General features: G+C 41.4%; 117 protein-coding genes, 1 pseudogene and 1 riboswitch (2 of these 119 only partly in view). Of the genes and pseudogenes, 27 read left to right on the forward strand and 91 right to left on the reverse strand.

The features are described 5' to 3' along the window. From MHI41_RS14930 to MHI41_RS14945, 4 genes are all read right to left on the reverse strand, one after another. Nucleotides 1-936, reverse strand: the 5' portion of a protein-coding gene (locus MHI41_RS14930; RefSeq protein WP_342494278.1) for a DEAD/DEAH box helicase family protein. 1686 nt of this gene lie to the left of the window's left edge; 936 of the gene's 2622 nt are visible here — the first part of the coding sequence; the start codon lies at nt 934-936; the stop codon falls past the left edge of the window. Between the two features lie 302 nt (nt 937-1238). After that, nucleotides 1239-1601: an iron-sulfur cluster insertion protein ErpA gene (gene erpA, locus MHI41_RS14935; protein ID WP_008357254.1), complete on the reverse strand. Its 363-nt coding sequence runs from the start codon at nt 1599-1601 to the stop codon at nt 1239-1241. A gap of 73 nt (nt 1602-1674) precedes the next feature. Next, nucleotides 1675-2529 carry a diaminopimelate epimerase gene (gene dapF / locus MHI41_RS14940; protein WP_057079129.1) on the reverse strand — a complete coding sequence of 285 codons (855 nt, stop codon included), beginning with the start codon at nt 2527-2529 and terminating at the stop codon, nt 1675-1677. A gap of 270 nt (nt 2530-2799) precedes the next feature. Continuing rightward, nucleotides 2800-3036 carry a YuzB family protein gene (locus MHI41_RS14945; RefSeq protein WP_008346813.1) on the reverse strand — a complete coding sequence of 79 codons (237 nt, stop codon included), beginning with the start codon at nt 3034-3036 and terminating at the stop codon, nt 2800-2802. Between the two features lie 255 nt (nt 3037-3291). Between MHI41_RS14945 and MHI41_RS14950 the strand changes: the two genes are divergently transcribed. Continuing rightward, nucleotides 3292-4359 carry an NAD(P)/FAD-dependent oxidoreductase gene (locus MHI41_RS14950; RefSeq protein ID WP_057079128.1) on the forward strand — a complete coding sequence of 356 codons (1068 nt, stop codon included), beginning with the start codon at nt 3292-3294 and terminating at the stop codon, nt 4357-4359. Between the two features lie 48 nt (nt 4360-4407). On the opposite strand, the gene MHI41_RS14955 is transcribed toward MHI41_RS14950, so the two are convergent. Both MHI41_RS14955 and MHI41_RS14960 read right to left on the reverse strand, forming a co-directional pair. Next, nucleotides 4408-4638, reverse strand: coding sequence for a hypothetical protein (locus tag MHI41_RS14955; RefSeq protein WP_017367979.1), 231 nt, complete (start codon nt 4636-4638; stop codon nt 4408-4410). Between the two features lie 100 nt (nt 4639-4738). After that, the gene (locus MHI41_RS14960; RefSeq protein ID WP_008346819.1) at nt 4739-5068 is read right to left on the reverse strand and encodes a YuzD family protein; all 330 of its coding nucleotides are present in this window, start codon (nt 5066-5068) and stop codon (nt 4739-4741) included. A gap of 121 nt (nt 5069-5189) precedes the next feature. On the opposite strand from MHI41_RS14960, the pseudogene MHI41_RS14965 reads away from it, so the two are divergent. Next, nucleotides 5190-5489 (forward strand): annotated as a pseudogene (locus MHI41_RS14965) (NifU family protein). Between the two features lie 194 nt (nt 5490-5683). On the opposite strand, the gene MHI41_RS14970 reads toward MHI41_RS14965, so the two are convergent. From MHI41_RS14970 to yutH, 6 genes are all read right to left on the reverse strand, one after another. Beyond that, a complete protein-coding gene (locus MHI41_RS14970; protein WP_342494279.1) occupies nt 5684-7654 on the reverse strand; it encodes a S9 family peptidase in 1971 nt (656 codons plus the stop codon). Nucleotides 7655-7755: 101 nt separating this feature from the next. Beyond that, nucleotides 7756-8688, reverse strand: a complete 933-nt coding sequence (thrB, locus tag MHI41_RS14975) for a homoserine kinase (protein WP_136944521.1) — start codon at nt 8686-8688, stop codon at nt 7756-7758. After that, complete coding sequence (gene thrC, locus MHI41_RS14980; protein ID WP_041507721.1) at nt 8685-9749, reverse strand: threonine synthase; 1065 nt, start codon at nt 9747-9749, stop codon at nt 8685-8687. The genes thrB and thrC overlap by 4 nt, the downstream gene beginning before the upstream one ends. Next, the gene (locus MHI41_RS14985; RefSeq protein WP_019743822.1) at nt 9749-11050 is read right to left on the reverse strand and encodes a homoserine dehydrogenase; all 1302 of its coding nucleotides are present in this window, start codon (nt 11048-11050) and stop codon (nt 9749-9751) included. Before MHI41_RS14985 ends, thrC begins: the two co-directional genes overlap by 1 nt. 222 nt (nt 11051-11272) lie before the next feature. Then, nucleotides 11273-12241, reverse strand: a complete 969-nt coding sequence (locus MHI41_RS14990; protein WP_056702651.1) for a D-glycerate dehydrogenase — start codon at nt 12239-12241, stop codon at nt 11273-11275. A 74-nt stretch (nt 12242-12315) separates the two neighbouring features. After that, nucleotides 12316-13356, reverse strand: a complete 1041-nt coding sequence (yutH, locus tag MHI41_RS14995; protein ID WP_007500419.1) for a spore coat putative kinase YutH — start codon at nt 13354-13356, stop codon at nt 12316-12318. A 113-nt stretch (nt 13357-13469) separates the two neighbouring features. Here yutH and MHI41_RS15000 point away from each other — a divergent pair, with 113 nt between their 5' ends. Then, entirely contained in the window at nt 13470-13970 is a 501-nt protein-coding gene (locus MHI41_RS15000; protein WP_029575457.1) for a phosphatidylglycerophosphatase A, read from the forward strand. A gap of 42 nt (nt 13971-14012) precedes the next feature. Here the strand turns inward: MHI41_RS15000 and MHI41_RS15005 are convergent, their stop codons facing one another. The 3 genes from MHI41_RS15005 to MHI41_RS15015 are packed head-to-tail and all read right to left on the reverse strand — an operon-like array spanning nt 14013 to nt 15534. Further along, on the reverse strand, nt 14013-14783 hold the full coding sequence (locus MHI41_RS15005; RefSeq protein ID WP_008346835.1) for a TIGR01457 family HAD-type hydrolase: 771 nt from the start codon (nt 14781-14783) through the stop codon (nt 14013-14015). 21 nt (nt 14784-14804) lie between these two features. After that, on the reverse strand, nt 14805-15239 hold the full coding sequence (locus MHI41_RS15010; RefSeq protein ID WP_017358913.1) for a DUF86 domain-containing protein: 435 nt from the start codon (nt 15237-15239) through the stop codon (nt 14805-14807). A gap of 19 nt (nt 15240-15258) precedes the next feature. Continuing rightward, the gene (locus tag MHI41_RS15015; protein WP_008346837.1) at nt 15259-15534 is read right to left on the reverse strand and encodes a YutD-like domain-containing protein; all 276 of its coding nucleotides are present in this window, start codon (nt 15532-15534) and stop codon (nt 15259-15261) included. A 120-nt stretch (nt 15535-15654) separates the two neighbouring features. On the opposite strand from MHI41_RS15015, the gene MHI41_RS15020 reads away from it, so the two are divergent. Then, nucleotides 15655-16290: a YhcN/YlaJ family sporulation lipoprotein gene (locus MHI41_RS15020; RefSeq protein WP_008346841.1), complete on the forward strand. Its 636-nt coding sequence runs from the start codon at nt 15655-15657 to the stop codon at nt 16288-16290. A 39-nt stretch (nt 16291-16329) separates the two neighbouring features. Here the strand turns inward: MHI41_RS15020 and lipA are convergent, their stop codons facing one another. After that, nucleotides 16330-17226, reverse strand: a complete 897-nt coding sequence (gene lipA / locus MHI41_RS15025; protein WP_008360456.1) for a lipoyl synthase — start codon at nt 17224-17226, stop codon at nt 16330-16332. Between the two features lie 323 nt (nt 17227-17549). Here lipA and MHI41_RS15030 point away from each other — a divergent pair, with 323 nt between their 5' ends. Beyond that, on the forward strand, nt 17550-18494 hold the full coding sequence (locus tag MHI41_RS15030) for a M23 family metallopeptidase (protein WP_234823387.1): 945 nt from the start codon (nt 17550-17552) through the stop codon (nt 18492-18494). Nucleotides 18495-18564: 70 nt separating this feature from the next. On the opposite strand, the gene MHI41_RS15035 is transcribed toward MHI41_RS15030, so the two are convergent. Beyond that, nucleotides 18565-18795: a hypothetical protein gene (locus MHI41_RS15035; RefSeq protein WP_050826576.1), complete on the reverse strand. Its 231-nt coding sequence runs from the start codon at nt 18793-18795 to the stop codon at nt 18565-18567. Nucleotides 18796-19018: 223 nt separating this feature from the next. Between MHI41_RS15035 and MHI41_RS15040 the strand changes: the two genes are divergently transcribed. Continuing rightward, nucleotides 19019-19108, forward strand: coding sequence for a DUF2691 family protein (locus MHI41_RS15040; protein WP_317327963.1), 90 nt, complete (start codon nt 19019-19021; stop codon nt 19106-19108). Between the two features lie 129 nt (nt 19109-19237). Here the strand turns inward: MHI41_RS15040 and yunB are convergent, their stop codons facing one another. From yunB to MHI41_RS15060, 4 genes are all read right to left on the reverse strand, one after another. After that, nucleotides 19238-20008 (reverse strand): sporulation protein YunB, encoded by a 771-nt coding sequence (gene yunB, locus MHI41_RS15045; protein ID WP_135226246.1) that lies wholly within the window; start codon nt 20006-20008, stop codon nt 19238-19240. 69 nt (nt 20009-20077) lie between these two features. Then, nucleotides 20078-20383 carry a DUF1805 domain-containing protein gene (locus MHI41_RS15050; protein WP_007500404.1) on the reverse strand — a complete coding sequence of 102 codons (306 nt, stop codon included), beginning with the start codon at nt 20381-20383 and terminating at the stop codon, nt 20078-20080. A 67-nt stretch (nt 20384-20450) separates the two neighbouring features. Further along, nucleotides 20451-21824, reverse strand: a complete 1374-nt coding sequence (locus MHI41_RS15055; RefSeq protein ID WP_342494280.1) for a bifunctional UDP-sugar hydrolase/5'-nucleotidase — start codon at nt 21822-21824, stop codon at nt 20451-20453. A 63-nt stretch (nt 21825-21887) separates the two neighbouring features. Further along, nucleotides 21888-22739, reverse strand: a complete 852-nt coding sequence (locus tag MHI41_RS15060; protein ID WP_007500400.1) for a DUF72 domain-containing protein — start codon at nt 22737-22739, stop codon at nt 21888-21890. A 317-nt stretch (nt 22740-23056) separates the two neighbouring features. Between MHI41_RS15060 and MHI41_RS15065 the strand changes: the two genes are divergently transcribed. Both MHI41_RS15065 and MHI41_RS15070 read left to right on the forward strand, forming a co-directional pair. Next, nucleotides 23057-24229, forward strand: a complete 1173-nt coding sequence (locus tag MHI41_RS15065; protein WP_050826580.1) for a helix-turn-helix domain-containing protein — start codon at nt 23057-23059, stop codon at nt 24227-24229. A gap of 64 nt (nt 24230-24293) precedes the next feature. Continuing rightward, entirely contained in the window at nt 24294-25451 is a 1158-nt protein-coding gene (locus MHI41_RS15070) for an oxalate decarboxylase family bicupin (RefSeq protein WP_045034556.1), read from the forward strand. A gap of 48 nt (nt 25452-25499) precedes the next feature. On the opposite strand, the gene MHI41_RS15075 is transcribed toward MHI41_RS15070, so the two are convergent. Continuing rightward, entirely contained in the window at nt 25500-26693 is a 1194-nt protein-coding gene (locus MHI41_RS15075) for an MFS transporter (protein ID WP_317327967.1), read from the reverse strand. 163 nt (nt 26694-26856) lie between these two features. Next, nucleotides 26857-28092 (reverse strand): alanine--glyoxylate aminotransferase family protein, encoded by a 1236-nt coding sequence (locus MHI41_RS15080; RefSeq protein ID WP_048002230.1) that lies wholly within the window; start codon nt 28090-28092, stop codon nt 26857-26859. Between the two features lie 173 nt (nt 28093-28265). Here MHI41_RS15080 and MHI41_RS15085 point away from each other — a divergent pair, with 173 nt between their 5' ends. After that, nucleotides 28266-29144: an endonuclease gene (locus MHI41_RS15085; protein WP_017367997.1), complete on the forward strand. Its 879-nt coding sequence runs from the start codon at nt 28266-28268 to the stop codon at nt 29142-29144. Between the two features lie 15 nt (nt 29145-29159). Here MHI41_RS15085 and MHI41_RS15090 read toward each other — a convergent pair whose 3' ends face one another. The 10 genes from MHI41_RS15090 to MHI41_RS15135 form a co-directional block, all read right to left on the reverse strand. Continuing rightward, nucleotides 29160-29903: an IucA/IucC family C-terminal-domain containing protein gene (locus tag MHI41_RS15090; RefSeq protein WP_268439183.1), complete on the reverse strand. Its 744-nt coding sequence runs from the start codon at nt 29901-29903 to the stop codon at nt 29160-29162. A 21-nt stretch (nt 29904-29924) separates the two neighbouring features. Then, nucleotides 29925-30962 carry an iron ABC transporter permease gene (locus MHI41_RS15095; RefSeq protein ID WP_039963820.1) on the reverse strand — a complete coding sequence of 346 codons (1038 nt, stop codon included), beginning with the start codon at nt 30960-30962 and terminating at the stop codon, nt 29925-29927. Next, complete coding sequence (locus tag MHI41_RS15100; RefSeq protein ID WP_048002542.1) at nt 30955-31971, reverse strand: iron ABC transporter permease; 1017 nt, start codon at nt 31969-31971, stop codon at nt 30955-30957. Before MHI41_RS15100 ends, MHI41_RS15095 begins: the two co-directional genes overlap by 8 nt. A 72-nt stretch (nt 31972-32043) precedes the next feature. Continuing rightward, nucleotides 32044-32997, reverse strand: a complete 954-nt coding sequence (locus MHI41_RS15105; RefSeq protein WP_113747018.1) for an iron-siderophore ABC transporter substrate-binding protein — start codon at nt 32995-32997, stop codon at nt 32044-32046. 136 nt (nt 32998-33133) lie between these two features. Continuing rightward, nucleotides 33134-34045 carry an alpha/beta fold hydrolase gene (locus tag MHI41_RS15110; RefSeq protein ID WP_234781029.1) on the reverse strand — a complete coding sequence of 304 codons (912 nt, stop codon included), beginning with the start codon at nt 34043-34045 and terminating at the stop codon, nt 33134-33136. Between the two features lie 40 nt (nt 34046-34085). Further along, a complete protein-coding gene (locus MHI41_RS15115; protein WP_057079117.1) occupies nt 34086-34832 on the reverse strand; it encodes a hypothetical protein in 747 nt (248 codons plus the stop codon). Nucleotides 34833-34835: 3 nt separating this feature from the next. Continuing rightward, nucleotides 34836-35369 carry a PadR family transcriptional regulator gene (locus MHI41_RS15120; protein WP_342494281.1) on the reverse strand — a complete coding sequence of 178 codons (534 nt, stop codon included), beginning with the start codon at nt 35367-35369 and terminating at the stop codon, nt 34836-34838. Nucleotides 35370-35681: 312 nt separating this feature from the next. Beyond that, nucleotides 35682-36110 carry a phosphate-starvation-inducible protein PsiE gene (gene psiE / locus MHI41_RS15125; protein ID WP_057079115.1) on the reverse strand — a complete coding sequence of 143 codons (429 nt, stop codon included), beginning with the start codon at nt 36108-36110 and terminating at the stop codon, nt 35682-35684. A 37-nt stretch (nt 36111-36147) separates the two neighbouring features. Next, entirely contained in the window at nt 36148-37455 is a 1308-nt protein-coding gene (locus MHI41_RS15130; RefSeq protein WP_057079114.1) for a HAMP domain-containing sensor histidine kinase, read from the reverse strand. Beyond that, nucleotides 37442-38137, reverse strand: a complete 696-nt coding sequence (locus MHI41_RS15135; protein WP_057079113.1) for a response regulator transcription factor — start codon at nt 38135-38137, stop codon at nt 37442-37444. Before MHI41_RS15135 ends, MHI41_RS15130 begins: the two co-directional genes overlap by 14 nt. Nucleotides 38138-38391: 254 nt before the next feature. Between MHI41_RS15135 and MHI41_RS15140 the strand changes: the two genes are divergently transcribed. After that, the gene (locus MHI41_RS15140) at nt 38392-39606 is read left to right on the forward strand and encodes a DUF418 domain-containing protein (RefSeq protein WP_272511086.1); all 1215 of its coding nucleotides are present in this window, start codon (nt 38392-38394) and stop codon (nt 39604-39606) included. Between the two features lie 123 nt (nt 39607-39729). On the opposite strand, the gene MHI41_RS15145 is transcribed toward MHI41_RS15140, so the two are convergent. Together MHI41_RS15145 and MHI41_RS15150 are read right to left on the reverse strand one after the other, a co-directional pair. Then, nucleotides 39730-41736: a DUF6270 domain-containing protein gene (locus MHI41_RS15145; RefSeq protein ID WP_057079111.1), complete on the reverse strand. Its 2007-nt coding sequence runs from the start codon at nt 41734-41736 to the stop codon at nt 39730-39732. Nucleotides 41737-41919: 183 nt separating this feature from the next. Beyond that, nucleotides 41920-42852, reverse strand: a complete 933-nt coding sequence (locus tag MHI41_RS15150) for a WYL domain-containing protein (protein WP_272511087.1) — start codon at nt 42850-42852, stop codon at nt 41920-41922. 83 nt (nt 42853-42935) lie between these two features. Here MHI41_RS15150 and MHI41_RS15155 point away from each other — a divergent pair, with 83 nt between their 5' ends. Beyond that, nucleotides 42936-43580, forward strand: a complete 645-nt coding sequence (locus MHI41_RS15155; RefSeq protein ID WP_342494282.1) for an NAD(P)H-dependent oxidoreductase — start codon at nt 42936-42938, stop codon at nt 43578-43580. 78 nt (nt 43581-43658) lie between these two features. On the opposite strand, the gene MHI41_RS15160 is transcribed toward MHI41_RS15155, so the two are convergent. The 22 genes from MHI41_RS15160 to MHI41_RS15265 all read right to left on the reverse strand — a co-directional run bounded on the left by MHI41_RS15160 (nt 43659) and on the right by MHI41_RS15265 (nt 64865). Next, nucleotides 43659-45515: an alpha/beta fold hydrolase gene (locus tag MHI41_RS15160; RefSeq protein ID WP_342494283.1), complete on the reverse strand. Its 1857-nt coding sequence runs from the start codon at nt 45513-45515 to the stop codon at nt 43659-43661. 57 nt (nt 45516-45572) lie between these two features. Beyond that, complete coding sequence (locus MHI41_RS15165) at nt 45573-46139, reverse strand: TetR/AcrR family transcriptional regulator (RefSeq protein ID WP_342494284.1); 567 nt, start codon at nt 46137-46139, stop codon at nt 45573-45575. Nucleotides 46140-46907: 768 nt separating this feature from the next. Beyond that, complete coding sequence (locus MHI41_RS15170; protein ID WP_272511095.1) at nt 46908-47510, reverse strand: hypothetical protein; 603 nt, start codon at nt 47508-47510, stop codon at nt 46908-46910. 374 nt (nt 47511-47884) lie between these two features. Beyond that, nucleotides 47885-49282, reverse strand: a complete 1398-nt coding sequence (gene sufB / locus MHI41_RS15175; protein WP_007500362.1) for a Fe-S cluster assembly protein SufB — start codon at nt 49280-49282, stop codon at nt 47885-47887. 17 nt (nt 49283-49299) lie between these two features. Next, nucleotides 49300-49746, reverse strand: coding sequence for a Fe-S cluster assembly sulfur transfer protein SufU (gene sufU / locus MHI41_RS15180; protein ID WP_008347017.1), 447 nt, complete (start codon nt 49744-49746; stop codon nt 49300-49302). Continuing rightward, nucleotides 49736-50956 (reverse strand): cysteine desulfurase, encoded by a 1221-nt coding sequence (locus tag MHI41_RS15185; protein WP_268358815.1) that lies wholly within the window; start codon nt 50954-50956, stop codon nt 49736-49738. The genes sufU and MHI41_RS15185 overlap by 11 nt, the downstream gene beginning before the upstream one ends. Continuing rightward, complete coding sequence (gene sufD / locus MHI41_RS15190) at nt 50956-52269, reverse strand: Fe-S cluster assembly protein SufD (RefSeq protein WP_272511096.1); 1314 nt, start codon at nt 52267-52269, stop codon at nt 50956-50958. The genes MHI41_RS15185 and sufD overlap by 1 nt, the downstream gene beginning before the upstream one ends. Nucleotides 52270-52287: 18 nt before the next feature. Then, nucleotides 52288-53073 (reverse strand): Fe-S cluster assembly ATPase SufC, encoded by a 786-nt coding sequence (gene sufC / locus MHI41_RS15195; RefSeq protein WP_007500355.1) that lies wholly within the window; start codon nt 53071-53073, stop codon nt 52288-52290. A gap of 210 nt (nt 53074-53283) precedes the next feature. After that, a complete protein-coding gene (locus MHI41_RS15200; protein WP_008356693.1) occupies nt 53284-53421 on the reverse strand; it encodes a hypothetical protein in 138 nt (45 codons plus the stop codon). Nucleotides 53422-53636: 215 nt separating this feature from the next. Then, a complete protein-coding gene (locus tag MHI41_RS15205; RefSeq protein WP_003212803.1) occupies nt 53637-54005 on the reverse strand; it encodes a carboxymuconolactone decarboxylase family protein in 369 nt (122 codons plus the stop codon). A 153-nt stretch (nt 54006-54158) separates the two neighbouring features. Beyond that, nucleotides 54159-54980, reverse strand: a complete 822-nt coding sequence (metQ, locus tag MHI41_RS15210) for a methionine ABC transporter substrate-binding lipoprotein MetQ (protein ID WP_007500351.1) — start codon at nt 54978-54980, stop codon at nt 54159-54161. Nucleotides 54981-54994: 14 nt separating this feature from the next. After that, nucleotides 54995-55663 (reverse strand): methionine ABC transporter permease, encoded by a 669-nt coding sequence (locus tag MHI41_RS15215; protein WP_268448441.1) that lies wholly within the window; start codon nt 55661-55663, stop codon nt 54995-54997. Further along, nucleotides 55656-56681 (reverse strand): methionine ABC transporter ATP-binding protein, encoded by a 1026-nt coding sequence (locus MHI41_RS15220; RefSeq protein WP_008347032.1) that lies wholly within the window; start codon nt 56679-56681, stop codon nt 55656-55658. The genes MHI41_RS15215 and MHI41_RS15220 overlap by 8 nt, the downstream gene beginning before the upstream one ends. A 155-nt stretch (nt 56682-56836) precedes the next feature. Further along, nucleotides 56837-56945: riboswitch (SAM riboswitch) on the reverse strand. 102 nt (nt 56946-57047) lie between these two features. Then, on the reverse strand, nt 57048-57389 hold the full coding sequence (locus MHI41_RS15225; RefSeq protein WP_008347033.1) for an SCP2 sterol-binding domain-containing protein: 342 nt from the start codon (nt 57387-57389) through the stop codon (nt 57048-57050). Nucleotides 57390-57509: 120 nt separating this feature from the next. Beyond that, nucleotides 57510-57812: a thioredoxin family protein gene (locus MHI41_RS15230; RefSeq protein ID WP_007500346.1), complete on the reverse strand. Its 303-nt coding sequence runs from the start codon at nt 57810-57812 to the stop codon at nt 57510-57512. A gap of 11 nt (nt 57813-57823) precedes the next feature. Next, nucleotides 57824-58168, reverse strand: coding sequence for a toprim domain-containing protein (locus MHI41_RS15235; RefSeq protein ID WP_008347035.1), 345 nt, complete (start codon nt 58166-58168; stop codon nt 57824-57826). A gap of 127 nt (nt 58169-58295) precedes the next feature. Continuing rightward, nucleotides 58296-58532, reverse strand: a complete 237-nt coding sequence (locus MHI41_RS15240) for a YusG family protein (protein ID WP_008347037.1) — start codon at nt 58530-58532, stop codon at nt 58296-58298. A gap of 44 nt (nt 58533-58576) precedes the next feature. Next, a complete protein-coding gene (gene gcvH, locus MHI41_RS15245; RefSeq protein ID WP_008347039.1) occupies nt 58577-58960 on the reverse strand; it encodes a glycine cleavage system protein GcvH in 384 nt (127 codons plus the stop codon). Between the two features lie 66 nt (nt 58961-59026). Then, nucleotides 59027-59383, reverse strand: coding sequence for an arsenate reductase family protein (locus MHI41_RS15250; protein WP_008356673.1), 357 nt, complete (start codon nt 59381-59383; stop codon nt 59027-59029). Nucleotides 59384-59493: 110 nt separating this feature from the next. Continuing rightward, on the reverse strand, nt 59494-61275 hold the full coding sequence (locus MHI41_RS15255; protein ID WP_052320613.1) for an acyl-CoA dehydrogenase family protein: 1782 nt from the start codon (nt 61273-61275) through the stop codon (nt 59494-59496). A 14-nt stretch (nt 61276-61289) separates the two neighbouring features. Then, nucleotides 61290-62465 (reverse strand): acetyl-CoA C-acetyltransferase, encoded by a 1176-nt coding sequence (locus MHI41_RS15260; RefSeq protein WP_008347045.1) that lies wholly within the window; start codon nt 62463-62465, stop codon nt 61290-61292. Between the two features lie 12 nt (nt 62466-62477). After that, nucleotides 62478-64865 carry a 3-hydroxyacyl-CoA dehydrogenase NAD-binding domain-containing protein gene (locus tag MHI41_RS15265; RefSeq protein ID WP_342494285.1) on the reverse strand — a complete coding sequence of 796 codons (2388 nt, stop codon included), beginning with the start codon at nt 64863-64865 and terminating at the stop codon, nt 62478-62480. 199 nt (nt 64866-65064) lie between these two features. On the opposite strand from MHI41_RS15265, the gene MHI41_RS15270 reads away from it, so the two are divergent. From MHI41_RS15270 to MHI41_RS15280, 3 genes are read left to right on the forward strand one after another with little or no spacing between them, the layout of a single operon-like run. Further along, nucleotides 65065-65202 (forward strand): YuzL family protein, encoded by a 138-nt coding sequence (locus MHI41_RS15270; RefSeq protein WP_008347049.1) that lies wholly within the window; start codon nt 65065-65067, stop codon nt 65200-65202. 10 nt (nt 65203-65212) lie between these two features. Beyond that, entirely contained in the window at nt 65213-65464 is a 252-nt protein-coding gene (locus tag MHI41_RS15275; RefSeq protein WP_342494773.1) for a hypothetical protein, read from the forward strand. Between the two features lie 12 nt (nt 65465-65476). Then, nucleotides 65477-65824, forward strand: a complete 348-nt coding sequence (locus MHI41_RS15280) for a spore coat protein (protein ID WP_007500333.1) — start codon at nt 65477-65479, stop codon at nt 65822-65824. Between the two features lie 31 nt (nt 65825-65855). Here the strand turns inward: MHI41_RS15280 and MHI41_RS15285 are convergent, their stop codons facing one another. The 3 genes from MHI41_RS15285 to MHI41_RS15295 all read right to left on the reverse strand — a co-directional run bounded on the left by MHI41_RS15285 (nt 65856) and on the right by MHI41_RS15295 (nt 67602). Further along, nucleotides 65856-66107 carry a YusU family protein gene (locus tag MHI41_RS15285; RefSeq protein ID WP_008347055.1) on the reverse strand — a complete coding sequence of 84 codons (252 nt, stop codon included), beginning with the start codon at nt 66105-66107 and terminating at the stop codon, nt 65856-65858. 72 nt (nt 66108-66179) lie between these two features. Next, entirely contained in the window at nt 66180-67010 is an 831-nt protein-coding gene (locus tag MHI41_RS15290) for an ABC transporter ATP-binding protein (RefSeq protein ID WP_008347057.1), read from the reverse strand. A gap of 145 nt (nt 67011-67155) precedes the next feature. After that, a complete protein-coding gene (locus tag MHI41_RS15295; protein WP_171465740.1) occupies nt 67156-67602 on the reverse strand; it encodes a YusW family protein in 447 nt (148 codons plus the stop codon). A 113-nt stretch (nt 67603-67715) separates the two neighbouring features. Here MHI41_RS15295 and MHI41_RS15300 point away from each other — a divergent pair, with 113 nt between their 5' ends. Then, a complete protein-coding gene (locus MHI41_RS15300) occupies nt 67716-68558 on the forward strand; it encodes an oxidoreductase (protein ID WP_342494286.1) in 843 nt (280 codons plus the stop codon). Nucleotides 68559-68599: 41 nt separating this feature from the next. Here the strand turns inward: MHI41_RS15300 and MHI41_RS15305 are convergent, their stop codons facing one another. Beyond that, nucleotides 68600-69970 carry a trypsin-like peptidase domain-containing protein gene (locus MHI41_RS15305; protein WP_342494287.1) on the reverse strand — a complete coding sequence of 457 codons (1371 nt, stop codon included), beginning with the start codon at nt 69968-69970 and terminating at the stop codon, nt 68600-68602. A gap of 337 nt (nt 69971-70307) precedes the next feature. On the opposite strand from MHI41_RS15305, the gene MHI41_RS15310 reads away from it, so the two are divergent. Together MHI41_RS15310 and MHI41_RS15315 are read left to right on the forward strand one after the other, a co-directional pair. Further along, the gene (locus MHI41_RS15310; RefSeq protein WP_058213630.1) at nt 70308-70982 is read left to right on the forward strand and encodes a response regulator transcription factor; all 675 of its coding nucleotides are present in this window, start codon (nt 70308-70310) and stop codon (nt 70980-70982) included. After that, nucleotides 70979-72310 carry a HAMP domain-containing sensor histidine kinase gene (locus MHI41_RS15315; RefSeq protein ID WP_065461027.1) on the forward strand — a complete coding sequence of 444 codons (1332 nt, stop codon included), beginning with the start codon at nt 70979-70981 and terminating at the stop codon, nt 72308-72310. The genes MHI41_RS15310 and MHI41_RS15315 overlap by 4 nt, the downstream gene beginning before the upstream one ends. A gap of 20 nt (nt 72311-72330) precedes the next feature. Here MHI41_RS15315 and spxO read toward each other — a convergent pair whose 3' ends face one another. Beyond that, a complete protein-coding gene (gene spxO / locus MHI41_RS15320; RefSeq protein WP_008347070.1) occupies nt 72331-72495 on the reverse strand; it encodes an anti-adapter protein SpxO in 165 nt (54 codons plus the stop codon). A gap of 192 nt (nt 72496-72687) precedes the next feature. Between spxO and MHI41_RS15325 the strand changes: the two genes are divergently transcribed. Next, on the forward strand, nt 72688-73566 hold the full coding sequence (locus MHI41_RS15325) for a TetR/AcrR family transcriptional regulator (RefSeq protein ID WP_342494288.1): 879 nt from the start codon (nt 72688-72690) through the stop codon (nt 73564-73566). A 119-nt stretch (nt 73567-73685) separates the two neighbouring features. Here the strand turns inward: MHI41_RS15325 and fumC are convergent, their stop codons facing one another. Both fumC and MHI41_RS15335 read right to left on the reverse strand, forming a co-directional pair. Continuing rightward, nucleotides 73686-75080, reverse strand: a complete 1395-nt coding sequence (gene fumC / locus MHI41_RS15330; RefSeq protein WP_050826600.1) for a class II fumarate hydratase — start codon at nt 75078-75080, stop codon at nt 73686-73688. Between the two features lie 87 nt (nt 75081-75167). Then, entirely contained in the window at nt 75168-75335 is a 168-nt protein-coding gene (locus MHI41_RS15335; protein WP_003213147.1) for a YvzF family protein, read from the reverse strand. Between the two features lie 113 nt (nt 75336-75448). Between MHI41_RS15335 and MHI41_RS15340 the strand changes: the two genes are divergently transcribed. Genes MHI41_RS15340 through MHI41_RS15355 form a run of 4 tightly spaced genes read left to right on the forward strand, consistent with a single transcriptional unit; the run spans nt 75449 to nt 79478 of the window. Beyond that, nucleotides 75449-76873, forward strand: a complete 1425-nt coding sequence (locus MHI41_RS15340; protein ID WP_272511102.1) for a spore germination protein — start codon at nt 75449-75451, stop codon at nt 76871-76873. Further along, on the forward strand, nt 76860-77954 hold the full coding sequence (locus tag MHI41_RS15345) for an endospore germination permease (RefSeq protein WP_065461035.1): 1095 nt from the start codon (nt 76860-76862) through the stop codon (nt 77952-77954). The genes MHI41_RS15340 and MHI41_RS15345 overlap by 14 nt, the downstream gene beginning before the upstream one ends. Further along, the gene (locus MHI41_RS15350) at nt 77951-79072 is read left to right on the forward strand and encodes a Ger(x)C family spore germination protein (protein ID WP_277687577.1); all 1122 of its coding nucleotides are present in this window, start codon (nt 77951-77953) and stop codon (nt 79070-79072) included. Before MHI41_RS15345 ends, MHI41_RS15350 begins: the two co-directional genes overlap by 4 nt. 37 nt (nt 79073-79109) lie before the next feature. After that, on the forward strand, nt 79110-79478 hold the full coding sequence (locus MHI41_RS15355) for a hypothetical protein (protein ID WP_007500307.1): 369 nt from the start codon (nt 79110-79112) through the stop codon (nt 79476-79478). Nucleotides 79479-79520: 42 nt separating this feature from the next. Here MHI41_RS15355 and MHI41_RS15360 read toward each other — a convergent pair whose 3' ends face one another. The 6 genes from MHI41_RS15360 to MHI41_RS15385 form a co-directional block, all read right to left on the reverse strand. Next, the gene (locus tag MHI41_RS15360) at nt 79521-80156 is read right to left on the reverse strand and encodes a response regulator transcription factor (protein WP_007500305.1); all 636 of its coding nucleotides are present in this window, start codon (nt 80154-80156) and stop codon (nt 79521-79523) included. Continuing rightward, entirely contained in the window at nt 80153-81217 is a 1065-nt protein-coding gene (gene liaS, locus MHI41_RS15365; protein ID WP_008347087.1) for a two-component system sensor histidine kinase LiaS, read from the reverse strand. The genes MHI41_RS15360 and liaS overlap by 4 nt, the downstream gene beginning before the upstream one ends. Continuing rightward, the gene (gene liaF, locus MHI41_RS15370) at nt 81214-81978 is read right to left on the reverse strand and encodes a cell wall-active antibiotics response protein LiaF (RefSeq protein ID WP_034647740.1); all 765 of its coding nucleotides are present in this window, start codon (nt 81976-81978) and stop codon (nt 81214-81216) included. The genes liaS and liaF overlap by 4 nt, the downstream gene beginning before the upstream one ends. A gap of 30 nt (nt 81979-82008) precedes the next feature. Next, complete coding sequence (locus MHI41_RS15375; protein WP_342494289.1) at nt 82009-82878, reverse strand: DUF4097 domain-containing protein; 870 nt, start codon at nt 82876-82878, stop codon at nt 82009-82011. A gap of 111 nt (nt 82879-82989) precedes the next feature. After that, a complete protein-coding gene (locus tag MHI41_RS15380) occupies nt 82990-83655 on the reverse strand; it encodes a PspA/IM30 family protein (protein WP_249670065.1) in 666 nt (221 codons plus the stop codon). A 15-nt stretch (nt 83656-83670) separates the two neighbouring features. Further along, nucleotides 83671-84066 carry a membrane protein gene (locus MHI41_RS15385; protein WP_008347092.1) on the reverse strand — a complete coding sequence of 132 codons (396 nt, stop codon included), beginning with the start codon at nt 84064-84066 and terminating at the stop codon, nt 83671-83673. 277 nt (nt 84067-84343) lie between these two features. On the opposite strand from MHI41_RS15385, the gene MHI41_RS15390 reads away from it, so the two are divergent. From MHI41_RS15390 to MHI41_RS15405, 4 genes are all read left to right on the forward strand, one after another. Beyond that, complete coding sequence (locus MHI41_RS15390) at nt 84344-85138, forward strand: AraC family transcriptional regulator (protein WP_213406993.1); 795 nt, start codon at nt 84344-84346, stop codon at nt 85136-85138. Nucleotides 85139-85401: 263 nt separating this feature from the next. Next, complete coding sequence (locus tag MHI41_RS15395; protein ID WP_342494290.1) at nt 85402-86706, forward strand: NtaA/DmoA family FMN-dependent monooxygenase; 1305 nt, start codon at nt 85402-85404, stop codon at nt 86704-86706. A 41-nt stretch (nt 86707-86747) separates the two neighbouring features. Further along, the gene (locus tag MHI41_RS15400; protein ID WP_342494291.1) at nt 86748-87734 is read left to right on the forward strand and encodes an ABC transporter substrate-binding protein; all 987 of its coding nucleotides are present in this window, start codon (nt 86748-86750) and stop codon (nt 87732-87734) included. A 93-nt stretch (nt 87735-87827) separates the two neighbouring features. Beyond that, the gene (locus MHI41_RS15405) at nt 87828-88877 is read left to right on the forward strand and encodes an NAD(P)/FAD-dependent oxidoreductase (RefSeq protein ID WP_342494292.1); all 1050 of its coding nucleotides are present in this window, start codon (nt 87828-87830) and stop codon (nt 88875-88877) included. 90 nt (nt 88878-88967) lie between these two features. Here MHI41_RS15405 and MHI41_RS15410 read toward each other — a convergent pair whose 3' ends face one another. Then, a complete protein-coding gene (locus tag MHI41_RS15410; protein WP_210552204.1) occupies nt 88968-89537 on the reverse strand; it encodes a cob(I)yrinic acid a,c-diamide adenosyltransferase in 570 nt (189 codons plus the stop codon). A 186-nt stretch (nt 89538-89723) separates the two neighbouring features. On the opposite strand from MHI41_RS15410, the gene MHI41_RS15415 reads away from it, so the two are divergent. Next, nucleotides 89724-90470: a 3-oxoacyl-ACP reductase family protein gene (locus tag MHI41_RS15415; RefSeq protein WP_041091885.1), complete on the forward strand. Its 747-nt coding sequence runs from the start codon at nt 89724-89726 to the stop codon at nt 90468-90470. Nucleotides 90471-90703: 233 nt separating this feature from the next. On the opposite strand, the gene pdxA is transcribed toward MHI41_RS15415, so the two are convergent. The 20 genes from pdxA to MHI41_RS15515 form a co-directional block, all read right to left on the reverse strand. Beyond that, a complete protein-coding gene (gene pdxA, locus MHI41_RS15420) occupies nt 90704-91708 on the reverse strand; it encodes a 4-hydroxythreonine-4-phosphate dehydrogenase PdxA (RefSeq protein WP_113747002.1) in 1005 nt (334 codons plus the stop codon). Then, nucleotides 91684-93030 (reverse strand): four-carbon acid sugar kinase family protein, encoded by a 1347-nt coding sequence (locus tag MHI41_RS15425; protein WP_342494293.1) that lies wholly within the window; start codon nt 93028-93030, stop codon nt 91684-91686. The genes pdxA and MHI41_RS15425 overlap by 25 nt, the downstream gene beginning before the upstream one ends. Before the next feature lie 25 nt (nt 93031-93055). Beyond that, the gene (locus MHI41_RS15430; RefSeq protein ID WP_171814644.1) at nt 93056-94840 is read right to left on the reverse strand and encodes a sigma-54-dependent Fis family transcriptional regulator; all 1785 of its coding nucleotides are present in this window, start codon (nt 94838-94840) and stop codon (nt 93056-93058) included. A 146-nt stretch (nt 94841-94986) separates the two neighbouring features. Next, nucleotides 94987-96162 carry an exo-alpha-sialidase gene (locus tag MHI41_RS15435; protein WP_017368034.1) on the reverse strand — a complete coding sequence of 392 codons (1176 nt, stop codon included), beginning with the start codon at nt 96160-96162 and terminating at the stop codon, nt 94987-94989. Further along, nucleotides 96162-97565, reverse strand: a complete 1404-nt coding sequence (locus MHI41_RS15440) for a sodium:solute symporter family protein (RefSeq protein ID WP_017368035.1) — start codon at nt 97563-97565, stop codon at nt 96162-96164. Before MHI41_RS15440 ends, MHI41_RS15435 begins: the two co-directional genes overlap by 1 nt. Before the next feature lie 71 nt (nt 97566-97636). Next, on the reverse strand, nt 97637-98809 hold the full coding sequence (locus MHI41_RS15445) for an iron-containing alcohol dehydrogenase (RefSeq protein WP_342494294.1): 1173 nt from the start codon (nt 98807-98809) through the stop codon (nt 97637-97639). Between the two features lie 4 nt (nt 98810-98813). Then, nucleotides 98814-99716, reverse strand: coding sequence for a 4-hydroxy-tetrahydrodipicolinate synthase (dapA, locus tag MHI41_RS15450; RefSeq protein WP_342494295.1), 903 nt, complete (start codon nt 99714-99716; stop codon nt 98814-98816). Between the two features lie 178 nt (nt 99717-99894). Further along, the gene (locus MHI41_RS15455; protein WP_342494296.1) at nt 99895-101181 is read right to left on the reverse strand and encodes a heme ABC transporter ATP-binding protein; all 1287 of its coding nucleotides are present in this window, start codon (nt 101179-101181) and stop codon (nt 99895-99897) included. Next, nucleotides 101178-102236 (reverse strand): iron ABC transporter permease, encoded by a 1059-nt coding sequence (locus MHI41_RS15460; protein WP_017368039.1) that lies wholly within the window; start codon nt 102234-102236, stop codon nt 101178-101180. The genes MHI41_RS15455 and MHI41_RS15460 overlap by 4 nt, the downstream gene beginning before the upstream one ends. After that, on the reverse strand, nt 102202-103152 hold the full coding sequence (locus tag MHI41_RS15465) for an ABC transporter substrate-binding protein (RefSeq protein ID WP_017368040.1): 951 nt from the start codon (nt 103150-103152) through the stop codon (nt 102202-102204). The genes MHI41_RS15460 and MHI41_RS15465 overlap by 35 nt, the downstream gene beginning before the upstream one ends. A gap of 170 nt (nt 103153-103322) precedes the next feature. Next, nucleotides 103323-104714, reverse strand: coding sequence for a glycoside hydrolase family 28 protein (locus tag MHI41_RS15470; RefSeq protein WP_212338653.1), 1392 nt, complete (start codon nt 104712-104714; stop codon nt 103323-103325). A gap of 20 nt (nt 104715-104734) precedes the next feature. Beyond that, nucleotides 104735-106228, reverse strand: coding sequence for an altronate dehydratase family protein (locus MHI41_RS15475; RefSeq protein WP_212338650.1), 1494 nt, complete (start codon nt 106226-106228; stop codon nt 104735-104737). Next, entirely contained in the window at nt 106225-107676 is a 1452-nt protein-coding gene (locus tag MHI41_RS15480; RefSeq protein ID WP_065461059.1) for a tagaturonate reductase, read from the reverse strand. Before MHI41_RS15480 ends, MHI41_RS15475 begins: the two co-directional genes overlap by 4 nt. 58 nt (nt 107677-107734) lie before the next feature. Next, nucleotides 107735-108748: a LacI family DNA-binding transcriptional regulator gene (locus MHI41_RS15485; protein WP_342494297.1), complete on the reverse strand. Its 1014-nt coding sequence runs from the start codon at nt 108746-108748 to the stop codon at nt 107735-107737. A gap of 67 nt (nt 108749-108815) precedes the next feature. After that, entirely contained in the window at nt 108816-110252 is a 1437-nt protein-coding gene (uxaC, locus tag MHI41_RS15490; protein ID WP_342494298.1) for a glucuronate isomerase, read from the reverse strand. A 136-nt stretch (nt 110253-110388) separates the two neighbouring features. Beyond that, nucleotides 110389-112143 carry a HAMP domain-containing sensor histidine kinase gene (locus MHI41_RS15495; RefSeq protein ID WP_113746993.1) on the reverse strand — a complete coding sequence of 585 codons (1755 nt, stop codon included), beginning with the start codon at nt 112141-112143 and terminating at the stop codon, nt 110389-110391. Between the two features lie 3 nt (nt 112144-112146). Further along, complete coding sequence (locus MHI41_RS15500; RefSeq protein WP_057079089.1) at nt 112147-112869, reverse strand: response regulator transcription factor; 723 nt, start codon at nt 112867-112869, stop codon at nt 112147-112149. A 179-nt stretch (nt 112870-113048) separates the two neighbouring features. Then, complete coding sequence (locus tag MHI41_RS15505) at nt 113049-113864, reverse strand: ABC transporter ATP-binding protein (RefSeq protein ID WP_017368048.1); 816 nt, start codon at nt 113862-113864, stop codon at nt 113049-113051. A gap of 21 nt (nt 113865-113885) precedes the next feature. Beyond that, the gene (locus MHI41_RS15510; protein ID WP_113746992.1) at nt 113886-114908 is read right to left on the reverse strand and encodes an iron ABC transporter permease; all 1023 of its coding nucleotides are present in this window, start codon (nt 114906-114908) and stop codon (nt 113886-113888) included. Then, on the reverse strand, nt 114909-115343 hold the 3' end of the coding sequence (locus tag MHI41_RS15515; protein ID WP_017368049.1) for an iron ABC transporter permease. 618 nt of this gene lie beyond the right edge of the window; only the last 435 of its 1053 coding nucleotides appear in the window; the start codon falls outside the window, past its right edge; it ends in the stop codon at nt 114909-114911.

A 115343-nucleotide genomic window follows, 5' to 3' on the forward strand; every position in this document is an offset into this window, starting at 1 on the left:
CACCATGGGGAGTCTATGGATATTTTTCACCCCTGTAATCCGTTCCAATTCACCACTTTCTCCTAGAGTAGCAGACATATAAATTCTCTGCCTAGCACTTGTAAAAGGCAAATGGGTCTGAGTTGGAGGTATATATGGGCGAATTAATATTCCTTGCCAACTTATGAACATATTACAAGCATGTAAATGATTCTTAATGTTTGCCCAAGAATACCTTAATTTTGTTTGTTCAACAAAGGCATCAATAATTGGATAAATTTCTTTAATTTTTTCATAAAATTTGATATTAGGTAGTTTATCAAACCAAGCTTCATCTTCTGCCATCGGGCTATCATTGGTCATACGGTTAAATTGAGTTATATCTAGTTCTCCCCGTATACACTCTACGATTGAGGAATATAACTCAAAATTATCAAATCGAGATATTTCTAAAGACCAATTGCTAGCTATATAATTTTCTGAACTATGAGCATCGTCAAAAATAAGTATATCAGCATCGGAAAAAAACGAATTTGTATTAAAAAGGCTACTATAATTTGTAACTGCAATTGCTTCTGCGCTATTATATGCTGATTTTGCATCAGCAGGGTAATCAATAATTTTACCAGTAAATCCATTTACTTTTATTCCGTAAACATTTTTCGCCTTTTCAACAACTTGATGTACTAATTGATTATTAGGACATAAATAAACAACTTTCTCTTTATTTTTTCTTCTTCTATACTCACCAATTAATAAACCGATTAAAGTCTTACCACTTCCAGTTGGCAGTTCAAATGCTACATCTCTTTTTTCAAATGCTTGTTTCATATATATATCTATCATCTTCGATTGATAATCTAAAGTTCCTTTAATGGTTCTTTTTTTATAATCTTTATACATTTCTTGCGGTGAATCAAAGTTAGTATTATCAGTCTGTCTAATTCTAAATTTCAATTTAATCACCCCTTACAATTTTTAACTCAATATTCATAATTGTACCATTTTATTGATATATTACAATTTCAACTAAGGATTGAATTTATTTTACTTATGGAATATTTGAATTACAGAACTTAACTATTTAGTTTTATTTAAAAACACAAAAAAACCTTCTTAATTAGTCATGTTTTCCAACATTAACTATTAAGAAGGCATATGATTACATTCTAAATTTAATAATGAACATTATCCAGTTTCATATTGCTTAGATCACATTTTCAAAAAGCATACAAATTATGGACCTGAATCTAAGCATCTTAACACTCTTCCGGCGTACCGGTATTCGTGGCTGTTCTGAACGAAGAACCGCATCCGCATGACGCAATCGCGTTCGGATTGTCAATCGTAAAACCGCCGCCCATTAGTGATTGTTTGAAATCAATGATGGTGCCGTTCATGATGTCAAGGCTTTCGGAGTCGACAAGAACCTTGATGCCGTGCTGTTCGAACTGCGTGTCTTTTTCTGAGACTTCATGGTCAAAGCCCATCCCGTATGAAAGACCGCTGCAGCCGCCGCCTTTTACGCCCACTCGCAGGAACGCATTTTCTTCTTCATGTTCTTTCATCATATCTTTAATCTGCAATGCAGCAGCTTCTGTAATCGTTACTGGTGTACTCACGATCATCCCTCCTTTTGACTGGATGTTTCTTTTCAATTATAAACGTGATGTTGCCTTTTCTCAAATAAATGGTTTAGAGATAGAATGTGCCGTCACAAATCGTTTCAGCAGGTCCTGTCATCAGCACATGGTCATTGTCTTTCCAGCGAATGATGAGGTCTCCGCCAGCTAGATGAACGGTCATATCCGTTTCTTTTTTCGCATGTCCATTCACAATCGTTGATACAGCCGCAGCACATGCTCCTGTTCCGCACGCTTGCGTAATCCCTGATCCTCTTTCCCACACGCGAAAATGCAGTTCCGTTTCACTGACACGTTCCACAAATTCTACATTGACGCCTTCTGGAAACATGTCATGCTTTTCAATGATTGGCCCAAGCGAATCGAGCGGCGCCTGTTCAATGTCTTCTAAATAGAAAACGATATGGGGATTCCCCATTGAAACGGCTGTTCCATTTAAGGTCGTCGTGCCAAAATCAAGCGGTTCATTAATCGTTGTACTGGCCGGTTCACCAAGCATTGGCATCGCTTCTTTTTCAAAACGAGGTTTCCCCATATCTACTGTTACTAAATGAACGTGACCATCCTGCACATGAACGGTCGCTTCAACGAGTCCTGACAATGTCTCAATCTGGAACGTTGTGTCCGTTACGATTTGATGCTCATACACATATTTTGCAACACAACGCAGACCGTTACCGCAGTTTTTCCCCTCTGATCCATCATTGTTGAAAATGCGCATCTTCACAGGCGCAACATCTGATGGGCAAATGAGGATCATTCCGTCTGAACCGATACCTGTATAAACAGAAGAAACGCGGATCGCTATCTCTGACAGCTGCTCTTCTGGAAGCTGTTCCTTCATCTGATTGACATATATATAATTGTTTCCTAGTCCGTGCATTTTTGTGAATTGAAATGATGTCATGAGCGTCCTCCAAAAATGTTGTTTCTTTATAGTATAAAAGGAGTCGATTCAGGAGACAATCTTATCATCCCCCGTTTTTCATACATAGAAGCTCTTTGCTGCCATGGCAAAGGGCTTTTATTATGCATATGCCTCTTTTTCTCTCGTGTGATGCTTCATTTTGATGATATTTTATTAGCATAACATATTGGATGCGCTTTCTACATTTTCTCCTGAAAAATGGAAACTGAATATATGAAAAAAATGCACCTCATGACCCATGTGGTGCATTTAAAACATGTCGTTTTCCTCTATAAAAGCATAAATACGCTCGACTAGCTGCTCTGCATTTTCTCCTGAAACAAATTCTCCATTCACAAGCGCAAATGGGGAGTCCATACATTTGCCGCAGTAGCTTAAACAGCCGTATTCCATTACATCTAAGTTTGGGTCTTTTTCAAGTTTCTCTTTTGCTTCTTGAGACCCTTGTGCAAGATTACTTACACAAAATTCGATCAGTGGAAACACTGTGCTTCACCTCACATTTGCCTTACTATCCTACCGAAATTCCTTCTATTAGTCAAAACATGAGCTTCAATAAATCGTTACGCCTATTCCCCGTAAAATGTTTTACTATTTAGGACTAAGTAATGAATATGTAGGTTATTTTGAAACAATTATTGTGGTTTCACAGTAAATTCGATATAATTTTATTTGGTATTTTAACTTAAAGTTTTTTAGTATAAGTGTTTTTCAATGTCTAGGGGGAAAAGGAGAATCGTCATGAAAAATTTAGTCTTGATCGGCGGAGGTTACGGGAATATGCGGGTTCTCCACCGCTTATTGCCAAATCAATTACCTGATGATGTTACTATCACATTAATTGATCGAAATCCTTACCACTGTTTAAAAACAGAATATTATGCACTTGCTGCTGGAACGATCTCTGATCATCACATTCGAGTATCTTTTCCAGAGCATCCAAAGCTGGATATTCAATACGGGGAAGTAGAAAAAATTGATATTGAAAACAAACAGATCTTATTTAGCGACCGTGAACCTATTCCATATGATGATACGGTAATCGGACTCGGCTGTGAGGACAAGTATCACAATGTCCCTGGGGCGAAAGAACATACATACAGCATTCAAACCATTGATCAGTCAAGACACGCGTATAACAAATTAAACAATTTGAGCGCAGGTGCAACAGTTGGCATTGTCGGTGCTGGACTTAGCGGGGTAGAGCTAGCCAGTGAACTGCGTGAAAGCCGCTCTGATTTAAACATCATTCTTTTTGACCGCGGAGAACTGATTCTTTCCAGTTTCCCAAAAAGATTAAGTTTATATGTACAAAAATGGTTTGAAGAAAACGATGTAAAGATCATTAACTGCGCCAATATTACAAAGGTTGAAGAAGGAGTTGTGTACAACCATGACGATGCAATTGAAGCAGATGTCATCGTGTGGACAGCAGGAATTCAGCCAAGTAAAGTCGTGCGAGATATGGATGTTGAAAAAGATGCACAAGGCCGTGTCGTCTTAACTCCTCATCACAATCTCCCTGGAGATGAGCATGTCTATGTCGTAGGTGACTGCGCAAGCTTGCCGCATGCACCAAGTGCACAGCTTGCCGAGGCACAGGCAGAGCAAATTGTGCAATCTCTACAGAAACGCTGGAAAAACGAGCCGCTTCCTGAGGCTTACCCGCAGTTTAAGTTAAAAGGCGTACTCGGCTCTTTAGGGAAAAAAGCCGGCTTTGGCCTAGTGGCGGATCGTCCACTTGTTGGTCGTGTTCCAAGACTCTTAAAATCTGGACTTCTTTGGATGTACAAGCATCACAATGGATAAAATGATGTGAATTTTTTCTCAAAGCTCCTTCTAATGAAGGAGCTTTTATTATGAAACGGCATGTACCGATGGATGGTTCACTTTGATAGGAGCAAGCGCAAGGATGCAGTCTTTACGAAACGTTCTGATCGTCTTCTTCGATAAACAATACGCTTGTATGAACTGTTCAGTTTGACGATGTACAATGATTTTTCGTTTCGAGCACTCTCCATTTTTCTTCATATAAATCATATCAATCGGTATTTGTTGATGAAGAGATTGTTTTAGTAAATAATTCATGATGCTCACGCTCCTTTCATCTCATTATAACCGAACAAACGTTCTAAATCAACCTAAAAAGGAACGTTTGTTCTGTTTATTTTCCTAAAAAAAGAACAGCTCATTCACTGCTCTCTTCGTACCCGTATTTCTCCATTTCTTGATAAATATCTTTTAATTTCGGATTGCCCTCTCCTACAATTTGATCCTCAACAAGGACAAGCGGATAAAAGAATTCATCATCAAGAATTCGTTCAGATAATTCTTTTTGGCGTTCGTTTTCAGGTGGGTGCTCAATATCGATATATGTGATGCGAAACGGCTGATTTGGATATTTTCGTTTTAATGCTGCATCTAACCACTCAAATGTATCTTTTGAAGAAGGCAGATTCACGCAGCTAGCGCACAGGACATCTCTTCCATATACATAAAGATCAACGGTTTTGTTCATTTGACAAGCCCCCTATTCTTTCTTTATTTTAGCTGAATTTTCTGTATGAAAAAAGTCAAAATCACTTTTTGTTTCAAGATGAGATTGTGCTATAATGAGAAGGAAACTTTGAAACCAATCAATAGATTTTTATCGTCCAGATGAATATAATGGTGATATGTTGTGAAAGGAGCGATTATATCTAATGACTGAAGTCGAAATGAAAGACCAAGTACAGGAAGTACTGGACAAACTTCGTCCATTTCTATTACGTGATGGTGGAGACTGTGAGCTTGTAGACATTGAAGATGGCATTGTGAAATTACGCCTTCTTGGTGCATGCGGCAGCTGCCCAAGTTCAACCATTACATTGAAAGCCGGTATTGAGCGCGCATTATTAGAAGAAGTACCTGGCGTTGTAGAAGTTGAACAGGTTTTCTAATTCATATATGACATGAAAACGACCCTTAACGGGTCGTTTTTTAATTGTTGACAAAGGGCTAATTTTAGCCCTTTGTCTTGTTTTCAGCGTGATAGAAAACCTTTGTGGTCTAGTAAGGACGAGAACGCAGGACTGACACCGAATGCGAGGGTTTGTCTACACGCTGAAACGACCCAATCAGGGCCGTTTTTTAATTAGGATAATTTCTCTCTAAACCATTCTTGAATAAAGGTCAGTCTTTGAATACGCTGCCCAGGGTGGCCACTTCTGGATAAATCATGAGAAGCCTTAGGAAACTTGACTAATCTCGTGTCTTTTCCAAGCTCCTTCAATGCCACAAAAAGCTGCTCTCCTTGATCGACTGGGCAGCGGTAGTCTTCATCACTGTGCAGGATGAGGAGCGGTGTATTCACCTGTTTTACATACTTTAGCGGCGAACGATCCCATAGCTTATCAACCGAATCATAAATATCCCCATCCACCTGCCATTTTGTAAAGAAATAGCCGATATCACTGATGCCATAAAAGCTAATCCAGTTTGAAATGGAACGCTGTGTAACAGCTGCACGGAAACGGTCTGTCTGTCCGACAATCCAATTGGTCATAAAACCGCCATAGCTGCCGCCTGTTACGCCAAGCCTTGTTTCATCAAGAAAGTCATAGGCTTCGAGCACATGATCAACAGCCAGCATGACATCCTCATAATCAACGTCACCATAGCTGCCTCTTACCCGGTCTGTAAACATCTGTCCGTATCCATGACTGCCATGAGGGTTTATGTAAACAATCGCATACCCTTCAGCGGCGAGCATTTGAAATTCATGAAAATACGTATGACCGTACATCGCATGCGGCCCGCCATGAATTTCTAAGATAAGTGGATATGTCTTCCCCTCTTCCATCTGAGCAGGCTTCATAAACCAGCCATGTACAACGTCTCCTTCTTTTGACTGGAAAGAAATTGGTTCAGGTTCGGATATGACATGTTCCTTTAGAAAGTCATCATGCTCAAACGTGATTTGCTTGAGTGAGGATTCCCCTAAAGTCAGCTCATACAGCTCACTAGGCGAGACAGGTGAAAGACGGCTGATCAGCATTTTTGATTCATCTGGATGAAGACTGAAATTCGTCACATGTTCTGCCTCTAAACGAACGGGATAGGCTAAGCCTTCAATAGAGAAATAATAAATCCCGGTACTCCCTTGATCAGAAACAAGCGCATAAAACCCCTGACTATCCTTCGTCCATTGCGGAAGCTGATTGGCTTCACCCATGACACTATCCCCTGCCATACAGTTACCAACATACATATCGAGCATTTCTGACAGTTGAACGGTCTTTTTCTCCTTCAGATCAAACAGCCACAATGATGGGAAGGTTGCATTCTGAAATTCACGCTCGTGTCCAATGTACAAAAGGCTTTCTCCATTTGGAGAAAATGATACGGTCGAGTAAGCGCCTGTTGATTGGGTGATTTTCTTGGATGTACCGTCCTCTAATGACAGGAGACAGATATCACTTATGTAAAACGTCTGCGGGTTGGATTGAATATAGGCGAGCCACTTCCCGCAAGGAGAGACGACATGATTCACATGATGTTGCTGCTCACTCGTAACCGTCTCTACCTCCCCTGAGCAGACATCGATTTGTACAATTTGCGTCAGCCGCCCGTCTAAAAAACCTCTGCCATCTGCTTTATAAGTCAAATCATCATATACTGCCGGAGCAAAGTCATCGCACTCTTCCTTTTTTTCATCATGAACAGATTCTTCTTGTTTTAATGAGACCGCTGCATAAATGAACGCTCCATCCGGTGAAAATACAGGATGAGATACGCCGTAAGGAATATTCGTTAAAGTACGAATGCCGCCGCCATCGCTCTGAATGAGTGCGAGCTGAGGGACTTCCTTTGGCTTCTGCAAAATAAACGCAAGCTGCTTCCCGTCATTTGACCACACTGGCTGATGATGCTTTCCATCATCGAATGTCCATTGTGACAGCTCCCCTGTCCCTTCATCTCGAACCCATAAATGAATATTGTAATCATCCTTTTTTTCATTCACCGATACTTTTGTAAAAACAGCCTTTTTTCCATCTGGTGAATAGACTGGATGAGAAACAGACACGATTTGTGTTAAATCCTCTGCTGTTATCAATTTCTTCATCAATAGATCTCCCCCTTTTAGTATCAAAAATAGTTCGCTTCTCTAAATAATAATCCCTGCTTTTGTTGTGAAAAACAAGGATAAAAAAAGAACGTGCTCATTTATAGCACGTTCTTCATTTGATTCACAGAATGATGCTCGACGATGACACCTTCTACCGGCACCGTCAGCACATCTACTTCACAATGCGGGAAATTTTGGGCAAGCTGCTTTTTCAGCGCTTCTCCCTTTCCTTTTTCCACTAAGGTCAAAATGGTCGGCCCAGCACCACTTAATGCTGTTCCATATGCGCCTTTTAATGAAGCAACGTGCTCCACCTTTGATAGCTCTGGGACAAGCATCGTGCGGTATGGCTGATGAAATAAATCTTTATTCATCATTTCCCCTACAAGCGGCCAGTTCTGCGTCATTAAGGCGGCGACAAGGACGTTACTCACTGCACTCGCGCTCACGGCCTGTTTATAGGAAAAATCCTCTGGCAGGACATCACGGGCATCCTTTGTGAGCACTTCATAAAAAGGAATCACGACGACGACATCTACATCCACATGCTGCACTTTAACGGCATGTGTCTTGTCTTCTTCATGAAGACCGATGAGTAAACCACCGAATAAAGAGGCACCCGCATTATCTGGATGACCTTCTACCTCACTTGCAAAAAAGAGCTTCTGATCATCGGTCATCTTTAATTCAAGCAGCTGATTGGCGAGCTCAATAGCGGCAACAATGGCAGCAGCGCTGCTGCCCAGCCCCCTTGCTAATGGAATATCACTCCACACTTTGACATGAACAGGCGGGAGTGTTTTTCCAAAGTCATCTGCGACCTTTTTAGCTGTTTGGTAGATCAGGTTATCGGTGCCTGATGGAATACCAGACACGACATCTGTTTCTGCTTCAAACAGCCAGCTATCATGGTCATAGACCGATAGCTTTAAATAGCGGCTGAGCGCCATTCCGACTGAGTCAAAGCCTGGTCCTAAGTTGGCAGTGCTTCCCGGTACTGTGATTGAAAAAAGCATGGAGGCGTTACTCATACGCGTGCGGCCTTTTCTAAATGTTCCAGAATTTGATCTTCATCTGCATCCAGTGTGACCGGTTTGATGTGCGAAATATCAATCGCCGTATTCGGATCTTTTAATCCGTTTCCTGTCAGTACAGCGACGACTTTACTGCCTGGCTTAATTTCTCCAGATTTCACTTGTTTGAGTACACCTGCAATTGATGCACAAGACCCTGGTTCTGCAAACACACCTTCTTCACGTGCGATCAATTGATAGGCATGAAGAATTTCTTCATCTGTCACTTCATCAATTTTCCCGTTCGATTCATCTGCCGCTGCTACAGCTTGTTTCCAGCTTGCAGGGTTTCCGATGCGAATGGCTGTTGCGACTGTTTCTGGCTGCTCAATGACTTCATTTCGAACGATGGCTGCAGCTCCTTCTGCTTCAAAACCACGCATGACTGGCAGTCCAGTGCCTTTTTTCTCATGATATTCTTTGAAACCTTTCCAGTACGCTGTAATATTCCCCGCATTTCCAACAGGAATCGCCAGTACGTCCGGCGCAGCGCCGCCTAGCTGCTCACAGATTTCAAATGCCGCTGTTTTTTGTCCTTCAATTCGGTATGGATTGACGGAGTTAACAAGTGCGATCGGTGCTTTTTCACAGATGCTGCGGACAATTTTAAGTGCATCATCAAAGTTGCCGTCAATGGCAATGATCTCTGCTCCGTACATGACAGCCTGCGCCAGCTTACCGAAGGCAATTTTTCCATCTGGAATGATGACAATACATTTCATATCAGCGCGCGCCGCATAAGCTGCCGCTGCTGCAGACGTATTCCCTGTCGATGCACACATGATCGTATCATTACCTTCTTCTTTTGCCTTTGCGACGGCCATGACCATCCCGCGATCCTTAAAAGAACCTGTAGGGTTGACGCCTTCTGTTTTCACATGAAGTTCAATCCCAAGCTTTTCAGATAGCTTTGCGAGATGAATCAGCGGTGTGTTTCCTTCATTTAATGTTAGTTTAGGTGTTTGTTCGTTTACTGGTAAGAATTCTTGAAATTCTTCAATGAGTCCATTCCACTTCATCAGCTTAAACCGTTCCCTTCTACTCGGTACGTGCTCTTCACTTGAACCACCACGTCGAGATCGTTTAATGTTTGCAGGATATTTGAGAAATCTTCTTCTGATGTTTGATGTGTAATAATCACAATTTCAGCCAGCTCATCATGCCCTTTGACAGGAAGCTGAAGGATCTTTTCAAAGCTGATGCCTCTTTCAGAAAAAATCGATGTAATGCGGGAGAAAGCTCCGACTTGATCTCTCACATGTATTCTTAAAAATTGCTGAGCAAATACTTCGGATGATGATTTGATTTTCTTCTCAAATTGCGGTGCAATAAATCCACTGCCATTCACACCAAGACGCATGTTTTTCATAACAGCGACTAAATCAGAGACAACAGCTGTTGCCGTTGGCAGGCTGCCTGCTCCAGGTCCGTAAAACATCGTTTCTCCGACAGCACTTCCGTAAACATAGACAGCATTAAATTCATTGTTGACGGAAGATAACGGGTGATGATCAGGAAGTAAAGTTGGCTGTACGCTGACCTCCACTTTCTCTCCGTCCCTTTGGGCAATTCCAATCAGCTTCATTGTATAGCCAAAACGTTTACTGAAATTAATGTCCTCATCCGAGATGTCAGAGATGCCTTTTACTTTCACATCCTCTAAATCTACATTCATGGAAAAGCCGAGTCTTGCCAGGATGGCCATCTTTCTTGCCGCATCTAGCCCTTCTACATCCGCCGTCGGATCTGCTTCTGCAAAGCCAAGATCCTGCGCTTCTTTTAATACATCTTCATACGCGCTTTTATCGACATTCATTTTTGTTAAAATAAAGTTCGTTGTCCCGTTCACGATTCCCATCATTTTTGTGATGCGGTCAGAGGCTAAACCTTCCTCTAGTGTACGCAAAATCGGAATCCCACCTGCGACACTTGCTTCATAGTAAAGGTCACAGCCGTTTTCTTTTGCTACATGTAAAAGCTCTGTGCCATATAGCGCCATTAAATCCTTATTGGCTGTAATCACATGCTTCTTCTCATTTAGTGCATCTATTAAATATTGTTTTGTCTCTTCAATGCCGCCCATCACTTCAATAATGACGTCGACCTCTGGATCTCGAATCACATCGTATACTTCAGTTGTGAAGACCTCTCTTGCCACATCCACATCTCTTTTTTTATCGGGATTGCTCACAAGCACTTTTTTTATTAATACCGGACAGCCGATCTGGTGCATTAATTTATCCTGATGATCTTGAATAATCTTAACGACACCGCTCCCCACTGTTCCTAATCCTAGTAGTCCAACTCGAATTGCCTTCACCTGAAATTCCACCTTTCTCCGTAAATGTCCTCTCTAAGAAGACATTTGTTAACCTAACACAGACATTCAATGTACACACATTATAAAGGGGTATCCTCATTTTGACAAGGTAATAAAATAAGAGAATATGAGAATGAAACCGCTTAACAGCTATTTATATCAAGATTCTATATTTTCAAAATATTTTTGTGAGAAAAGCTCCCGAAGCCGGGAAGCTTGAGATTACGCCTGAACTGGCGTTTTGGCTTGCTGATCTTGCAGGACAAGCGCAATATTTTCAGCACATAAATGCATCATGTTTTTTCTCGTTTCAACACTCGCACTTCCGATATGAGGAAGCACTGTCACATTTGGTAATGTCGTTAACGGGTGATCCGGACTGACAGGCTCCCTGCTAAATACATCCAGACCTGCTCCTGCAATTTTTCCTGTCGTGACAGCATCATATAAAGCATCTTCGTCTACCGTCTGCCCTCTGGAAACGTTGATGAAGTAAGCCGTGTTCTTCATCTGCTCAAATGCTTTCTTATTAAACATTTCTTTCGTTTCAGGCGTTAAAGGCGTCAAACAAACGATGAAATCAGACTGCGTAAGCAGCTCATCAAATGCGGCATAGGTCACACCTAGCTGCGCTTCTGCTTCTGGCTTTCTTGAACGATTATGATAAAGAACATTCATATCAAAACCTTTTGCCCGCTTGGCAAGTGCGGTTCCAATACTGCCCATTCCGACAATCCCTAACGTTTTATGATGAACATCCGCACCGGCTAGAAGAAGCGGCCCCCAGCCTGTCCAGTTCCCATCCTTAATCCAATCACTCGCTTCGACAATTCGTCTTGCTGACGCCATCAAAAGCGCAAAGGCTAAATCAGCTGTCGATTCTGTTAAGACGTCCGGTGTATGACATACCGTGATCCCGTGCTTTTTAGCTGCCTTTAGATCAATATTGTCATAGCCGACCGCGAGATTCGCGACCACTTTTAGATTTGGAGCATTTGATAAAAGTGTCTCATCTACTTGATCTGACAGCATCGTGAGCAGCCCATCTGCTTGAGCAGCTTGTTTTTCTAACTCTTCTCTTGGACACGGCTCATCCTCGCTCGTCCACATGTCAATATGAGCGACTTCTTTTAATGGTGTAAGTGTTGTTTCATCAAGCTTTCTTGTGATATAGACATAAGGTTTCGTCAAGAAGAACACTCCTTTGGTTGATTTCTTTAAGCATAACGAAAAACGCCTCAAGAGAAAAGAGACGTTTCATCTGTTCACTGAAACTTCAAATCAGCGGATTGATGAATCCATCCAACAGGAGGAATGAGATGCCCACCGCTGCGCATGGCACTCAATTCTTGAAACACCTTGAGAAAATATTCGTAGCGGTTCGCATCATTTAAAACATAATCTAATCGTTCTTCATAATAAGATTTTTCATTTTCTCCTGACATATAATAACCTTCGACAATTTCAAAATAATGAAGCGGAAACAGAAGACGGCTGTATAACAGTCGCTTTGAAAATGATGAAAGAGGCGTAACCTGCTCATATTGCTGCAAAAAGGAGAAGCCCTCTTCAATTAAATCCTCCTTATGCTGGACAAAGGTTTCTCTTAAATATTCTGCGATGTCTCTTGTTGGATGGTCAAATACCCAGTCAACAGGTAAACGAAGCGGCTGCTCATGTGGCCAGGTCATACGTGAAAAGCGCTGATGACAAACAGTACCTGAATCACATTCTTTTGGTTCATCATCAAGCTCTGTATCCACTAAATATTGAATGGCATTTTCCGTTAATCCAAGATAATACGGAAAGGATTCAATGAATTTCTTTTCAAATCGTTCAAGTGGTTTTTGATGCATTTGCTGCATCCAAAAGCCTTCCAGCTGGTCTAACCGTTTTGCCCATAATTCCTTCCAAGCTCCGACACGTTTTGTTTCAGACACCTCATAAGGAAACCCTCTCCCCCTGACATGAAAGGCCGCCAGCTCTGGTGCGTGCTGAAATGAGCGGCTTGTGACCCGCGGTGCTGCCTTTAATAGAGCGTACAGTTCTTTTCCATGGGTAAAAGTCGGTTTCTCTTCATTTGTTAATTCAAACACGGCAACGTATGGGTCACCGTCATTCAGTAAATACTGACTGATATGATAAAGCTCTGTGAGTTCTTCTTCTCGCAAATGAGACACGGGAACAATGATGAAGAGAGCTTTCGCCGTTTGAAAGCTCTGGTAACTGCCATATGGCATAAATTGACGCACATCAATACCAAATGTGTGATAAATGGTTTCTTTCATGATTTCACCTGCGTTCATAAAATCAGTCTCTTATCATATCGTAGTCGCAGGTTGAGGGATTTATGAATACTATTTACTATCCGAAGCTTTTTCACACGTTGTGGACAAATTACGAGGATTGGGTGAGGAACATGCCGCATCATCATGAGATGAACGAAGTAGAAAAAACAGCAAGACGCCGTTTACAAGAACGAGGCGTAACCATTCAAGATATAGCAGACCTTGTCTTCTTTTTACAGGAAAAATATCATCCTGGCTTAGACATGACAGAGTGCATCCACAATGTGGAACGTGTCATCGCAAAACGTGAAGTCCAAAATGCCATCTTAACAGGCGTTGAACTAGACGTTCTCGCTGAGCAAAAAAAGCTGACAGAACCGCTGCAATCCATTCTTGAAACAGATGAAAGTCTATATGGTGTGGATGAAATTTTATCCTTTGCCATCGTTAATATTTATGGCTCCATCGGCTTTACGAATTACGGATATATCGATAAAGAAAAACCAGGGATTCTTGGGAAACTCAACGATAAATCCACAGGCGAATGCCACACCTTTTTAGATGACATTGTCGGTGCTATTGCTGCGGCGGCATCAAGCAGACTGGCACATAGTGCGAGAAATGCAGAATAAAACACAAAAGAGGACGTGCGTCTGACGCTTGTCCTCTTTTGATTAAGATAATCGTTCAATCCACTCAGATAATGAATCAATGACATAGGTTGGCTGTTTGTCATATTTCTGAAGCAGCTCTTTTGTCGTGACGCCTGTATGGACAAGCAGTGTATCCATCCCTGCGTTCATCCCTGCCATAATATCGGTATCATAGTTATCGCCCACCATGAGCGTCTCTGACACATCTGTCCCGAGCACCCGCATGGCCTGTTCCATAATGATAGACTCTGGCTTTCCAATAAATGTTGGCTGCACTGTTGTCGTAACCGTCAGCACAGATGTTAACGATCCATTTCCAGGTAACAGCCCTCTTTCTGTCGGAATGGCAATATCCCCATTTGTTGAAACGAATTGTGCACCTTGACGGATTGCAATGGCTCCTACCGCTAGTTTTTCATAAGTAATACCGCGGTCTATTCCAACGACAACGAAATCAGCGTCTTCTTGACCAAACGACAAGCCTTTTTCTTCGATGGCCTGCTGAATGCCTTCTTCTCCGATCACATACACCGAGGCATCTTTCTTTTGTTCTGCGATATAGTTTGCCGTCGCCATACTTGTTGTAAAGACTTGTTCTTCCGTTGCTGGAATATCGAATGAAACCAGTTTCTCTGCTACTTGCTTCGGTGTGCGTGAAGAGTTATTCGTGACAAACAAATAAGGGATGTTCAACTCATTTAACTTGTGAACAAATTGCCCCGCCTCTTCAATCTTTTCTGTTCCTTTATACATCGTCCCGTCTAAATCAATTAAATAGCCTTTGTATTTCATGCTGCTTACAACTCCAATGGTTTATTTAAACGCTGATACTGGTCCAAGCTCCTGCTCCAAGTAAGTGCGAATTCGATTCGGGAAGACTTGCAGCGCCTGTTCTACCTCACTGATGACCTGCAACAAATCTTGATGAACCACTTCTTGGTATTGCTGAACAAGTGTTTTACGGCACGAGACCAGTTTTTTCAGGTGAGTGCCTTCTTCTGTTGGTACAACTTTTTCGTCCACAAGAATATCCATGATGTCGTTATAGCTTCCTGGGTCCCGCATGATAAAGCCGTCAATCATATCATTTCCTGTATCAAGAATACATTCGACGAGCAAATGAACAATTCGTTCTAGCGCTTTTTTTTCTAAAGGGCTTGACCATGTTTGATGACTGCGCATCAAATTATATTGCTCCTCAAAAAAACGTAATGTCTCTTCAATCTTCTTTCTATCTACGAAATACATCATGACGCTCCCCTTTGCGTTATTTTCTAATCCGCTTTAAGACAAAATAGGCACAGCCAAAATTACAGTATTCATAAATGTATTCATCGAGTGTACTGATTTTTGTATCGAATGTGGCCTTTTGGTTTTGGTCATCAAAGAACCCCTTCAGCCTAAGCTGGTTGTAGCCCCAATCCCCCACAATATAATCATACTTATTTAAAATATCTGAGTACCTTGCTTTAAACGCTTCCTCATCAAAGCCGTCTTTGATTTCTCTGACAAGATCAAAGGTAGCATTCTGAATGACGATCATCTTCTCACCTCTTTTTAAACGATCCATCTTTAATGATAATTCATTGGAACAACTCCATCAATTGCTAAAGCATGTTTTTTCCGATTTAGCCGAAGCTAAAGAAAAAAGGAGGTCACATTTATGATGAAACAACTGACAGCCACTATTCTCCTATGCATGCTTTTAGGCGGATGCGGCTTTCAATCAGGCATGAACCGGCAAGTGGATGAAGACTCTTCCAGCAAGACAATTCGCCTGTCTGATCGTCATGAAGGAAATAATTCCAACATGCCAGAAGCAGATACGAATCGAGCAGGCTATGTTCGTTATCAGCGCCAGCAAGTAACCGATCAAAAGGAAAGAACCCCTGCTTTAAATCGTGAGCACCTTGCCCACGTGATTACAAGTTTAGCCATCCAGCTGCCAAATATAAAGGATGCAGCAACACTTGTCACAGACGAGGATGCCCTTATTGTGTATCGAACAGGCAACAAAAACCGAGATGAATCAGCCGATCAAGTGAAAAAAACAGCGGTTTCTGTTCTCCCTCGTTATTATCATGTGTACGTCTCTGATAACCCAGAGCACTTTCAATCCATTGCCAATTTTTCACGTCTTCAAACCAATTCACGTGATTTTGATCAAATTTTAACGAAAACGATTCAACAAATGAAATACTCTCCTCAAGGCGGAGATATTTCAACGAAAGAAGATGCCAATGGCATGACGAATTCCGATCGGACCATGAGACGAAACACACCTTACGGCCAAAATTAACATGAGAAAAAACGCCAGAGAGCTCTGGCGTTTTCTTTGTTATGCTTGCGCCTGACGCTTCTTAGACGCTTCGTTTACTTGTTCGTCTGCATGGTAAGAAGAACGGACAAGCGGTCCAGCTTCACAGTGGCTAAAGCCTTTTGACATGGCAATTTCCTTCAGCTCTGCAAACTCATCTGGATGGTAGTATTTTTGCACTTTCAAATGCTTTTTCGACGGTTGTAAATACTGACCAATTGCCATGATGTCAACGTTATTGGCAAGAAGATCATCCATGACTTCAATGATTTCTTCCTTCGTTTCACCAAGTCCAATCATAATGCTTGATTTCGTTGGAATGTCAGGCTGCATTTCTTTTGCACGACGCAAGAATTCCAATGAACGATCGTATGTAGCCCGTGCACGAACTCTTGGTGTTAACCTGCGTACTGTTTCAATATTGTGATTTAAAATATCAGGGCGTGTATCCATTAACGTTTTCAAATTATCATAATTGCCACCCATGTCTGAAGGGAGAACTTCAATTGTTGTGAATGGACTTTTTCTTCTAATGGCACGAACAGTTTCAGCAAATACACCTGCTCCGCCATCTTTTTGGTCATCCCTTGCAACCGCTGTTATAACAGCGTGCTTTAAATTCATCAAAGCCACTGAATCTGCCACGCGTTCTGGCTCTTGCAAGTCTAACTCAGTAGGAAGTCCGGTTTTCACCGCACAGAAACGGCATGCGCGCGTACAAACAGATCCGAGGATCATAAATGTAGCAGTTCTTCTCACTGCCCAGCATTCGTGAATATTCGGACATTTCGCTTCCTCACAAACGGTATGCAGGTTGTTTTCCCGCATCATTTTTTTCAAACCGGTATAGTTTTCATTCGTATTCAGCTTAATTTTAAGCCAGTCCGGTTTTCTTACGTGCTCTTCCTTCTTTGCCAATTCCATCATCTCCATATGAATTCGTTAAAGGTGCATATACAATCATCTTCCTGCTATATACGATGGATGCAGCTATTGCCGCAAAAAATTGAATCTTCGGCCTAAGGCCTTTTCTTTAGACACTTTAACATAGTACAGATTGAACAACAAGGGAATGAGCTGCAAAAATACCCAAAAGCCTCCTAAAATAACAGAAGAAAATTACTAACATTTTCTTCTTATGAAATAACGTGATCAAACCACACTAAACGGTAGAAGAGATGTTCGAAGAAAGGAGATGGACGTTTGTGAAAGTGGTTTTAGCGATCATCATCGCTCTTTCAATGATTCCCGCACCAGTCCATGCACAAGGGGCAAACAAACAGCCTGATGAATTAAAACAGCGAATGGCACTGTATGAAAAGATCGCCATCACCACACAGGTTCCGTGGTATGTACTTGCTGCGGTTGATCAGTATGAACACAATATACGCAAAAGCAGAAGAGATTTACCAAAACAAACAGGTGTGATTGGTATCTACATTCCCCGGGAAATGTGGATAGGACCAGAAAATCCAAATAAGCAGGATACCTCACCATTAAGCATTAAAGTGTTCGACGGTATTGGGCTTGATGGTAATGGGGATGGAAAAGCGGAAATCGATAACGATGAAGATGTCCTGTTCACGTTTGCTCAATACTTGCTTCATTACGGCAGCAGCATCGACCAATTAAAAATCGCGCTGTGGGATTATTACGGACGTGATCAAACCGTTGGAATCATTTCATCTTTTATGAAGCTCTATAAGCATTACGGCCATCTTGACCTTGGAAAGCATGCGTTTCCTCTTCCGGTTGGAGCTGACTACAGCTACAGGAGTACATGGGGTGATGCGAGAGGCTTTGGAGGCAGAAGAATTCATGAGGGCACTGATCTTTTTGCTCATTACGGTCTTCCTGTTCGTGCGACATCGTACGGCGTGATTGAAATGAAAGGCTGGAACCGCTTTGGCGGCTGGCGGATCGGCATTCGAGATATTCATAATCATTATCATTATTTTGCCCACTTAAATGGCTTTGCAAAAGGACTCAAAGCTGGGCAGATTGTAGAACCTGGGCAAGTCATCGGATCAGTCGGAAGCTCCGGTTACGGCCCACCTGGCACAGCAGGAAAATTCCCGCCACACCTTCATTACGGCATGTATAAAGACAATGGACGAACTGAATGGTCGTTTGATCCTTATCCTCATTTAAGGGCATGGGAAAGAGCCGAGCGGAAACGTCATTAAATAAAAGGAGAAGTTTAGCGATACCGCTTGCTTCTCCTTTTGATATGTATCAACATTTCCTTGTCTACTGTTACTGCTTATGCTTCTCTTTCAATCCTAATACTAAAAAAAGAATACCCATGATGAAAAAAAGGAGGTACACAACTGTTACTTCAAGTGGAATCATGTCAAGCATCCCTCTAAATAAGTCGACACTCAAACTGTCACTCCCAGCTAATAATATCGATGCTGACATATATTTAGCACTAAATACAATGGCAAATACTAAAAAACAAAATCCGCTTACATGAATTTTCTTCATATCATTCAAATCCTCCTCTCACTTTCATAACAGACGATCGTAAAAAATCAGCCTTCAGGATAGCTACACTATCCAAAAAAGGAAAACAATGAACATTTATCATGGCACGTGATTCGTATGGAATCAAGTGGTTAATTAGGATAAGATGAACAGATCACATAAAAAAGTCTAAGCATCGCAGCCAATGAATAATTACTTCACAAAGAGTTAGGGGGGCTGTTTTTTGAAAAGAGGAATGACCTTTACCATTCCAAATGAATACGGAGTCTTCCTTGGAGAAGTGCTAAAACGGATTGTGGATTTGAAGACGTGACCTATATCACCGATGAAAATGATGCAAGGACAAGACTGTCTGTTTCGTAACAATAAAACGTGCATCACAAAAACACTATATGCAATCACAGCGTATGAAAAAAAACAGCCCAATTCGTCCATTGGGCTGTTATTCTTTCTTATCCTTTTTCTCGGGCAGAACAATCGATGGAGCGCCTGAATTTGTTCCGCTGCCATTATAATAATCTGGGACGTCTCCTTGAACGGCTTGGATGGAGACAGGCACGGAATTTTTGACGACGATGGTTTCTGAGGCGAATGGGATGATGACTCTCACCTTCACCTCAATGAGCACACTAATATCAATCAAGGCATTGTTAATGCCATATGGCTTGATGTTTTTTTCAACGTCTGTATGCGGGTCACCAATGACACTAAATCGTACAGGTACTTTTGGTCCTAGGTTGGCGATAAGTGCATTTCCGGACGCTTGCCCAAGCGGAATGTTATATATAATGCCGTCATGTCCATCTGTTTGATCCTTTAATGCTTCTTTTGCCTCTTTTTGAAAATTCCCCTTTTCAATGTCCTCTAGATTTTTTTGAAGGTGACGTGACAGGTCAGCCATTGCTTTCGATGTTGCTTGCGCATTGAAGTCGATAGTTGTCACTTTTCCGTTCTCACTTGTATTCATCACAACCATATCTTTCATATTCTCCTGATCATCTGCAAAATCCTGAACAGAATATTGGATGAGATGATTGGCGATTCGTTCTGTTTCTAGTTCAGCAATGTGAATCAAAGTTGGTTTAATGGAACGATTGATGAAGAATAGGCTAATGACAGTTGAGAGCACAAAAAATAATATGGCAAGCAGCATGACATAACGAAATGGCAGAGGGCCCTTTTTATAGGGGCGATAACGGCGGTTTAATCTCAATAAAAAATCCCCCCTTCTCCATTACAAGTGTATGCAGACAGGCGGGGGGATAGGAATCATCTGTTCATTTTATTTCACCATTTTTAATAATGCATCTCTTCCAATTGTGCCAGCATGAATGCCGAGCGACTCAGCGGCATATGTCACAGATTCTAAAGGTGCATCCAGCAATTGCTCGATGGTTCTTACACCGACTGCTCTTCCTGCGATGATTCCTCTATCTGCAAGCTTTTCATTTAGGAGCCCGACATCAAGTGCACCGCACATAATATAACCATGCTCATTTGTCACTGCCATGAAATTGGTCTTTGGCAGTTTGACGGTGACGGCTGTAAAGGAATGGCCATCAATTGTAATAGGTGTTAAATTCACCATATCCCTTCACTCCCTTCAACACAATCTATGTGAAGGGAGGGCAAGTGTTGTTAGGCTGGAGCGGATTTCACTTTGCGTCCTTCAATCGCCAGCTCAGGACATCACGCAAAAATTCCGGCATGAAATATTCAATGTGTTCCTGGTCACGTATATGAGGAAAAAGAGAGCCAAGTGTATACATATCCACTGTGCCAACCGTATAGGAATCATCTTCTTTGACGAGTTGATCGTTTACATAGACATCTTTTACTCGTTTGGTTTCGCCCTCTTCTAATGAATAAGTCAAACCGCTGTATAGCATTTTCCCCATCAGTTCGCCTCTAAAGCCAAAGCCTTTGATGCGTAGCTGTTCCATTTTTTCTTCACAGCCACGAGACACTGTTTCGATCAATTGCTTCCCAGTAAGTGTCACCCTGATTGGATTAATTGGATGCGGACATATCCGGTGAATGTCCTCTCTTGTGACGATGCCAGCCTCTAATGAATCAAGCACCATCCCTGCATTCATCATGCCGATATCTGCCTCGCACCATTCTCTAATGGCATCTGTTAAAAGCTGCGGAAGCGGGGAGTCATCAAACCACTTTGTTTCGAGCTTTGATTCAATGGATGTCACTTTTTCCTGCATGAGTGACTTCGCTCTTCTTTCAGCTTTCTGTAAAGTCGTGATCGCTTTATCGGATTCACTGATCAGCTGGTCCACTGATTGCACCGTCGCTTTTTTCTCGATGAGCTCGCTACTCGCTGTATCAATGGTCAGCTCGACACAGCCAATATAATGCCCATACTTTTCAGCACATGCAAGAAGAACTCCATTATCCATCTCGCCCTGTTCTAAAAGATGATGCGTATGTGAGCCTAAGATGATGTCGATTTCCGGAAAGTCATGGGCTACCTCTCGATCATGGATGATGCCTAGATGGGAAAGAAGAACAATGACGTCGGCTTGTCCTTTCACTTCTTGCAGCATTTCCCGTATGCTCTCAAATGGGTCTGTAATGTCCCAGCCCAGCTTTTCATAGACAGGTGTATACGCAATGGTCACCCCTAAGACGGCGATTTTCAGTCCATTCTTCAATGGGATCACTTCATAAGGCTTTGCCCACGATGGTCTTTTGCCTTTTTCAAATAAATTAGATAAGATCACCGGGAATTGCGCGTCTTTGTACAATTGGTCGAGCTGCTCATGAGGCAACGTAATGCCTTCATTATTACCAATTGTGACGCCATCATAGCCAAGCTGATTGAGGAGTTTGACATTCACTTTTCCATAATCCGCTTCTGATACAAGGTTTACTCGATCCATATGATCGCCAATATCAAATAAGAGCATCTGATCGTGAACTTGACGCTTTTCTTCAATATAAGCTGCGATTTTTGGCCAATTTTCAAAGTGGCTGTGCAAGTCGTTTGTATGATATAACCATAGCTTCTGCAGCATGTTGATCTCTCCCTCAAGTTGTCACTGAACCGTCTCGTTCAAGTTGAAAGCCGCAGCTCTCGTTTAACTAAATAAATCTAACTGCTTCGGGGATAAGCTTGAATACGTCAAATCCAGCAAATCAATCATTTGCTGGCCATTCGTCGCCGCATCTCCGCCTGAGTTATTATTAAATACGACATATACATCTTTCGACTGCTGATGCAGGATGTCGAGGTTCTTTTTCCATTCCTTTAGTTCAGCTTCATTATATAAATATAAGTAACGAACTTCACGCCAGTTCTCATGATCTGCCGGGTGAAGCCAGCCTTGTTTATTTCTTCCGTGGAAACGGACCAATGTTTTGTCACGGTGTGTGGCTTTTATGACTGGCGGTATAGACCCTTCTCCGACTTGCGGTTCATCACAGACGGAATGAATCCACCCTTCTTTCTCCATAAAGGATAAGGTTTGTTCATAAAACTCGTCTGAAAACCAAGTCCGGTTTCGGAATTCGAGTGCACAAGGAATGTCCCCCATCTTCTCCTTACACCATCTTAAATAGTGGACGTGCTCCTTTTTGCAATCAAACCATGGTGGAAATTGAAACAGAACCATCGCCAGTTTCCCTGCTCGAATGAGAGGAGTCAGTGAAAGAATAAATGCATCAAACATTTCTTCCTTTGAAGCAAACGGGATCTCGCCTCTTTGATGCCCGGTCATTCCTTGATATGCTTTCACGACAAATTGAAAGGCGTCTGGCGTATCTTTTATCCATTTTTCATGGTTGCGCTCAGGCTGAACAGCATAAAAGCTTGCATCCAGTTCCACAATGGGAAACGTTGATGCGTAGTGAAACAGCTTTTGAGAGCTGCCGATTCTCGGCGGGTACAGACTGTCATGATCTCCCCAGCCAGTTAATCCGATATAAATCATCTATCTCACCTCTTGCCACTTGCTTGTCTAAACGGATTTTCCCATTGAAAGTCTTTGTTTCTTGGGATACCCATCTTTCTGAAAGAAATTCTTCTGTCTACAACATATCATATTTACCCATTTTTCTGAATGAAGATGACTGATGTGACGTGATTTTGCTCTGCCATCTTTTTTGTGATATTAAATGACAACTTTCTATCTAAATTGAATGGAGCTGATAACATAACATTTATATCAGAGACTTTGACAGCGATTGTCCATTTTTTTATTCATCTTCACCAAAGGCTTCAGCTCTAAAAAAAGGAGAATGAGTGGATATGAACATTGTCGATCATCATGTTGAAGTATTGCAAAAAGTGGCCCAAAGAATTCATCAGCCTGTCTATTTGATCAATCAGTATGGACGTATTCTTTTCACCTCATCCCAAGGTATGACAAACCCAGATTGGATACAAATGCTCCGCTTGTTTCACAGTACGCAGCAGCATTATTTTTCTATGGTTCATTCAAAAGAAAGCGTTTCTGTTTTTCCTATCTATATAAACGAACAAGCTTATGATTATTTAGTCGTTCCCGCCTTCATTCATCCTCAAGACGATATGGAGCTACATTTGACCATTGTACAAGCTGTAAATGCCATGTCCATTTCACGTATCAAACAACATGCCATCAAGCAATCTACAGGGCGAGCCAAAAATGAATGGTTTCGCAAATGGATGGAGGGAACGATTTCCTCAGAGCAAGATGTCGCCTGCCTGGCACGCATGTTTGGATTAAACACAACGATTCCCTATATATGTATCGTCTGTCAACTTGATCAGAGCAGTCATTTCACTTGTTTCCTTAAGCAGCAAACCCTTGTAGATGATGTGTTTGCTTTACTTGAAAGCACCCTTTCGCACTGTCCATTTCCCGCCTTTCTTTTTGTCAAAGGAGATATCGGCATCTTCCTTATAGAAGAGACTGGCGGCTGGCTGGCAATGAACAAATCGATCTGCTCTTTTTTAAAACAAATGCAGATCCTTATTAAACAACATGTGAATGCCACCATTTCCTTTGGTGTGAGCTTAAGCGGTTATCTCATCACCGATCTGCCAAAAGGATTCAGTGAAGCTGTCCATGCTCTGCAATCAGGCCAGCTCTCATTAAGAGCTGAATATATTCAGTTCTATCAAGCAAAAGATGTGTCAGATTTACTGAAGCTCATCCCACCAAAAGATTTAACAACATTCTATGAGCAGTACCTCCACCCATTATATGAACAACCACAAGTCGATCCAAACCTTCTCCACACCTTATCTGTTTATGTCGAAACACATTGCCATATTTCAGAAACAGCCAAGCGTTTATCTGTTCATCGCAACACCGTGATATATCGACTGGAGAAATGTGAAGAACTGCTTCAGATCAGCCTAAAAGATCCTGACGCAACATTGCGCTTGCGCTTAGCTTTGCGTATTCAAAAGCACCTTTCATCCGATTCGGATTGAATCTTTTTTTCTTACGTCTCATATATTTTGGAGGAGAAATGTGAATGACAAGGAGTGGTGTCAAATGGATGAGGAGATTCGTCACATCCCGCAACCGATTCGAGACGATGGAGCCGGCGCAACCGATTTAGGCCCGCGAGACGTTCTGCGCGATATGGAGAACCCAGATATGTTCGTTCCCCCTAAAACGGATGCGGGGACGATTCCTAATTTAAAATTTTCATATTCTGATACACATATGCACTTGAATCATGGCGGCTGGTCGAGGGAAATTACCGAGCGAGAGCTGCCTGTATCAACAACTATTGCTGGTGTGAACATGCGGCTTACGCGCGGAGGTGTTCGTGAGCTTCATTGGCATAAGCAGGCGGAATGGGCGTATATGATTTTAGGTAAAGCCCGGATCACATCTGTAGATGCAGAAGGACGGAATATGATCGCTGATGTAGAAGAAGGAGACTTATGGTATTTCCCGCCCGGTATTCCGCACTCCATTCAAGGTCTTGAGAATGGCTGTGAGTTTCTCCTTGTGTTTGATGATGGTGCTTTTTCTGAATTTGATACGTTCACCATCACAGACTGGTTTGCTCATACACCAAAAGACATTCTTTCTGCTAATTTCGGCGTGCCAATCAAGCTGTTTGACCGCATTCCACATAAACAGCGCTATATGTTTCAAGGCTCTTCACCGGCATCCATTGAAAGCCAAACAGTCTCTGATCCATACGGCGGCATCAAACCGCCTTTTACCCACCAGCTCCTTCATCAAAAGCCAATCGTGACCTCTGGTGGAACCGTGCGAATCGTCGACTCACGCAATTTTCCAGTATCGAAAACGATTGCTGCTGCACTTGTGGAGGTAAAACCTGGCGGGATGAGAGAAATGCATTGGCACCCGAATAATGATGAGTGGCAATACTATTTAACCGGTACAGCCAAAATGACGGTTTTTGGAGCAGGCGGGACAGCTCGCACCTTTAATTACAGAGCAGGTGATGTTGGTTATGTTCCTTTCGGGATGGGACATTACATACAAAATATTGGGCAAACGAGCCTTTGGTTTCTAGAAATGTTTAAAAGCGATCGTTTTGCAGATATTTCATTGAACCAATGGATGGCCTTAACCCCTCCTCAATTAGTGAAGGAGCATTTGCATGTAGACGATGCATTGATTCATTCGCTGCATAAAGAAAAATCACCAGTCGTGAAGTATGAGCGATGACGAAAAAAACCGATCCATTTGTGCTGATCGGTTTTTTCTATGCTGTCTTTACGATACAGCATGGGAATGTTGCTGCGCTTTTTTCGCCCATAAAATAGAAGCAATGAAACTCATACAAAGCACCAGCGTTCCAAACATAAAAGGCAGCTCAATATTCACATCAAATAAAATACCCGCAAGACTTGGCCCGACGATATTCGCAAGGCTCATAAAGGAGGTATTGAGGCCGCCTGCTACCCCCTGCTGATTCCCTGCCATTTTAGAAAGTAATGTATTGAGGGCTGGACGAACAAACGAGGTGGCCGATAAAAATAAAATGGAGCCCGTAAAAATTAGCCAAAAGGAAGGGGCAAAGCGGCAGGCGATCAGCATAAATGCCGCAGCTAAAAGGGCATAACGGACGACACGCATTTCGCCAAATCGTTTCACAAAGGTATTTACTAAAGCACCTTGAACAATGACACCGGCAAGCCCAGCCACCGTAATGACAAATGCAATATCCTTCGGTGTAAAGCCATGTTTTTGGTCCACATATAAGCCAAAGATCGATTCAAAATGAATAATTCCGAAATTCAAAACAAAGGCCAAGATAAACAAAAAACCGTATGGTGTTTTTAAAGCCTGAATCATCTGCGTAAAAGGATTGAAATGAAGCTCTTTATTCAATCGTGCTTCTTCCTGCTTTTCCTTTGTTAAGGTTTCAGGTAAGAACAAGAAAGACAACAACGTCGACAGGGCTGCAAAAGAACCAGCGATGAGGAAAGGAAAAGCAATTCCAAACTCAACCAAATAACCGCCCACACCCGGTCCAATGACAAAACCAAGTGTCATCGCAGCACTAAAAAGACCCATCCCTTTCCCTCGGTCCTTTTCATTTGTGATATCAGCAATGTAGGCAAACATGGCGGGCATCAGCAGCGCACCAGCAGCTCCGCCTAAAAATCGAGACACAAACAGCATCCAAAGCTGATCGGCAAATGCAAAAATAAATTGAGCTACCGTAAAGCCGGCAATCCCGGCAATAATCAATTTTCTGCGTCCAAATCGATCAGTCAGCGCTCCAGCGACGGGTGATAAGGCAAATTGTGTGAGGCCAGTTGCAGCAACGAGGAAACCAAGTGTTTTCCCAGTTGCACCAAAGGCTTCAATATAACTTGGCATGACAGGAACGATCAGACCAAATCCAAGCATGGCGATAAAAATATTGAGCATCAAAATGTACAATCTGCCCATTTTTTTCATATCAAAACCTCTTTCTTCAAAATAAATGAAAATGATGACAAAAATGATAAGAACTTCTTCAGTATAGCGATATCACTCTCTATAAGTCTAGTTTTTCAAAAAACAGCGTTTTTTCCCAAATAAAAAATACCCGCTGGTGGCGAGTATTTTGAGTATCCCTTTTTTATTCAGCTTGTTCATAGATGGAGAGAGCCGCCTGTAACCCGGCACCACAATTGATAGCTGCGCCGTATTTCATCAAGATGGCTTCAAGGCCTGCTAAAACAAATAGAATATTTTCCTTTCGGCAGCTATAACCCATTGAGCCAATTCTCCATATCCGTCCTGCAAGCGGCCCAAATGAACTCGCAATTTCAATTCCAAAATGATGAAGAAGATCAGCCCGGACCGCTTCTCCGTCGATATCACTTGGAATGACGATACACGTCACGACTGGCATTTTGCAGTCTGGATCACCAAATAATTCAAGCCCCATCGCTTCAAGTCCTGCCATTAAAGCCTTTTCATGAAACAAGTGGCGCTGAAAACGTTCCTTCAGGCCTTCTTCCAGCACAAGACGAACCCCTTCTCTCAGTGCATAAAGCATCGTCGTCGCTTCTGTATGATGATTTAACCGCCTCGGGCTCCAATAATCTTGCAGCTGGCTTAGATCAAAGTAATTGCTTTTGATTGGAGAAATGTCTACCTGTTTCTGCAGTTCGTCCTGTGTTGCAATCCCTTTTTCAACTTTCTTTCTCGATTGTACGACATCTGCCACTCGTTCATTATATGTGATCGGTGACATCCCTGATGGAACAGACAAGCATTTCTGCGAGCCCCCAATTGCCGCATCAATTTTCCATTCGTCTACCTTGACCTCGACACCACCAATTGTCGCCACAGCGTCTACAATAAAAAGCGCATCAAGCGCTCGGCATGCTTCTCCAATTTTCTCAAGCGGCTGTAATCTTCCGGTAGATGTTTCACCATGAACCATCGCAACAATTTTCGGCTTGACTTGATGCATCTCTGCGATGATGTCGTCTTGCTTAAAAACCGTTCCCCATTCACATTCCATTGTATGTACCTCAGCACCATAGCGCTGTCCAATTTCAATCAGCAAATGACCGAAGCGTCCAAAGACCGGAACGAGCATGACATCTCCGGGCTCGATCACACTGGCAAGCACAGCTTCAAGTCCTGAGCGGGACGTCCCATCAATTGGATAAGCCCATTCATTTTCTGTTTGAAAAAGTGATCGTAATAAGGTCATCGTTTCATTCATGATCTCTGTAAATGCAGGATCAAATTGACCAAGAATTGGTGTACTCATCACCCGAAGGACTCTCGGATCTACTTCGACAGGTCCTGGTGTCATAATGGTTCTAGTAGGTGTGTGTAGTTCTTTCACGTTATCCATCCTCTCCCTTGCTGTGTCCATCCTTATATGCCCACTTATACAGCAATGCTGATAAAATAGCAATCTCTTTTCTTACGAATTGATTACATAAAATTTACGATAAATCCATTTATTTCTTTATGGCAATATGATAGAACTAAAGAGTATACATTCCCTATGAAGGAGGAAATAGAATGAAAAGATCTTTATTTGGAACTGTGGCCGCCGGAATCATGATTTTCGGTACATTTGCCGCTCCGCTGCCTCCCGCTGCAAATGCTCAAGGCTTTACTCTGAATGAACCTAGTCAAACCATCACCTTTTCCCCGTTACAGCTTCAAACCGAAACATCTGCTCAACATGCGAAAACAACCGCTTCAAGTCAAATTGATTCCTATTACCAATCTGCTGCTGGCAAATCTGGGCCTGCTCTTAAGAAAGCATTACACGATATTATTGATGATCATACACAGCTATCCTACAGCCAGGTTTGGGATGCATTAAAGAAAACGGATGAAGATCCAAAAAATCCAAGCAATGTGCTCTTGCTCTATAGCGGTATCTCCAGGTCAAAGCAAGCAAATGGAGGAAACGTGGGACAGTGGAACCGGGAGCATGTGTGGGCTAAATCTCACGGCAATTTTGGGACGAGCCAGGGACCTGGTACAGATCTCCATCACCTTCGGGCAACAGACGTACAAACGAATAGCACACGAGGAAATTTAGATTTTGATATAGGCGGAAATGAATACAAGGGAGCGCCGGGCAACTTCTACGACAGCGACTCATTTGAACCTCATAGCCGGGTGAAAGGAGATGTAGCAAGAATGCTCTTTTATATGGCCGTCCGATATGAAGGCGATGACCGCTTCCCAGATTTAGAATTAAACAACAAAGTGAATAATGGAAGCGCTCCTCTTCACGGCAAAATGTCTGTCCTCTTGAAATGGCACAAGCAAGATCCAGTCGATCAAATCGAACGAAATCGTAACGAAATCATCTATCAAACGTACCAACACAATCGCAATCCTTTTATTGATCACCCTGAATGGGTAAGCGATATTTGGGAATAAAAAAGAGAGGCACTGCTATGAACAAGCAGTGCCTTTCTTTTTTTCAAGCGGACAGACGAGACAATAATCAAGACTCTCTGATTTCTTCTCAAGCTTATAATACATACAGCAAGTCTTTCGATTTGATGTGTCTAGCAAACTTTCATCTAAATTTAAGCTGTGCTGGAAAGGATTTTGCTTCGCTCCGAAAAGATCACCCGACGCCTTCTTCAGAAACAAATAATCCTCCCGTATGCGCTCTTTCATTTTAGGCTCTTCCGTTTCTCTCATCATGCTACGGTAAAGAGAATTGATACGTACCGCTACATTTTCCCATAAAATTGAATACGGAAGTCTTGAAGTACGTTTCAATACATCTAAAAGAGGTGTGACACACTGCGTAAATAGCGTGCGGACGACCTGCTCTCTCCACTCATGACGATCTCCTTCTAACTGAACAAAAGAACAGAGCGTTTCATCTAGCTCAATTTTACGATCTTCTCTAAAGACACACGCCTCTGGTGAAAACCGATAGACAGCATCATACATCGTCATCAAGTACAAAGTAGAACTAACAGCTAAATAGGCATAGCGCTTTGAAAACATGGATGCCGCCACTGCTATATTCGGGGCATGCATCGCTTCCTTTTCAGCTTCTAATAAACGTCTGATAGATGCTTCTGAAAAAAGCGCAGCAAGTGTGCGATCAGATGTCATTGGTCCATTTGTGATGTGTACCCCGAAATCAAGTAATTCTCTCTCAACCCACTCTGGCCTCATATCAAAACCCCCATCTTTCGTTTAGCGATTTCGCTGTTGATATAACAAATAAATAAAGAACGGTGCACCAATTGCCGCCGTAAAAACGCCTGCCGGAACATCTAACGGAAGAAAAGCCGTTCTCGCAACTAAGTCTGCCAGCATCACGAGAATACTTCCAACAAGCGCAGATGCTGGAACAAGCGCAATAAAGGAACGACCGATGATCATCCTTGCCACATGTGGCGCCATCAGTCCAACAAATTCAATACCACCTGCGAATGCAACGGCAATACCGGCTAATGTCACACTCATCAGTAGAAAGAATAACCGCTTCGCCTGAACCTTGACTCCGAGACCTGTTGCAAGATCATCTCCAAGCTCCTTCACATTCATCGTTCTTGCCAGCACCATGACAATCGGTAAAATCATCAATACCCAAGGAAGCATTGCGGTGACGTCCTTCATTGTAGAACCATATAAACTACCCGTCAGCCAGATGTATGACTTGGTCGTGGTCATCGTATCGCTGAGCACAAGAGTAAACGTCACACACGCCTTCATAATGGCGGAAATCCCAATCCCCATCAAGACGAGCGTGATCGGCTTGACGCCTTTTTTCCATGAAAGCAAATAAATCAGGCATGATACCGCAAAAGCGCCTGCAATGGCCCACAACGACTGATAAGCAATAGGCACAGTGCCCATCCAAAAGACGATGAACATAATGGCGCCAAACGACGCACCGCTCGTAATTCCTATGATGTCAGGCGATGCAAGCGGATTTCGAATAAGACCTTGTAAAATAAGCCCCGATACCGCAAGTGCCGCTCCCACTAAAACCGCAAGCAGGGTCCTTGGAATCCTCAGCGTATTTAATACAAACGTATTTCCCTCGCCTTGTCCGAAGATATGCAGCAGCACATCCGTAGGCGGAATAAAACGGCTGCCCATACAAAGGCTCAGAATAAATAAACCAAAGGCAATGCCTGTCAATAATAGTAAAATCAAAAACGTCCGCTTTGAAAATTGAAATGAAATGCGTCCGCCCTTTGAACGCACTGTATATGTTTTAGCCACCTGTCTTCAACCCCTTGCGCACGAGATAAACAAATAGAGGCGCTCCTGCTACCGCCGTCATGACACCAATCGGTACTTCTTGCGGCATGATCAGAAAACGAGCAGCAAGGTCTGCGACAAGTAAAAGCGACGCCCCTACAACGGCACAATACGGCAGTACCCAGCGGTGGTCAGGTCCAACGAGCTTTTTCACAATATGCGGCACAAGAAAACCAACAAATCCAATGGATCCTGCGACAGCGACGGAACCACCTGCTAAAAAGACGACGAGTACCCCCATCGTCATCTTCAAAAGAAGCGTACGCTGGCCAAGCCCTTTCGCAATATCATCACCCGATAAAAGGACATTGATCGAGCGGCCAAGAAGCAGCGCCACAACAGTCGCCCCTAGAATATAAGGCAACACAGGCAACAGCATATCTATACTTCTTCCTGACACTGAACCAGCCATCCAGAACAGGATGCTTTGAATGGACTGTTCATTCACGATTAAAAGTCCTTGAGTAAAGGACGCAAACAGAGCAGATATCGCAGCACCTGCGAGCACAATTTTGACCGGTGTCAGTCCGTCTCTTCCAATGGAGCCTAGAAGAAAGACGAGCATACCTGCAATGGCAGCGCCTAAAAAGGCCGTCCACATATAACCTGTTAACGACTCTGTAGAAAAGAAAACAATCGAAATCACAATAAAAAAGAGTCCACCTGCATTAATACCTAAAAGATCTGGTGCAGCCAGCGGATTTCTTGTCAATGCCTGCATGAGTGCACCTGAAATCGCTAGACTTGATCCAACGACCGTTGCAATTAAAGCTCTTGATAATCTGGATGTCATGACAATCACACTGTTTGGATCTGACTCATCGAACTGAAGAAACGCATGGATGGTGGCTTTGAGGGGAATAGAGGTTTGCCCAAGAGAAATACTGAGCATAAAAAAGACCAACATCAACACGATGAATCCAGCAAAAAGCAGTGCCTTGCTTGAATCCTTTTTTAATAAACTTCTCATCTGATTCCCGCTTTCAATCTGTTATGGAAAAAAGGAGAAAATGGTATGTTCACATTTTCTCCTCCGCTCTACTTATTGATCAATTCCTAGACGATCATAAATATCATCAAGCATCATGTTTGCAGCAATGATTCCGCCTGCCATGTTCCAAGTGATTTCATCCACTTTATGCACTTGCTTCGCTTTCACTGCGTCAAGCTGCTTCCATAAAGGATGGCTCGTCCACTCTTTATACGCTTTTTCAACTGCCTTATCTTGATCATCCATAAAGTAATAGATCACATCTGCATTCATCTGTGGAATGCTTTCTTTATCTGTAAGTGTCACGATATCTTGCTTTTTATCTTTGACATTCTTTGGACCTTCAAATCCTAGTTCTGTTAAAATCGAACCCGCGAATCCAGTTTGATAGATTCTCGCATGGTCTGCACGGAAGTTGACCACTGCCACATTCATTGGCCAGTTTTTGATGTCCTTTTTCGCCTTTTCTTTGAAATCAGCGACACGGTCATCCCACTTCGTCAGCAATTCTTTTGATTTATCTTGCTGATCTAGCGCTTCACCCATTAACTTCACTGTATCTTTAAAAGTGAACACTGTTTCTGTTGCAACAGTTGGAGCAATTTCTTTCAGCTGATCAAAAATTTGCTCATGGCGAACTTTAGATGCAATGATCAAATCCGGCTTGAGTTTTTCAATTTCTTCTAAGTTTGGCTGTGTTTCCTGACCAACAATTTTAACATCCTTTAAATCATCTCTTAAATATTTATAAGTAGGTGTTTCAAGCCATGATTCTACAACACCAACTGGTTTAATGCCCATAGCGACTGCTGCATCTGTTGCTCCTTGATACAATGTCACCACACGTTTAGGCGATCCTTTAATTTCAGTTGAACCGATAGCGCTTTCAACGGTTCTTGTTTTCTCATTACTATCTGACTTGCCTTCATTGCTATTACTGCCACAAGCCGCAAGTAATACGATGGAGAGCACAACTAATAGCGACCAAAAAGATTTTTTGAACATGTACCTCACCTATCCATTCTATATGTAGTCATATCGTTTGATAACGATTCTCATTATCACACTATGATTTTATCATAGAAAAGGATGGTGTCAATGTAAATTTTTAAATAAATGGGAGAGTATTGACTAGTTGTTCTTATGAAACAGAAGGATTCCACATTTGAATGTTCCTTCCAATCTGTTTTCCTGCTTCTAGTAAAATCGACAAATGCGTATGTCCTTCTAGCACTTGATAGACTGATTGTTTTTTGATTGGTTCCTTCGGCAGCTCATGATAGGGGAGAAATGTCTCGACGTCATACAGCTCATCCTTGCTGCCTACAAACATGCCATACGGCCGATCCATCTTCGCAAATTGTTTTTTAGGTGCAGATGGGGTTAAGGCAAGAGATAGATTGACGGTGATAGCCGTCAACAGAAGCGGATCCTGCTCGACTACCCATGCAGGATAATGAAAACGTACCGCTTCAGAATGACTCATCAGACTCCCTTTTGTCATCGCAGACAGAATGAATTTCCATACTTGAACGGTGGCAAAAGGGATTTGATCAGCCCTTGCAGTGCCTGACTTATAGCCAAATTCAGGTGCGATAAAAAAGTAACCGTCCACTTCTCTCTTTTCGGGCCAAGACATGTAGTTCAGAAGCAGACCCGCTCCAGATGAATGACCACAAAGATACATGGCTCCTTTATGCTCCTGTTTGATCGCATCCAAAACTTGCGAGATATCTTGCCATACATCCGTAACACTAGGTGTATCACCCTTTTTTCCTTGTGAATGGCCATGGCCTCTTAGGTCGAGTAAAAACACATTCACATGAAAATCATGTTGCAGCGTGGATGCGATATGCTCATAGCCAGCCAAGCTATGAGCGCCTCCCCCATGAATCAAAATCACATTGGCATGCGTCTTCTTTTCTGATAAAAATGGATAATAAGCTAGACGTATACCATCATGTGATTGAATGAATTGTCTTTCTGGAATATGAACAGGGGCTGCCTGCCGCATACTCGTAAATGAGAACGGTTCTGTCTCGGTATCTTTCAATTTTTTTCGCTCCTTCTATAATTATCTGTAAGTATTGAATCTAATTGTTTACTAAATATACATTTTCTATTTTTGTTATAGACTTAGATTGCAAACTGTGATTATCCATTTCTATGTAAAGGGAAAAATCATTGTTTTCAACAAAAATTATATCGCTTCCATTATTAAGTTTTATTTTTAATGATTTGCCTTCTTTTTGAGTATTACGAAAGGTATTCTCAATCATATTGAAGTCTAATTCCGTCCACTTGCCATTTATTATAATTTTGGTCATCCCCATTATCTTATGACTGATACTATTGGGAATCATTTTCTTTTGAAATTTTTCAGAAATATCTTCGTTATCTAATTGCTGAAATCCAATTTGAAATGCCTCTTTTTCAAAATAAGGTAAGTACATGTTTCTCCATAGTGATGAAACTTTAAATAGTCCAAATAATTTATATTCGATTCTTTCTGGCGTTTGTACATCAAATGCTTTGTCTAAAAGCGATTGATGTACAGAATCAATATCTGATACATCAATCATTAAGCATATTGCTCCTCTTGTGCCTCGATTATACAACTCTGTCCAATCTTTTTTCCAGCCACCGCCATCCTTCTGTGTTATATTCACTAATTCAAGATACTCTTTTCCAATCCAAAGATTGCTTATTTTAAAGCCTTTTGTTCTTTTACCTTTTTTAGGTGCATACGGAAAACCATTTTGTTGTATCATATCTATCATTTTTTTGTCTTTTTGATATTTATCATCAACATTGATAACAATATGATCGACTTTATTCATCAGTTAACCCCCCGTCTTAATTAAATGAATAACTTCATGAAGATACTTCATTTTCATTTCTTCCATTTCATAAATGTAATCAAACGTTAGCCTTGTTAAAGGAGATAAATTCATTTGTTTCTCTTTTTCTTCTTCACCCTTTTTTATTTCTGATAAATGTTTTTTTTGCGCTTCAATTTGAATATTTAATGATTTAACAGCTTCTTGTTTTTCAATTTCGTCAGCAAACATTAGTCCAGCAAAAAGTTGAGTTGGATAATTATTTTGAGATTCTACAAGACATTTCATCACACATTCTTTTTTGTATTTTTTTTCAAATTCTGTAATATCATAAATTTTAGTACGCTTTTTCCCTACCGTCCTAGTTTCACAAACTTTTATATAGTTTCCTTTTTCTAATTTATTTAGCGCATAATAGATTGAACCAACTAGAATTCCTCCCCATATATCTACCATTGTATTTTTTAAATTCTGCTCAACATCATACCCTGACATCGGTTTCATCGATAGTAATCCTAATATATATAAATTCGTCATCAGATTCCTCCTAATCAACATTTATTCACACCATACTCAACATTGAGTATAGTTTCAAGATTAGGGTGAAACTTTCTTTCATACTAAACACTTTTTCAGATTCCCCAAAAAAAGCCTAGCACGATGTTCATGAATGATGAGGTTTGCAATACGATGAGTGATCAACTGAACAGGTTGAAATTCAACAATTTCATTGAACTTCCCCTCAAATTTTAACCGTTCATTAATAGACAACCAGCTCAAGATTGTTCATGAGCGAACCACCTCGTTCAAATTAAAAAAAGACGAACGGTCATCGTTCGTCTTCTTCCCTCACTTCACTTCTTCATGCTCCTGAATCGCATGTCGTTTACTGGCGATAAAGAGTGCAACGGTCATGGCTAGAATGGTCAGCGCCCACCAGAAGGTCGATACAGCCTCTTCATGATCGATGATAATCAAACGGATGACGGCTGTGATGCCAATGTAAATAAAATAGCGGAGCGGAAAATGAAAGTTTGATTTAAAGTACTTAATAATTAAGGCAATAAACTCAAAGTACATAAAGAAGATCAGCAGCTCACCGAGCATTTCATAATAGCTTTCTCCTTTGTTGAGCAAATTATTGTAGACAAATTTGACAATATACCAAGTTTCACTAATTAAGAGGACGCTTAAAGCAATGGCCAGAAAAAACAGACAGATATTCAGAAGGCCTTGCAATAGATCGGGTACCTTATGGAAGTTGTTGAATCGTTTCATTAGATTGTCTCTCCATTCCATGTTATTTATTTGTTATCTATATTTTGATGTGCCAGAATCGCAGCACGATGTAGTAAACTCCGTTCCTTTCCATGCTTTCAAACTGCCCGTGCATACGGGACATCATTCGTTTTATGCTTCGTTCACCAAGTCCAGTGCTTTCCTGCGTGCCATTTGTCTCTTTTATCGCATTGCTGACATGGATCTCAAAGATTTCTTGATCGGATAGAAACGTGAGATCGATGTCTTTTTTCGGATTGGCGTATTTCAGTATGTTGGACATCAGATTATCAAACACTCGGCCAAGTTCCTCGACATTCACGTTGATATAGCTGTCGGGCAGCTCTCCTAAAAGATAAACCTTAAATGTCTCTTGCTGCAAGATCGACACCTGATCTGATAAGAGATCGTAAATGACCTCTTTGACTGCAACTGTCTCAAGCTCAGGTTCATGTTCTTTATCAAGTAGAAAATAGGCGAACAGATTATCAGATAGATTTTTCAATTGCACTGCTTTTTCATAAGCACTTGCTATATATTGATCCTTACGGGTATCCGCTCCATCCTCCTCTTTTTTCGCAAACTCCAAGTTCATCATCAGCGACGTTAGCGGTGTTCTCATATCGTGTGACATTTCAGTAACCAAGCTGCGGCTCTCTTCTTGCAACTCGTCGATGGCTTGAAGCTTGTCCAAAAAAGCTTTACGAAGGTCCTCAATACTTTTGGCAATCATCGCTAATTCGTCATGCCCTTTCACCGTCATCTCATAGTCCAGCTCGCCGCCTTCAAGAATATGAATGTCTTGGTGAATCGTTTGCAGGTAGCGTAAACTTTTGCGAATACCGAGAAGAACAATGAGGAGAAAAATAAGCGTTGCTCCAAGCAGCTCGAGCGTAAACGCAAGATCGTGGTAACGAGACGAATAGAAACCATCCACCATGACCCGACCTTCACCATCGCTAAACTGAACAGGAAACGAATGATGATCGGCGTACTGGGTCACCTTTTCTTTCCCGTACGCCGATTCATCCGCAGCCGAATAGATGGAGTCATATTGTAGCACCTCATCCTTGAAGATAGTCAAATTAATGTAATTCTTTTTTTTCACCCACTCACCAAACGCTTGTCGATCTGTTGAAGACAGCTTATTCTCAGACACATAACGACTGAATTTTTGAATATATTTAGCCGACTCCTCCTCGTAATACTCGTCCGAACTCAAGTATCCATCAATGAGCTCATTGGTGATCTTTTGCAGCGTCATAAAAACAAGACCGCTCACAATGGCAGCCACCAAAATCAACAATGCCAGCTTTTTAGGTAGCGTATATTTACGATGTGCCAAATCGGTATCCTCTTCCCCATTCGGTTTTGATATATATAGGACGTGCCGGATCATCCTCAATTTTGGCACGCAGCTTTCGAATATGCACCATCACTGTATTGTTAGAACAATAGAAATAAGGCTGTCCCCACACGCTCTCATAAATATTTTGAGCTGAAAAGATTTTGTTTCGCCTGCTCATAAGCAGCTTCAACATACGATATTCTAAATCAGACAGCTTGAGTTGTTGATTTTCTTTCCACACTTCATTAAATTCTTCGCTCACCCTTAGCTTGCCTCCAACAAGATAAGTTTCTTCTTGTTCCTTCTTTTCCTGATAGACAGTATACCTGCGTAATTGTGCAATCACTCTAGCATGAAGCTCCTCTTGTGAAAAAGGTTTTGTCATATAATCATCTCCGCCGGCAAGTAAGCCGTCGGTTTTATCGAATGTACTTGATTTGGCTGTTAGAAATAGAATCGGGACATTAGAAGAGGCTCTTATCTGCTGGCACGTTTCGATGCCTGATATGCCTGGCATCATCACATCCAAAATCACCAAATCGAGCGAATCGTCCACAAACTTCAATGCTTGCTCGCCATTCATCGCTCTCAGCACCTCATATCCAGCACGTGTAAGGGATTCCTGCAAAAGGTCTCCAATATCTTGATCATCTTCTACAATTAATATTCGATGCGTCATGTCTCTCTCACCTCATGATACGTGATGTACTTTCTTTTATGACTTTACTATATATCATCTAGCTATGTGAAAAGATACAACATAAATCTTAACAGTTTATGAATTTGCCCCTCTGCCATCAATTCGTCACATTTGTTTTCAAAATATTGGATCTTCATAAATTGTTAAGAATTGGACCGTATATTGATTCATTGTAGGGATCGATGAATTGATCCAAATGATATTTTTATCATAACAAGAAAAGGAGCATGGATATGAATGCAAACAAAGTAGCACACGGACAACCGATGAGTCTGCGGGAACGGGTTCATTTCTTGGACATTGTACGAGGGTTCGCCTTAATGGGGATTATTCTAGTCAATTACTTTTTGATCGTGGATTCGGCGAAGGGGTTCGATATGGAATCAAATGATGTCTTTCATAACTTAGTGAATTGGTTTGCCTCTGGGAAATTCATTACGTTGTTCTCCTTCCTATTCGGGGTTGGGTTTATGATTTTTATGGATCGAGCTGCTCAGAAGGTGGACAGTCCGAACAAACTGTTTGCCCGCAGATTAACCATTCTCTTAGGGTTTGGCCTTCTGCATTTAACTTTTGTTTGGATTGGTGATATTTTGGCCTATTATGCAGTTGCTGGCTTTTTATTGCTTTTCTTTTACAAACGCACAGCCAAAACCATCCGAAACTGGCTGATCACACTCTTTGTGATTCAATTGTTCACACCCTTTTTCACAATGCTGCTCAATACCATCAGTTCAGGATCATCAGGCAAGCCAGACTTTGCCGATTTTGAATTAATCAGCCACAACAGTCTGACTTATTTAGCATCTATTGGTGACCGGTGGGCAGATATGGTGACAATGGCTTCCAGTTCATTTTTCACTGTCTATTCTATGTTCTTCATGTTTTTACTTGGTGTGTATTTTGTGAAAATGGAGTTTTTCAAAAACATGGAGGCGAAAAAAGCAATTTGGAATCGCATTTGGATCATTTGTACAATCGCTTTTCTCATCACCCAAGGCAGTACGATCATTACGGCGGTCAATCCTTTTGAAAATACACTCTGGGTTAACATGGCCACTGCCCTTGAACAAAACGGAGGATTAACTGGCAGTATGTTCTATATGAGTACACTCGCAATGCTATTTCTACACGTTCCTCAGCTGCGAGGTGCTTTGATGGTCTTTACAAAAGTCGGACGGATGTCACTAACCTGTTATTTGCTTCACTCGATCATTGGAACCTTGCTATTTCTAAAGTATGGAGCGGGGCTTGTCGATCATCTTCAGCCGGCTGGTACGTTCTTCATGGCTATTGGCGTGTATGTCTTCCTTGTGCTTTTCAGTACGTTTTGGTTAAAGCGGTTTAAGTATGGACCGATGGAATATATTTGGCGGCAGCTGACGTATGGAAAGGTAAAACAAATTTCTAAAGCATTTACAGTACATTCATCCTCAATTAAAAAATAGTCTCGCAAATAATAAAAAACCGATTATCCCTTTGAGAAAATCGGTTTTTTTGCTTTCATAGTTGTCATTTTCTAATATGTCTAGTTTAACACTGCGAATGATTAGAAAAGATATTACTTTCCATTATTGATTACTTTTATCCATTAAGACTATCTCATTTAATTTCGACAAAAACTCTTTGTAATATCCACTTTCATAATGTGCATAACTTTTGCCAAATGGATGATTATAATGACCAATAAAAGACGTATCACGCATATCAATTGTTTTTATTTCTGGTATCAAATTTATTAAGCAATGATCCATTCTATCCCATAATATATTGTTCCTCTTTATAATATCTTGATTAGGGAAATCATTAATTTTATTGTTTGAATCTAAATATTTTGATGTTAACCGTCCTCTATTTAAAATTATTTTATCTGCCGGCATTATTTCAAGAAGTCTTTGAACAAATACTTTAAGTTTTTCTTTCCATAAATCTAAATACATTTCATTATTGGTATGAGATATGACAGGCTTATTTTTAATTTGTTTAAAGTATTTTGTTCGAGGAAGTAAGTAATTTAATGTGATATTTGCATTTTCCTTAATTTGAATGACTTCTCTACAAGCATCAACATAAAAATCTATTATTAAATAGTCTGCATTACTTTCTAATAAGTTTTCAAAAAAATCTTTTTGAAAATCTGATCTAATATAACTAATGTCTGAAGGTTTTAATCCACAATCAAGAAATTCAGTTTCATCAAACACTACTGGATCAGATACTATACTCATAATATTTGAATGGAACTGAGTATAAGAACATTTGTATAGTTTTTTGTAGTATGGATTGAAAAAATCTGATGTATTAAAAGCATTTCGACTATAACAAGTACCTAATATTGCAATGTTTGTTAGATTATCTCGAGGTCCTCTATCAACATTTACCCAAACTGAATAAGAATGTGAACCATTTACAAATAAAGTAACTTTTTTATTAGTCGACATTATTTTCTGCTTGCTATTAGACGATAAAGGTATATCATAACAAAACTCACCATCTTGTCTACATCTGATAAACAAATCCCATATATCCTTGTCTTTAAAATTGGGAATCAATTCAGCAAGAGAAACTTTGATATCAAAAGTTAAATTATCATCCGTTGATATTTCATTTTCAAATTCATTGAAATATTCAAAGTTATCAGCTACTTTCCCACGGAGTTTACTAACTAAGCTGTACCTCTTTTCACCTCCAATTTTCGGTAAATCCCCTTTGAAATAAAAAACATCTTCATTTTCTGAAACAGAAGAAACCAAGGAAGCAAACTCTTTCTGTTTAATTTGTAACGTAATTATATTTTGTTGAAGAGTTTGTAAGGCTTTTATAGAATAAAACAAATCATGAAAATCTATTCTTATAGAAGTGAGCTGTTCGAAATTTGCTGCCACATAAATTTTATTTTTGGAACTTTCGACTTTCACAAATATATCCCATGATGTTTGGTTGGTTATACTATGAAAGAATTCTTTAAAATCGCCTTCAATTTGATACTTATTATCTATATAAAAAAGTTTTGTGGAGACCTCTTGTGTATATTCTGTCAAAGAATTATGATCTCTTTTACGCAAGCATAAGTATGTTTGGAACTGTTGGATATCTATTTCCTTTGATTCCAGTTCCACTATTCCTTTTACCCCATCTTTTTGAATTTCTAAAAGATGAATATTACTTTTAATCTCTACAGTCCTTATAAATAACGCCAGCGTTTTAGCGCCTTTTGTTATAAATGGTACTACTTTATACAAATCTCTTTCAAAAATATGATATTCAAAATTAGAATGAACCTCAGGAAAATTCACCCCAACTTTTTCATTTCCATTTACGTAAAAACAGTCCCAAATGATTTCTTTATCATGAAAGGTAGAGATATCTAATATTTCATTTACGTTCATTTTAAAGATTGCAATTCCATTATTTATAGAACTATGAAAGTACACTCCACCATACAAATTCAAATTACTACTACTTTGTCTTTTCTGCCACAGCAATGTCATGTTATTATTTGATGTATCACATTTAACTTTCATTTCCATATCGCCAGTTTGTTTGTCAAAAATATACGATATTATATTTGCATGCATAATGAAATTACCCCTCATATCGGTTATTATTTGGTCCAAAACTGATTTAAAACCAGTCTTTTAAGCATATGTAATCTTTCCTAACTAGTTTTATTTTACATGATAAAGAATAATTTAACATTAACTTTTATTAAAGAAAAAAGGCGAACTTTAGCAGTTCGCCTTTTCTGTAGAAGTTCAACTTTAATATTGATCCATCATTTCTTGCAATTGAGTCAAATAACTCTCTTTTAATTCATCGGGGTATTCAATTTTCACATGTTTCCCAAATGAGATCAAATAGTGAGTCATATACGATAATTCTTCTTGGTTGTATCCCCCTACAATATAAGGCGTATCATCAATGATCTCCAATCTCATATTCGGATAATGATTCTTCAAAAACTTTTCTTTTCCTTGTTCCGTTAATCGACATTTAAAAGAGATATCATGATAGGTTTTTTCGTATTCGAGCTGCAGTGCTTTTAATTCTTCCTTCGTAAAAGTGTCTTTCGTTTCTTCTTCGATCATCATGTCCGTCATACAATCACACCTGTAGATGCCCCACTTTTTATTCAGAACATCATATGCTTCGGTAAACCAAATCCCATTTCGATAAAACAACTTAAGAAATTGTAGCCTGATCCTTTTATGTTCATATTGAGTGTATGTCATCTTCACGATTTGACCTTCCATCATTGCCTGCAATATCAAATCCAAATGATGTTGTTCACTCACTGGCGCGACATGATAGTAATGAATCACATCCAAAATCTCCGTGATCCGATGTTTTCTCTCATCAGACATTGTAGCAAACAGTTTTTGGCGAATCTGTGAGTAAGACTTTTTAAACGGTGTTGCTGACAACAGATCTAGCGCTTTAAGAGCGAAAAAAATGGCTTGAACTTCATCTATTTGAAAATAGATCGGAACCAATGGAGATTGATTCATGAGCCGATATCCTCCATGTCTGCCATTTTCAACATAAAAAGCTAAGCCCATGGACTCTAGCTCTTCCATATCTCTTAAAGCCGTACGTTTAGAAATGCCAAATTCAGTTTCTAAATCTTTTAATTGAAATGAATATTTATCACTTAAGAAAATAAGCTCTTGGTTTAATCGTTCTGATTTTTTCATTTGATTTTCCTTCTCAAAAAGGTGACATGTTTTGTCACCTTTATATTTTATACTCAGTTTATCAAAAGAAAAGGGGCATGCATATGAAAACACTCATCATTAACGCACACCCTGATTTCACTCGTCAAGAAAGTTATTCAAACAAACTGCAAACACTATTTTTAAAACAGTTCAAAGAAAGATTTCCTCATGAGGAACCTACCATTTTACATTTATATGGAACTGAAATTCCCCGTATCGAAAAAGAACAGTTGCTAGGTATTTGGGAAAAGCAAGCATCTGAACAAACATTAACAGCTGCGGAGGAAAAAATCGACGCTTCCTCATCAGCTTTATTGGCTCAATTCAAAGCACATCATCGAATTGTGATTGTATCACCTGTCCATAATTTCAATGTGACGTCACGTATGAAAGATTATATAGACAATATCTTGATTGCTAGAGAAACGTTTAAATATACAGAAGATGGTTCAGTTGGTCTGATGACTGACGATTATCGTGTACTTTTGCTTCAAGCAAGTGGCTCAATTTTCACAAATAACGATCGGTACACACCTCTGGAATTCTCATATTATTATCTAAAGGAAATATTCCAAAACTTGATGGGTTTTCAACAATTTCATATTGTCCGGGCACAAGGAACAGCGATTTTAGAGCAAGATGTGATCTTACAATCTGCATCTGATGACATGACGAAAACCTTAGATGCGTTTTACGCACCTAGTTAACCTCTATATTTTCAAGACCCAGAACGAAAAATTTTGCTCACTTGTCATCAATCTTATTTTTTCGTTTTGGGGTGACTCCTATCTGCTAGTACAAATATTATTGATGACTAATGCTGCCGTTTCACTCGGATGGCTAAGAGGGAAATGATGGCCATACGGAACAAAATCAACCTTCCCAAGATGCGATGGCGCAGAATAGCCTCTGTCATACTCCCCCCAAATCATGTGTAGGTTATCCTTTGTGACTTCTTTAAAGTCACCTTGATCGGTTTTCAGTAATAAATGGTTAAGCTGAACCGTTGTATTTAAAATTCTAGGAGAAGTAAAGCTGTTTCTGATTTTTTCAATATAATGTTCAGGGATGCTTTCCATGCTTTCAAACAAACCATTTCTTAATACATAACGCTCTATCAAATAAGTCGTTGCCAATCTTAATGTCCATTTGTTCAGAAATTGAGGAACATGTATTGATTTTGCCTTTTGTTTAGCAATAGGCGGCTGCAGTAAAGTGATTGAATACTTATTATCTATGTATTCTTGTCCCAATGCTTCCAAAAGAATATACGCACCGAATGAATGGCCGATCAGATGTGCACCATTCGTCGCTTTCTCTAATACTTTTTTCACTACATTTAAATAGATATCTAGAAGATGTTTCTCTCGTTTAAAAGGAGAACGCCCCAAACCAGGAAGATCCAAGATCCATACAGGTTGACCTGTTTTCTCATGAAGCTCTTGTGCTAAAGGAAATAAATCTTCTCCATCACTCAATAAACCATGTAATAAAATAAACGGCTTCCCCTCTCCTTGTAATTGGTAAAGGGTCGTGTTATCGCATAATGTTCGTTTAAATAAATGATGCTGCTCACCATGTTGATCCATCATTCGATAATCTAGATCGGCTACTACAGCAGGAAAAAATGTCATGACACTCGTCTTCTTAAACCAATCTTCTCCCATTATTTTTTTCGCTGAAACATTTGAAAACGTTCGTTTTGTCATAAAATTCAGTCCGTCAGAAGGAATGTTTGTGAGTTTACTTACGCCACTATTCATGATAGCTTTCATCAGCGGCATTGGGACAGAGATGTTTGGTGCCTTCATATTCATGCTTTCTGACATAACACTTAATAGTCCAGCAACGTTCTGATCGTGCTCTTTGTCATCAACAAGTGTATATGTTTGAATAGCTGGCTGCTCCAACTTGAAAACCTGTACAATAAACTTCGCAAACCCATCGTTTGAAATAAGTGGTAACCGATAGTCCTTACCTCCAGGAATCACCGGCATGAGCCCTCTTCGCATACTCTTTACAAGCAAACCCAATCCTGCAATTTGCTCTGTACTCCCTGTTTGACTACTACCAACGACAGTTGGCGGATTAATGACAGAAAGCGGATAACCTACTGCTGATGCCTGTTGACGAATATAAAGATCTGCTAAAAACTTTGTTCTCTCATAAGGATTTTTTATTTTTAAGTAATCGTTTCCTTCTTCAAACACGTCAATTGAAATCTTGCTATTTTGATCATCAAAGGGACTCATATAACCGACAACATGAATAAATTGCTGCAAACCCTTCAATTGATGAATACTTTTAGCTAATTCACCAATATATTTGGCGCCATTTAAAAAGACGGAAGCTGCCTCTTTACTAGTTGCTTGAATATCCATAGGGCCTCCTGCGTGAATGATCACATCCGTTTTCAATACCCTCTCCTGATCTTCAGCACTTAGACCCAAATCGACTTTCGTCAAATCACCTTCAACAAAGTGCATCACTGCCTCTTTTAAAATACCTCTTTCTTGAAAAATGCGTGTCGCTTTACTTTTTGACCTTACTAAAAGAAGAATGTTCACATCCTCTTTCGCTAATTCTTCGACTAATTGCTTTCCGATAAACCCTGTTCCACCAATTAAAAATACTGTTTTCATATGAGGTCTCCTTTTTAGTACTAACCAGTACTAATTTGATGTAAAAAAAATGCTTCTTTATCGAAGCAAGTTAAATAAATGATCTGCTGTTTTTGTAATGACAGTGGCATCCTTCAATGTTTCTGAAATAAATAACGCTCCTTCAAGATTTGTCATAAAAAGTGATGCCACCTCATCAATCTGAATCGAATCTCTGAATTCACCGTTCTCTACACCTTGTTTCAGTAATAGAGAAACTTTCTCTTGTAATCCCGTGAAAAAAAGACCTATTTTTTCTTTTATTTGTGTGGCCTTTGCAGGACTTTGAATATAAAGAGTAATAAATGGACAACCGCCCTTATACTCTCTCGCCTGAACTCCTTGTGATAATTGCTTTAAAAACAGTTGAATTCGATCTTCAACTGAAAATTGGGTCTGAGACAGTACGTCCTCCATTGCAGATTGATACATGTCAATCCAATAATCAACGACCCCTTCTAATAATTCTTCCTTATTAGAAAAGTGATAATACACATTCGACTTTGACACTTTGCTTACACGAACTAATTCGTCCATACTCGTATAAGCAAACCCTTTTTCTAAAAATAAAGTTGCAGCTACTTCAAGCACACGTTTTTGATTCATTAATTTCACCTTTGTCATAAATAGAACTATACAGTACTAAATTATATGTTGCAAGTATTTATGATCATTTAGAAAAGAGTTTGATGAAAAAGTTTTCTCAATGCGGTCAAACGCAAATGAGGAAACTAACCCTATATCCCATTCCATGTCTTAAATGAAAAATGAGCCCACAGAAAATTATATGGCTTTAATGATAATCATGATGTGGTTTTTTTAAATAATGGCTCTGTTAAACTTTAGTGTTGATAATTAATTAAATTAAGAGGGAACCTTTATTGTCAAGGTTCCCTCTACTTTTGAATCAGCATATATTTAGTAAAACTCGGATACATTTTTACAATGTTCCTCCAATTCAACTATTGTAAGCAACTGTGTTTTTGGATATCGGAATACGTTAGATGAACCAATGCGAATTTTTTTAGTTCACTTATCCAATAAACTACATCATCGTATCTTCCCTTTTCGCAACTGCGATAGCCTTTTTCCGTAGAGAATGTGATTTGGATGAACTTCATTCTTTAATTCAGCATTTAAAAACTCCGACATACTTTCATTGATTATCCACCAAGGTTCACCCATAAATGTTTCAAGAACACTTATCATATCATTAATCACTTCCCTAAATTAAGAGACTATCTATGAGTCTCCGAATATTAAACATTATATTTTGAAAGACGTAAGCTATCATAAGAGTTATTTTCGTCAGCAGAACATCCAACAAGTTGAATTATTAATAGTGAGAGGAAACTAACAATAAGAGAGTTTCTTTTAATTATAATCTTCTCCTACCATTAAAGTACTATACTTTGTTTTAAATTTTTCATACTTTCTCTCATTCTTAAATAATAAGAATGCCCCTCTGTCATCATAAATATGATAAATAAAATCTTGATTTATAAAGAATATTTCAGGATAACTACTATATTTGTCATTGAACCTCGGAGCCATACTTTTAAAATCTTGATTACATATTGCCTTGATTATTTTCTTGTACTCTATATGCTGTTTTTTTGTTTCTAAAGAATACTGAATGACTTTTCCATTCTCATCTTTAGAATTTTTTACATTGAGTCTATATTTATTAATTTTTTTTGAATACTTACTATATACTCCTATCGGCCTCCGTAATGAATGCTCGCTTCGAACAATTGTGTCGACGAACAATAAATCGTTCTCCCCAAAAAGTTCATCAAATATACTTATTGCAACATTATAAACCTTATTAAAATATTGAGGATTTAAATTGCCTTGATCATTAAACTGATACATTTCTTTTTCGAGTTGAATATGAAGGCTTAGAGGTAACTCGTCAAAGGAATCATTAATTAAATCAATATTGAATTCACTTTGTAAATAATCTAGATGAACCATATCTCATTCTCCTTTCATTCTTTTATGTACAATTTTTATTTTCTTAATATATGACCACTTTTATTTAGATTTATTCATTAATTTGTAGTAACCTCCTCCATGAGAATTCCCTTTCCCAAGATCTCTTGAAATGGACAAACCAGATGTAGGATCTTTCCACTCTTGTTACCTTTAACCTTCTTAGTGAAAAGAGAAATCTTAACCCCAGTATCATTCAATAAAGTTTTTTTATTCATAGTCAACTTAGATGTAACCAATGAAATAGAAAAAGACGAACTTAAAAAGTTCGTCTCCTACACTAAAAGGTCTCTTGACCGGCACAAATTCGGCACGCTTCATCAACCTCTTATATCAATCATTTTCAATCCTCTGTATTAACCAATCGAACCTTCCATTTCAAACTTAATCAAGCGGTTCATTTCAACGGCGTATTCCATTGGCAATTCTTTTGTGAATGGCTCGATGAAGCCCATGACGATCATTTCTGTTGCTTCTTCTTCAGAAATTCCGCGGCTCATCAAGTAGAATAGCTGCTCTTCTGATACTTTTGATACCTTCGCTTCGTGCTCTAATGAAATGTTGTCGTTTAAGATTTCATTGTAAGGAATCGTATCAGATGTTGATTTGTTATCCATGATGAGTGTGTCACACTCGATGTTTGAGCGTGCACCCTCTGCTTTGCGTCCGAAGTGAACGATTCCGCGGTATGTGACTTTACCGCCTTGTTTCGAAATCGATTTCGATACGATCGTTGAAGATGTGTTTGGTGCAAGGTGAATCATTTTTGCACCTGCATCTTGGTGCTGACCTTTACCTGCTAGGGCAATACTTAATGTCATACCACGAGCGCCTTCACCTTTTAAAATGACAGCTGGGTATTTCATTGTCAGCTTAGAACCGATGTTTCCATCAATCCATTCCATTGTTGCATTCTCTTCACATACTGTACGTTTTGTCACAAGGTTGAAGACGTTGTTTGCCCAGTTTTGAATCGTCGTATAACGGCAGTAGCCGCCTTTTTTGACGATGATTTCAACAACCGCACTATGAAGTGAGTTTGTTGTGTAAACTGGAGCTGTACAGCCTTCTACGTAATGCACATGTGCGCCTTCATCAACGATGATCAGTGTACGCTCGAACTGACCCATGTTCTCAGAGTTGATTCGGAAGTATGCTTGAAGTGGTGTATCTACTTTTACGCCTTTTGGTACGTAGATGAATGAACCACCAGACCATACAGCCGAGTTAAGCGCAGCAAATTTGTTGTCAGTCGGAGGAATGACTTTTGCCCAGTGCTCACGGAAGATGTCTTCGTTCTCTTTTAATGCACTGTCTGTATCTTTAAACACAATGCCTAGATCTTCAAGATCTTGCTTCATGTTGTGATACACAACTTCAGATTCATACTGAGCAGATACACCTGCTAAGTACTTTTGCTCTGCTTCAGGGATTCCAAGCTTATCAAAGGTTTGTTTGATTTCTTCTGGTACTTCATCCCAAGAACGCTCAGAGCGTTCTGATGGTTTTACGTAGTACGTAATTTCATCAAAGTTTAATGCATTTAAATCTCCGCCCCATTGTGGCATCGGCATGTTGTAAAAGTGCTCAAGAGATTTCAAACGGAAGTCGAGCATCCACTGAGGCTCTTCTTTCATACGAGAAATTTCTTCAACGATCTCTTTTGTCAGTCCGCGCTCTGAACGGAAAATGGAAACGTCTTTATCAGAAAAGCCGTATTTATATTCACCAACATCTGGCATTTTTTTAGCCATCCATTTTCACTCCAATCTTATGATTTGCCGTTATCTTCGGCAGATGCGCCTTTTTCAAGCGCCTTCCAGGATAATGTTGCACATTTGATGCGCGCTGGGAATTTTGCGACTCCCTGCAGCGCCTCAATGTCACCAAGATCAATGGAATCGTCGTATTCTTTTCCTAGCATCATATCGGAGAAAATCTGAGACATTTTCAAAGCTGTTTCAATATCTTTCCCTTTAATCGCCTGCGTCATCATAGAGGCAGATGCCATCGAAATCGAGCATCCTTCTCCTTCAAATTTCGCATCGATGACTTTTTCGTCTTCGATTTTCATCGTGAGACGAATGCGGTCACCACACGTTGGGTTGTTCATATCGACGACAATGCTGTCGTTTAACACACCTTTGTTTCTCGGATTTTTATAATGATCCATAATCACTTGTCTGTACAGTGTGTCTAAGTTTACATTAAAAGACATTCGTAAAATACTCCTTTGTCTTACGGAGCGCTGCCATGAGCTCGTCAATCTCCTCTTCTGTATTGTACAGATAGAAGCTTGCTCTTGCAGTCGCTGATACACCAAGCCATTTCATGAGCGGCTGTGCACAGTGATGTCCAGCACGAATGGCGATACCTTCCGTATCTAGAACAGTTGAGGCATCATGAGGATGGACGTCGTCTAAGTTAAACGTCACAAGTCCAGCTCGGTGTTGCGGTCCGTAAACCGTGGCACCTTCAAGCTCCTTAAAGCGCTCAAGTGCATAAGTCGCAAGCTGATGCTCGTAACGGCTGACTTCCTCCATTCCGATGTCATTTAAGAAATCAATCGCTTTTCCGAGTCCAACTGCTCCTGCAATAATCGGTGTTCCCGCTTCAAATTTCCACGGCAGCTCTTTCCATGTAGAATCATATAGATCCACAAAGTCGATCATTTCACCGCCAAACTCAGCAGGCTCCATATTATTCAAAAGGTCCTTCTTCCCGTAAAGAACACCAATGCCAGTCGGTCCACACATTTTATGCCCAGAGAAAGCGAAAAAGTCACAATCTAGATCCTGAACATCAATTTGCATGTGCGGGGTGCTCTGGGCACCATCGACGACGATAATTGCACCGTGATCGTGAGCAATCTTTGCGATGTCTTTAATTGGGTTGATGGTTCCTAATACGTTTGAGACATGTGTGACAGCAACGATTTTCGTTTGATGTGTGATGGTTTGCTTCACATCTTCAAGCGACAGCGTGCCGTCTTCCTGTAACGGAATATATTTCAATGTGGCGCCAGTTGCTTTTGCTGCCTGCTGCCAAGGGATGATATTCGCATGATGCTCCATATGCGTAATGACGATCTCATCGCCTTCTTTGAGGTTTGCTCTTGCATAGCTTATTGCCACTGTGTTTAGTGCGGTTGTTGTACCTCTAGTAAAAATAATCTCCTGGACAGAAGAAGCACCAATGAATGCTCGAACTTTCTCTCTTGCACCCTCGTATGCGTCCGTTGCTTTTGTGCCAAGGGTATGAACACCCCGGTGGACGTTCGAGTTGTAAGACCGGTAATACTCATTCATTGCATCAATGACAACTCGTGGTTTTTGAGATGTCGCTGCACTGTCCAAATACACCAAATCATGTCCGTTCACTTGCTGATGAAGGATTGGAAACTGCTCACGAACGTCTTTGATATTCATTATTTTACTTTCCTTTCAATCACAGAAACGAGCTGCTTTTTAACTCCTTCAATCGGCAGTTCTTTGACGACTGGATTTAAGAAGCCATAAATGACAAGTCTTTCTGCATCTTCTTTGGAAATCCCGCGGCTCATGAGGTAATAGAGTTGAATTGGATCAACACGCCCAACAGAAGCAGCGTGCCCTGCTGTTACATCATCTTCATCGATTAAAAGAATTGGGTTAGCGTCACCGCGTGCTTTCTCACTCAGCATGAGAACACGAGATTCTTGCTCCGCATTTGACTTCGTTGCGCCATGCTCGATTTTACCAATTCCGTTAAAGATAGAGGATGCTTGATCCTTCATGACACCATGCTTCAAGATATACCCTTCAGAGTTTTTACCGAAGTGGATGATGCTTGTTGTGAAGTTTTCCGTTTGATTCCCGCGGCCAACAACAACTGATTTCGTATCTCCGAATGTACCGTCGCCCATAAGCTTCGTGATGTTTTCAGACACGACATCTCCATCATTCATCAGACCAAGCGCCCATTCGATTTTACTGTCACGACCATTTGCCATACCACGTCTATTCACATAGACTGTCACACCTTCTGCAAGGTTATCCACTGCACCGTAAGTGACGCGAGCATTTGCACCTGTGAAGACTTCAGACACGATATTGAAGATCGCTTCTTCTGGTGTTGCCGTACTGATGTAGTTTTCGACATATGTCACAGCACTATGATCGTCTGCTACAACGATGACATGGTTGAACAACGTTGTTTCGTCATTTTCATGAAGATAAACGGCTTGAATTGGTGCTTCAAGCTCTACGTTTTTCGGTACATAGAGGAAAGCTCCGCCATTCACTAAAGCAGCATGTAGAGCTGTTAGTTTGTGCTCATCCACTTTCACTGCATCAGTCATGAAATATTTCTTCACTAGCTCTCCATGTTCGCGAATCGCTGTATGGATATCAGTGAAGATCACGCCTTTGTCTTTTGCTTCAGTAGAAAGAGACAAGTATGCTGGCGTTTGATCACGCTGAATATAGACTGTCTTATCTGTGTCCTCTAAATCAATAAGAGACTTCACTTCTTCAGGAAGCTCTTCTAAAGATCCAAATGGCGCACTTTCGATTGTATGCTGTTTGAAATTGGTTAAATTCCATTTAGAAATATTCGTTTTGTCAGGCTTTGGCATTGGAAGGTCTTCTGCTTTTTCAAGAGCCTGTAAGCGAAGGGAACTCATCCATGCCGGTTCCTGATGCTTCTCGGAGAAGCTTTTGACATAATCTTGATCTACTGATAATTTCGTTTCTAATGTCATCAATAATCCTCCTAACGCTTACGCTTCTTGACCAACAGTTTCGTCTTCAATTCCTAACTCTTTTTTAATCCAGTCATAACCTTCTGCTTCTAGACGCTGAGCGAGTTCTGGTCCACCAGATTTCACAATACGCCCTTGCATCATGACATGAACGTGATCTGGTGTGATGTAGTTCAATAGACGCTGATAGTGAGTGATCATTAAGCAGCCGAAGCTTTCGCCGCGCATTTTATTAATCCCTTTAGAAACAACTTTCAGTGCATCGATATCAAGACCAGAGTCGATTTCGTCAAGGATGGCGATTTTTGGTTCAATCATCATTAATTGAAGAATTTCGTTACGTTTTTTCTCCCCACCTGAGAAACCTTCGTTTAGGTAGCGCTGTGCCATATCTGGGTCCATTTCAAGGAATTCCATGTTTTCGTCCATTTTGCGGATGAATTTCATGAGAGAGATTTCATCACCTTCTTCTCTGCGTGCGTTAATAGCCGAACGAAGGAAGTCTGCATTTGTTACACCACTAATTTCAGATGGATATTGCATTGCAAGGAAAAGACCCGCTTGAGCGCGCTCATCTACTTCCATTTCAAGAACATCTTCGCCATCAAGCAAAATGCTGCCTTTTGTCACTTCATACTTAGGGTGGCCCATGATAGCAGCAGATAAAGTAGATTTACCTGTACCGTTTGGTCCCATTACTGCGTGGAATTCTCCACCTTTTATTTCTAGGTTTACACCTTTTAAGATTTCTTTCCCTTCAATCTCAACGTGCAAGTCCTTAATTGTTAATGTCGAAGCAGTCATATATCGATACCTCCAAAATAATCATTATTCTCAATTTATTCTCATTCTAATTTTATAACAAATTAAAAGTGAATACAACACATTCACGACAAGCGTGAGAGGATGCTCTCAAAATTCTAACAAAAAATACAGGTAGATAAAAGGATTTATGTCGAAAAGACTGTTTTCATAAAGAAAGGGCGGGAAACTGTTCTCCCCGCCCCTTAGCTATCAATAGCCTCGTATATTCATTTTTGCGAGCTGTCTTTTCTCATCTCGATAGGACTGCTCTCGTTTAAGTTCTACTTTCATTCGTAAGTCATGGTCTCTTTCGTACTCTGCATAACTCATGCCATGAGATTGATGCATGGCCTTTTCCATCTCGGCGGTATAATCCAATCCCAGTGTACTCTGGTCCGAACAAATAATAAACCATTCCCTTCTTTGAGTGTAGCTCCATTGTATCAAAGGCATGCTGCTTCACTCAAAAAGGATATGACGCAGTATACTGGCATATTTTCTCACACACTTGGCTGAGAAGAACTCAACTCCCTGATATGGAAAAATACCACCTTATCCTTCCCTTAATGCGTCTGTCCTCCAAATTCATCAATACATTGCTGAACAACTGTGATGCCTTGACTTAGCGCAGCACCGCCGCCAAACGCTGCAGCCACACTGACGACCTCCAGCAAATTCTCTTCTGTTGCGCCTTGGTCGAGCGCTCCCTTTGTATGATAAATCATGCAATATTCATCCTGTGCATGAATGCTGATGCCAAGGGCAATCATTTGTTTTTCTTTTTGCGTTAATGAATCGCTCTGGAAGCACTGCTCCGTAAATTCATTGAATTTCTTGCCAAACACCGGCATTTTCTTCTGAAATTCACCCATTGCCGTTTTATAATCCGTCAGTGATTGCTGCATCGATCCGCTCATATGTTGTTCATTCATCTTCATTCCATCCCTTCAGGTCATTTGTTCGTTTTTATTATGAGCGAGATTTGAAAAAATACACAAAAAAACCTCGCTTTGATGAAAGCGAGGTTGCAGATTATTGACAAAGGGCTAAAATGATCTTTATTTTAGCCCTTTGTCTTCTTTTTGTTATTCAGATACAGGCAATACTGCACCATCATACTTTTTGTCGATGAATTCTTTGATTTTATCAGAGTGAAGAACTTCCATTAATACCTTAATCTTCTCTGATTTTTCGTCACCTTTGCGAACAGCGACGATGTTTGCATACGGGTTGTTTTTCGTTTGCTCAAGTTCGATTGAATCTTTTTTCGGATTCAATTTATTTTGGATCGCATAGTTGACGTTGATAAATACAGCGTCGCCTTCACTGTTTTCATAAGCTTTTGCTGTTAGTTCAGGAGCAATTTTTTTGAATTTCAGGTTCTTCGGGTTTTCTTTGATGTTTTTGACTGTTGCGTTGATTGTATCTACTTTTGGATCAAGCTTGATCACACCAGCATTTTGTAATAGAGCAAGCATACGTCCTTGCTCAGCTACGTTGTTTGTCATGATGATCGTGCCGCCGTTTGGAATATCTTTTACTGATTTGTATTTCTTAGAGTAGATACCGAAAGGCTCAAGGTGAACGGCACCAGCACTTACTAGGTTGTAATCTTTGTTTGATTTATTTTCTTCGTTTAAGTAAGGGATATGTTGGAAAAAGTTCGCATCCACTTCTTTTTCAGCTAATGCTTTGTTGTACATTTTATAATCGCTCAGTACTTTCACTTTTAGATCGTAGCCTTTTTCTTTTAGAAGTGGTTTTGCTTCTTCAAGAATCTCGGCATGTGGTGTTTTTGAAGCTGCAACCGTGATGGTTTTGTTATCGCTTGCGTTATTTGATGAACCGCAAGCAGCTAAAATGCCTGCAAATGCTAGAAATAGTGCACTTAAAATCAATTTCTTCATGAATAATTCCTCCCTTAACGTTTATCAATTTTATTTGTAATCAAATCACCGATTATTTGAATGATAAAGACGATGATCAGAATAAACACAGTGGCTACAAGTGTGACATCTGTATTACCAGATTGGTATCCTTCTACATAAGCAAGGTCACCTAGTCCGCCTGCTCCAATTGCTCCTGCAATCGCAGTAGAGCCAATCAGAGCAATCGCTGTTACAGTAATTCCTGAAATAAGGGCTGGCAGTGATTCTGGAAGCAATACTTTGAAAATAATGGTCGACGTTTTTGCTCCCATAGATCGTGCTGCTTCAATGACTCCTTTGTCTACTTCACGCAGTGCAATTTCAACAAGACGTGCGTAGAAAGGGGCTGAGCCAATGACAAGGGCTGGTAATGCTGCATTTGGACCTAAAATTGTATGCATTAAAAATTTCGTAAACCCTAGTAAAAGAATAATTAAAATGATAAAAGGAATCGATCTGAAAATGTTGACGACTCCGCCGATGACAGCATTGATCGGTTTATTTTCCCAAAGACCGCCTTTTCCTGTAAGGAAGAGCAGCAGGCCAAGAATAATGCCGATCACAAAGGCAAATGCCAATGAAATGAGTGTCATATACACCGTTTCACCCGTCGCGTTCCAAATAACCTCTAGATCAACGTTCGGAAACCATTTCTCAAACATGTGTCATCACCTCGATTTCAACCTGTTTGCTTTGGATATAGGCGATGGCTTTTTTAACTTCGTTCTCGTCTCCATTTATATGGATAAAGAGTGTTCCAAACGCGCCTTCCTGCGTTTGAGAAATCTTTCCTTGCAGGATGTTCACATCGACCTTGAAGGATCGAATGATTTCCGTGATCAGCGGCTGTTCGGCAGAATCTCCAATAAAGGACAACCGGACGACCTGACCTTCTTTTACTCTCTCTAGGACGTGCTCGATCGTTTCTTTTGCTTCTTCTGGTTCAGCAAGCTGTTTCACGAATCGCTTCGTCATTTCTTCTTTCGGCTGTCTGAAGACACGTAATACTTCGCCTTCTTCGACAATACGGCCATTCTCCATCACTGCCACACGGTGACAAATTTTGCGAATGACGTGCATTTCGTGTGTGATCAATACAATGGTGAGTCCTAGTCGTTTATTAATATCGGCTAAAAGCTCAAGGATGGAATCCGTTGTTTGTGGATCAAGCGCAGAAGTGGCTTCGTCACATAGCAGAACTTTTGGGTCATTCGCTAATGCTCTCGCAATCCCTACACGCTGCTTTTGCCCGCCGCTGAGCTGAGAAGGATATGCATTTTCTTTTCCTTCTAAACCGACCAATTTAATCAGTTCGTTTGCACGAGCTCTCCGTTTTGACGTTGGTACACCTGCGATCTCGAGCGGGAACATAATATTTTGTCTCACTGTTCTTGACCAGAGCAAGTTAAAGTGCTGGAAAATCATGCTGATTTCTTGTCTTGCTTTCCGAAGTTTCGCATTCGATACTTCATTGATCCGGTTGCCTGCCACTTCAACGATTCCTTCTGTTGGCAACTCCAGACCGTTTAATAGGCGAATCAGGGAGCTTTTCCCAGCGCCGCTATACCCGATAATTCCGAATATTTCACCTTTATCGATATCCAAGTTGACGTCTTTCACGGCATCAACATTTCCGCTTTTTGAATGATACGTTTTTGATACATTCTGTAAATGGATCACAGTCTGTTCACCTGCTTTCTTGCTGAATCTATAGGTTGCCATCACATACGTTCATTTATTCTTCCGACTGTTATGACTCTAGCCTGACGCAAGGTCAGTAAAAAAGACCTAACTGCAACGCAAGCAGAAAGGCCTTTTATATCAAATACGCCTTTCTCTCATCTTTCAAAGCGTTGCGGCTTTGAGTGAATTGGCACCAATTTCAGCTATGCTGACGGTTGCCGGGTTTCATAGGGCACGTCCCTCCACCTCTCTTAATAAGAGAAAATATGTTGTTTTATGTGATGTTCATGTTTTTACTAACGTAGAATATCATGCTATCTGAGATATGTCAACGCTGTAAATCGCTAATTTCCAAGTAAACGACTACGTTATCATTTTTCGAAAAAAACCGTTCGTCAGCCAAAGTACCGCTTCTAGTCTAAGAAGTGCTCGAAATGAGCCTTTCACTTTCACTTGTCCTCTGCTGATCAGCTGCTGTAAGGACATGTCTCCATCTAATAATTGCAAAATCTCTTTTCGCTCACCATAAAAGATGAGATCCGATAACTCAATTGCAGGTAGTTTCTTCACTTCACCACGTTCATCCACAATCAATGTACAAGAGTCCGTTTCCGCCTCAAATGTAATCTTCAAGGATGATGATGAGAGCAACGGCTTTAACAATAATCGCTGCCCTGCACTTCCATGGGCTTTCACATTTTCCACATGTATAACCTCCCTGTCATTTGGTTATACATAACATTTCTCTACAAACATCGGCTTGTCCTTTATAAATAGCTCGACAAATTTTCAAATGAATTGCTTGAAATATGACAAAAAAACGCTTTATTTAGCGGTTTCAATCATTTCGTGAAGATATGGAACGGAGTGAAAGGCATAGCCTTTTTGCACGATTTCACCCTTTTTAAACAGGAGAAAGCAAGGGACACTTTCGATCTCAAATGCTTTTGCAAAACTTGGCGAGTAATTTAAATTATTCTCATAAAAAGGAACTTCCGGCTGCATGGCATCAACCACTGCCAGCATCTTCTTTGCCAGCTGGCATGTTCCGCAAAATGGTGTATATAAGTACAAAAGAAATAAATCGTCCTCTATCTCCTTGAATTCATGCTCTTCAATCTCTTTCATATACGTCACCCTTATAAATATTTCGAATGAACATCAATGTTTGCAGCTAATAGAATAGATGCAATATGGGCTGACGGTGAAGCGGCCACTTCGCGGTACGTTCTGTCGACAAAAAGATGCAGTGCTTCAGGGAATTCTTTTCGAAATTGCTTCCGCAGTTTGTCGCCAGCATCGTCACTGTCTGCTAATATGTAAACGTCTTTCCCGAATAAATCGTCCACAAGCTGATCCAGCTTCGAAGTACTGATCGTGCCATTGGTGCAAATGATGGTAACAGGTTCACTTATGACTTCTTTTAGCTTCTGTTTATCTGATTTACCTTCTACAATGATGACCTTTTCTATCTCGACATTCATCACGATCACCCGGCCCTTTTGACGTTGATTCACTTCTTCCTTAGATTACAATCTTTCATTCAGGTTGTAAAGATTGGGCAATTGATCAACAAAAAGACTGCAGCAATCACTGCAGCCTTATCTGTGATCAGCACCAACCATTTTCATCGTCACAGTCTACATATTTTTCAGTCCCATGGGTCAACGTATCTGACAGACGATAAAAACGGTTTTGATCATAGGAATAACCTGATTTTAATTCATATTGATTTTCACTAATCATCGTGCCAATCTCTTCGTTTTGATGGTAAAGCACCATGCCGCTCTCTTTGAATCGTCCAGTGACATGCTCTGTTATATCCACCTGTTCTTTTTGAAAAGACAAATTGGACACCCCCCATATAGGTAGAGTGTCCAATTTCACATGAATTAGTCTTCTTTTGTCATTTCTTCATATTGCTCAGCTGTCATTAAGTTCTCGATTTCAGACGCATCCGCTGGCTCTACTACGATCATCCAAGCTTTTTCGTATGGAGAGTCGTTGACGAACTCTGGGCTGTCATCAAGCTCATCGTTTACTTCAACGATTGTGCCGTTAATCGGTGCGTATAGTTCAGAAACTGTTTTGACTGATTCTACACTTCCGAAAGGCTCGTCCGCTGTGATTTTGTCCCCTACTTCAGGAAGCTCAACGAACACGATATCCCCTAGCTCAGATTGAGCAAAATGCGTAATACCGATACGCACCTTATCTCCTTCTACTTTGACCCATTCGTGTTCTTCTGAATAACGTAAATCTTTTGGTGTGCTCATTTCATACCCCTCCAGTCTTTTCTTACAATCTATATTGAAGATACCACAATCTGAATGAAAGTTACATCATTTCCAGACGCTTTTAAATGTATCTTCATTAAATCCAACTGTCACTCGTTTGCCGTCTGTTGTTATTGGACGCTTGATTAGCATTCCGTTAGACGCAAGTAATTCAAGCTGTTCGTCCTCTGACATTGCAGGAAGTTTATCTTTCAGCTGCAGCTCTCTGTATTTCTGACCGCTCGTATTAAAGAATTTCTTCAGCTCTAAACCGCTTTTTTCGTAAAGGGCTTTTAATGTTTCTTTATCAGGCGTCTCTTCGACGATATGTATGCTGTTGATGTCTTTATTGTGTTCTTCCAGCCATTTCTTTGCTTTTCGGCATGTACCGCAAGATGGGTATTCGTAAAAATCTAAAGCCACCATTTTCACCTCCTGCAAATAGTGACAACATTTTATCACAAAACATGTTAAAAACCTAAATGTATGCTTACAAAAAGGTGCGACATGATATCCGCACCTTTTAAGCCGTCTTATACGATATATTTCTCTGCTTCAAAGATTCGTTTCGCCACCTCACGCTTTTTCGCAATGACATTCATTGGCGTGAATCTTGTCAGCTTGCGAAGGGCTGACAGACTCATACGGAGTGAATCTCCTTCTTCCATGGCAATCAATGATTCTTTCGCATGAGCTTCAATCTTTAAAAAGGCTTCCTGCGTGAAAATTTGTGTATACGCAAGCTTTTGTGCATTTTTTTCTGCGCCTGATGCAGCAATTGCTTTTTCCGTACGCAAGACCGCCGACTCAGCAGCAAAGAGTTCATTGACGATATCTGCTATATTCACAAGGATTTCTTGCTCTTTATCTAATGCTTTTCCATACTTCATCGCCGCCATTCCAGATACCATTAAGGCGATCTTTTTCGCATGGGAAAGTAAGTATTTCTCTTGATCAAGCGGCTGATCACCCGGCTCTTCCGGCATCATCATCATCAGCTCTTCCTGCAGGGTTTGCGCTTTTTGAAGAAGCGGAAGCTCTCCTTTCATCGCTTTCTTCAAGAATGTGCCTGGCACAAGCAATCGGTTAATTTCGTTCGTTCCTTCAAAAATACGGTTAATTCGTGAGTCGCGATAGGCTCTTTCGACTTCGTATTCTTGCATGAAACCATATCCGCCGTGAATCTGCACACCTTCATCCACAATGTAATCGAGCGTTTCAGAGCCAAGCACTTTACAAAGAGAGCATTCAATCGCATATTCTGCGATGGATTGCGCAATTTGTTTCCCATCCTTTTGCTCCTCGTCACTTAACAGACCCATTCTTTGTTCAAATAACCCGACTGTGCGGTATACAGCACTTTCCATGGCATAGAGCTTTGCCGACATGTTGGCTGCTTTTTCGCCAATTAAGCTAAATTGAGAAATTGGTGTTTTAAACTGCTTACGCTGATTGGCATACTCTGCCGATAATTGAATGACTCGTTTTGATGCACCGATTGTCCCTACAGCCAGCTTATAGCGTCCAATGTTTAAAATGTTAAAGGCAATGACATGACCTCTGCCTGCTTCACCAAGCAAATTCTCCTTTGGCACTTCGGCATCTTCAAGGATTAACGTTCTCGTCGAGGACCCTTTAATGCCCATCTTTTTCTCTTCAGGTCCTGTTTTGACTCCAGGAAAATCCTTTTCTACGATGAAAGCAGAGAAGTGTTCACCATCAATCTTCGCATACACGACAAACACATCGGCAAATGCGGAGTTTGTGATCCATTGTTTTTCCCCATTGAGGACATAATGTGTTCCAGCTTCATTCAGGACTGCCGTTGTTTTCGCACCTAGCGCATCAGAACCTGACCCTGGCTCTGTTAGGGCATATGCCGCAATTGTTTCTCCAGAGGCGAGTCCTGGCAGGTACTTTTCCTTTTGCGATTGATTGCCGAACAGCACGATCGGCAAAGAACCGATCCCGACATGGGCGCCGTAAGAAAGAGAGAAGCTGCCTGCTCTTGCAAATTTTTCAGTAATGATGGCTGAGCTGATTTTATCTAGCCCCAGCCCGCCAAATTCCTCAGGAACATCCGCACCAAGCAGGCCAAGCTCTCCAGCCTTTTTCAAGAGACGAACAGAATGCTCGAATTCATGATTTTCAATTTGATCTATATGCGGAACGACATCTTGTAAAATGTAATCTTCTGTTGTTTTCCCGATCATTTGATGTTCATCAGAGAAATCCTCTGGTGTAAAGATATGCTCATAATTCGTCTCATCAATTAAGAAACTGCCACCCTTTTTTACATCTTCCATTGCTTTCATCCTGTTTTCCCCCTTTAGATCAATTCAAAAATGCCTGCCGCTCCCATGCCCCCGCCGATACACATCGTCACAATACCAAATTGTTCATTTCGCCGTTTCATTTCATGAATGAGGGACAGCGTGAGTTTCGTTCCTGTACAGCCTAGCGGATGTCCTAATGCAATGGCGCCGCCGTTGACATTTACCTTCTCTTCATCGATCCCTAAATGACGAATGACTTGAATCGCCTGAGAAGCAAATGCTTCATTTAATTCAAACAGCCCGATGTCCTTCAGCTCTAGACCAGCGATTTTCAGTGCACGCGGAATGGCTTCAACCGGCCCAATTCCCATGACTTCAGGTGGTACACCGCCAACAGCAAACGCCCTGAACTTGGCGAGCGGCTGAAGAGAAAGAGAAGATGCTTTTTCGCGATCCATCATCATGACACATGCCGCTCCATCACTCGTCTGCGAAGAGTTTCCTGCAGTCACTGTGCCTTTTGTTGAGAAGGCAGGTCGTAACGTTGAGAGAACCTCCTCTGTTGTGCCCGCTCTGACACCTTCATCTTGTGAGAACGTAAATTGGCGTTCTTCTAGTTGATACTGCTCTCCTACCCGTCTTTCTGTCACATCAACGGGAACAATTTCATCTGAAAATTTCCCTTCTTGAAGTGCCTTTGCTGCCTTTTGATGGCTCCTCACCGCAAAAGCATCTTGATCTTGTCGTGTGACCTGATACTTTTGCGCCACTTGCTCCGCTGTGTGGCCCATGCTCATATAGTATTCAGGCGCTTGCTCTGCCAAAAGAGCGTTTGGACGAATGGAGTGACCCATCATTGGGACTTGCGACATCGATTCGACGCCTCCAGCTAAAATGGTTTCTGCCTGCCCAAGCATAATTCGTTCACCCGCATAAGCAATTGACTGCAGACCTGAAGAGCAATAGCGGTTAATGGTAATAGCAGGTACTGTATATGGCAAACCTGCTAACGCCCCAATATTCCTGGCCACATTCAGCCCTTGCTCTGCTTCTGGTGTCGCACATCCGATGATTAAATCATCGATTGTTCCATCATAATCACCGGCACGCTTTAGCGTTTCTTTTACACACAATGCGCCCATATCATCAGGTCTGACATGTTTTAATGATCCTTTTTTGGCTTTCCCTACTGGTGTTCTTGCGCCAGCTACAATCACTGCTTCTCTCATTTTGACTCCCCCCTAGTTACGTAAAGGTTTTCCTTTAACGAGCATGTGCTGCATGCGTGCCTGAGATTTGACTTCCCCTACAAGACTTAAAAAGGCTTCTCTTTCAAGCTCTAATAAATATTGTTCATCCACCTCTGTACCAAATGGCAATTTGCCGCCAGAAATGACATGCGCTAGTTTTTTCGCAATGGTCATGTCATGGTCTGAAATGTATCCAGACAACCTCATATTTTCAGCAGCCAGCACCATTGCTGCGTAGCCTGTTTCCCCCATCACAGGCACCTTTTGCATCAGTGGTGCACGATAACCCGCTTCATCAAGAGAAAGAACGAGTTGTTTCGCATCATGGATTAAATGATCACCATTCATGCTGATCCGGTCATTCACTCGAAGCATCTTCATATCACGCGCTTCCTCTGCTGATGTAGATACCTTTGCCATCGCAATGGCTTCAAAGGTTTGTAGCGCAGCATCTTGGATCGCAGTTGCTGATGGCTTTTCCGCTCCTTGCAGATGGCGAATATAGAGTTCTTTGTTTCCGCCTCCGCCCGGTATGAGTCCGACTCCCGCTTCAACAAGCCCCATATACGTTTCACTGGACGCTTGGATAGCGGCTGCTGGTAGACAAAGCTCCGTCCCTCCGCCAAGTGTCATACCAAACGGTGCAGCCACAACTGGACGGTCACTATACTTCACCTTCATCATCGCCTGCTGGAACCTGCGAATGACAAAATCAATTTCAAAGAAGTTGTCGTCCTGTGCTTCCATTAAAATTAAGGCGAGATTCGCACCAACACAGAAGTTCTTTCCTTGGTTGCCGATGACCAGCCCTTTATAATTCTTTTCCGTTTCATCTACAGCACGGTTGATCATATCAATGACATCAAGCCCAATGGCATTGCTTTTCGAATGAAATTCAAGCAAGGCAACATCATCCCCGATATCGATCAAGCTTGCACCCGTATTTTTAAAAATGACATCGTGTTTCTTTTTCAATCTAGCTAATGAAATATTCTTGTCGTTTCCCTTTTCCTGTTCATAAGCACCATTCTGATAAAATGCACGGTCTCCTTCGGCATTTTCTTGATAGAACGTGTCATGTCCTTTTGAAAGCATATCTTGCACCCACGACGGGATGCTATGCCCTTCCGCTTCCATTCGACTGACGGCTTTTTTCACGCCAATCGCATCCCACAGCTCGAACGGGCCATGCTGCCAGCCAAATCCCCATTTCATGGCGTTATCAATGGACTGAATATCATCCGCAATGTCGCCTTTTAGATGAGCTGAATAAAGAAGAACAGGTGCGGTCATATTCCAAAGCAATTGCCCAGCACGGCCGTCTTGATAAATAAGCGCTCTCAATTTCGCTTTTGTCCCCTTTTGCTGCTTGGCAATGTCAATGCCCGGATCCTTCAGCTTTGTCCGTTCTCCGTATGTGAGTGTGACAGGATCAAGCTCTAAAATGGTCTTTCCGTTTTTTTGATAAAATCCTTGCCCTGCTTTGCTGCCGATCCACCCTTTTTCAAGCATTCTTTCCATAAACTCAGGCAGCTGAAAAATATCTTTTTCCTTTCCTTCTACCTGTTCATACACATTGCGGGCTACATGAGAAAATGTGTCGAGTCCCACCACATCAAGTGTGCGGAAGGTCGCACTTTTCGGTCTGCCAATGAGTGGACCTGTAACAGAATCGACCTCTCCGATCGTGTATTTGTTCTCAAGCATTTCACGCACTGTGACAAGAAGCCCATAAGTGCCAATTCGGTTGGCAATAAAGTTCGGTGTATCTTTTGCTTCGACCACACCCTTGCCAAGTACATCTTCAACAAATGTTTTCATATATGAGAGTACTTCTGGATCTGTTTCTTGAATAGGAATTACTTCTAACAGCTTTAAATAACGAGCTGGGTTAAAAAAGTGAGTGCCTAAAAAGTGGCGTTTAAAATCAGCTGATCGGCCTTCTGCCATTTTTTCAACAGAAATACCGGATGTATTGCTGGATACGATGCTGCCTTCTTTGCGGTGTTCGTCGATGAGAGAGAATACGTGTTGTTTAATGCTGAGCTTTTCAGTCACGACTTCAATGATCCAGTCAGCATCGTGTAATAAGGAAAGGTGATCTGTGAGATTTCCGGGTGTGATGTATGATAGGTTTTTGGCTGAAGTAAGAGGTGCTGGCTTTTGCTTTAACAATTTTTTCATTGCGTCTTGGCTTAATCTATTCCGAACACTAGGGTGATCAAGCGTTAGCTTTTTTGCCGTTTCTTCCTTTGTCAGTTCATGTGGCACAATATCTAGCAATGTTACTGGTATCCCGATATTGGCTAGATGTGCAGCAATGCCTGAGCCCATGACACCTGAACCAATGACAGCCGCCTTGCGAATATGTTTGCCCATAAATATCCCCCTAAACATTTTGAATGAACAGTCATTCATTTTTTGTCCAAAAAAAAGCAATGCCTCTTTCTTTATCTTAAAAGATTTTCCGAAACAGTTCAATAGCAGATTTCAAAAATTTACACATTCTCATGCGTCTTTCTTTACAGCGTATGAATTAAAGACGAGGGGGAATTGTAAGAATGGAGGTGATGTCCACATGTCTCGTTTGCAAAAGAACCCATCAAAAGCAGGCGTAAGTGCTGCAAGTGTGAAAGGAAACGCAGGTCCATCACAAGAAGCAGACCTAGGTGGTAAAAAGACCAGTCAAAATCAGCAATATAAAAAGAAATCGTAAGGAGGAACACATCTTGAACAACCAGCAAATGAATATGCCCCCACAGGTGATTTCAGTAAAAGATTCCTTGTACCTAGAGGATATGCTGAACTGGAATTTGATTGCGATGAAAAATGCCCACTTTATGGCCGAGCATTGTCAGGATCAAACATTGAAACAAGAACTCAATCAAGTTGGTCAAATGCACCATCAGCATTACACACAAATACTTCAACATTTAGGCAGCTCAGGGCAAGGCCAGTCTTCTGGCTTTATGCAATAGGAGGTAACAGACATGGAACAGCAAAACCAACAAAAAATCGGGAATCCACAAACGCCGGTTCCAACAACGACAAACATGAACGATCGCGACTTTGTCACAGACCTTTTGTCGACTGAAAAATATATGACAAGCGGATATAACACAGCGCTCAATGAATTCAGCCATGAATCTCTTTACCAAGATATTCAGCGAATTGCGCTAGAAACACAAAAAACGCAAAGACATTTATATGATGTCATGTTCAAATATGGCTGGTACTCTGTCGAAGCTGCTGACCAGCAGAAGCTCCAGCAGGCACATCAAAAGTTCCAGCAAACACTGACAGATCAATCACCGTACGGATCATCACCTATGTCATAAAGAAAAACTGCCAGCTCGTACTGGCAGTTTTTTAACGGTCTTTATTCGCACGATGAGCTTCATTTAATTGTTTGATCCGCTGAATGGTTTCTTTGATGTCTTCTTTTGCCTCTGGATACGTGTCATTAAAATGCTTGGCTAAAGGCGGCATGCTTTTGGCAATATGAGAATAGATGATCCACTGCGTGACATCTCTTTTCAGTTCCTCATTCGTTTCACCAAGCAGCAGCTCTGTATATTTATCAAGCAGGCCTTCGAGCTTTTCATCTAATTCATTTCCCATTGGTATTCCGCTCCTTTTTTCAGAAAAAAGCCTGACTCTGCGTGTAACAGATGTCAGGCTTTTCACATACGATTATCTTGCAGCAAGAAATGTCTCAGCTTGTGCCTGTTGGACAATACAGCGTCCTCTGCCGTGCGGAATACATAACGGCGTTCCGAATAAAGGATCTGTTGTGACTTGGCAGTTCATATCAAAGACATTTTTCACAAGATCACAGTTAATGACAGTTTCCGGTCTTCCTTCTGCATAAATCGACTTGTCTTTAATGGCCACAAGGTGATGCGCATATCTGCAAGCGAGATTAAGGTCATGCAGAACCATGACAATCGTGCGCTGCTCTTTTTCATTTAAATCAAAAAGAAGATCCAGGATTTCAATTTGGTGCGTCATGTCTAAATACGTTGTTGGCTCATCTAATAGAATAATATCCGTCTCCTGAGCCAGTGTCATCGCAATCCATGCACGCTGCCTTTGTCCACCTGATAATGAATCAACCGTTCGATCAGCAAGGTCTTCCATCTTCGTTGACTTCAGTGCACGATTTACCGCTTCTTCATCTTGCTTTGACCATTGCTTCAGCCAATTTTGATAAGGATATCGCCCTTGCTTGACGAGCTGATGCACCGTTAATCCTTCTGGCGCTTCTGGTCCTTGCGGAAGAATGGCGAGCTGTTTCGCCACTTCCTTTGTTGGTAATTTTGCAATGGAATGACCTTCAAGAAGGACAGAACCACCCATTGGCTTCATGAGACGGGCCAAAGAGCGAAGTAGCGTGGATTTACCGCATCCATTGCTGCCAATAAATACTGTGATTTCACCCTTAGGGATTGACACATTTAGTTCGTCTATGATCATTGTTTCTCCGTAACCTAAGCTTAAACCTTCAGTAGAAATGGCACTCATTCCGCTCAAACGCTCCTTTTCTCATCCAAATTTTTTATATTGAATATCGTCTATGTAGACGTCAAAGATCACTTATCTCAATTTAGTGTATCAGATTTAAGTGATCTTGAAAATCATTTTCAATTAAAAAATGAGAAAGTCTCGTTTACTTTTTCTTTTCGAATGCGCGTTTTGTCCCATCTTCGAGCTTGATATCGACTCGTATCCGCTGATAATCATCATCTAAATTAAAAGCAGATAATAATTCATTGACATATGTTTCGTTCAGCTTTGCACTAGGAATCGACATATCATTGAGCTTCATCTTCATTTCACGTAAAGCTTCTTCTCCTTCATAGCGGACACCATTCATATGATCTCGAATTAGTGCTTCTTCTCTTCCACCAGCTTGACGATAGGTAGCTTCATATAATTCGCTTTTTTGTCCATATTGTACGTGCAATTGCAAATGCTGAAATGGCAATTCCTTCATTTGAACAGCTGACAGACTTTCAGCTTCTGCTTCATGTGGATGTTGTATTGGTTCGATTGAACGACAGCCAGACAGCATAAAGAACAGCACTCCTAGCAGTCCCGCCTTCTTCCAGCACATCATGTGTTTCCTCCTATTTCATAGCATCGTTTTTTATTCTTCTCCAAGCCCCTTTTCGTTATTCAATAAAACAGCAGACTATGGTAGATTAAAACAAAAAGGAGAACCGGAAGATGAATAAAACAGCCATTGTGACTGGTGCCAACAGCGGTTTTGGAAAACTCATCACACTGCGTCTCGCTCAGCAAGGGTACACTGTGATTGCTGGCGTAAGACAGGAGACCAATGCGAAAAATCTTGCCGAAGAAGTAAAGAACGCCGCTTTATCCGAATCAATACATATTGAAGCATTAGATGTGACAGATACACAGTCCATTCAAGCATTTCAGAAAAGGCTTAATGCCTATGCTCCAATTCACTTGCTTGTGAACAATGCGGGAACGGCCTATGCTGGTTTTGCTGAAGAGGTGCCTGTTGATCAGTACCGAGAGCAATTCGAAGTCAATGTCTTTGGTGTGATGGAAATGACACAAGCAGTCCTTCCGTTGATGACGAGCGGTGCAAAGATATTCAATATGAGCAGTATCAGCGGACTCATGGGAATGCCCGCACTCTCTCCATATGTATCGTCAAAGTTTGCGCTAGAGGGCTATACAGAGAGTTTGCGAATTGAGCTGGCTACGTTTGGCATTCAGGCCGCTTTGATTGAGCCGGGTTCTTTCCAAACGAACATTTGGAACACCTCCATGAATGAGCAAATGACGCCGCCAGCAGAAGGTTCTAAATACACAGCTATTTATGAAAAAATGATGTCCTATATAGAGGCGCAAAAAAACAACTATGGAGATCCTGGCGAAGTTGCAGAGCTTGTGGTTTCGCTTGCAGAGAAGAAGCGGCTAAAAAAGCTAAGGTATCTTGTCGGGAAAGGTGTTCGGCTTTCATTCATAGCAAAGCAGCTCTTGCCTTGGAATGTATGGGAAAACATTATTTTACGGACACTATCCTCAAAAAAATAGGCACAAAAAAACAGGTGAATCTTTTATCCACCTGTTTTCTTTTATTCGTTATCAGACTGCCCAAGGGTAATATCAATATTTTTATTCTTTCCATCACGGATGACAGTCATTGTCGTTTTATCGCCAATTTTTGTTTCTTTATAAAGGATTTCTTTCAGTTGTGAGCTGTTCGCTACATCTTTTCCTTTGAACTTGATGATGACATCTCCAGACTTCAAGCCTGCTTTTTGTGCAGGAGATCCTTTAGAAACATCTTTTACATAGATGCCTTTACCGATTTGTTTATCAAATAGGCCAAGTGTATTTTCCTGATATGTTTCAGGCACTTGCTCCAGGTCAATCATTTGTACGCCAAGGTAAGGACGTTCGACTTTTCCATTTTTCAACAGCTGATCTACGATCGGTTTTACATCGTTACTTGGGATCGCAAATCCGAGTGATTCTACTCCGCTTTCGCTAATTTTCAAGCTGTTGATGCCGATGACTTGACCGTCTGTATTGATTAGCGGACCGCCACTGTTTCCAGGGTTAATGGCTGCATCTGTTTGAAGCACATTCATCTCAACGGTTCCAGATGATGTATTGGCTTCAACGGTACGATCGAGACCACTAATAATCCCTTCTGTTACTGTACCAGAGAACTGCGCACCGAGCGGGTTCCCGATCGCAATGACTTTGTCTCCAGCACGAAGCTTAGAAGAATCTCCAAAACTTGCAACTTTATCAATGCCGTCAGCATTTATTTCCACGACAGCTAAATCTGTCATTACGTCACTGCCGACAAGCTTCGCATCTTTTGTTTTTCCATCGTATAGTGTGACCTTTAATTTATTGGCACCCTCGACTACATGGTTATTTGTGATAATGTATGCTTTTTTGCCATCTTTTTTGAAGATGACACCAGAACCCGTTCCAGCTTCTGCTTCAGTTGAATCACCGCTAAGACCGAACGAGTTTTGTGTAGATTGATAGTTTGAGACCCCTACAATCGTCGGCTCTAAATCTTCTACCATATCAGCAACATTCGTCGCATTGGTGATTTGTTTTGTTGAGAAATTTTCAGATGAAGCCGGTTCGCTTGATGCTGTTTGGGTTTGAGTGTTTGCCGCTGTATCTTGCGACTGCGGTAAAAGCGGTGTAATGCCAAGCACAAGACCGCCGCCAATAATCCCTCCAAGAATAGGACTCAGCCATGCAGCCTTCCGTTTTTTCTCCTTTTTAGACGAACGGTCATCAATCACTTGAGGAGATTCGTTTGTCACCCTCTCTTGAGAGGCAGATGCTTCGTTTTCATGGTGGTGAAAAACGAGTTCTTTCTCTTTTTCTGGTTCTTCTATTTGTTTCTCATTCTCTTGATGTGTGTGTTCTTGATCATTCATCTTTTTCTCTTCATCTTCTCTTCGGAAATCCATCGCTTGCACTCCTTTGCATCATTTTCATGAAATGCTTCATTCATATGTCTAGATAGGACTCATGTCCTCTTAATGGCAATATCATTGAAAAATTCTTTATGACAATATGTCAAATTATATAATACTTATTCATAGAAAAAAAGCAAGGTGCGCACATTGGTGAAAAGCACCTATTCATTAGCCTTTTGTCTATGCCCTTTTTTCCCTTGAGCTTATCATAAACAAACATTATGGGATAATGATGAGAAGAATATGTGAAATTGTGAAAAAAGCGTGTGATTGTTGACATGCCGCCTTTGTATCCCGTTATAATGACGTTGAGAGGATGTGGAAGACTTTGTCGTACACCATTTATTTAGTTGAAGATGAGCAGAATTTAAATGAACTGTTGACCAAATATTTAGAGAGTGAAAATTGGAATGTTTCCTCTTTTTTAACCGGAGAAGCGGCACGCAAAGCAATGAACAAGCCCCCGCATCTATGGATTTTAGATATTATGCTGCCTGATACAGACGGCTACACACTCATTAAAGAAATCAAAGCAGCCTCGCCTGACGTACCGGTCATTTTTATTTCGGCACGTGATGCAGATATTGATCGTGTGCTTGGCTTAGAACTCGGGAGCAGTGATTATATTGCGAAACCCTTTCTCCCGCGCGAGCTGATCATCCGCGTGCAAAAGCTGCTGGAGCTTGTATATAAAAACAGTGACACACCGCAGCAAAGCGTCACACCCGTTTCTTCCTATATCATTCATGAGGACGTAAGAGAGGTGTATGAAGGAGATCAGCTGATTAACTTAACGTCTAAGGAATTTGATTTACTGCTCTTATTTACCCATCATCAAGGACATGCCTTTTCCCGGGAAGATATCCTCGTCAAGATCTGGGGGCACGATTACTTCGGGACAGATCGTGTGGTCGATGATCTTGTCAGACGGCTGCGCAAAAAAATGCCTGACTTAAAAGTCGAGACCATTTATGGATTTGGCTATAGGATGCTAAAAGGATGAAGAACAAACCGCTCGCTTTTCAAATCTGGGTTGTCATCTCTGGCATTTTACTCACCATTTCGATTGTCCTGATCATTTTATTTTCAAATACATTACGCAGCTTCTTTACGAATGAAATTTATAAAAACATCGAAAACGAGCAGCAGGTGTTAACAGAATACCCTCTGAATCGAGACGGCTCACCAAAGTCGACACCAGAAAACCGCTCGGTTCAGCACATTCTGATTCCGTCAGATGAATTAAATCAAATGGCTCAGTTTTTCCCGCATGCCTTTATTGAAAAAGTGCAGTCCTTTGTTAAAAAACAAAAAAGCGCAACAAAACGCTATTCTGAAGAAGTGAATGGCCAGCATATCTTTTTTGTGATCAAAAAAGTCTCAACAGGCAATACACAATATATTCTCTTGTCATATGCACCCGATTCTTATCGAGATGACTTGTCCTTTACGCTTTTTAAACAGCTGATATTCATCTTAGGAACGGTTATTTTATTAAGCTGGATTCCTTCGATTTGGCTCGCCCGCTACTTATCACGTCCAATTGTTGCGTTTGAAAAGCACGTCAAGCGCATTGCACAAGAAGACTGGGACGATCCTGTGATTGTTGACCGGCAAGATGAAATCGGCAAGCTGGGGCATACGATTGAAGAAATGAGACAAAAGCTCATTCAAAAGGATGAAACAGAACGAACACTTTTGCAAAATATATCACACGACTTAAAAACACCTGTAATGGTCATCCGCGGTTATACGCAGTCTATTAAAGATGGAATTTTTCCTAAAGGAGATCTTGAACAAACGGTGGAAGTGATTGAAGGCGAAGCGGAAAAGCTTGAGAAGAAAATCAAAGATTTGCTGTATTTAACAAAGCTTGATTATTTATCAAAACAACATCCGGCGCATTCTCCCTTCCTTGTGAGTAATACAATGCTGGAAGTGGTTGACCGTTTACGCTGGTCGAAAAATGAATTGCAGTGGAACGTGGACTTAGATGATGAGGCTGCACTTGAAGGCGATCCAGAACAATGGAGCAAATTATTTGAAAATGTATTAGAAAATCAACTTCGCTACGCAAAAAATAAAATTGACATTCATATGAAGCAGGAAGAGGATCAAATCCGCATCGTTATTCGTAATGATGGCCCTCCAATTGAAGAACACATGCTATCCAGCCTATACGAACCTTTTAGTAAGGGAAAAAAGGGCGAATTCGGCATTGGATTAAGCATTGTCAAACGAATTCTTTCAATGCATCAAGCGTCCATATCAATTGAAAATGATGAACTAGGTGTACGCTATACGATCACTGTTCCAAAGAAGAGGCTGTAGGTTTTAAACCGCAGTCTTTTTTAGATGAATGAATACCCATTGAAATCACGGTATGTGGCTTTGATTTTCTTGCCAGCTTGATACATCCATTTCTTTTCAATGGTTGTCTCTTTCGGCATTTTGACTTTTTCTACTTGAATTCCTTTTGCTTTCAACCGTCTAATCATGTCATCGATTTCTCTCATGGAACATCATCCTTTCACATTTTTTGACCAGTTGGTCACCTTACTTTATAATATAAAGAATTACACTGTAAAAAACAAGTTACAATCTGATTAATTTTTGAAAAGTTTTGTCGTTTATGACCGATAAGTCACATCTCTTTGCGCACGTTTCCTAAGACATTTGTCTCTCGGTAAGAAAGGATGACATTCATATTGAAAAAGAAAGAAAAAATGATCATTGAGGCTGGTATGAAGTTATTTGCCAGCAAAGGCTATAATACAACGTCTGTTCAGGAAATTGCGGATGAATGCCACATGTCAAAGGGTGCGTTTTACCTTTATTTCAAATCGAAGGAAGCACTGCTTATTTCGATCTTGCATTACTATTACGATAAGGTATTTACCCGGATTCATGAGGTTCAAACAGAGGGTGGCACACCAAAAGAAGCCTACCGGAAACAGCTCACTGTCTATTACGATAATATTTTGCAGCAAAAGGATTTTATTAAAATGCAGCTAAGCGACAGGGCGCTCCCATTGAACGAAGAAACGCAGCAGCTTGCAAAGCAAATTCGGCTTGCGACGATTCAGCTGCACATTGATAACATGAAGCAAATGTATGGAGATGCAGCCATTCCTTATATGGCTGATCTATGTTTAACGATTGAGGGCATGAGTCACGTTTACTTTGAGCTTGCCATTTTATATGATTTTCAGCTCGAAGCAGAGGAGCTTGCCGCAACAATGATTCACCGTATTGATGATCTAATGGGCGGTATGATGAAGCGCAATGACCCTCCACTCATTTCTGTGGACCAAGCAAGCGACTGGTTCGGCCCGATTTATGAACGATCATTTGACCCGCTCACAGAATCTCTATTAAAAGAATTAAGAGAACTGGCAGAAGCACATTATGAAGTGAAAGACGAGCCAGATTTATTTGAAGCGCTTGGCATTTTAGAAAACGAGTTAAACAAACAAAAACCAAGACAAGTCATCGTCAAAGGCATGCTTTATCAATTGAAATTATACACACCGCTTCAGCCTGTCTCAGGCTCCTTATTACGCATTCTAAAAGAAGATCATTTATAAAACCCAGGGCTTGCTTGCCCTGGGTTTATGATTGTGACAAAAACAAACCATCAAACTTCTTTTCTGTGATTTCAGGGAGTTTCCATTAAAAAAACCAGAGGCACAGAGGCCTCTGGTTTTTATTTTGCTTTCGGTGTCACCATTTCTTCTGGTTTCACAAACTCTTCAAACTGCTCTTCTGTTAATAGCTCTAATTGAAGTGCAGCTTCTTTTAACGTTAAACCTTCTTTGTGCGCAAGCTTCGCAATTTTCGCTGCATTTTCATATCCGATGTGCGGGTTCAGTGCCGTCACAAGCATCAATGAATTATTCAGGTTTTTCTCGATTGTTTCTAGGTTTGGTTCAATTCCAACGGCACACTTGTCATGGAATGAGTTCATGCCGTCAGCAAGCAATTCAACTGACTGCAAGAAGTTATAGATGATGACCGGTTTAAATACGTTCAGCTCGAAGTTTCCTTGGCTTGCGGCAAAACCGATCGTTGCATCATTCCCCATGATTTGTGCGGCAACCATTGTTAAAGCTTCACTTTGAGTTGGGTTGACTTTTCCTGGCATAATGGAGCTGCCTGGCTCATTTTCAGGAATGATCAATTCACCAATTCCGCAGCGAGGACCACTTGCAAGCCATCTCACATCATTGGCAATTTTCATTAAGTCAGCTGCAAGAGCTTTAAGCGCACCGTGTGCATATGTGATTTCATCATGGCTTGTGAGCGCATGGAATTTGTTTGGTGAAGAATTGAACGTTTGACCTGTTAACTGGCTGATTTCTTCTGCCACGTATTTACCAAACTCAGGATGTGCGTTAATTCCCGTACCAACAGCTGTTCCGCCAATGGCAAGTTCTCTCATTTTTTCAGTAGATTCTAAAATCATTTCTTTTGAACGATCAAGCATGTACACCCAGCCGCTAATCTCTTGGCCAACTGTAAGAGGTGTTGCATCTTGCAAATGCGTACGGCCAATTTTCACGATTTCTTGGTATGCTTTTGCTTTCTCATCAAGCGTCGCTCTTAACTGGTCAATCGCAGGCAATAGCTTTTTGTACACAGCTAAAACAGCTGCCACGTGCATAGCCGTTGGGAATGTATCATTTGAGCTTTGGCTGCGGTTGACATCGTCATTCGGGTGAATGCTGAATTCACTATTTTTATCTTTCAAGTAAGCAGTTGCTCTATTTGCAACGACTTCGTTCATGTTCATGTTACTTTGTGTTCCACTTCCTGTTTGCCATACAACAAGCGGGAAATGCTCGTCATATTTTCCACTGATGATGTCATCACATACAGCAGCAATCGCTTCTGCTTTTTCACTTTCTAAGTTGCCAAGACGTTCGTTGGCAATCGCTGTGCTACGTTTCAAAATTGCAAACGCATTCACAACTTCCTTTGGCATTTTCTCAGAACCGATTTTGAAATTTTCTTTGCTTCGTTGTGTTTGTGCACCCCAGAACTTGTCCTTTGGCACCTTGATTTCGCCCATTGTATCTTTTTCGATTCTAAATTCTGTCATTATGTATCCCTCCATAGCTTCATCACTCAACTCTATTCTATACAAAAAACGAAAATCCTTTAAGCGTTTTCAATTAAAATTTTATCTTTATTTTAATTTTAGTTCAATATAAACACGAACATCTTTGGAATATTTGTATTTCGGATTGGTTTTTCCGTAATCTTTTGACGTATAGGTCACCTCATAATGCTTGTCAAACGACTGTAGAATACGGTCGATCTCCTCTTTTGTTCCTGCTAAACGAATTTGCGCCATCTTCTTTCCTCCAACACCGTGATTCTTTCATATACCACAAAATAATGTAACACAGAATATTGTTTTTTCAAGCAGGTAATGCTAAGAAAAAGAAATTGAGGCGGGTGATCCTTTTGAATCAAACTCCATTGAAAGAGCACTTATACGATAATCTCTCTGTCATTCTCCCTCAGTTAAAGGACATGGATGATTTGATCCATGAGAAAAAAACATTGCCTCATGGACAGGTTGTCTACTATTTATACATTAAAGAAATGAACGAAGCGATGCAGATTCAATCCTTCTTAAAGCTGCTATTGCAAGATCATGCCTCTCTAACAAAAGAGAAGCTAGAATCCAATTTATCGATGATGACTACCCGTACGGTAAAAACCTCTGAAGAGCTAGTAGATGCTATTTTCCAAGGACATTGTGTCGTACTGATTAACGGATTTCAACATGCTTATATTTTAGAAACACATGGAACGAAGAAACGCAATTTAGGAGATGCTACGTCTGAAACCGTCGTAAGAGGACCAAAAATTGGTTTCATTGAAGATATCAACACGAACTTAGCTCTCGTCAGACAGCGTTTGAAAAACCCTGATCTCAAAACAGTAGACATGAAAATCGGTGAAAAGAAATACACCCAAGTATCGATCATGTACATTGATGGTATCGTTGAGCCCTCTGTTTTAAAAGAGGTAAAAAAGCGACTCAAACAAGTCACGATTGATGATATTCAAGACTCTGGCATTCTTGAGGAGCTCATTGAAGACAATGTGTATTCTCCTTTTCCGCAAATTCAAAACACAGAACGGCCTGATAAAGTGGCATCTGCTTTAAACAATGGGCGCGTCGCCATCTTTGTCGATCATTCGCCTTTTATCTTAATTGTGCCTGCTTCCCTCGCAACGATTATGCAGTCACCTGATGATTATTATGAAAGATGGATCGCCGCCTCTCTGATTCGTTTGCTGCGTTTTACGTCCATCTTTCTCACATTGTTTTTATCGGCCATCTATATTGCCCTTGTGTCCTTCCATCAAGGTCTTTTGCCCACAACTTTAGCCATTTCCATCTCAAGCACAAGAGAGAATGTCCCCTTTTCGCCTATTGTAGAAGCACTCATCATGGAAATGACCATTGAGCTGCTCCGTGAAGCTGGGTTAAGACTGCCTAATCCACTTGGACAAACAATCGGACTTGTGGGCGGAGTTGTCATTGGGCAGGCAGCCGTACAAGCACATATCGTCAGCTCCATTATGGTCATTATTGTCAGCGTCATTGCACTTGCATCCTTTACCTTTCCTCAATATGGAATGGGGATATCATTTCGTGTCCTTCGCTTTGTGTCCATGTTTGCTGCAGCTGCATTCGGTTTATATGGACTTGTCCTGTTTATGCTCGTCTTACTCACTCATTTGACAAGACAAAAAAGCTTTGGCACCCCATATTTTTCACCAGATTTTGTGTTTAGTTATAAAAATGAGGACAATTCCATCATCAGATTGCCTTTAAAGAATCAAAAGAAAGGAGAACGATATGGTCAATCATAAAGAGTCGATCACAAGCTATCAGGCAAGTGCCATTATCGCCAATACCACGCTAGGTGCAAGTATGATGATTCTGCCAAGATCAATGGCTCAAGCTGCGCAAACACCTGACGGCTGGATTGCACTCTTACTCATGAGTGTGATATACATTGTGTTCATTTTTGTCAATGTGCTCATGATGAAAAAGGTCTCCTTTTCTTCCTACTATGACTATACAAAAGAAGGGCTTGGGAAATGGATTGGCTCACTTGCCAACCTGTTGATTATTATTTACTTTCTCGGCGTTGCCAGCTATGAAGTACGGGCTATGTCTGAGATGGTGAAATTCTTTCTACTTCAAAACACACCTGTAGCGGTGACAATGATCAGTTTTATTTTGGTTGGTTTTTATCTCGTAGTTGGCGGAATTGGTGATTTTGCCAGACTGTGCCCATTTTTCCTCATTGTCACCTTAATTATCTTATTTATTGCATACGGACTCAGTGTGCAAGAATTTAAATTAGATAACCTAAGGCCTGTATTAGGAGAGGGATTCTCCCCTGTCTTCAAATCCTTGAACGCATCAGCCATTTCATTTGTAGGTATTGAAATGATGCTGTTTATGCCTACCTACATGAAAACGCAAAAACACACTTTTGCTTATGGCTCAATCGGCTTTTTGGTTCCTGCGATCATCTATATTTTCACCTATATTTTTGTGGTTGGTGCGTTCACGGTGAAAGAAACAGCGACTTTGACTTGGCCGACGATTGCCTTATTTCAATCGTTTGATATACAAGGGATTTTTATTGAACGGATTGAATCCTTTTTGCTCATCGTTTGGCTTGTCCAGCTTTATACGAGCTTTGTAGGATATACATTTTTTGCTGCAATGGGCGTATCCAAACTGACTAAATTCCCTAAAAAGGTCGTGCTCGCGTTGATGGGAATTGTCATCTACTTTGCCGCCAGTTTCCCAAAGGATGTTGATACAGTGCGTGATTATTTAACCTATGTGAACCATTTATTTTTCCTTTTATTCGGTATTCTCCCGTTTCTCTTATTTATCATCGTGTTTTTGAAAAGGAGGCGGAAAGCTGTATGAAAAAGAACGCAACCTTTGCAATCCTGACCCTTGTTCTATTAAGTGGATGCTGGGATAGTACCAATATTGAGGAGCTCAACATGGCGATTGGTTACGGCTTAGATAAAGGCGATGACGGTCATAAGCTTAAAATATCTATGCAAGTCCTTGTTCCACAAAAAATTGAACAGGAATCCAGCGTGAAAGACCCAACAAAGATTATTGAAACTAGTGGAGATTCCGTACATCAAATTTTCCGAACAACGACACTGAAAAGTCACCGTATTTTCGCCCAGCAGTTGAGGGTGTATTTATTTTCTGAGGAGCTCATCAGTGAGAATAATTTCGACTTGGTCATTAATCAATTTATTCGAGACAATGAAACGCGGAGAGGAAGCCTCGTCTTTATGACCTCTGAGAAGCCAGGGGACTTGCTGAAAATCAATGACGATGGACAGCCAGCTTCTTCTACACTATATGATATTTCTGGGAATACAAAATCGACCATACGTATGTTAAAGCCCGTTTCATTAGGAGATATTTCTTCTGCTATGCAAAACAATGTATCTTTTGCTGTTCCGAAAGTCAGTGTAGATCAAGGGAAATTAATACTCGACGGTGCCTCTATTATTAAAAACAAACGATTTCTCACCAACATCTCTCCGTTAGCCTTGCAGTCATACAACCTATTGACTGGGGACGGAAAAGGCGGAGTCGTTGAATTTAAATATAATCACAGCATCTATTCTTTTGAGATATTTAAACTGAAACACAACATTGAAACAAATAAAACAGCCAGCGGAAGATATCAATTTGATGTATCAGTGGAGCTTGATGGAAGATTGTCTGAGGATTGGAATGAACGGGAAAATTCATTTAACGAAAAATACCTCCAAGAAATTGAAAAAGTCGTGGCACATCGACTGGAGGAAAATGTGAAAGATTTTATCGGGGAATTACAGCATGAGATCAAAGCAGATTTTTGTGGATTTTATCAAAAAGCGAGTATTGCCTATCCGAAGGAATTCCGAAAAGAAGCAAAACATTGGGATGACATTTTTAGTGAATCGGATATTCGTTACAAGGTAAATGTGAAAATCCGTGACTTCGGGACTAAGGGCGCAACACAATCCTTATAGAGTATGTTAAAATGGTAAGAAAAAAAGGGTGTCAATCATGAAACGAGCTTTACTTTCGGCCGGCATTCTATTTTTGATTCTAGGAATACTTCTGTTAGTCGTGGTATTCATGCAATCAAAAGAAGATTTCTTCATTGAAGCCGACAGCTTTTCAAGCACATTTTTGATCGTGATTTATTATGGACAAACCCCTGCGCTCCTTCTGATTGGAGGCGGTTTATTTGTTGGACTTTCACAGATCATTGATTTGCAAGAGAAAAAAGCGGCAGTGGCAAAGGAAAGCGTCAAGCTGCTTTCCGAGATGAAGAAAACCCTGGAAGACAAATCGGCCGAGGAGCAGGAGGCTTTTCCAGTTCCTGAGCTCCATCAACTATCCGAACGTCCAATCACAGGACAGAAGGACTAATTTTGCGCATGTTCCAGCAGCTTTCATTTGAAAGCTGTTTTTTTATTGAATCAGCTTATGGCGATGTGCATACACGGCCGCTTGTGTGCGGTCTTCTACATCAAGCTTGGAAAGAATGTTGGTAATATGCGTCTTGACTGTTTTGATGGTAATAAACAATTCCTCAGCAATGACCTTATTCGATTTCCCATCTGCAATCAGCTTTAATATTTCCATTTCTCTTGCGGTTAACGAATCGTGCAGAATGGACCCATTTGATGAATGGCGGAGTTTGTTCATGACCTTTCCAGCTACTTTTGATTCAAGCCTTGGTTCGCCGATACTCGCAGACCTGATGGCATCAGCAATTTCTCCTGCTTTCGATGTTTTTAAAAGATAGCTTAAAGCGCCAGCCTCAATAACTGGATACACTTTATCATCATCAATAAAGCTCGTCAGTACAATAATCCGGGCATCCTCTATTTCCTGACAAATTCTTTTCGTTGCTTCGATGCCATCCATGCCTTCCATGACAAGGTCCATTAAAATCACGTCTGGCTTTAATTCAACCGCTAGTTCTACACCTTTTTGTCCATCTGACGCTTCACCGATGACTTCAATATCCGCCTGTGCCTCTAAAAAAGCAGCAAGACCCATTCTCACCATTTCGTGATCGTCAATTAAAAGCACTCGAATCATCGAACGTTCTCTCCTTTTCCTTCATCAAAAATGGGAACCTTCACATCAATTTGTGTGCCTTTTCCCTCAAATGACATAATCTCTGCGACACCGCCTACTTCACTTGTTCTTTCTCGTATCGATTCAAGTCCGTAGGAAGCAGTCTTCACATGATCTGTTTGAAAACCAATCCCGTTATCAATTATTTTCAGCTGAACTTGACGGTTTCGAATGAGCAGACGCACTGTCACCTTTGTCGCCTTTGCATGTCTAAACACATTGGAAAGGGCTTCTTGCACAATTCGGAACAGATGGTCCTCCACCCCTTTAGACAGCGGAGCATCATCTTCTATTTCCCAATCAATATCAATTGGCTGCTTTGCCTGAAATTCATTGAGCAGCTCAATCAAGCCTTTTTTCAAGTCTTTTCCTTCAAGGGTGATCGGTCTTAAATGCAGAAGAAGTGCACGCATCTCATTTTGTGCATCGCCAGCCATTCGTTCCACAAGTCGCATTTGCTTTAAAATCTTTTCATCCTTTTCCTTCATCCCTTCAAGAATCGCAGACGTCATCATCGAAATGGCGAATAGCTGCTGGCTGACTGCATCATGCAGCTCACGCGCTAGACGCTGACGCTCTTCAGAGACAACCGATTTTTTCATTTGAACCTGCCATTCAGCTCGCTCATTTGAGAGCTTTTGTAAGGAGGCTACTTGCCCTTCCACTCGTTTCGCCATTTCATTTAATTGATCTGCCGCCAAACCAATTTCATCATCACCTAGAGAAGGCAGTCTATAGGCAAAATTCCCATTTTCAAACTTCAAAATCGACTCTACAAGCTGATCCAGCCGCTTCTTATGCTGATAGCCAAACACATGCCCCGCTGATACACCAATGGCGAGACTAATAATGAGTAAAATACAAAAAAACGGGATGCCGAACCACCGCGTAGACAGCAAAATCATGGGATCAAGCTGGTAATAAAAAAACATCGGGAATGTCGTCATGATGACAACGCCAAGCGAGATACCGACTGCCAGACGAACAGATTGCCACTGGATGCCTAAATGCAGTTTCCTCATAAGTACCTCACATCCACATCCCCAATCAATAGAGAGATGGAGATTTTCACTTTTCGCTTGCTTTCGTCATAATCATTTGTCATGACATACACTTTACTGCCGAACCCGCTTCTTTTTTCATCAATGATTTTCATATCACCGATCGCAGCCGAAGCACTCACACATACTTCAATATCCTGAGGTACATAAATATCGACATCTCCAATGAGTCCACTAATGACGATCGTGCTCTCTTCCTCAGCAATGATCGCCTTTGATAAATCGATTTTGACATCGCCAATAAAACCTGAAATGGTCAAATCGCTTAATTGAAATGGTTTTTTCATCAGCCTGACTTCACCGATAAAGAAATCATGTTCTTTGCGCGGCTTTGCCTGGCTTTTTGTTTTCTTCTGATCGCCCTCTTTTTCAAGATTGACTTTCAGTGAAGGCTTCCCATCGTCTGATGATTCCTTTTTATCGACATCAAAAACAGGTTTGTTTTTCAATAAACGATAGCCCGCATAGATCAAAAAGGCAGCAAATAAATACCCAGTCAAACTAAACGTGATATTTAGTAGAAACTTCAAGAAGAGAAAGCCTGCAAAAATATAGGAAACCGAACCGAGCCAACGTTTAGATCGAGAGTGCAGCCAATAACCAGCTAGAGCAAAAAACACTGGCCAAAATAGGTCTGCCCCAATCCCAATAATTTTGAGAAAAAGATTAATACCAAAAATCACCACAATGATGCCTAAAATTTGATTTCTAGAAAAACGCAGTTGACTCGCCTCCTTCCTTTTTACGTTTGTTTACCGCAATTTTAAGTTTCCGCTTGTCATCTCAATATCGACTAAGTGTGTCCCTTTCCCATGCGTGCCTGTAAAACCTCGGCCTTCACTATCCACTTGGTCAAAATCATACGAATGATCAATACGTCCACTCGTTTTTTTCACTTGGACTTTGAAATCTCCCTCATCTGGCAAGTTAAATTTCGCACTGCCTGATGTCATGTGAAAGTCGACTGGTGAATCAATTGTATCAAAGCTTGCTGTCAGCCTGCCGCTTGTCATGCCTAATTGCAGCTTTCCTTTTACATCTTGAATATCAGCACGACCAGAAGTGGCACCAATATCACTTTCCTTCGCATCAATATGAGACACTGAGAGTCTGCCAGAAGTCGCCTTGATTTCCACTCGATTTGCTGAGAAGTTCTCAGCTGTGAGGTTTCCGCTCGTTGATTTGAGCGTCACATCTTGAAGAGACAGCTTTCCTTCGCCATTTACTTCGCTCACGCCGATTCCACCTGTTATTTTCACATCTTTATGATAATCTGTTGGAATTTTGACTAAGAGTTCTCCTTTTTCAAATGCAGAGAAAAACAAAAATCCTTTATTTTCAGCACGGACTTTGAATGTTCCGCCTGTTTGTTCCGCATACATTTTCCCTTTTCCATTCACAACCATCACAGAAATATCCGAACGATCTTCCGGCTTCACCTTGATGCGAAATCCAGAAAGAGAGATATCTAATTGTTCAACCTCATCCTTTTTCGCTGAAGCTGTTGTGACCGCTTTATCACGAGAAAAGCTCAAATGAAAGAGATCTCCATTTTTGAAAAGCATCCCAATCATCAAAAAAACACCAACAAGTATACAAATTAGACCAATGAACCGTTTCATTTATATCATCCCTTTATCCTTTGACCTTTTTATTATAAGGAAAAGCGAAACAGAAAGAAATCAAATAACGGAAGAAAAATCCTGTTTTTCTTCCGATTTGACACATTTCCATTAGTTTGCCGGCTGTTTCTCAGGCTGCTTTGATCGTTGAAGCTTTTGCCATTCCTTTTCAACCTCATCAGCGTAATCAAGATGAGCATAAGCACCCTGATCGGCAAATTGTGCATAACTACCCGCTTTTGTCTCCATTTCCTCTATACGATTCTCCATGCGTAGAAATTCTTTATAAGCACTTTCACTATCAACCTTATTCATAGATTCATTCATATGCTGCTTTGCCTGTGCGGCATTGGCTCTTGCAATCAGCGCTTGCTTCTTGTCTTTAACATCACGCAGCTTTGTTTCTAGATGCTGCAACTGTTCTTTCAGCTCTTTCAACTGTTTAACAGATTGCTGGTAGGCTTCTTGATATTCGTTGTGCTTTTCTTCAAAATACTTCATTTCAGTCAGTGCTTTCCGTGCAAGTTCTTCTTCTCCTGCATGAAACGCCAGCTCCGCCTGTTTCTTTCGCTTATCAGCAAATTCTTCTGTTTCTTCTGCTTTTCTCAAGAAACCTTGCTGAATGGTTTGCTGTTTGATAATCGCATGCTTCGCTTTGGCAATATCGTCCTCCATATCACGAACATATTGATTCAGCATGACACGCGGATTCTCCAATTTATCTAAACCTTCATTGACTGTTGCAACAAACATATCACGTACTCTTCTTAATACCATTTCATATTCCTCCCTTTATTTTTTCTTTAAAAAGTCTTCCCATTCTTGATCAAATGACGTGTGCATCGGTTCTTCCATGTTCGGTGCCGTGTTTGGCTCCATATAGGATGATCTGCCGGATGATTCCTTTGCAGATTCACCATTGATCATCTTCCAGCCAAAGTAGAGAAGTACTCCAGCAAATGCGATTCCGAGTAAAAATGGCAGCGACTGCACGACGAGCAATACACCGATAATAGAGAGAATGACCCCTGTTGTCTTACTGCCTTTATCATATTTTTTGACACCTACATAAATGAGCCACGCCCCAATCAAAGTCGGGATCAGCCCGCCCAATGAACCACCAAAGAAGATGGATAAACCGATAAACATCAGGATTGAACCGATGATGGTTTTACTTGTTATTTTCATCTTCATGCCTCCTTTCTTGCTCCTTGCTTTAACTATAGTCAAAAAAGGAAGCCGGCAAAACGTGTCGTAGATTGATCTTTGGTTGCGACCAGAGTCGTAACATGGCTCAGACTGAACAATTGAATCAAACAAAAAACACTCTTCGAAAAGAAGAACATCAACATGAAGACAAAGCCGCTCACTTATTTACCATTTCTAGCTCTTGTGGGTGCTAAACGTATGGTAAAATCACAAAATAAGTAGTATATAGATTAAATAAATAGGCAGGTGTCGTACATTGATCAATAGAGATCAACTAGCTGATCTATTTGCTAGTCATTCTTTTCACATACAAGAAATCTATCGTTTAGTCATCCAGCCCCATAGTACATTAAGTGAATTTAAGACAGAAAGTGCTGGCTTTCTTTTCAGCATTCGCGGAGAAGCTAGACTGAATATCAATGGAAAAAGCTACAATTTGCAGCCAGGATCTGTCATGCATGTAACACCGGGATGCCAGCTTGCCTTGCAGGTAATCAGTCAATCAGAATACGAATACCATTCACTTTTTTATCATTTGAATTGTGATAAAGAATCTGACTTTGACAATACTTTCAAGCTGGAAACGGGAGCAAATCCGAGAATCATAGAAATACTCACCATGCTCCATCAAAATATCCATACACCTGGTGGGATGGGAAAACTTCGAGTCAAAGAATTATTTTTGCGTCTCCTATATCAAATTCTAATGGGCTGTAAGCAGAAAGATAGCTCTCCTAATGAAAGGGTCATCGAGGAAGCTGTCGCTTATATTAGAGGACAATATATGAATCCATTAACACTTCAGGATCTCGCTGAATTGTGCGATATGAATCCCAAAAGCTTCTCATATTTTTTTCACAAATATACCGGACTTCACCCAATTGACTATGTGATCCAGTATCGTATGGAAAGAGCGCGTGAAATACTTAAGACAGGCAATATTCCGATAAGTGATGTTGCTATGACTGTCGGTTACCCTAATCCGCTCTATTTTAGCAGAGTATTTAAAAAGAAATTCGGAGTGCCACCTAGCGCATATACCGTTAAATAAATCTGTCGTATTTCTTCTCAAAACGATGGATGTCAGCCTCATTCCTTAGAGGGTTTCTACAGCTCTCTAGGAAACAACCAGCCTAACTGCCTCAGAAATAGATCATCTCTCTTCTGTCAGCCCTGATTAGATAATAATGCATGTGATATTCGTTATTTGTGTATTCGCATTTCACGAGGTCCTTGCTATACTATTCGATGATAATGATTATCAATATCAATTATTGCTGAGTGATATTCAGCAACGACAGGGAGGCAGATGATGTGAACAAAAAAAGGCAGCTTTGTATCGGATTGTCCTTGTCAGCGACCTGGCTGAAGGGAAAAGGCTGGCAGCATCCAAACAGCATGGTAGAACACTTATTCTCAACCAACTTCTACGTCGAGCTTGCAAAGAGAGCAGAGATGGCCAAGCTTGACTTTCTTTTTAAGCCGGATGCGCTGGTCCTCCACATAGATTCTTTGGATCACTCCCCTGGCTTTGGAGGTCTTGATCCAACGGTTCTACTTGCTTCGATTGCACATGAGACGAATCAAATTGGACTTGTTTCAACCGCTTCGACTACGTTCAATCCTCCATATGTAGTGGCAAGACAGATTCAATCCTTGCACTCGATCAGCAATGGACGTGCCGGCTGGAATATTGTCACTTCGATCGACGGAGCCGATCATTTTAGCCATTCACCCATGCCATCATCAGAAGAACGATATAAGAAGGCGATGGAATTTACGGATGTTGTACGCAAGCTTTGGGAGAGCTATCCAAACGAGGCGCTACTCATCAATCGGACGACAGGACAATTTGCTGACAAGAAGAGAATTTCTTCTATTCAACATGAGGGGCATTTCTTTCATGTTAAGGGTCCGCTCAATGTGCCGGCCCATCCGTCAGGAACCATTCCTTTGTTTCAGGCAGGTGCTTCGGAAAAGGGGCGTGATTTTGCCGCTTCAACTGCAGATGCGATGTTTGCATCCACCCCTGATATGGCCTCAGCTATTCAATTACGGAAAGACATGAGGAGAAGAGCATGCAAGCATGGCCGCCAGCCGGATGACATCCGTGTGCTGCCTGGCTTGTACTTTTTTTTAGGAAAAACACGTGACGAGGCGCATGAAATGTATAGAGAGGCACATTCCCATCTAAGCACTGCACAAGGTTATGCAGCAATTCAATCGATTCTAGGTCTCGATATTCGCCATCTCCCTTTAGATCAACCCGTTCCTGCCGATATGCTACAAGGATTGGTTGAGCAGGTACGCAGTCAGACCCATGCTGATTTGCTGCGCAGGTTGATTGTACAAACGCAGCCTACCGTAAGAGAACTACTCTCTAGGCCTGAGGTCATTGGATCGGCACACTGGGTAATCGTGGGAACAACTGAGGATGCCCAGAGAGAAATAACCAGATGGTTTGAAACAGGTGCTTTAGACGGATTCATTGCACTTCCGGGCTCAGTACAATCACTAGAACTATTTTTTAACGAATTGGTCCCTTTACTTGTCCAACATGGCTTGTTTAGGAGTGAATATACAGGATCCACCTTGCGTGAACATATGGGGATGAAATAAAGCACGACCACAATAGACAGTTTGAGAGGAGTTTTGAAAAGATGAATAAAAAATTAATGATCATCGGCTTCATTTCCTTATTGATGCTGATCATGGCGGCTTGCGGTGGCGGAGACAAACCTAAGCAATCAACTACGGCCTCCGGAAGCAAAAATATCGGAATTGAAGATTCAGGAGATGCTGCTACGAAAACAATAGAGTATCTTGGGAAAACGTATACCATCCCGAAAAAAACCGAAAAAATCGTCATTACTGGGGCGATGGAAGCGATGGAAGATGCACTTGTACTTGATGTTCATCCAACAGGGGCAATATCAGTAGGAGGAAAGTTTCCAAAAATATTTGCTTCGATCACAGGCGATTCCGAATCAATTGGTGAAAAACAGCAGCCGAATTTTGAGAAAATATTAAAATTGAAACCTGACGTTATTTTAGGTTCCTCTAAATTTCAACAAGTCGTACTAAACAAGTTAGAGAAAATTGCTCCGACCATTCCAATATCCCATATCGCGACAAATTGGGAGGCTAATTTAGAGCTAATGGCCAATTTAACAGGGAAACAGACGAAAGCAGACAAAATCCTCACTCAATACAAAACAGATGTCAAAGACGCAAAAGCCTCGTTAAAGGAGAAGCTCAAGAATAAAAAAGTAGCCATCATTCGAATTCGGGGAGCACAAGCCTTCGTATATCCAGAAGATGTGTATTTCAATCCTGTCTTGTATAACGAATTGGGGCTTGCCGTTCCTCAACCGATTAGGTTGGCAAAGACGCAAGAAGCAATCTCTGTCGAGCAACTAGGGGAAATGAATCCGGATTATCTATTTGTACAATTTTCTACAGATGAAAATCAAGAAGCACAACATGCATTTGATGACATGAAAAAGAACCCTGTTATTCAAAACATGACCGCCTTTAAAAAGGATCAGGTTTATATCAATGTAGTGAATCCACTTCTTGAAGGAGGACCTGCTTATAGCCGCATCCATTTTTTAGAAGTCTTGCAGCAGCAATTAGAAAATAAATGAGACTGCGTATAGTCAGCTATGAAATCATGTGGCTGTTCCAAAACGATGCCCCATCGTCATTTTTAAAGCAAAAGAAGCGAGGCGACGTGTACGATGAAAGACATGGAAGTATATGATGTAACAATTATTGGCGGTGGACCTGCTGGATTGTTTTCCGCCTTTTATAGTGGATTGCGTGAAATGAAAACGAAGTTGATTGAATTCCAGCCAGTCCTCGGGGGAAAGGTTCATGTTTATCCAGAAAAGATGATCTGGGATATAGGAGGATTAACGCCTGTTCCAGGCTCACAGCTCATTGAACAGATTATTGCTCAAGGGCTGACCTTTGAACCGAAGGTCGTACTCGGAGAAAAGGTTACCTCTATTTCTCAAGACGAAACAGGTCACTTTGTTCTCCACACCGCCTCCAATCAAAAACATTACTCCAAAACTGTCATTTTAGCTGTTGGAGGAGGTATCCTCAAGCCGATTAAATTAGATATTGAGGGTGCAGAACGATTCGAGGTTCAAAATTTGCATTATACGGTCAAATCCCTTGAACGCTTTAAAGATAAAACCGTGTTGATCTCAGGAGGTGGTAATTCAGCCATTGATTGGGCAAATGAGCTGGAGCCAATTGCCAAACAAGTGTATTTGACCTATCGGAAAGATGCCTTGAAAGGACATGAAGCTGAAATATCGCGCCTGAAAAACAGCTCTGTCCAATGTCTGCTTCATACCTCGATTGAAAAGCTCATTGCAGCAGACGATCATGAGCGGATTGAAACGGTTGTCCTCAAAGATCATCAGGACGAGGCCTTATTTGAGCTAGCAACAGATGAAGTCATTATCAATCATGGATACGAGCGAGACAAAGAATTACTTGCGAATAGTACCATTAAGCTAGAACAGAAGGATTATTGGATTGCAGGAACTCCACTGAGTGAGACGACAGTTCAGGGCATTTATGCAGCAGGCGATATTTTGCATCATGAAGGAAAATTGCATTTGATTGCTGGGGCTTTTCAGGATGCCGCAAATGCGGTAAACCAAGCCAAACAATACGTAATGCCCGATGCAGGTGCTCATGGGATGGTATCTTCGCACAATGACATATTTATTCAAAAAAATAAAGAGCTGATGAAGCATTTGTATACGAAATAAAGTGTTCATTGAACAAAAGTGACTTAGAATTCCTTCTCTACTTACAGAAGGAGGACGTTTAGCACTCTTCCATTTGAAGAGTGCTTTTCCTCATTTGGAACGAAACACGTTGGCACTTCGTTCATATTCAACATCTGCTTCACCAAGCCGATGATTCACAATACGGGCGGCAGCAAATAAATAGTCGGATAGACGGTTCACATATGTGAGCGTAACTGCTGGAATTTCCTCCTGCTTTGCGAGTGTCACAATATGCCGCTCGGCTCTCCTGACAACTGTTCGAGCCACATGTAAGAGGGCAGCGCCTTCCTGGCCGCCAGGTAAAATAAATTTAGTCAGCGGTGCGGCTTCTTCTACATACACGTCCATTCGCTTTTCAAGGACTGTCACAGATTCTTCTGTTAACTTGCCTTCTTTCGGTGGTTTCACCGCTGCTAAATCACCGCCGCAGTCAAACAGTTCATGCTGTATGACCATCAGCTCTGACAGAACATCTTGAAACAATTCGCCATGCTGCCTCAAGTTTGCCTGGGCAAGTCCAATCAAACTATTCGCCTCATCTAATGTACCGTACGCTTCTACTCTTGCGTCATCTTTATCAGCCCGTCCGCCAATCAAGCCTGTTTGACCTTGATCTCCGGTTTTTGTATAAAGTTTCACCTGTTTTCCCCCTCTATTGCTTGTTCCTTTTAGTATACCCTGAAGTGGAAAAGATGTATTTGTTTTATTATGAAACACTTTTATCCAAAACCTCTTCATTTCCACTTTATATGTTGAATGATGAAACATCACATTTTATAATAAATGAAAGCGCTTTTTAATTATGATAGATGGGCGGGATGATAGATGACTTTACAAAACAAAGTAGCAATTATTACTGGTGCAAGCAGAGGGATTGGCCGCGCCATTGCGGAGGCATTTGTCTCTAAAGGAGCTAAAGTGGTGCTGAACGGAACGAATGAAGTACTATTGCAAGACGTTTGCTCCTCTATGAATAAAGAAGAACCACGCGCTGTTTATGTCGCTGGTGATGCGAGTTTACCAGAGACAGCTGCCTCCCTCGTTGAGAAGGCGAAAGAACATTTCGGACAGATTGATATATTGGTCAATAATGCTGGGATCAATTTGCGGAAATCAACAGTCGATACATCTGTTGATGAATGGAAAAGACTAATTGATATTAATTTGACGGGTACGTTTCTCATGTGTCAAGCAGTCATTCCTGACATGATCAAACAGCAAGGCGGGAAGATTGTCAACATGAGTTCAACTACTGGCAAAACCCCTCATCACAATGCATCACCCGCTTACGGCGTTTCAAAGGCAGGTATCAATTACTTAACGATGCATCTTGCCAAAGAATTAGCAGCACATCACATTCATGTAAATGCTGTCTGTCCTGGGCCAATTGAGACAGACATGAGCAAACAGTGGAGTGATGAATACCGTAGATCTGTTTTAGAAAGAATTCCTCTGAAAACAATTGGAACACCGCAGCAAGTCGCAAACGCCGTTACCTTTTTAGCCTCTGATCAGTCAGATTTCATCACAGGGGAAACCATCAATATGAATGGCGGAACGTATATGAACTAAAGAAAGAGCCTCCATTGGAAGGCTCTCAGATTGTTGACAAAGGGTTAAAATGAACTTTATTTTAACCCTTTGTCTTCTTTTCAGCGTGATAGAAAACCTTTGCAGTCTAGGAAGGACGAGCATCGGCGCGGAGCGAATTTGACATTCGTGAGCACCGAAGCGCAGGACTGACACCGAATGCGAGGGTTTGTCTACACGCTGAGAGCCTCCATTGGAAGGCTCTTTCTCTTTTACTATCGGTTCTCTCTCGTACCAGAAAGCATGATTGCCTGCCGAATGGCTTCTTCCATACTCGCAGAATCAGCCTTTCCTGTTCCTGCAATATCAAATGCCGTCCCATGATCGACACTTGTACGAATTATAGGCAATCCAACTGTAATGTTCACGCCTGATTCTAAGCCAAGCACCTTGATTGGTCCATGCCCTTGATCATGATACATCGCCACAACGATATCAAAGTCGCCTCTTGTCGCCCTAAAGAACAGTGTATCAGCTGGTAGCGGGCCAAATACTTGAATCCCTTCATCCTGTGCTCGTTCTACCGCTGGAATGATCTTCTCCTCTTCTTCGCCGTTTCCAAACAGACCATTCTCCCCGGCATGCGGATTAATCCCGCACACAGCAATTCTAGGTGCAGGGATACCAGATCGAACGAGGGTATCATGAGCCAGCTTAATCGTTGTGTATACACGCTCAGGGCTGATTTTTAAGATGGCATCCATTAATCCGATATGTGTCGTCACATGCACCACTTTTAAATTAGGAGCTGCCAGCATCATGGCATAATCGTCCGTACCCGTCAGGTCAGCTAAAATTTCTGTATGCCCTGGATACATATGACCAGCCTTATGAAGTGCTTCCTTGTTCAACGGTGCTGTACAAATGCCGTCAATTCTAAGGTCATTCGCAAGTGTAATGGCTTTTTCAAGATATCGAAAAGCGGCATTCCCTGCTTCTTTTGAAATCTCTCCTACTGGAATATCGCTTGTTAATAGATGAAGATCAAGACAAGGAACGGCACCAGCTTTTACTTGTTCCGCTTCCTCCGGTTCTTTAATACTGACAATCTCCACATCTGTATTCACAAAATCTTTCACCCTATTTAAAATATGGGTGTCTCCAATGACAAATAGAACGGCTTCTTCATGTAAACGGCTTTGCTGGAAGGCTTTTAAAATAATTTCAGGACCAACCCCAGAAGCATCTCCCATCGTTACAGCAATGATTGGTTTTGCCATTCGTCTACCCCCTCTATGTTTTTCAACACTTCAACCGCATGGAGCACAGAATCTTTTTGACCATATGCCCCTGCTTTTGTGACCGCATATACATTCGTATCAACGAGCCGCCCAAGCGGGATGCCGGGTTCAATTTCTTTCAACAGCTGAATCCCTCCTGCTCCAAGCTCATGGCATATCGAACGCGCCGTATCTCCACCAGTTAAGAAAAGGCGTTTCACTCCTGTTAATTCAATAATGTCTTTTGTGATCTTCCCAAGACAGACGGATAAGGTACTTCCTACTTCTTGTCTTGTCATGCCTTTCGCTTCACCGTATGCAAGCATCTGTTCAACCATTTCTGGCCTTGCGTCTGTATAAAGGAGAATATCTTCATCCTGACGTGTGAGTAGCTGCTCCATGACTAATTTCCTTTCCCATGATTCACGGCCGTTTAATATATTCAGCGGGTTCACTTTCACCTCGAGACATTTGTGCTTTTCTCTTAAAAAAGCAAACTGCTCATTTGTTTTTTGAGAAGCACTTCCTGAAACGATGAGAACAGATTCATGCTTTTTGGCATGAGAAAGATTGCGGTGTTTCGCGACATAAGATGATAACGCGCCAGCGAGTCCGGCTGATCCGACCCAAAGCACTCTTTGTTTGATCTTCATAAACAAATCAACGATCTGTGTTAAATCATTGTTCGTTTCTGCATCACACACAAACCATTGATGACCATGTTTTAATAAAGATGAAACCTCATGACTCGTTTCGTTTAGCTCTGAATAGACCGCCTGCTGCGAAAGATGTTTTGGCTTGATGTTTGTCTGCTCGTCAATTAAGTCTGAAATACTGGATGTCAGGACAGGCGTTTTCGGGTCCTTTGCTGCTTCTGATAGATGAACAGGCACACCCTCCACATAATGAATGCCATAGGCCGTAGATCTATTCGCATCGGGGTAAGCGGGGGCAATGACTGCCGCATCAAACCGGCCAAGATCCATTAGTGCCTGAAGCTCTATTCCTATATTTCCTCTTAACGTTGAATCTATTTTTTTAAAGAAAAGGTGCGAATCCCCTTGTAGAAACGGCTGGACCACTTGACTGACCTCATTGTACGCTCTTTCAGAAGACATACTTCGTGAATCTGTATCAACAATCAGTACATCTTCCTCCTTGTACCGGCTCATATCCTCAAATGACGGCTGGAACAGCACAGAGGCTTTTAAACCGGCCTTCACAAATTGAACACCTGTATCACTTGCGCCTGTTAAATCATCCGCCACAATGATCACCTTTTGCTCTAAGTTCGCTCCTTTTTTTAATAGATCGTTTGTCATTTAGACACCTCGGTCTCATTGCATATTATTCCTTTAGCTTTCTCCACAGCGTCGTGCGGTTAATATTAAGCCGCTTTGCTGCTTTTGATTGATTCATATTTTCTTCTTCCAGCACCGTCCGAATGATTCGTCTTTCAATTTCGTCAAGCGTGCCATGTAAATAGCTGGACAGCTGTTTTTCTTCATTCTCAGAAGCCAGTTGCTCAATTGCCGGCTTTGCTTTACTCAATGTGATATATCCACTTTTTGTTGTCAGCACCAGTTCTTCCATAATCCGTTTGAACTGCCGGACATTTTCTCTAAATCGCTCGTTTTGAAAGGTGGCAATCACATCTGCTGACAGCCCAACAACCTGCGTCCCATAAAGAGAATTTAATTCAGCTATAAATAACCGGCTCATATCCTCAATATCTTCTGCCCGTTCAGATAACGGCGGGACATGAATGACGAGCTCCTGCAAACACGTATATAGGTCTTCATGAAACGCCCCAGATTGCATCAATTTGAACAAATCAACTGTAGATGCAGCTATCCAGCGAATGTTCTGCTGATGATGAATAAGCTGCTCGGCCATGAGGGGCTGCATAGCCATTGGGACACGATCAATATCCTTCAGAAAGATCGTCCCTTTTTGATGCATCGGAATTGCTTTTACATCATCTGGTTCCGCCAAACGGCTGCAATGCACCGTCATAAAGCTCTCATTTTTCCTCTCACTCATTTGATGAATAGCGAAAGCAAGGCTTGATTTACCAGTTCCTTTTTCACCATAAAGGCAAATCGACCGAGCTGTTTGGCTGAACGCCTTTGCTCTTTTAATCACATCTTTCATACTAGAACTCTGCTCAGTAAAAAGAGCAAATGGATGTGCTGAATGAACAGGTGCGGCCAGTGTCCATATATGCTGACCCTCTCTATTGATCACAGCAGAAGGCTTCTCAATTGTCAAAAGCAGCTCCCCTTTAGATAACAAGCTTCCCTTGACATGCCACACTTGCTGCTGAAAGGAGATTTGAGAATATCCACTTTGTTTTCCTTCTCGAACCGCTTTTACTGCTGGTTCAAGCGCCGGGCACCATGCCATCACATCAACATGAGACGTAAACTGTGCAAATAATCCTTTTTCTGTCCATTCTTTCATTTGCTGATTGATAAAATAAAGCTGATTGTACTGATCAATGATCAGCATCCCTTTTGACTCCTGGTCAATCATTTCACGAAAGAGGCGCTGCTCAGCTGTCGCCTCTTTATATAAACGGTACATTTGTTTTGCTTGATGAAACGCTTCTTTGACAGATTCACGTCCTGAGGTAATGAGCATGCTTTGCATCCCCAGCTCCTTGGCCGCTTTATCTGTAATCACATCACCCAGTACAACCTGTGTCCCTTGTTCCTGTAACTGCTGTAAGAGATCCCACACTTCTTCCTCTTGCTGTATCGTATATATATCAATTTTGATCCCGTATAACTCTCCGATGGTGCGTACACCTTGTGTAATATTTTCAAATCCAACAACTGCTTTTTTCCCTTGGTAATCTTTAATCAGCGTGAGGGCACGAAGCAAGTCGTAGCCTGACACAGGAATATCCACCACTGGAATGTTGACGTGCTTTTGAATAAGCGCAGCTGTCCCCCCGCGGCTCATTATAATATCCATTCCTTGAGCCTCGGCCTGTTCTGCCAGTGCAACACCAGACCTAAGATCTCCGACTTCAAGCTGAAATGTGATGCTTTTTTCGTCTTTGGCAAGGTCGATTAATACATCGCCTAATCCTTTATACGGCGCAATACCTAATACTTTTATATTCATGAAAAGGACCCCCATTTTTTATCTCTTCATCGTGAGACATACGTTGAGGGAGTCCAAATGTTAGCAAATTGGGACAACCCTCCAAACATCAATTATAAATGAAGAAAATGAGGGTTACAATTCACGGAAACACTGATCCCTTGCGGTTAAGACGTATGATGCATCCATTCTTCTTTCACACACACATACTTGATGGCTTGCCGGTAAAAAGTAAACGCAATGTGCAGGCTCCCATCTTTTCCTTCTATGATGGATGGATAGGAATATTCTCGATTCAATTTATCCTTTGAGTTGTTTGTCATGGCGTAGCCATCACCAATTTCAAGGTTACGTCTGACGGGCCATGTCGCACCATCATCCGTCGAGATGGCAAGTGTCATTGGCGCACGAGGTGTTCCCCAAAAGGCTGGACGTGCCTCTGTATCAATGGCCGTGCGTGTATCGCCTTCATCCTCAATCTCATCATATAAGGACGCCCTTCTTTCTGTTTGATCATCCGCATTGATATGGTTATAAACGAGGGCAAGATGACCATTATGGAGCACCGTAAATTGAATGGATGAGTTATTGTTTGGCAGCTCTGTTGCTTTTGGCTCAGACCATGTCCGTCCATGATCCACTGAACGGCTCATATAAATCGAATCAGCAAACCGACTTCTAAAGAGGGCAAGCAGGGAACCATCCGCACATTTTCCGATATTCATATGAACACAGCCAGTACTGTTTGGTACAGTGACCTCTTCCCAGGTCTTCCCTTGATCTGAGGAAATCTTCACAGCACTGACATCACGGTTTCCTGTCCATTTGACACCAGGAATCGTTTTACAATAGAACACCGGAAGGAGCCAATCATCATTATCCAATACAACAATAGGCTGGCGTATAAACGTCCCCGGCTGATCAAATAAAGTACCAATCTCTCCCCAAGTCTCTCCTCTATCCTCCGATAAACGATATCTCACAAGAGCTGTATCTTGATTGCCAGAAAGTTGTGCTGTGTAAAGCAGCCACAGTCTCCCATCTTTCTCTTGAAAAAGAACTGGATTTTGTTCAGACCGTGTAATATCATCAGACAGCTTCACAGCCTTTGTCCACTGATCACTTCCTTGCTTGAGCCTTGACATATAGATAGAGATATCTGGAATCCCTTCTTGCGTGCCGCCAAACCATACACACAGCACATCTCCATTATCCAGCTCAATGAGATTAGCCGCATGGTTTTGCACGCAGTCTGTTGGTAGAAAGGCTTCTTTTCTTGCTGCGTCTTGTTCATTTTGTTGTAATTTCCCATCTATTTTGATCGTGATGTCTTCATTTGTCATCATAATTCTCCTTTCAGTGATTGATCCTTTTTAGCGGGCGGGCTGATCCATCGATCCATCACCAGAACTAGGAAAGGAATGATAATGGCCACATACATATTATCGATTCCAAATGGATTATCGAGTAAATACCACACCGTCGTGGCGATGCCTGATGCGGCAAGACCAATGGTTGCTCCTCTATTTGAATTAAAGTATGGTAAGTAAAATCCCATTGCTGCTACAACAGCAATCGATGTTCGAAGTGCTCTTGTAAAAAAGGAAAGTGACAGCAGCTCTGGTGCAAGTGCGACCCCCACAAGCGGCACAATCCCAACGATGACAGCTACATACCGAGTCACCTTCATACGCTGCTCCGGTGATGGTTTCTTTTTCGGTACATAAAAGTCATCAATAATCAACGTAGTTGTAGCAAGTGCAACCGTCGAGACACCAACAAAAATGGATGCGACAAGCGATGTTGCCACAATAGCGCTCAAAATCGGATTCATATGCTGTAAAAAGACAGGGAAAGCATAAATAGGGTCAATGTCTGGATACAAATAACGGGCTGCGACACCGATGATCCCGATCGCAATGGCAAGCGGTAAACAAAGGAGTGCTGCATACAGGGTCGATTTTTTCGCTTCTCGCTCACTTTTCGACGAGGTGATCGCTTGAATGATAAACTGCGTCGCAAAAATGGCCCCCATGTTTCCTATAAACCAAGCTCCAATCGTTCCCCAACCGATGGTCCCATCCCATGTAAAGAAATGGTCGGGTAAGGTTTGTTTCATTGGCTCAAAGCCTTTTGTTAAATAAAGGGCTACCCCTAGTGTAATTAAAACCCCCGCATACTTCACGATCGAATGAAGGATTGTGACCCATGCAACCCCTTTCATTCCTCCGAATGTAAAATAAAATGTACTCACAACCGCCGTGATGATGGCGCAGGTCATTAAAGGCAGGCCAAGAATGGATGCAATGGCAGCTGAACCACTTAAATAGTTTCCTAAATTCACTAAGAGCAGGGCTGCAATCATAATGACAGAGACAACAAGCTTTGTTGATTTCCCAAATTTTTGATCAATAATACCTGAAATCGTGTATTGTCCTGTTCGATAAAACTTCCCCACTAAGAAAAAGGAAAAAATAAAAAAGGCAATAGCAACTGTGACAACAGACCATGAAGCGGAAAGCCCGTGTGTAAAAGCAGATTCAGCTGTTCCAACAGTTGACTTCGTCCCAATGAATTCACTCATTAACAAAATACCGACCACAATAGCTGGAAGTGACTTAGCGGCATTGTTAAATTCTGAGTTAGACTTACTGCGGAAACGCATCGTCAGCCAAGTCGTAAACAGAATATAGAGAATAATGACGATCAAAATAAATGTGATGACAGAACTGCTTAAGACATTCACTTAAAATCCCCCTTTGTGTGCAAGCCGTATGGAGCAACTTCTTATGTCCTATCCCAGTGACGTATGAAGTGTTAAACGTGGAGCAGTTTCATGTAGACCTGTTCAATATCAGAGACAGACATCGGCTTCGGGTTGTTATCCATTAATCTCTTCACCTCTGAAGCAGCTTCAGCAAGTGCCGGTAAATCTTCTTTTGACACACCGAAGGCTTTGAGTTGTTGAGGAATGTGTAAATCCGCTGTCCACTCTTCAATTTGACGAATCACTTGCTCCGCAAGCGTATGCTTTGAGCCTTTCTCTTCGATCCCTATCACTCTAGCAATATCTTCAAGTCGATCTTTGATATGATCTGCATTAAACGCCGTGACATGAGGAAGCAGCATGGAATTAGCGACACCGTGTGAAATTTTGTATTTCCCCCCTAACGGATAAGCCATTGCATGAACCGCAGCAGTTCCGGCACTTGTGAGCGCCATCCCGCCATACATGGCACCAACCAGCATATCTTCCCTTGCTGTCATATTATCCCCGTGATGATAGGCCTCCTGAATACTTCCTGAAATGAGCCTCATCGATTCGAGTGCAAACATATCACTAAATGGATTGGCTTTATTTGAAATATACGATTCAAGCGCATGCGTAAACGCATCCATCCCTGTAGCTGCGGTAATGGCTTTTGGCAATTTGAGTGTCAGTGAGGGATCTAAGATCACAAGATCAGGCAAAAGGTATGGGCTGACCATGCCAATTTTTAATTCTTTTTCCGGAAAGGTAACAATCGCGTTTGGTGTCACTTCTGATCCCGTACCTGAGGTTGTTGGAATGAGAATCGTTGGAACTCCTCTTTTTTTAACAAGGTTCGTGCCAACGAGATCAGAAATTGGCTGATCATTCGTCTTTAGAACGGCTAATATTTTGGCCGCATCCAGCACACTCCCGCCACCAATCCCAATAACGGCTTCATGCTCCCCTTTTAAAAATGTCTGGAAGACGTCCTCGATATTTTCTTCCGTTGGTTCAGGCTTAATCTCTGTGCTGATCTCACTCGCAATCCCTTTTTTTGCAAGTTCTGTTTTGATTTGATCTGCGTAACCAAGAGATACGATGGATGGCTGCGTTAAAATAAAAATGGATCTCAACTTGCTAAGTCCTAATAGCTCTAGCTTCTCCCCAAGGAGCTCTAGAGAGTGAGCGCCAGAAACAATGTGTGATGCCGTTTGAAAGTGATATTGTGATATTGTCATCTCTTCACGACTCCTTTGCTGCTTTTGCTTGTATCCGATAATTCTCCATCATGTTCGCCACAGCTTCTAAAGCCTCGCCGGATAATGCTTTGACCGGGCTTTTTGGCGGACCTACAGGAATCCCTGAAAGTTCAGCTGCTTTTTTCAAAGGTGCTGGTAACGTTCCTAATGTGAATGTCGCTCTTAACGGCTGCAGCTGCTGCTGAAATTGCTCACTTTGGTCAAGATTTCCTTGCTGAAACGATTCATAAATGCCAACGACGGTTTCTGGAAATACATTTGCCGTTGCCGCCACTGCACCTGTTCCGCCTAGCTTCAATGTCTCTAAAATGAGGGAATCCGTTCCTGCAAGCACGACAAACTCTTCATCCTTTGTAACATCGAGATACGCTTTGATATTGGCAATATCTCCACTACTGTCTTTAATACCTAACACATTCGGTAGGACGCTGAGCCTTGCAACCGTCTCTGGCGCAAGTGACACACCTGTTCTTGACGGAATGTTATAGAGCAAGATGGGGATGGTCACATTTTCTGAAATATGACGAAAATGCTCATACAGCTCCTCTTGTGATGGCGCAACAAAATAAGGGGTGATAACCGACAGGACATCTACGCCTAAATCTGCGAACTTGTTTGAAAGCTTAATGGTTGCCTCAGTACTATTCTCGCCTGCTCCCATGTATACAGGCACCCTGCCGCCCGCAGCCTTTACAACAGTTTCAGCAATTTGAAGCTTTTCTTCCTCTGAAAACAAATGAAATTCGCCGTTTGTCCCTAAAGCAAAGATGCCGTGCACACCAGAGTCGATTAAATGATCAATGAGTTGCTTTGTCACTTCTGGATGAAAATGCTCTTCTTCTGTAAGCGGTGTCAAAATAGCTGGAATGATTCCTTGAATGTTCAAATGATTCTCCCCTTCCGGTTGTTGCATTTTTAAACAACTAATTATTAAAACGCTTTCGTGATTCTTATTATAAAAGCAATATGATTTATTTAGCAACATTTTTTCGTTTTTTTCAAATATTCAGTGGGTGACATAAGTAGATGTTGATGTTTTCAACAAAAAAAGTGAACCAGCCGGTTCACTTTTTCATTGCATTCAATGTATGAAGAAGATGCTTCACTTTCAGTCTGACTCTTTCATGTAAATGAGCAGTATGCTCCTTTTCTTCTGCATTGGCAGCAGCGATACAAAGATGATGTACCTGGATACTTGTCTCTTGTTTGATAAAGTGCATCAGCTCGCCCATCAGCTGGACAGACGCACCATCTGATATCATTCCTTTCAGCACAAGCCAAACGGTCAGCTCTCCTTCTTGATGCATCCCATAAAGAAGGACATCTTCATCATCATCTTCAGCGGCGTATTGCTTCGGCCCATTAGATTGACCAAGAAATAAGTACCCTTCCTCATCATCCAGCATGTAATGGAGTGCTTCAGTTCCCGTTCCAAGGGACCGTGTCCAAAAGAAACCCCCGCTTTTCTCATGTGATGAAAGGATGCGCAATGGCTGATGAGTAGAAAATGTCATTCCGTTTGCGCCATATGTTTTCCACCCATCCGCTAAGTTCAGCCTAGAGTGTTCATAGATGGACGCAGGTTCAATTACCAGCTGAGGGTTTGCCCGCAGTGGATGTTGGAGAGGTGTTACATCTGTTTCATACACCCGGTTCACCCGTTCGGTGGTTAACACATGATGCGGTTCTCCCAGCATGTCCGTCTTTCCTTCATTCAGCAAAAGCAGACGGTCACAATACAAACTGGCAATGTTCACATCATGAAACACACCGATCACCGTTAAGTTAGAGGAAACCGTCTCTTGTTTAATCAAATCGAGTAACTCTTTTTGATAGGCTAAATCAAGAAAACTGGTTGGTTCATCCAGCAATAAATAGTCAGGGCACTGAGCCAGCGCTTGGGCTAAGTAAACCCGCTGCTGTTCTCCACCGCTTAACTCATGGATGGATTGATTCTTAAATTGAGCAATATCTGTTTGGTCCATCACCTTGCTGACAATCTCGATATCTTCTTTCGTAACAGATTGCAGCCACCCTTTCTGATAAGGATAACGCCCAAACTGAACCGTTTCTTCCACTGTAAATGAAAAGGCCTGATCGGTCTTCTGTGGAAGAACCGCCAATTTTTGTGCAAGTGCTTTTGGCCGGTAGGATTGAACTGGATGGCCACTTAGTGTTACTTGGCCGCTCTCAGGTGCTAAAATACCTGCGATCATTTTAAGCAGCGTCGTCTTACCGCTCCCATTCGGACCAAGGATGCCGAGGAATTCCCCTCGCTCCACTTCAAAACTCACGCCGTGAATGACCTCTTTTTCACCATATCCTCCTCTAACTTCCTTCACTTGAATCATAGATGCGTCCCTCCTCTATATCTGCGAATGAGGATGATGCCAAAGACAGGTGCACCAATTAACGCTGTAATGATGCCAATAGGCAATTCAGTCGGTTCAATGATCGTACGGGAGAGCACATCTGCTAAAACGAGAAAGGAAGCACCATTCAGCATCGACAAAGGCAGCAAATGACGATGATCCGTAATGGATAAAAGACGGATAAAATGCGGAATCACCAGTCCGACAAATCCGATCGTTCCTGACACAGCCACCGCACTTCCAGTCAGAATCGAACCAGCAAGCAGCACCACATATTTGCTCCGTTTCACATGAACTCCTAACAGTTTTGCCTTTTCTTCACCATACGTCATCACATTTAAATCTCTTCCCATCAAGATCAATGCAAATGTACCAATGAGGAAAAAAGGAAGAAAAAGAGCAATATATCGCCAGCCTCTCATAGACACACTGCCTAGAAGCCAATGAATAATCTCTTTTAAATCATCACCTGTTAACGCAATCATTAATGAAATGAGCGCTCCCAAAAAAGAGCTGAAGATGACCCCCGTCAAAATTAAAGAAGAAATGCTCATTCCTCGGTGAACCAGACGGGCAAAAAAGAGGACGAGACATAGTGTGACAAGCGCTGTTGTCATACTCAAAAAAGGCAGTGTAAAACTGCCGAGCAAAGGAAACTGCAAACTGAAAAACAGTGTGGCTACAGCCCCCACAGATGCCCCTTGAGATACCCCAAGTGTATAAGGGTCAGCGAGAGGATTTTTTAATAAACCTTGAAAGGCTGCACCAGATAACGCCAGAGCTGCTCCGACTAACGCCGCTAATATCACTCTCGGCAGCCGGATATTCATCATAATATTGCGGTCAATTGCATCAATGGTTCCGACCTGGATTCCAAATACTTCATGAACAAAGATCCGAAGTATAGAAGGAATGGGAATCCCTAAGCTACCAAATGAGATTCCCATTCCAATGCTCACCACAAGAAGTAAAGCACTTGCTGTGTATGCGATGATGATCTTATTTGAACGTGTCAGGATAGATGCTTTTCGCAAGAGCCTCCACTCCTTCAACCAATCGCGGTCCCGGTCGTGATGCCAGATCCGTATTCAATTGAAAGACTTGTTTTTCTTTGACTGCTTTGATCGCCTTCCAGCCGTCTCTTTTTTTCAGATCAGCTAAGCTTGCACCATCAATCGTGACGATGGCATCAGGATTTCGTTTAATAATTGATTCTTCCGTCATTTGCACCCAGCCCGTTTGATCGCCAGCGGCATTTTTTGCATGAATGACAGACAGCATTTCGTCCATAAACGTTTGTTTACCTGTTGTATAAATTTCAGGCGCACCTGATACTTCGACAAAAACTGTTTTTTGTTTGTCTTTGGAGATGGATTCTGCTTGTTTTTTGATGTCATTCAGTTTTGATTTCATCTCGTCTACTAGCTTCTTTGATGCTTCTTTTACGCCGGCTGCTTCACCAATCATATGGATAGACTTATACACATCTTTGAAGGAGGCTGCATCATTAACAGTCAGCACTTGAATACCTGCATCTTCAAGCTGTTTAAATCCGTCTTTTGAGCTCATTTGTGATGCATGTGCTAAGACAAGATCAGGCTTTAAAGAAATAACCTTCTCTACATTGAAATCAAGACCGCCAATCTTCTCTACCTTTTCTACTTCCTTTGGATAGTTGTCAAAATCTGATCTACCCACGATTTTATCTCCAAGGCCAAGGGCATAGGCAACCTCTGTATTACTTGGAATTAACGAAACAATTCGTTTAGGCTGTTCTTTGATTTCAACTGTTTTACCAGCTGCATCTTTAATGGATACAGGAAATGCCGCAGCCGCTGTCTCTTTAGGCTTTGAACTGTTTGTTTTTTGGTCCGTTTCCGCACCTGCACACCCTGCTAAAACACCGATCACAAGTAACAATGATAGCCAAATACCAGTTAACTTCTTCATCAATAAACCCCCTGCTTTATGTACTGCTTGACGTCATCTCTTTCGTCAATTCTTTTCTAATTTCGGGAATATTATACTACAGTGCAGATAGGTTGTATATGTGACGGCCAATACGTTTTTTTGCCCTGATAAAAGAAAAACAGCCTTTGACGTGGCTGTTTTCACTTCCGCTATTGGTTGATATGTTCACCATTAATGACAACTTTCTGAAATGAAGGAGATACTGCATGTTCCAATGAAAGAGGGTACGTGACATCGTCAATGACACAGTCTTTCATTTTAAAGTGTGTGACCGGGGAATGTGAGTATGCGGCGATCTTGACACCATATCGCCCTCCGCTGCTTTTTAACCCTTCTACTTCAATATGACGGACTACAGGCCTATGCGGACCGGCATCCCCTTCCTCATACATCATGTCGATACAGACCACCTCATGCTTTAAGCTTTTCACTAGATTGTTTTTAAAATAGATGTGTTCAATGGTACCGCCCCTGACCGAGTTGGTCTTAATGCGCAATGCCCTGTCGAGGTTCGGACTGTCCATGACATTATCCTCTGCATATACATACTTGACGCCTCCAGAGATTTCACTCCCGATCGTTACTCCGCCATGACCATCACGCATCGTATTTCTACGAATGACGATGTTCTCAGATGGAACACCGATTCTCCGGCCGTCCTCATTTCTGCCCGATTTAATCGCAATACAATCATCGCCATTATCAAAATAACAATCTTCAATGAGCACATGTCGGCACGACTCTGGATTCACACCATCTGTATTTGGGCCATGACCGATGATATTCACCCCGCGGACGATGACGTTTTCACTTAACACCGGATGGACCTGCCACATCGGTGAATCCTTTACGGTTACTCCTTCAATGAGAATGTTTTGGCAATTGTATGGCTGGATAAAGCTTGATCTTAAATAATGTCCTTCGCCAAACACTCTTTCTTCCACTGGTATTCTTTTTTCAGCCATTTCAAAAAGAAGCTGACGATCCCGATCTTGAGAGGGTTGACCATTTGTTCCATACTTCCAAGGCCACCAGTGGTGTTCATCGCCCCTCCCGTCCAGCGTGCCTGCTCCTGTAATCGCAATGTTTTCTGCATGATGGGCATAAATAAGTGGTGAATAATTATAAAGCTCAATTCCTTCATATCTTGTTAGAACAAGCGGAAGATAATGACGTGTATCTTGGCTGAAGGTCACATAGGCGTTTTCATGAAGATGAAGCTCTACATTGCTTTTCAATTCTAGAGCGCCTGTCAAAAATGTCCCTTCAGGAATCAGCACTCGCCCTCCTTTCAAACGATGTGCATCATCGATGGCAGACTGAATAGCATTTGTCGAAAGCTCTATCCCTTTGTTATCTGCACCGTAATGAATCACATTGAATTCACAATCTGGGAACTTTGGCGCTTTTATCTGCTTTAACACATGATCTATGCCATTTGTTTCTTTGTCTTTTTTCCCTTGCTTTGCTAAACGTGCGAGTCCAATTCCTGTTAGTACTGTTCCTGCTGTCACATACATCAAATTTCGTTTTTTAGACATTTCATCATCCCCCAGACGCCTTAAAGTGTCACACCTGTTTTAAAAATAGCCAACTCTCTAAAATTGTTTTTTTCATGATTTAACAGCTTTCCACTCGCCACATCAATCACCGTGGCAATGAATTTCTCTAGCACCACATCTTCTGGTACATCTTCAAGCAATTCCCCCGCATTAAAGTCGATCCAATGTTTTTTTGTTTCATATAAAGCGGTATTGGTCGATACCTTCATCGTTGGAACAAATGTGCCAAACGGTGTGCCTCTGCCTGTTGTAAAGAGGACGAGCTGACAGCCAGACGCTGCGAGAGCAGATGAAGCAACCAAATCATTCCCAGGCGCACTTAATAAATTCAATCCTTTTCGTTTTAGCAGCTCCCCGTATGTTAAAACATCCTTTATAACGGAAGTACCCGCTTTTTGTGTGCAGCCGAGAGATTTATCTTCTAATGTCGAAATTCCTCCTGCTTTATTTCCCGGGGAAGGATTTTCATATACTGGCTGTCGATGATCCATAAAGTATTGTTTAAAATCATTGATCATCTGCACAATATTGTCGAATGTCGCTTTTGATTCCGCTCTCTCCATTAAGATCGTTTCAGCCCCGAACATTTCCGGTACTTCTGTTAAGACGGTGGTCCCTCCTTGAGCCACAATAAAATCGGACAGTCTGCCTAAAAGTGGATTTGCGGTAATGCCTGAAAACCCATCTGATCCTCCGCATTTCAAGCCAATTTTCAGCTCAGATAACGGAATATCTTCACGCTGATCTTCTTTCGCTGCGTCATAAATTTCCTTGAGCAAAGCGACACCCGTCTCAATCTCATCCCCTACTTCTTGGCTTCTTAAAAATTTCACCCTCGCCTGGTCATACTCCCCTAATGTTGCCTGAAAATCCTCAATGTCATTGTTTTCACAGCCAAGACCTAGAACGAGAACCCCTCCAGCATTTGGGTGCTTTACGGCATTTTGAAGAATGGTTTTTGTGTTTTCATGATCATCCCCAAGCTGTGAGCACCCATAATTGTGCTTTAATACGAGAGCCGTTTCAAAAGGATGGATGCTTCCCCCCATTTCAGCGGTAAATATTTGAATGATTTGATCGGCAATGCCATTGACACACCCAACTGTTGGGACAATCCAAAGCTCATTTCGTATACCACTTGCACCATTTTTTCGTTTATACCCTTTGAATGTCAGATTCGTTTTTTCATAGGGGTTTTCTGTTAAAGAAGGTCGGTATTCGTAATCGAGCTTACCTGATAGATTCGTTTTGATATTGTGCGTATGCACCCATTCTCCAGTCGAAATCGCAGTGGATGCATGACCAATGGGGTAGCCATATTTGATGATATTCTCTTTTTCTTTGATCTCAGCCAATGCAAATTTATGACCTTTAGGAACGGTTTCTTTTAAAATGATTGTATGACCTTGGTGCTGAAGCTCTTCGCCTTGCTCAAGCACTTTTAAAGCGATACCAACATTATCTGAAGGATGAATCACAACAAAGTCTCTCATGCCTTCTCCCCCTGACTTTCATATTGAAGAATTTGGTGAACAGCAGCTCTCATGCCATTTTCATGTATGAAGGTGAGCTGCTCGGCTACTGCATCCCTCAGCCCTGCTATCCTCGTCAAATCCATCCCCCATAAAACTTCGTTTGAAAGAAGTTGATCGACCATTAATTCATAGGAATGGTCCACTTCCTCCCATGCTTCCTTCATGAATGTCATCACAGACTCATCATCCTTTATCTGATCTGCATGGACTTGATAAAAATAAATCAAACTGCTCAGTGAGAACATAAGCTTCGTAGGCAACTGTTTTTTTAGCTCTATATAATCTAGAAGAGACGGGAGAATACGCGCCCGAAATTTAGATACACCATTTAAGGCAATATCGAGTAATTGATGTTTGACAAAAGGGTTGCAGAATCGATCCCACACGGATTGTGTATAAAGAAGAAGCTCTTCTTCAGGAAGTGGCAAACCTGGCAGCACTTCCTCCTCAAGCATGCGGCGAATGAACACACCAACATGCTCATCATCCACCGCTTTTTTGACAGTATCCAAGCCACATGAATATGCAATCGGCACCATCGCTGTATGCGCACCGTTTAAAATGCGAACCTTGCTCATACGATAGGGAGCGATATCTTCCACAAAAAGTACGTTTAACCCTGCTTCTTGAAAAGGAAGCTCTTTTTGAACAAACGCAGGTGCTTCAATGACAAACAGGTGATAATATTCTGCTGTGACAAGCAATTCATCGATATACCCCTCTTCTTTTTGAACAGTCTCCGCTGCTTCCTGAGAAAATCCTGGGACAATTCGATCAACTAACGTATTACAGAACGTGTTGGCTTCCTTGACCCAAGCCACAAAATCAGGCGGAAGATTCCACTCAGCTGCCATTGTGATCACATATTCTCTTAATCGATCACCGTTTTGTTCAATCAATTCACAAGGTAAAATGATCAAGCCCTTTTTCTCATCTCCAGAAAAAGCTTTAAAGCGGTGATACAAGAAGGCTGTCAGCTTTCCTGGAAAACTTGCTTGCGGCCGATCTTCTAATCGGTCCTCTTTTCTTAACACAAGTCCTGCCTCTGTTGTATTAGAAAAGACAAAGCGCACATCAGGACTTTCCCCTACATGTAAAAAGGCTTCATAATCTGTATATGTGCTGATTCCCCTGCTGATGGATTGAATGACGATCCGTTCGTTCATTTCTTTTTGGTCATGAAACCCTTGAATACATAAAGTGTACAAACCATCTTGTTCATTTAGAGCGGTCACTGATCCTTTTCGAGGAGGAACAACCACTGCTCTTCCTTTAAAATCTGTACAGTCGTTTAGCTTCTGGATCTGCCAATTCATAAATCCTCGCATAAAGTTCCCTTCGCCAATTTGTAGAATGGTTTCAGGATATTCAGCCACTGGGTACACATCTTTGGATAATCGTCTCAAACGCTTTTCCTCCCCGCATTTTTTGCACACGTGAACATTTTCATTTAAAAGATGCTGATTACTGCACCTTTTTGACTGAATCTCTAATCATCAGCTCTGTGTGGACATACACTTTTTCCAGATGATCGTCTTCTTGCTTTTCACCGTTTATGACTGAAAGGATAGCTTCTGCTCCAAGCGCACACATTTTTTCAATTGGCTTTTTGACTGTTGTGAGGGCAGGCGTTGTATAAGATGAAAATGAAATATCATCAAAACCGATAATAGAGAGATCATCAGGACACCTTTTACCTTTTGCAAACAATGCATTCATCGCACCAATCGCCATGTCATCGTTTGAGCAAAAAAGGGCAGTTGGCGGATCATCAAGAGTGAGTAAGGCTTCCATTGATTCATAGCCGCTCTTCATATGATAGTCGCCTGTGATAATGTATTCTTTCTTCATGGGTACATGATGGTCAATGAGTGCTTGCAGAAAACCAGCTTTTCTTTCTTGTGTGGATTTAAATCCCTGTTTCCCTTCAATAATGGCAATTTGTTTATGCCCCTGCTGAATGAAATAGTGTGCAGCTTGGTATGCCCCTTCACCATCATCCGCTAATATATTCATCACTTGATTACTTTCTTCTACACGGCGATTCAGTACAATAATGGGAATGCCCTGCTTTTTCACATGATGGATAAACGCTTCATCATGCTCGCTTTGGCTCATGAGCAAAATACCATCATACCGCTGTTTATGAATGGTTGTGTAATCGTGAAAATCGTCAATTCCTCTTACAACCAAATGATAGTTTTCTGTTATCACACTGTTGACGCCTTTTAACGCATCAACAAAGAAACTTGAGGATGTGCCTTCTGTTAAACTCGTAAAAAACAGACCAATTGTAAATGATTTTTGCGAGACAAGGCCTCTGGCATGGACATTCGGTGAGTAATTCAGCTGTTTTGCAATCGACAAGATGTTTTGTTTTGTTTTCTCTTTAATAAAAGGACTGTTATTCAAAGCCCTTGATACTGTGGTATGAGAAACGTTTGCCAATTTTGCTATATCTTTGATTGTGACTGTCATGCTATTCCGCCTTTTATGATTTTTTATCATCTTATCATAAAAACGCTTTCATATTCTTGCTTTTTGTTCATATCATCTTGCTTTTATGCGGTAGCTCATTTGCCCGTTCAAATTGAAAATACTGCTTTGCATTTTCATAGCTGATTCCTTTTACCATTCCCCCTAGCAAATTGAGATCATTAGGCGCTTCTCCTTTTTCCACCCAATCTCCAATGATGTCACATAGCAGTCTACGGAAATATTCATGTCTTGTGTAAGACAGGAAGCTTCGTGAATCTGTCAGCATCCCAATAAATCGGCTGATCAGTCCGATACTGGAGAGTGCCATCATCTGCTCTGTCATTCCCTGCTTTGTATCATTAAACCACCAGGCTGTTCCATGCTGCATTTTCCCAGGGGTCTTTCCATCTTGAAAACTTCCAGCTATCGTTGAAATTACCACATTGTCCCTTGGATTCAAGGAATAGAGGATGGTTTTTGGCAATGCATGTGCTTGTTCTAACCGATCTAATACGCGGCAAAGAGGTTTTGCAATGTCTTCATCATTCATTGCATCATATCCGGTATCTGGTCCAAGCCGCTCAAACATTTTCGAATTGTTGTTTCTGAGCGCATTGATATGAAGCTGCAACGCCCATCCACGCTGAGCATATGCCCGACCTAGTTCAATGAATGTGTGCGTTTTAAATTGAACCTTCTCCTTTCCCGTCAATGGATGCCCAGACATCCTTTTATGAAAAATGATCGCAGCTTCTTCTTCCGTCGTGTCTTCGTACGTCATTTCATTGATGGCATGATCTGAAATCAAACAGCCCTGTTCATGAAAGAAATCGATTCGCATATGAAGTGCTTTTATGAAGTCTTGATAGGATTCGATCTTGATAGATGAAACCTCCGCCAGCTGATGAACATACTCGATAAACAAGTCATTTGTGATATCTAATGCCTTATCTGGCCGAAACCCTGGCAGTACTTGCACAGAAAAGCCTTCTTCCCGCAGTTGTTGGTGATAAATCAACGAATCAACCGGATCGTCTGTCGTCACAACCGTTTCAACATTTGATTTCACAATGAAATCTCTCGCCCCAAATCCGTCTCCTTGCAACTTTTCATTTACTTTTTTCCAGATGATGTCTGCGCTTTCTTCACTCAAAAGTTCTTCGACATCAAAATATCGTCTTAGCTCTAGATGGGTCCAGTGATAGAGAGGATTTCCAATCGTCATCGGAACGGTTTTCGCCCATGCTAAAAATTTCTCATAATCTGAGGCATCTCCTGTGATATGTGTTTCAGGTATCCCATTTGCTCTCATGGCGCGCCATTTGTAATGATCTCCGTAAAGCCATGCTTCAGTTATATTTTGGAACGTTTTATTTTCATAGATTTCTTTTGGACTTAAATGACAATGGTAATCAATAATCGGAAGGTTCTTTGCAAACTCATGGTATAGCTTTTCCGCCGTTTGACTGTTTAATAAAAACTGCTCATCTAAAAAGGCTTTCATCAAACTCCCCCATCTCTTATAATGATGAAAATAAATTTGTTCACGTTAACAATTTTATTGTAATCGTTTACAAAATCGTTTTCAATCCTAAAACAAGAAAAAACGATTTCCTTTAGAAAAGAAAATCGTTTTTTGGCTATTTTACAGATGGTGTTTTCTTTAGGATAATCGCAATAGTTGTTCCTTGACCTAATTCACTCTCTACTTGAATATCGCCATCGTGCAGTAAGACAAGCTCTTTTGCAATCGCAAGTCCTAGTCCTGTTCCATTTGTTGGATCATTCGTATTTGTCCCTCTATAGTAACGATTAAATAAATGATCCACCGTTTCTTGCGCCATTCCGCGTCCGTTATCTTTCATTTCGATCCGAACTTCATCATTTGTTTCAGATAGAACAGCTTGAATAAGAGTACCTTTCTGGTTATGCTTCACTGCGTTCGCCAGCAGGTTCTCAATGACTCGTCTAAACCAGGCTTTATCGATCTCAAACATGACACCCTCTGTTTGGTCTTCAAAGGATGACATATAATCTTCAGAAAGCGTGCTTCTTGAAAACTCGTCCATAATGGAGGCTAAAAATTCACCAAGCTCAACAGGTTTTCGATTAATAGGCAATGCACCATTTTTCAATCGATACGTGAGGTTTAAATCCTCAATCAAGGTCGACATGTATTCTGATTTCTCACGAATGACTTGTCCCATTTCCATGACTTCTTCCTTGGACCATTGGTATTGATCTGATTCTAGCATTAATCCATAGCCGTAAATCGTGCTAAGAGGCGTTTTTAGATCATGAGACAGCCCTGCGATCCATTCTTCCCTTGTGGTTTGAATTTTTCTTCGGTTTGCTTCATTCTCTTTTAACGTATTGGTGAGCTGATCCATTGTTTTGAGGATATCCTCAAACAGCCGGTACTCCCGCTTAATACGGCCCTTTTTATTTTTACTTACTGGAATACCTTTTCTATTTGTTGGCTCCTGCAATTTATTTCTTGATAAGAAAATCAGCCAGCGGATAATGTGATAGATCGGTAGCCCATAGCGATACGAGTACCATAATGTCATAACGATAATAATCGTAAGCGCAAGACCTGCAATCAAAAGCGTTGTATATTGGTTTAAAGCCTCTGTCTCTTTATCATAAAGCTCGTCTGGGCTGTATACTTTGTTTGGCACCGAAACAATCATATACAGATCTTTATTCACTCTGATATAAGACAGGTCACTTCTAAACTCCCAAGGCTTCGATTGATACTTGAGCAGTTCAACATCCGTTACGTTATTTTTCAAATTACTTTTGGCTCGGATACCTTTTAAGTATTTTCCTTCTTCATTAAACAGATGCACCGATCCATTCATTCTTTTCAAAAATTCTCTTGTTTCAACTGAATATTGAGACAATGCAGCCAGATTTTTCTCATGCTGCTTGAGATAATTGGCTACCTTTGTGCTGTTCGTTTTAAATCCATATAAGACGATAAAGCTTTCTTGATCAATCTCAATTGGCCAAAAGTACATCTTGTAATCTTTAAATTGCCTTTTTTCAAAGATCTTGATCATTTCATCCTTTTGATAGGATGTTGGAATGTTTTTAGGGAGTTGATAGCTATAGACGTTGTGTTTTTTGGAATCAATCACTTGCAGCCAGCCATCACGTTTTTTCACTGCTTGTTTGAGCTGATCATCGGCTTCCATTTTTCCATCCTCGTTAAAATAAAGCCAGCTCATGAGTGTATCTCCATCTGCCTTCGTTAAACCAGTTTCAGTCATATTCTCATAGCGTTTTTGAAAATAAAGATTTTCAGAGAATGTTTGTCCGATCGTCAGAATAACGATGACAATAAACATTTGTCCGACAAAGTGAAAGAAAAGTTTTGTTCGTAAATTCATAAACTATTGAAGAACCTTCACAGGCTGTGGAACGAACTTATAGCCCATACCACGGATCGTCACAATATATTCAGGCTGACTTGGATCTAACTCTATTTTTTCTCTCAGCTTTCGGATATGAACCATGACGGTGTTGTTGTCACCATATGACGGAACACCCCATACTTTCTCATAGATTTGATCTTTTGAAAGTACCACATTCGGATGGTCACAAAAATACTTCAGCAAGGACAAAAGCTGCGCTGAGCAAGCCGTCACCTTTCCCCTTACTTTCAATTCGGCTGCATGAGGATGGTACGAGAAATGAGCATATTCATATTGACTGTGAGCTTCTTCCTGCTCCTCCTGTAAGGAGATATAAGTTCGGTTTAAGTGCGCCTTAATTCTAGCTACTAGCTCTAACGGATTAAATGGCTTTGTGATGTAATCGTCTGCACCTTGTGCAAATCCAGTCAATTTGTCTACATCAGACGTTCTTGCTGTTAAATAGAAAATCGGTGCCTTCGTCATTTTCCTGATGTCAGGCAGAACATCAAAGCCAGACTTACCGGGCATCATCACATCTAGAAGTAAGAGGTGGATGTCCTCGTTTTTGACAATATCTAATGCTTCATCTGCATGATAGGCTTTATAAATATGTTGAAACCCTTCTTTTTTTAATACGCGTTCAACCATTTTTACAATTGCTTCTTCGTCATCTGCAATCAATATTTTTGCTGTTTCCACGCATCTCTTTCCTTTCTAGCTATGATCTCTAACCGTATATTACCATTGTCCAAAGTAAAAAAGTACCTCTTTTCTACATAAAAGCGAAAAAAGATCGACTGGAGAAAATGGCATAACAAGGTAATATCAAAAAATGCAAAAAAAAACCCGGTCATACATACCGAGTTTTTGTCCATCTATTATCCGTTCACAGCTTCAAGCTTTCTTTCATGATTCATTAAGTCATATGTTAAACAGATCGGCTTATTCGTTCTCGGATCAAGAACAATTTCTGCATCGATGTGGAACACCTGACTGAGCACCTCTTTTGTCATGACTTCATGAGGCGTACCATCTTTAATGACTTTCCCTTGATTGAGGGCAATCATGTAATGTGAAAAGCGTGCAGCATGATTGAGGTCATGAATCACCATCAGTACCGTTCTGCCCTGCTCTCTGTTTAAGCGTTCTAATAGCTGAAGGATCTCCAGCTGATGAGCAAGATCTAAATACGTCGTTGGTTCGTCTAATAAAAGCAGCTCTGTTTCCTGAGCGAGTGCCATCGCAATCCATACCCGCTGACGCTGTCCACCGGAGAGTGCTTCAATTGGCCGGTCATGAAATGCAATCATTCCCGTCTCCTCAAGTGCCCATCTGATGATTCGTTTGTCCTCATTTGATAAGCGGCCAAATCCATTTTGATGTGGGAAACGTCCATATGACACAAGCTCATAAACGGTCAGACCACTTGGGGCTTCAGGCGTCTGCGGTAAGATAGCCATTTGTTTTGAAATTTCTTTTGTTGGTGTTTGATGGATAGCCTGGCCATTTAAATAAACAGCACCTTGATGGGACTTCATAATACGAGACATTGTTTTTAAAATCGTTGACTTCCCGCACCCATTCGGCCCAATTAATGTGGTCACCTTGCCTTTTGGGATGCTGATATTTAAATCGTCTACAATCAAACGGTCATGATAGCCAATACAAAGCTTTTCTGTTTCAAGTGATTTCATCTGTTGTACTCTCCTTCCTCATTAGTTCGTTTTCATCAATAAGTAAATGAAGTAAGGTGCGCCTAAAGCAGAAACGACAAGTCCAACGGGCACCTCTGATGGAGCAAGTATGACACGCCCAAGTGTATCTGCAAGTAATAACAGCAGTGCACCAATCATAGCGGACGCCGGTATCATTCCTTGATGTTTCGGTCCAACTAGCTTTCTTGCGAGGTGTGGTGCCGCTAACCCTAGGAACGATATACTCCCTGCAACTGCGACACTTGCACCGGCTAATGCAACTGCAATCAGCATGAGAAAACTTCTTTCTTTATGAACTGAAATCCCTAAGCCATAAGATATCTGATCACCCAAATTCATGATATTTAAGTAGCGTGCCCTCACCATCGCTAATACAAGAAAAATCAGCATCCATGGCACGACTGATAAGACATATGTCCAGCTTGAGCCCCAAATACTTCCTGACAGCCACACAATGGCTTGGTTAAAATCATTTGGGCTCATCTTTAATTGAATGACCACAATTGCTGCCGAAAATGCAGCATTGATCCCAATACCAGTTAAAATCAATCGAACAGGCGTAATGCCCTTTTTCCACGCTAGCACATAAATGAGAAATGCAGCAAAGGCTGCACCTGCGAAAGCGAAAAGCGGCAGTACAAATATCGTAAAATCACCTAAGTTCGACATCGAGCCCTGAAAGGCAAAGATAAACAAAACAACCGCAAAACCTGCACCCGCATTTACACCTAGAATGCCGGGATCAGCTAAACCATTTTGAGAAACACCTTGCCAAATGGCACCTGATACAGCGATAGAAGCGCCAACAAGTAAAGCGATGACCATCCTTGGAAGTCTGAACTCGAATAATACAAGCTCATCCATTTCACTTCCGAGTCCAAAAAATGTTTTGAATGTATCCATCGGAGAAATCCTTATCTCTCCGGTATTTAAACTAATCAGGAACACAGCCACGATGGCTAAAAAGATCATGACCATCGTTCGTTTGTATTTCTTTTTCTTTTCCTGCTGCACCATTTCCATTTAAATTCCGCTCCTTTCACGTCTCGCTAAATATAAGAAGAAAGGAACGCCTATAATGGCTGTAATGGCACCAACTGGCGTTTCAAACGGCGCATTGACAAGCCTTGCCGCAATGTCTGCATAAATGAGCAAAATAGCCCCTAAAATAGCTGAGCAAGGTATAATCCAGCGATAGTCAACGCCGACCAAGAAACGCGTAACATGAGGAATCACAAGCCCGATAAAGCCAATAGAACCTGCAACTGACACGGCTGCACCTGTTAAAAGGATCACGACCAATATGCCAAGTACCTTGACTGTTCGTGTATATTGTCCAAGCCCTTTTGCTAATTCATCGCCCAAGCTTAAAACCGTGATGGAGCGGGCAAGAACCATAGCGATGATCAGTCCTACAACCGCAACTGGAATGATGATCTTAATATTGCTCCAATTTAC

Origin of the sequence: Bacillus sp. FSL M7-0307 (assembly GCF_038627835.1) — a bacterium.
GTDB classification, from domain to species: Bacteria; Bacillota; Bacilli; order Bacillales; family Bacillaceae; genus Bacillus; species Bacillus altitudinis.

Excerpts from the sequence above, each read along its gene's own strand:
- MHI41_RS15050 (WP_007500404.1), bottom strand. The coding sequence starts at position 20,383 with ATGGTGAATTTAACACCTATTACAATTGATGGCCATTCCTTTACAGCC.
- MHI41_RS15305 (WP_342494287.1), bottom strand. The coding sequence starts at position 69,970 with ATGGATTTCCGAAGAGAAGATGAAGAGAAAAAGATGAATGATCAAGAA.
- metQ (WP_007500351.1), bottom strand. The coding sequence starts at position 54,980 with ATGAAGAAATTGATTTTAAGTGCACTATTTCTAGCATTTGCAGGCATT.
- MHI41_RS15300 (WP_342494286.1), top strand. The coding sequence starts at position 67,716 with ATGAATAAAACAGCCATTGTGACTGGTGCCAACAGCGGTTTTGGAAAA.
- MHI41_RS15470 (WP_212338653.1), bottom strand. The coding sequence starts at position 104,714 with ATGTCTAAAAAACGAAATTTGATGTATGTGACAGCAGGAACAGTACTA.
- MHI41_RS15215 (WP_268448441.1), bottom strand. The coding sequence starts at position 55,663 with ATGTTTGAGAAATGGTTTCCGAACGTTGATCTAGAGGTTATTTGGAAC.
- MHI41_RS15235 (WP_008347035.1), bottom strand. The coding sequence starts at position 58,168 with ATGAATGTCGAGATAGAAAAGGTCATCATTGTAGAAGGTAAATCAGAT.
- fumC (WP_050826600.1), bottom strand. The coding sequence starts at position 75,080 with ATGACAGAATTTAGAATCGAAAAAGATACAATGGGCGAAATCAAGGTG.
- MHI41_RS15285 (WP_008347055.1), bottom strand. The coding sequence starts at position 66,107 with ATGGGAAATGAATTAGATGAAAAGCTCGAAGGCCTGCTTGATAAATAT.
- MHI41_RS15080 (WP_048002230.1), bottom strand. The coding sequence starts at position 28,092 with ATGGATAACGTGAAAGAACTACACACACCTACTAGAACCATTATGACA.
- MHI41_RS15375 (WP_342494289.1), bottom strand. The coding sequence starts at position 82,878 with ATGAAACGGTTCATTGGTCTAATTTGTATACTTGTTGGTGTTTTTTTG.
- MHI41_RS15100 (WP_048002542.1), bottom strand. The coding sequence starts at position 31,971 with ATGAGAAGTTTATTAAAAAAGGATTCAAGCAAGGCACTGCTTTTTGCT.
- MHI41_RS15160 (WP_342494283.1), bottom strand. The coding sequence starts at position 45,515 with ATGAAAACAGTATTTTTAATTGGTGGAACAGGGTTTATCGGAAAGCAA.
- MHI41_RS15415 (WP_041091885.1), top strand. The coding sequence starts at position 89,724 with ATGACTTTACAAAACAAAGTAGCAATTATTACTGGTGCAAGCAGAGGG.
- MHI41_RS15140 (WP_272511086.1), top strand. The coding sequence starts at position 38,392 with ATGAATGCAAACAAAGTAGCACACGGACAACCGATGAGTCTGCGGGAA.
- MHI41_RS15425 (WP_342494293.1), bottom strand. The coding sequence starts at position 93,030 with ATGACAAACGATCTATTAAAAAAAGGAGCGAACTTAGAGCAAAAGGTG.
- MHI41_RS15385 (WP_008347092.1), bottom strand. The coding sequence starts at position 84,066 with ATGAAAATAACAAGTAAAACCATCATCGGTTCAATCCTGATGTTTATC.
- MHI41_RS15105 (WP_113747018.1), bottom strand. The coding sequence starts at position 32,997 with ATGTTCAAAAAATCTTTTTGGTCGCTATTAGTTGTGCTCTCCATCGTA.
- MHI41_RS15185 (WP_268358815.1), bottom strand. The coding sequence starts at position 50,956 with ATGAATATCAAAGACGTTCGTGAGCAGTTTCCAATCCTTCATCAGCAA.
- MHI41_RS15005 (WP_008346835.1), bottom strand. The coding sequence starts at position 14,783 with ATGAAATACAAAGGCTATTTAATTGATTTAGACGGGACGATGTATAAA.
- sufC (WP_007500355.1), bottom strand. The coding sequence starts at position 53,073 with ATGACTGCTTCGACATTAACAATTAAGGACTTGCACGTTGAGATTGAA.
- MHI41_RS15345 (WP_065461035.1), top strand. The coding sequence starts at position 76,860 with ATGGTCAATCATAAAGAGTCGATCACAAGCTATCAGGCAAGTGCCATT.
- MHI41_RS15495 (WP_113746993.1), bottom strand. The coding sequence starts at position 112,143 with ATGAATTTACGAACAAAACTTTTCTTTCACTTTGTCGGACAAATGTTT.
- MHI41_RS15255 (WP_052320613.1), bottom strand. The coding sequence starts at position 61,275 with ATGAAAGCAATGGAAGATGTAAAAAAGGGTGGCAGTTTCTTAATTGAT.
- MHI41_RS15065 (WP_050826580.1), top strand. The coding sequence starts at position 23,057 with ATGAACATTGTCGATCATCATGTTGAAGTATTGCAAAAAGTGGCCCAA.
- MHI41_RS15170 (WP_272511095.1), bottom strand. The coding sequence starts at position 47,510 with ATGGTTCATCTAGATTATTTACAAAGTGAATTCAATATTGATTTAATT.
- MHI41_RS15015 (WP_008346837.1), bottom strand. The coding sequence starts at position 15,534 with ATGATCGTCATTCAGAATGCTACCTTTGATCTTGTCAGAGAAATCAAA.
- MHI41_RS14950 (WP_057079128.1), top strand. The coding sequence starts at position 3,292 with ATGAAAAATTTAGTCTTGATCGGCGGAGGTTACGGGAATATGCGGGTT.
- psiE (WP_057079115.1), bottom strand. The coding sequence starts at position 36,110 with ATGAAACGATTCAACAACTTCCATAAGGTACCCGATCTATTGCAAGGC.
- MHI41_RS15485 (WP_342494297.1), bottom strand. The coding sequence starts at position 108,748 with ATGACAGTCACAATCAAAGATATAGCAAAATTGGCAAACGTTTCTCAT.
- MHI41_RS15290 (WP_008347057.1), bottom strand. The coding sequence starts at position 67,010 with ATGAGTGCCATTTCTACTGAAGGTTTAAGCTTAGGTTACGGAGAAACA.
- MHI41_RS15465 (WP_017368040.1), bottom strand. The coding sequence starts at position 103,152 with ATGAAGAAGTTAACTGGTATTTGGCTATCATTGTTACTTGTGATCGGT.
- MHI41_RS15265 (WP_342494285.1), bottom strand. The coding sequence starts at position 64,865 with ATGGGCAAACATATTCGCAAGGCGGCTGTCATTGGTTCAGGTGTCATG.
- MHI41_RS15055 (WP_342494280.1), bottom strand. The coding sequence starts at position 21,824 with ATGCTGCAGAAGCTATGGTTATATCATACAAACGACTTGCACAGCCAC.
- MHI41_RS15445 (WP_342494294.1), bottom strand. The coding sequence starts at position 98,809 with ATGACAATATCACAATATCACTTTCAAACGGCATCACACATTGTTTCT.
- sufB (WP_007500362.1), bottom strand. The coding sequence starts at position 49,282 with ATGGCTAAAAAAATGCCAGATGTTGGTGAATATAAATACGGCTTTTCT.
- MHI41_RS15360 (WP_007500305.1), bottom strand. The coding sequence starts at position 80,156 with ATGATTCGAGTGCTTTTAATTGACGATCACGAAATGGTGAGAATGGGT.
- MHI41_RS15205 (WP_003212803.1), bottom strand. The coding sequence starts at position 54,005 with ATGAATGAACAACATATGAGCGGATCGATGCAGCAATCACTGACGGAT.
- MHI41_RS15200 (WP_008356693.1), bottom strand. The coding sequence starts at position 53,421 with ATGCATCAATCTCATGGCATGAGTTATGCAGAGTACGAAAGAGACCAT.
- pdxA (WP_113747002.1), bottom strand. The coding sequence starts at position 91,708 with ATGGCAAAACCAATCATTGCTGTAACGATGGGAGATGCTTCTGGGGTT.
- MHI41_RS15035 (WP_050826576.1), bottom strand. The coding sequence starts at position 18,795 with ATGAAGAAAATTCATGTAAGCGGATTTTGTTTTTTAGTATTTGCCATT.
- MHI41_RS15135 (WP_057079113.1), bottom strand. The coding sequence starts at position 38,137 with ATGACGCATCGAATATTAATTGTAGAAGATGATCAAGATATTGGAGAC.
- thrB (WP_136944521.1), bottom strand. The coding sequence starts at position 8,688 with ATGAGTAACGCCTCCATGCTTTTTTCAATCACAGTACCGGGAAGCACT.
- sufU (WP_008347017.1), bottom strand. The coding sequence starts at position 49,746 with ATGTCTTTTAATGTAAACTTAGACACACTGTACAGACAAGTGATTATG.
- yutH (WP_007500419.1), bottom strand. The coding sequence starts at position 13,356 with ATGAACGCAGGTGAAATCATGAAAGAAACCATTTATCACACATTTGGT.
- MHI41_RS15060 (WP_007500400.1), bottom strand. The coding sequence starts at position 22,739 with ATGATTTATATCGGATTAACTGGCTGGGGAGATCATGACAGTCTGTAC.
- MHI41_RS15280 (WP_007500333.1), top strand. The coding sequence starts at position 65,477 with ATGGAACAGCAAAACCAACAAAAAATCGGGAATCCACAAACGCCGGTT.
- MHI41_RS15295 (WP_171465740.1), bottom strand. The coding sequence starts at position 67,602 with ATGTGCTGGAAGAAGGCGGGACTGCTAGGAGTGCTGTTCTTTATGCTG.
- thrC (WP_041507721.1), bottom strand. The coding sequence starts at position 9,749 with ATGAAGTGGAATGGACTCATTGAAGAATTTCAAGAATTCTTACCAGTA.
- MHI41_RS15335 (WP_003213147.1), bottom strand. The coding sequence starts at position 75,335 with ATGGCGCAAATTCGTTTAGCAGGAACAAAAGAGGAGATCGACCGTATT.
- MHI41_RS15270 (WP_008347049.1), top strand. The coding sequence starts at position 65,065 with ATGTCTCGTTTGCAAAAGAACCCATCAAAAGCAGGCGTAAGTGCTGCA.
- MHI41_RS15165 (WP_342494284.1), bottom strand. The coding sequence starts at position 46,139 with ATGAATCAAAAACGTGTGCTTGAAGTAGCTGCAACTTTATTTTTAGAA.
- MHI41_RS15430 (WP_171814644.1), bottom strand. The coding sequence starts at position 94,840 with ATGAATATAAAAGTATTAGGTATTGCGCCGTATAAAGGATTAGGCGAT.
- MHI41_RS15115 (WP_057079117.1), bottom strand. The coding sequence starts at position 34,832 with ATGAATAAAGTCGATCATATTGTTATCAATGTTGATGATAAATATCAA.
- spxO (WP_008347070.1), bottom strand. The coding sequence starts at position 72,495 with ATGAGAGAAATCGATGACATGATTAGACGGTTGAAAGCAAAAGGAATT.
- MHI41_RS15090 (WP_268439183.1), bottom strand. The coding sequence starts at position 29,903 with ATGAGGCCAGAGTGGGTTGAGAGAGAATTACTTGATTTCGGGGTACAC.
- sufD (WP_272511096.1), bottom strand. The coding sequence starts at position 52,269 with ATGACATTAGAAACGAAATTATCAGTAGATCAAGATTATGTCAAAAGC.
- MHI41_RS15355 (WP_007500307.1), top strand. The coding sequence starts at position 79,110 with ATGAAACGAGCTTTACTTTCGGCCGGCATTCTATTTTTGATTCTAGGA.
- liaS (WP_008347087.1), bottom strand. The coding sequence starts at position 81,217 with ATGAGGAAACTGCATTTAGGCATCCAGTGGCAATCTGTTCGTCTGGCA.
- dapF (WP_057079129.1), bottom strand. The coding sequence starts at position 2,529 with ATGACATCATTTCAATTCACAAAAATGCACGGACTAGGAAACAATTAT.
- MHI41_RS15260 (WP_008347045.1), bottom strand. The coding sequence starts at position 62,465 with ATGAGAGAAGCAGTGATTGTAGCTGGCGCAAGAACACCAGTAGGGAAA.
- MHI41_RS15230 (WP_007500346.1), bottom strand. The coding sequence starts at position 57,812 with ATGAAAGAGATTGAAGAGCATGAATTCAAGGAGATAGAGGACGATTTA.
- MHI41_RS14960 (WP_008346819.1), bottom strand. The coding sequence starts at position 5,068 with ATGAACAAAACCGTTGATCTTTATGTATATGGAAGAGATGTCCTGTGC.
- gcvH (WP_008347039.1), bottom strand. The coding sequence starts at position 58,960 with ATGAGCACACCAAAAGATTTACGTTATTCAGAAGAACACGAATGGGTC.
- MHI41_RS15020 (WP_008346841.1), top strand. The coding sequence starts at position 15,655 with ATGATGAAACAACTGACAGCCACTATTCTCCTATGCATGCTTTTAGGC.
- MHI41_RS15505 (WP_017368048.1), bottom strand. The coding sequence starts at position 113,864 with ATGAAATCACTTGAAACAGAAAAGCTTTGTATTGGCTATCATGACCGT.
- MHI41_RS15075 (WP_317327967.1), bottom strand. The coding sequence starts at position 26,693 with ATGAAAAAAATGGGCAGATTGTACATTTTGATGCTCAATATTTTTATC.
- uxaC (WP_342494298.1), bottom strand. The coding sequence starts at position 110,252 with ATGAAAGCCTTTTTAGATGAGCAGTTTTTATTAAACAGTCAAACGGCG.
- MHI41_RS15070 (WP_045034556.1), top strand. The coding sequence starts at position 24,294 with ATGGATGAGGAGATTCGTCACATCCCGCAACCGATTCGAGACGATGGA.
- MHI41_RS14955 (WP_017367979.1), bottom strand. The coding sequence starts at position 4,638 with ATGAATTATTTACTAAAACAATCTCTTCATCAACAAATACCGATTGAT.
- MHI41_RS14970 (WP_342494279.1), bottom strand. The coding sequence starts at position 7,654 with ATGAAGAAATTGATAACAGCAGAGGATTTAACACAAATCGTGTCTGTT.
- MHI41_RS15155 (WP_342494282.1), top strand. The coding sequence starts at position 42,936 with ATGAAAACACTCATCATTAACGCACACCCTGATTTCACTCGTCAAGAA.
- MHI41_RS15350 (WP_277687577.1), top strand. The coding sequence starts at position 77,951 with ATGAAAAAGAACGCAACCTTTGCAATCCTGACCCTTGTTCTATTAAGT.
- MHI41_RS15455 (WP_342494296.1), bottom strand. The coding sequence starts at position 101,181 with ATGATTCAAGTGAAGGAAGTTAGAGGAGGATATGGTGAAAAAGAGGTC.
- MHI41_RS15475 (WP_212338650.1), bottom strand. The coding sequence starts at position 106,228 with ATGAGAGACTTTGTTGTGATTCATCCTTCAGATAATGTTGGTATCGCT.
- MHI41_RS15030 (WP_234823387.1), top strand. The coding sequence starts at position 17,550 with ATGATTCCCGCACCAGTCCATGCACAAGGGGCAAACAAACAGCCTGAT.
- MHI41_RS15000 (WP_029575457.1), top strand. The coding sequence starts at position 13,470 with ATGCCGCATCATCATGAGATGAACGAAGTAGAAAAAACAGCAAGACGC.
- MHI41_RS15380 (WP_249670065.1), bottom strand. The coding sequence starts at position 83,655 with ATGGTATTAAGAAGAGTACGTGATATGTTTGTTGCAACAGTCAATGAA.
- MHI41_RS15010 (WP_017358913.1), bottom strand. The coding sequence starts at position 15,239 with ATGTATTTCGTAGATAGAAAGAAGATTGAAGAGACATTACGTTTTTTT.
- MHI41_RS15150 (WP_272511087.1), bottom strand. The coding sequence starts at position 42,852 with ATGAAAAAATCAGAACGATTAAACCAAGAGCTTATTTTCTTAAGTGAT.
- MHI41_RS15145 (WP_057079111.1), bottom strand. The coding sequence starts at position 41,736 with ATGCATGCAAATATAATATCGTATATTTTTGACAAACAAACTGGCGAT.
- MHI41_RS15510 (WP_113746992.1), bottom strand. The coding sequence starts at position 114,908 with ATGGAAATGGTGCAGCAGGAAAAGAAAAAGAAATACAAACGAACGATG.
- MHI41_RS15405 (WP_342494292.1), top strand. The coding sequence starts at position 87,828 with ATGAAAGACATGGAAGTATATGATGTAACAATTATTGGCGGTGGACCT.
- MHI41_RS15435 (WP_017368034.1), bottom strand. The coding sequence starts at position 96,162 with ATGACAAATGAAGACATCACGATCAAAATAGATGGGAAATTACAACAA.
- MHI41_RS15085 (WP_017367997.1), top strand. The coding sequence starts at position 28,266 with ATGAAAAGATCTTTATTTGGAACTGTGGCCGCCGGAATCATGATTTTC.
- MHI41_RS15315 (WP_065461027.1), top strand. The coding sequence starts at position 70,979 with ATGAAGAACAAACCGCTCGCTTTTCAAATCTGGGTTGTCATCTCTGGC.
- MHI41_RS15120 (WP_342494281.1), bottom strand. The coding sequence starts at position 35,369 with ATGACGAATTTATATATATTAGGATTACTATCGATGAAACCGATGTCA.
- MHI41_RS15400 (WP_342494291.1), top strand. The coding sequence starts at position 86,748 with ATGAATAAAAAATTAATGATCATCGGCTTCATTTCCTTATTGATGCTG.